92 protein-coding genes, 1 tRNA gene and 1 other RNA gene are annotated in these 115,343 nt (G+C 55.1%); 36 read left to right on the forward strand and 58 right to left on the reverse strand.

The features are described 5' to 3' along the window. Positions 1-190: 190 nt before the first annotated feature. Both CEE69_RS21865 and CEE69_RS21870 read right to left on the reverse strand, forming a co-directional pair. On the reverse strand, positions 191-1,651 hold the full coding sequence (locus CEE69_RS21865) for a sulfatase (protein ID WP_099262865.1): 1,461 nt from the start codon (positions 1,649-1,651) through the stop codon (positions 191-193). Positions 1,652-1,917: 266 nt separating this feature from the next. Continuing rightward, the gene (locus tag CEE69_RS21870; protein ID WP_099262757.1) at positions 1,918-3,738 is read right to left on the reverse strand and encodes an arylsulfatase; all 1,821 of its coding nucleotides are present in this window, start codon (positions 3,736-3,738) and stop codon (positions 1,918-1,920) included. A 267-nt stretch (positions 3,739-4,005) separates the two neighbouring features. Here CEE69_RS21870 and CEE69_RS21875 point away from each other — a divergent pair, with 267 nt between their 5' ends. After that, entirely contained in the window at positions 4,006-6,852 is a 2,847-nt protein-coding gene (locus tag CEE69_RS21875) for a PSD1 and planctomycete cytochrome C domain-containing protein (protein ID WP_099262758.1), read from the forward strand. Positions 6,853-6,882: 30 nt separating this feature from the next. Beyond that, positions 6,883-8,310, forward strand: a complete 1,428-nt coding sequence (locus tag CEE69_RS21880) for a DUF1501 domain-containing protein (protein WP_099262759.1) — start codon at positions 6,883-6,885, stop codon at positions 8,308-8,310. Positions 8,311-8,421: 111 nt separating this feature from the next. On the opposite strand, the gene CEE69_RS33740 is transcribed toward CEE69_RS21880, so the two are convergent. From CEE69_RS33740 to CEE69_RS21890, 3 genes are all read right to left on the reverse strand, one after another. Beyond that, complete coding sequence (locus CEE69_RS33740; protein WP_143549314.1) at positions 8,422-8,643, reverse strand: DUF1589 domain-containing protein; 222 nt, start codon at positions 8,641-8,643, stop codon at positions 8,422-8,424. After that, positions 8,622-10,127, reverse strand: coding sequence for a leucyl aminopeptidase (locus CEE69_RS21885; RefSeq protein WP_099262760.1), 1,506 nt, complete (start codon positions 10,125-10,127; stop codon positions 8,622-8,624). The genes CEE69_RS33740 and CEE69_RS21885 overlap by 22 nt, the downstream gene beginning before the upstream one ends. A 72-nt stretch (positions 10,128-10,199) precedes the next feature. Next, positions 10,200-11,657 (reverse strand): sigma-54-dependent transcriptional regulator, encoded by a 1,458-nt coding sequence (locus CEE69_RS21890; protein ID WP_099262761.1) that lies wholly within the window; start codon positions 11,655-11,657, stop codon positions 10,200-10,202. A gap of 317 nt (positions 11,658-11,974) precedes the next feature. On the opposite strand from CEE69_RS21890, the gene CEE69_RS21895 reads away from it, so the two are divergent. After that, positions 11,975-12,346, forward strand: coding sequence for a four helix bundle protein (locus CEE69_RS21895; protein WP_008656853.1), 372 nt, complete (start codon positions 11,975-11,977; stop codon positions 12,344-12,346). A 99-nt stretch (positions 12,347-12,445) separates the two neighbouring features. Here the strand turns inward: CEE69_RS21895 and CEE69_RS21900 are convergent, their stop codons facing one another. The 5 genes from CEE69_RS21900 to CEE69_RS21920 form a co-directional block, all read right to left on the reverse strand. After that, positions 12,446-14,179 carry an SHD1 domain-containing protein gene (locus CEE69_RS21900; RefSeq protein WP_099262762.1) on the reverse strand — a complete coding sequence of 578 codons (1,734 nt, stop codon included), beginning with the start codon at positions 14,177-14,179 and terminating at the stop codon, positions 12,446-12,448. 116 nt (positions 14,180-14,295) lie between these two features. After that, a complete protein-coding gene (gene carB, locus CEE69_RS21905) occupies positions 14,296-17,547 on the reverse strand; it encodes a carbamoyl-phosphate synthase large subunit (RefSeq protein WP_099262763.1) in 3,252 nt (1,083 codons plus the stop codon). A gap of 238 nt (positions 17,548-17,785) precedes the next feature. Beyond that, positions 17,786-18,838, reverse strand: coding sequence for an exonuclease domain-containing protein (locus CEE69_RS21910; RefSeq protein WP_099262764.1), 1,053 nt, complete (start codon positions 18,836-18,838; stop codon positions 17,786-17,788). Positions 18,839-18,899: 61 nt separating this feature from the next. Further along, positions 18,900-20,399, reverse strand: coding sequence for a DUF1501 domain-containing protein (locus CEE69_RS21915; protein WP_099262765.1), 1,500 nt, complete (start codon positions 20,397-20,399; stop codon positions 18,900-18,902). Between the two features lie 61 nt (positions 20,400-20,460). Next, entirely contained in the window at positions 20,461-22,899 is a 2,439-nt protein-coding gene (locus CEE69_RS21920; RefSeq protein WP_099262766.1) for a DUF1553 domain-containing protein, read from the reverse strand. 251 nt (positions 22,900-23,150) lie between these two features. Between CEE69_RS21920 and thrS the strand changes: the two genes are divergently transcribed. After that, entirely contained in the window at positions 23,151-25,388 is a 2,238-nt protein-coding gene (gene thrS, locus CEE69_RS21925; RefSeq protein ID WP_099262866.1) for a threonine--tRNA ligase, read from the forward strand. Positions 25,389-25,770: 382 nt separating this feature from the next. Here thrS and CEE69_RS21935 read toward each other — a convergent pair whose 3' ends face one another. Beyond that, positions 25,771-27,177 (reverse strand): dipeptidase, encoded by a 1,407-nt coding sequence (locus tag CEE69_RS21935; protein WP_099262767.1) that lies wholly within the window; start codon positions 27,175-27,177, stop codon positions 25,771-25,773. A 182-nt stretch (positions 27,178-27,359) separates the two neighbouring features. On the opposite strand from CEE69_RS21935, the gene CEE69_RS21940 reads away from it, so the two are divergent. The 3 genes from CEE69_RS21940 to CEE69_RS21950 are packed head-to-tail and all read left to right on the forward strand — an operon-like array spanning position 27,360 to position 29,380. Continuing rightward, positions 27,360-27,710 carry an ATP-dependent Clp protease adaptor ClpS gene (locus CEE69_RS21940; RefSeq protein ID WP_007329331.1) on the forward strand — a complete coding sequence of 117 codons (351 nt, stop codon included), beginning with the start codon at positions 27,360-27,362 and terminating at the stop codon, positions 27,708-27,710. A gap of 33 nt (positions 27,711-27,743) precedes the next feature. Next, entirely contained in the window at positions 27,744-29,030 is a 1,287-nt protein-coding gene (gene mtaB / locus CEE69_RS21945; RefSeq protein ID WP_099262768.1) for a tRNA (N(6)-L-threonylcarbamoyladenosine(37)-C(2))-methylthiotransferase MtaB, read from the forward strand. Beyond that, positions 29,027-29,380 carry a nucleotide pyrophosphohydrolase gene (locus tag CEE69_RS21950; RefSeq protein ID WP_099262769.1) on the forward strand — a complete coding sequence of 118 codons (354 nt, stop codon included), beginning with the start codon at positions 29,027-29,029 and terminating at the stop codon, positions 29,378-29,380. Before mtaB ends, CEE69_RS21950 begins: the two co-directional genes overlap by 4 nt. Before the next feature lie 171 nt (positions 29,381-29,551). Here CEE69_RS21950 and CEE69_RS21955 read toward each other — a convergent pair whose 3' ends face one another. The 4 genes from CEE69_RS21955 to CEE69_RS21970 all read right to left on the reverse strand — a co-directional run bounded on the left by CEE69_RS21955 (position 29,552) and on the right by CEE69_RS21970 (position 33,946). Beyond that, entirely contained in the window at positions 29,552-30,592 is a 1,041-nt protein-coding gene (locus tag CEE69_RS21955; RefSeq protein ID WP_099262867.1) for a ThiF family adenylyltransferase, read from the reverse strand. Positions 30,593-30,616: 24 nt separating this feature from the next. After that, an RNA gene (gene rnpB / locus CEE69_RS21960) (RNase P RNA component class A) lies at positions 30,617-31,022 on the reverse strand. A gap of 28 nt (positions 31,023-31,050) precedes the next feature. After that, complete coding sequence (locus CEE69_RS21965; protein ID WP_099262770.1) at positions 31,051-33,177, reverse strand: carboxy terminal-processing peptidase; 2,127 nt, start codon at positions 33,175-33,177, stop codon at positions 31,051-31,053. A gap of 250 nt (positions 33,178-33,427) precedes the next feature. Beyond that, the gene (locus CEE69_RS21970) at positions 33,428-33,946 is read right to left on the reverse strand and encodes a gamma-glutamylcyclotransferase family protein (protein ID WP_099262771.1); all 519 of its coding nucleotides are present in this window, start codon (positions 33,944-33,946) and stop codon (positions 33,428-33,430) included. 412 nt (positions 33,947-34,358) lie between these two features. Between CEE69_RS21970 and CEE69_RS21975 the strand changes: the two genes are divergently transcribed. Together CEE69_RS21975 and CEE69_RS21980 are read left to right on the forward strand one after the other, a co-directional pair. Then, entirely contained in the window at positions 34,359-37,565 is a 3,207-nt protein-coding gene (locus tag CEE69_RS21975; RefSeq protein WP_099262772.1) for a PSD1 and planctomycete cytochrome C domain-containing protein, read from the forward strand. Continuing rightward, positions 37,562-39,049 carry a DUF1501 domain-containing protein gene (locus CEE69_RS21980; protein WP_099262773.1) on the forward strand — a complete coding sequence of 496 codons (1,488 nt, stop codon included), beginning with the start codon at positions 37,562-37,564 and terminating at the stop codon, positions 39,047-39,049. Before CEE69_RS21975 ends, CEE69_RS21980 begins: the two co-directional genes overlap by 4 nt. A 168-nt stretch (positions 39,050-39,217) precedes the next feature. Here the strand turns inward: CEE69_RS21980 and trxA are convergent, their stop codons facing one another. The 11 genes from trxA to CEE69_RS22035 all read right to left on the reverse strand — a co-directional run bounded on the left by trxA (position 39,218) and on the right by CEE69_RS22035 (position 49,636). Further along, positions 39,218-39,544: a thioredoxin gene (trxA, locus tag CEE69_RS21985; RefSeq protein ID WP_099262774.1), complete on the reverse strand. Its 327-nt coding sequence runs from the start codon at positions 39,542-39,544 to the stop codon at positions 39,218-39,220. 248 nt (positions 39,545-39,792) lie between these two features. Beyond that, on the reverse strand, positions 39,793-40,593 hold the full coding sequence (locus CEE69_RS21990; RefSeq protein ID WP_199169919.1) for an NUDIX hydrolase: 801 nt from the start codon (positions 40,591-40,593) through the stop codon (positions 39,793-39,795). 10 nt (positions 40,594-40,603) lie between these two features. Beyond that, positions 40,604-41,383, reverse strand: a complete 780-nt coding sequence (locus CEE69_RS21995) for a sugar phosphate isomerase/epimerase family protein (RefSeq protein WP_099262775.1) — start codon at positions 41,381-41,383, stop codon at positions 40,604-40,606. A 139-nt stretch (positions 41,384-41,522) separates the two neighbouring features. Next, positions 41,523-42,026 carry a hypothetical protein gene (locus CEE69_RS22000; protein ID WP_099262869.1) on the reverse strand — a complete coding sequence of 168 codons (504 nt, stop codon included), beginning with the start codon at positions 42,024-42,026 and terminating at the stop codon, positions 41,523-41,525. A 114-nt stretch (positions 42,027-42,140) separates the two neighbouring features. Beyond that, positions 42,141-42,506, reverse strand: a complete 366-nt coding sequence (locus CEE69_RS22005) for a rod-binding protein (RefSeq protein ID WP_233215512.1) — start codon at positions 42,504-42,506, stop codon at positions 42,141-42,143. Positions 42,507-42,609: 103 nt separating this feature from the next. Next, positions 42,610-43,746: a flagellar basal body P-ring protein FlgI gene (locus CEE69_RS22010; RefSeq protein WP_099262776.1), complete on the reverse strand. Its 1,137-nt coding sequence runs from the start codon at positions 43,744-43,746 to the stop codon at positions 42,610-42,612. Beyond that, a complete protein-coding gene (locus tag CEE69_RS22015) occupies positions 43,746-44,630 on the reverse strand; it encodes a flagellar basal body L-ring protein FlgH (RefSeq protein ID WP_099262870.1) in 885 nt (294 codons plus the stop codon). The genes CEE69_RS22010 and CEE69_RS22015 overlap by 1 nt, the downstream gene beginning before the upstream one ends. Further along, positions 44,627-46,096 (reverse strand): flagellar basal body P-ring formation chaperone FlgA, encoded by a 1,470-nt coding sequence (flgA, locus tag CEE69_RS22020; protein ID WP_099262777.1) that lies wholly within the window; start codon positions 46,094-46,096, stop codon positions 44,627-44,629. The genes CEE69_RS22015 and flgA overlap by 4 nt, the downstream gene beginning before the upstream one ends. A gap of 6 nt (positions 46,097-46,102) precedes the next feature. Beyond that, positions 46,103-46,909, reverse strand: coding sequence for a flagellar basal-body rod protein FlgG (gene flgG, locus CEE69_RS22025; protein WP_099262778.1), 807 nt, complete (start codon positions 46,907-46,909; stop codon positions 46,103-46,105). Between the two features lie 40 nt (positions 46,910-46,949). Beyond that, the gene (locus CEE69_RS22030; RefSeq protein WP_099262779.1) at positions 46,950-47,771 is read right to left on the reverse strand and encodes a flagellar hook-basal body protein; all 822 of its coding nucleotides are present in this window, start codon (positions 47,769-47,771) and stop codon (positions 46,950-46,952) included. Between the two features lie 95 nt (positions 47,772-47,866). After that, positions 47,867-49,636: a GGDEF domain-containing protein gene (locus tag CEE69_RS22035; protein WP_099262780.1), complete on the reverse strand. Its 1,770-nt coding sequence runs from the start codon at positions 49,634-49,636 to the stop codon at positions 47,867-47,869. Positions 49,637-50,158: 522 nt separating this feature from the next. Between CEE69_RS22035 and CEE69_RS22040 the strand changes: the two genes are divergently transcribed. Further along, the gene (locus CEE69_RS22040) at positions 50,159-50,455 is read left to right on the forward strand and encodes a BON domain-containing protein (RefSeq protein WP_099262781.1); all 297 of its coding nucleotides are present in this window, start codon (positions 50,159-50,161) and stop codon (positions 50,453-50,455) included. 137 nt (positions 50,456-50,592) lie between these two features. Here CEE69_RS22040 and CEE69_RS22045 read toward each other — a convergent pair whose 3' ends face one another. The 3 genes from CEE69_RS22045 to infC form a co-directional block, all read right to left on the reverse strand. Next, positions 50,593-51,966 carry an asparagine synthase-related protein gene (locus CEE69_RS22045; RefSeq protein ID WP_099262782.1) on the reverse strand — a complete coding sequence of 458 codons (1,374 nt, stop codon included), beginning with the start codon at positions 51,964-51,966 and terminating at the stop codon, positions 50,593-50,595. A 57-nt stretch (positions 51,967-52,023) separates the two neighbouring features. Further along, a complete protein-coding gene (locus CEE69_RS22050) occupies positions 52,024-52,986 on the reverse strand; it encodes a phosphoribosylaminoimidazolesuccinocarboxamide synthase (protein ID WP_099262783.1) in 963 nt (320 codons plus the stop codon). 194 nt (positions 52,987-53,180) lie between these two features. Continuing rightward, positions 53,181-53,711, reverse strand: coding sequence for a translation initiation factor IF-3 (gene infC / locus CEE69_RS22055; RefSeq protein ID WP_007329878.1), 531 nt, complete (start codon positions 53,709-53,711; stop codon positions 53,181-53,183). Positions 53,712-54,230: 519 nt separating this feature from the next. Between infC and CEE69_RS22060 the strand changes: the two genes are divergently transcribed. From CEE69_RS22060 to CEE69_RS22070, 3 genes are all read left to right on the forward strand, one after another. Then, positions 54,231-54,304 (forward strand) — tRNA-Val (locus CEE69_RS22060). Between the two features lie 177 nt (positions 54,305-54,481). Beyond that, a complete protein-coding gene (locus CEE69_RS22065) occupies positions 54,482-55,462 on the forward strand; it encodes a tyrosine-type recombinase/integrase (protein ID WP_099262871.1) in 981 nt (326 codons plus the stop codon). Positions 55,463-55,477: 15 nt separating this feature from the next. After that, entirely contained in the window at positions 55,478-57,043 is a 1,566-nt protein-coding gene (locus tag CEE69_RS22070; protein ID WP_099262784.1) for a type IV secretory system conjugative DNA transfer family protein, read from the forward strand. Between the two features lie 78 nt (positions 57,044-57,121). On the opposite strand, the gene CEE69_RS22075 is transcribed toward CEE69_RS22070, so the two are convergent. The 11 genes from CEE69_RS22075 to CEE69_RS22125 all read right to left on the reverse strand — a co-directional run bounded on the left by CEE69_RS22075 (position 57,122) and on the right by CEE69_RS22125 (position 70,365). Next, positions 57,122-57,436, reverse strand: a complete 315-nt coding sequence (locus CEE69_RS22075; RefSeq protein ID WP_099262785.1) for a hypothetical protein — start codon at positions 57,434-57,436, stop codon at positions 57,122-57,124. A 43-nt stretch (positions 57,437-57,479) separates the two neighbouring features. Continuing rightward, positions 57,480-57,812 carry a hypothetical protein gene (locus tag CEE69_RS22080; RefSeq protein ID WP_099262786.1) on the reverse strand — a complete coding sequence of 111 codons (333 nt, stop codon included), beginning with the start codon at positions 57,810-57,812 and terminating at the stop codon, positions 57,480-57,482. A gap of 30 nt (positions 57,813-57,842) precedes the next feature. Further along, positions 57,843-58,046 carry a helix-turn-helix domain-containing protein gene (locus CEE69_RS22085; protein WP_099262787.1) on the reverse strand — a complete coding sequence of 68 codons (204 nt, stop codon included), beginning with the start codon at positions 58,044-58,046 and terminating at the stop codon, positions 57,843-57,845. Then, the gene (locus tag CEE69_RS22090; protein ID WP_099262788.1) at positions 58,043-58,810 is read right to left on the reverse strand and encodes a hypothetical protein; all 768 of its coding nucleotides are present in this window, start codon (positions 58,808-58,810) and stop codon (positions 58,043-58,045) included. Before CEE69_RS22090 ends, CEE69_RS22085 begins: the two co-directional genes overlap by 4 nt. A gap of 51 nt (positions 58,811-58,861) precedes the next feature. After that, positions 58,862-59,575, reverse strand: a complete 714-nt coding sequence (locus CEE69_RS22095) for a hypothetical protein (protein ID WP_099262789.1) — start codon at positions 59,573-59,575, stop codon at positions 58,862-58,864. Positions 59,576-59,618: 43 nt separating this feature from the next. After that, the gene (locus tag CEE69_RS22100) at positions 59,619-60,275 is read right to left on the reverse strand and encodes a hypothetical protein (RefSeq protein WP_099262790.1); all 657 of its coding nucleotides are present in this window, start codon (positions 60,273-60,275) and stop codon (positions 59,619-59,621) included. Positions 60,276-60,285: 10 nt separating this feature from the next. Further along, complete coding sequence (locus tag CEE69_RS22105; protein ID WP_099262791.1) at positions 60,286-61,035, reverse strand: hypothetical protein; 750 nt, start codon at positions 61,033-61,035, stop codon at positions 60,286-60,288. 91 nt (positions 61,036-61,126) lie between these two features. Beyond that, a complete protein-coding gene (locus CEE69_RS22110; protein ID WP_143549305.1) occupies positions 61,127-63,799 on the reverse strand; it encodes a hypothetical protein in 2,673 nt (890 codons plus the stop codon). 251 nt (positions 63,800-64,050) lie between these two features. Continuing rightward, positions 64,051-65,028 (reverse strand): hypothetical protein, encoded by a 978-nt coding sequence (locus CEE69_RS22115; RefSeq protein ID WP_099262793.1) that lies wholly within the window; start codon positions 65,026-65,028, stop codon positions 64,051-64,053. Then, complete coding sequence (locus tag CEE69_RS22120) at positions 65,025-68,657, reverse strand: CHAT domain-containing protein (RefSeq protein ID WP_158231060.1); 3,633 nt, start codon at positions 68,655-68,657, stop codon at positions 65,025-65,027. Before CEE69_RS22120 ends, CEE69_RS22115 begins: the two co-directional genes overlap by 4 nt. A 640-nt stretch (positions 68,658-69,297) precedes the next feature. Then, positions 69,298-70,365, reverse strand: a complete 1,068-nt coding sequence (locus CEE69_RS22125) for a replication initiator protein A (RefSeq protein WP_099262795.1) — start codon at positions 70,363-70,365, stop codon at positions 69,298-69,300. A gap of 489 nt (positions 70,366-70,854) precedes the next feature. Between CEE69_RS22125 and CEE69_RS22130 the strand changes: the two genes are divergently transcribed. Both CEE69_RS22130 and CEE69_RS22135 read left to right on the forward strand, forming a co-directional pair. Beyond that, entirely contained in the window at positions 70,855-71,220 is a 366-nt protein-coding gene (locus CEE69_RS22130; protein WP_099262796.1) for a phosphoglycerate kinase, read from the forward strand. A gap of 123 nt (positions 71,221-71,343) precedes the next feature. Next, a complete protein-coding gene (locus CEE69_RS22135) occupies positions 71,344-72,312 on the forward strand; it encodes a DUF3991 and TOPRIM domain-containing protein (RefSeq protein WP_099262797.1) in 969 nt (322 codons plus the stop codon). A gap of 207 nt (positions 72,313-72,519) precedes the next feature. Here the strand turns inward: CEE69_RS22135 and CEE69_RS22140 are convergent, their stop codons facing one another. The 3 genes from CEE69_RS22140 to CEE69_RS22150 are packed head-to-tail and all read right to left on the reverse strand — an operon-like array spanning position 72,520 to position 73,362. Next, on the reverse strand, positions 72,520-72,729 hold the full coding sequence (locus CEE69_RS22140; RefSeq protein ID WP_233215515.1) for a hypothetical protein: 210 nt from the start codon (positions 72,727-72,729) through the stop codon (positions 72,520-72,522). 25 nt (positions 72,730-72,754) lie between these two features. After that, positions 72,755-72,991: a hypothetical protein gene (locus tag CEE69_RS22145; protein WP_099262799.1), complete on the reverse strand. Its 237-nt coding sequence runs from the start codon at positions 72,989-72,991 to the stop codon at positions 72,755-72,757. After that, positions 72,991-73,362, reverse strand: coding sequence for a hypothetical protein (locus CEE69_RS22150; RefSeq protein WP_099262800.1), 372 nt, complete (start codon positions 73,360-73,362; stop codon positions 72,991-72,993). The genes CEE69_RS22145 and CEE69_RS22150 overlap by 1 nt, the downstream gene beginning before the upstream one ends. Positions 73,363-73,487: 125 nt before the next feature. On the opposite strand from CEE69_RS22150, the gene CEE69_RS22155 reads away from it, so the two are divergent. From CEE69_RS22155 to CEE69_RS22175, 5 genes are all read left to right on the forward strand, one after another. Then, positions 73,488-73,928 (forward strand): DUF6876 family protein, encoded by a 441-nt coding sequence (locus tag CEE69_RS22155; RefSeq protein WP_099262801.1) that lies wholly within the window; start codon positions 73,488-73,490, stop codon positions 73,926-73,928. 53 nt (positions 73,929-73,981) lie between these two features. Beyond that, entirely contained in the window at positions 73,982-74,182 is a 201-nt protein-coding gene (locus tag CEE69_RS22160) for a hypothetical protein (protein ID WP_099262802.1), read from the forward strand. 125 nt (positions 74,183-74,307) lie between these two features. Further along, a complete protein-coding gene (locus tag CEE69_RS22165; protein ID WP_099262803.1) occupies positions 74,308-75,318 on the forward strand; it encodes an ArdC family protein in 1,011 nt (336 codons plus the stop codon). Between the two features lie 199 nt (positions 75,319-75,517). Next, complete coding sequence (locus CEE69_RS22170; RefSeq protein WP_233215516.1) at positions 75,518-75,796, forward strand: hypothetical protein; 279 nt, start codon at positions 75,518-75,520, stop codon at positions 75,794-75,796. 118 nt (positions 75,797-75,914) lie between these two features. After that, positions 75,915-76,694, forward strand: a complete 780-nt coding sequence (locus CEE69_RS22175; RefSeq protein WP_099262805.1) for an N-6 DNA methylase — start codon at positions 75,915-75,917, stop codon at positions 76,692-76,694. 385 nt (positions 76,695-77,079) lie between these two features. Here the strand turns inward: CEE69_RS22175 and CEE69_RS22185 are convergent, their stop codons facing one another. Both CEE69_RS22185 and mobF read right to left on the reverse strand, forming a co-directional pair. After that, complete coding sequence (locus tag CEE69_RS22185) at positions 77,080-77,478, reverse strand: hypothetical protein (protein ID WP_233215517.1); 399 nt, start codon at positions 77,476-77,478, stop codon at positions 77,080-77,082. Between the two features lie 2 nt (positions 77,479-77,480). Continuing rightward, positions 77,481-80,363 (reverse strand): MobF family relaxase, encoded by a 2,883-nt coding sequence (mobF, locus tag CEE69_RS22190; protein WP_099262808.1) that lies wholly within the window; start codon positions 80,361-80,363, stop codon positions 77,481-77,483. Positions 80,364-80,553: 190 nt separating this feature from the next. On the opposite strand from mobF, the gene CEE69_RS22195 reads away from it, so the two are divergent. The 13 genes from CEE69_RS22195 (at position 80,554) to CEE69_RS22260 (ending at position 100,870) form a co-directional block, all read left to right on the forward strand. Next, positions 80,554-81,240, forward strand: a complete 687-nt coding sequence (locus tag CEE69_RS22195; RefSeq protein ID WP_099262809.1) for a hypothetical protein — start codon at positions 80,554-80,556, stop codon at positions 81,238-81,240. 70 nt (positions 81,241-81,310) lie between these two features. Beyond that, the gene (locus CEE69_RS22200; RefSeq protein ID WP_143549307.1) at positions 81,311-81,928 is read left to right on the forward strand and encodes a DUF6088 family protein; all 618 of its coding nucleotides are present in this window, start codon (positions 81,311-81,313) and stop codon (positions 81,926-81,928) included. 278 nt (positions 81,929-82,206) lie between these two features. After that, entirely contained in the window at positions 82,207-84,015 is a 1,809-nt protein-coding gene (locus tag CEE69_RS22210) for a type I restriction-modification system subunit M (protein WP_099262812.1), read from the forward strand. Then, positions 84,012-84,371 (forward strand): hypothetical protein, encoded by a 360-nt coding sequence (locus tag CEE69_RS22215; RefSeq protein WP_099262813.1) that lies wholly within the window; start codon positions 84,012-84,014, stop codon positions 84,369-84,371. The genes CEE69_RS22210 and CEE69_RS22215 overlap by 4 nt, the downstream gene beginning before the upstream one ends. Further along, a complete protein-coding gene (locus tag CEE69_RS22220) occupies positions 84,368-85,702 on the forward strand; it encodes a restriction endonuclease subunit S (RefSeq protein WP_099262814.1) in 1,335 nt (444 codons plus the stop codon). Before CEE69_RS22215 ends, CEE69_RS22220 begins: the two co-directional genes overlap by 4 nt. After that, complete coding sequence (locus CEE69_RS22225; protein WP_099262815.1) at positions 85,699-87,372, forward strand: ATP-binding protein; 1,674 nt, start codon at positions 85,699-85,701, stop codon at positions 87,370-87,372. The genes CEE69_RS22220 and CEE69_RS22225 overlap by 4 nt, the downstream gene beginning before the upstream one ends. Before the next feature lie 174 nt (positions 87,373-87,546). After that, complete coding sequence (locus tag CEE69_RS22230) at positions 87,547-90,675, forward strand: type I restriction endonuclease subunit R (protein ID WP_099262816.1); 3,129 nt, start codon at positions 87,547-87,549, stop codon at positions 90,673-90,675. A gap of 169 nt (positions 90,676-90,844) precedes the next feature. After that, positions 90,845-92,347, forward strand: a complete 1,503-nt coding sequence (locus tag CEE69_RS22235) for a metallophosphoesterase family protein (RefSeq protein ID WP_099262817.1) — start codon at positions 90,845-90,847, stop codon at positions 92,345-92,347. Continuing rightward, positions 92,340-94,079, forward strand: coding sequence for an ABC-three component system protein (locus tag CEE69_RS22240; RefSeq protein WP_143549308.1), 1,740 nt, complete (start codon positions 92,340-92,342; stop codon positions 94,077-94,079). The genes CEE69_RS22235 and CEE69_RS22240 overlap by 8 nt, the downstream gene beginning before the upstream one ends. Further along, positions 94,066-94,797, forward strand: a complete 732-nt coding sequence (locus CEE69_RS22245) for an ABC-three component system middle component 1 (RefSeq protein ID WP_143549309.1) — start codon at positions 94,066-94,068, stop codon at positions 94,795-94,797. Before CEE69_RS22240 ends, CEE69_RS22245 begins: the two co-directional genes overlap by 14 nt. Continuing rightward, positions 94,794-97,871 (forward strand): AAA family ATPase, encoded by a 3,078-nt coding sequence (locus CEE69_RS22250; RefSeq protein WP_099262820.1) that lies wholly within the window; start codon positions 94,794-94,796, stop codon positions 97,869-97,871. Before CEE69_RS22245 ends, CEE69_RS22250 begins: the two co-directional genes overlap by 4 nt. Before the next feature lie 591 nt (positions 97,872-98,462). After that, the gene (locus CEE69_RS22255) at positions 98,463-99,752 is read left to right on the forward strand and encodes a hypothetical protein (RefSeq protein WP_099262821.1); all 1,290 of its coding nucleotides are present in this window, start codon (positions 98,463-98,465) and stop codon (positions 99,750-99,752) included. Next, positions 99,749-100,870 carry a hypothetical protein gene (locus CEE69_RS22260; RefSeq protein ID WP_099262822.1) on the forward strand — a complete coding sequence of 374 codons (1,122 nt, stop codon included), beginning with the start codon at positions 99,749-99,751 and terminating at the stop codon, positions 100,868-100,870. Before CEE69_RS22255 ends, CEE69_RS22260 begins: the two co-directional genes overlap by 4 nt. A gap of 170 nt (positions 100,871-101,040) precedes the next feature. On the opposite strand, the gene CEE69_RS22265 is transcribed toward CEE69_RS22260, so the two are convergent. Both CEE69_RS22265 and parA read right to left on the reverse strand, forming a co-directional pair. Then, a complete protein-coding gene (locus CEE69_RS22265) occupies positions 101,041-101,295 on the reverse strand; it encodes a plasmid partition protein ParG (RefSeq protein WP_099262823.1) in 255 nt (84 codons plus the stop codon). Then, the gene (gene parA, locus CEE69_RS22270) at positions 101,292-101,912 is read right to left on the reverse strand and encodes a ParA family partition ATPase (RefSeq protein WP_099262824.1); all 621 of its coding nucleotides are present in this window, start codon (positions 101,910-101,912) and stop codon (positions 101,292-101,294) included. Before parA ends, CEE69_RS22265 begins: the two co-directional genes overlap by 4 nt. A gap of 214 nt (positions 101,913-102,126) precedes the next feature. Between parA and CEE69_RS22275 the strand changes: the two genes are divergently transcribed. From CEE69_RS22275 to CEE69_RS22285, 3 genes are all read left to right on the forward strand, one after another. Next, the gene (locus CEE69_RS22275; RefSeq protein ID WP_233215518.1) at positions 102,127-102,771 is read left to right on the forward strand and encodes an ankyrin repeat domain-containing protein; all 645 of its coding nucleotides are present in this window, start codon (positions 102,127-102,129) and stop codon (positions 102,769-102,771) included. Positions 102,772-103,714: 943 nt separating this feature from the next. Next, complete coding sequence (locus CEE69_RS22280) at positions 103,715-104,770, forward strand: glycosyltransferase family 2 protein (RefSeq protein ID WP_158231062.1); 1,056 nt, start codon at positions 103,715-103,717, stop codon at positions 104,768-104,770. 78 nt (positions 104,771-104,848) lie between these two features. Beyond that, positions 104,849-106,018 carry a glycosyltransferase gene (locus CEE69_RS22285; RefSeq protein WP_233215524.1) on the forward strand — a complete coding sequence of 390 codons (1,170 nt, stop codon included), beginning with the start codon at positions 104,849-104,851 and terminating at the stop codon, positions 106,016-106,018. A 163-nt stretch (positions 106,019-106,181) separates the two neighbouring features. Here the strand turns inward: CEE69_RS22285 and CEE69_RS22290 are convergent, their stop codons facing one another. The 11 genes from CEE69_RS22290 to CEE69_RS22340 all read right to left on the reverse strand — a co-directional run bounded on the left by CEE69_RS22290 (position 106,182) and on the right by CEE69_RS22340 (position 115,301). Next, positions 106,182-106,808: a hypothetical protein gene (locus CEE69_RS22290; protein ID WP_099262827.1), complete on the reverse strand. Its 627-nt coding sequence runs from the start codon at positions 106,806-106,808 to the stop codon at positions 106,182-106,184. Beyond that, positions 106,805-107,404: an imm11 family protein gene (locus CEE69_RS33745; RefSeq protein WP_037198987.1), complete on the reverse strand. Its 600-nt coding sequence runs from the start codon at positions 107,402-107,404 to the stop codon at positions 106,805-106,807. Before CEE69_RS33745 ends, CEE69_RS22290 begins: the two co-directional genes overlap by 4 nt. Further along, complete coding sequence (locus tag CEE69_RS33750; RefSeq protein ID WP_081584874.1) at positions 107,404-107,994, reverse strand: AHH domain-containing protein; 591 nt, start codon at positions 107,992-107,994, stop codon at positions 107,404-107,406. The genes CEE69_RS33745 and CEE69_RS33750 overlap by 1 nt, the downstream gene beginning before the upstream one ends. Before the next feature lie 125 nt (positions 107,995-108,119). Beyond that, positions 108,120-108,713: a hypothetical protein gene (locus CEE69_RS22305; RefSeq protein ID WP_099262828.1), complete on the reverse strand. Its 594-nt coding sequence runs from the start codon at positions 108,711-108,713 to the stop codon at positions 108,120-108,122. Further along, positions 108,713-109,783 (reverse strand): polymorphic toxin-type HINT domain-containing protein, encoded by a 1,071-nt coding sequence (locus tag CEE69_RS33560; RefSeq protein WP_099262829.1) that lies wholly within the window; start codon positions 109,781-109,783, stop codon positions 108,713-108,715. Before CEE69_RS33560 ends, CEE69_RS22305 begins: the two co-directional genes overlap by 1 nt. Next, positions 109,784-110,347: an imm11 family protein gene (locus tag CEE69_RS22315; protein WP_099262830.1), complete on the reverse strand. Its 564-nt coding sequence runs from the start codon at positions 110,345-110,347 to the stop codon at positions 109,784-109,786. Positions 110,348-110,964: 617 nt separating this feature from the next. Beyond that, the gene (locus CEE69_RS22320; protein WP_099262831.1) at positions 110,965-111,534 is read right to left on the reverse strand and encodes a hypothetical protein; all 570 of its coding nucleotides are present in this window, start codon (positions 111,532-111,534) and stop codon (positions 110,965-110,967) included. Positions 111,535-112,103: 569 nt separating this feature from the next. Then, positions 112,104-112,592: a hypothetical protein gene (locus tag CEE69_RS22325; protein WP_099262832.1), complete on the reverse strand. Its 489-nt coding sequence runs from the start codon at positions 112,590-112,592 to the stop codon at positions 112,104-112,106. Continuing rightward, positions 112,589-113,578, reverse strand: coding sequence for an imm11 family protein (locus tag CEE69_RS22330; RefSeq protein ID WP_143549310.1), 990 nt, complete (start codon positions 113,576-113,578; stop codon positions 112,589-112,591). Before CEE69_RS22330 ends, CEE69_RS22325 begins: the two co-directional genes overlap by 4 nt. A 20-nt stretch (positions 113,579-113,598) precedes the next feature. Next, complete coding sequence (locus tag CEE69_RS22335; RefSeq protein WP_099262834.1) at positions 113,599-114,450, reverse strand: polymorphic toxin-type HINT domain-containing protein; 852 nt, start codon at positions 114,448-114,450, stop codon at positions 113,599-113,601. 110 nt (positions 114,451-114,560) lie between these two features. Beyond that, the gene (locus CEE69_RS22340; RefSeq protein ID WP_099262835.1) at positions 114,561-115,301 is read right to left on the reverse strand and encodes a hypothetical protein; all 741 of its coding nucleotides are present in this window, start codon (positions 115,299-115,301) and stop codon (positions 114,561-114,563) included. Between the last annotated feature and the right edge of the window lie 42 nt (positions 115,302-115,343).

Consider the following 115,343-nt stretch of genomic DNA (forward strand, 5'->3'; position numbering starts at 1 on the left):
TCGACCCGCCGCTTGTGGCCCAGGTCCAACGATTGAAACTCCTGCCGTACCCATTCGACCACCATCCGTGCAACCTCCGTGCGATGAAAATCCAATTCGGAAAATCTTCGCACGGACGCGGCAAAAGGCAAGGAAAAGTTGTGGGGTATAAAAAGGCTTCCAAGCCCGGCGATATCTGCCTCGATGCTCTCTACAACCGAGCCGGATTGACCGGAACCGTCGGGATCTCACCCGACGCTTTGGCTCGCAGCAACGGACGCAATCGCCGGATGACGGCAAGGGCCCGCTCATCCGAATCCTCGGCCAGGTTCTCGAATTCGTTCGGATCGCTTTGGTGGTCGTACAGCTCGACCCCGTGCCGGCCTTCAGCCCACTCGGTGTATCGGTAGCGATGCGTGCGAATGCTGCATCCCATCACTTGCTCGGGCAATCGATCGTCCGCGGGACGCAAGACCTGCGTGATCGCCGTGCCGTTCCACTGGGCGACCGGATCGTTCAGCAAAGGTTTCAAGCTGCGACCGGCCAATCCGCTCGGTGACTCAATCCCCGCCAAATCGGTGAGCGTCGGGTAGATGTCCACGAACTCGACAATCCGATTGCAGGACCCGTGTCCCGTTTGCGATGGATCGCGAATGATCAGCGGTGATTGGGCTCCTTCTTCGAACAGCGTTCGCTTCTGCCAGACTCCGTTGTGTTCCCCAAGGTGGTAACCGTGATCGCTCCAGAAAACCACGATTGTGTTGTCGGCCAGTTCCAAATCCTCGAGAGCCGCGAGCAAGCGTCCGACTTGAGCGTCGACAAACGAAACGCACGCGTAGTAAGCCTGGGTCGCTTTTAACAGCGTTGGTTCATCGAGGCCATAGTTGGGAACCGGACAATTGTGAGCGAACGCCGCCGTGGGAATGTCTTCGCGATCACCAGCGGGAGCGTACGGCAATCGCAATGACTCCAGCGGGTACATGTCGAAGTACTTTTTCGGTGCGACATAGGGCGTGTGTGGTCGAAAGAAACCGACACCCAAGAAGAATGGTTCGTCTTTCTTTTCTCGCATGATGCGGATAGCTTCCGTCGCGATCATGCCATCGGTCTGTTCTTTGTCTTCGCCATCAGCCGCAAACCAACTGAGTGCACCACTGATCTTCCGGTGCGGTTCGGCATTGAAGATGAGGTGTTCTTCGTCCTTGTCACGCCCCTTCGGATTGACCGTTTGGTTCCACGATGGCGGGTCATCAAAGCCGTCCGTTCCGATCGAGGCCGGCACGTTGTAGTGATAGATCTTGCCGACTCGAGCGGCGAAGTAACCGGCCTGCTGGAATGCTTGCGACAACGTGACGACGTTCGGAACTTCATCGCGAAAATGTCGGTCGAGGTCGTAGACTTTGATTTGATCGGGACGCAGTCCGGTCATCACCGACGCTCGCGTGGGATTGCAAAGCGGCAGTTGGTTGTACGCTCGGCGGAAACAGGTTCCCATCGCCGCCAATCGGTCGATGTTGGGTGTCTTGGCTACCACATCGCCGTAGCAACCCAGCGTCGATGCCAAGTCGTCGACGGCGATGAACAGCACGTTGGGTTGGGAAGGCTTCGCCTGAGGTTCTGCGTTGGCCGAAGTTGCGTGTATGGCAATGCATAGGAAGAGTGTTGCGAGCATCCACACGCGGTTGCTGCGTTGGGTGTGGATGGAATGAAATGAGAAGGTGGGGGCCAGGTGCATGGGGAGTGGGGGAGTGGGGGAGTGGGGGAGTGGGGGAGTGGGAGAGTGGGAGAGTGGGAGAGTGGGAGAGTGGGAGAGTGGGAGAGTGGGAGAGTGGGAGAGTGGGAGAGTGTACGCCGGGCTTCCAAGCCCGGCGCGAGCGAGAACAGTACGCTGGGCTTCCAAGCCCGGCGAAAACAGACGTCAACTCCGCGCTCTTGCGTTCATCGACGCGGAGACACTTCGCTCGGCTCGATGCGTGTGAATTCCACAAAGTATGCCCCGCGAATTTTCTGACTGGCCGCGTCACGCAACCAGGTCTGCAGTCGATGCGGACCAGCGGCGAGGTCGATCTCGAAGGTGACGGATGAATCTTCCGGCTTCAGCGTTTGGGTTTGCTCGATCGAACCCACGCGAAGGCGAGCCTGGTCGGCTTGGATGGGAGCCAACGCGTCATCGGGGAATCGTCGTAGCTCAATGCTGTATCGCCCCGCTTCCGCGACTTCAATTTCCCAGAAACCGTTGATCAGCAGATCGTTGTCCGGCAATTGAGACGGTTTCCAAATCACTCTCCCTTCGGTCGGATGCCAGTCTCGGACCGTGATCAGTGTGGGCGTGGTGTCCTTGCCGACGATGAACCGAACCACGTCCTTGCGGCTTCCGTGAACGTCCTCAAAGTAGGCGTCATACGCAGCACGCAGTTCACGCACCACCTCAGGATGCTCGGCGGCGATGTTCTTGAATTGCCCGGGATCGTTTCGAATGTCGTACAGTTCGTCGCGAACCAATCGCCATTGGTCTGTCAGCACGGCAAAAGGTGGCTGTGCCCTGCCCTGCGTCTTCGTTGCCGAGACGACGTTGTCCGATTGACGTTCAATGATCAGGGTTCGTTCAGGCAACTGCCTGGAGGAGCCACCGAACAGTCCTGCCATCGAATTCCCGTCGAAGGAAACATCGCTTGGTCGCTTCAGGTCACAAAGATCGATCAGGGTCGGCAACCAGTCACGATGGCAAGTCAATTGGTGGACTCGGCGATTGCCGTCCCACTTTGCAGGCCAGCTTGCGAAACAGGGAACACGGTGCCCGCCTTCGTAGACCGAGCCCTTCTTACCTCGCATGCCCGCGTTGAATCCGTCCTTGCGATTTTGTTCGCTGGCTCCTTGCGCCGTTCCATTGTCGCTCATGAAAACCAGCAACGTGTTGTCGCGCAGGTTGTCTTGTTCGAGCTTCTTCAACAGTCGGCCAAGGTTCTCGTCAAAATTTTGAATCATCCCATAGAACGCGGCACGCTTGGGGTCGATGCCCTGTTGCTCGAATGGATCAGAATAACGATCTGCCACCAGGTACGGACTGTGCATCGCATTGGTGGGAAGGTAAATGAAGAATGGTTGTTCGGAATCCTGCTGGATGAAGTCCATCACTTCCTTGAACCAGATGTCGGTGCAGTACCCGTCGAACGATTCTGGCGTTCCATTTCGGTAATACGTGTCGTCGAAGTAATCATTGCCGGTCGGGTTTCCGATCTCGTCTGCGCCGCCCGCCATGTGACGAACCACGGTTTCAAAACCTCGTTCGCGAGGTGCAAATGGTGGTGGGTCACCCAGATGCCACTTGCCGAACAGGCCGGTCCGATATCCCGAGTCGCGAAAAATTTCGGCCATGGTTGTTTCGTCGGGATTGAGCAACTGGCGGCCTTCGGTGACCGCCCACGCACCCACTCGCGTGCAGTAGCGGCCCGTAATCAATGCGGCTCGAGAGGGCGTGCAAACCGGATCGACATGGAAGTTTTCCAGTCGCACGCTTTGCGTCGCGAGCCGATCCAGATTGGGTGTGTTGAGCCAAGGGTTGCCGTGGCATGACATGTCGCCGTAACCCTGGTCATCGGTCACAACCAAGATCACGTTGGGGCGAGACTCTTTCGCGGTTTGAGCCCATGCAGGAGAGCAAGTTGTCAGGCAGGCGGCGAGGAGGATCCAGATTCGATGGTGCATGGAGTGGCTGATGATCGGAATGGTGTGGGGACAATTGCAATCGAGGTCAACCATCGTATTCCCCGAGGCGGACTTGTCGTTTGAACGTGATGCCAAAGTGACGCTGGAATCGCGAAAGTGGTTTGCTCGTCTGACCGATCGTGTGTGTGGGACAGAACTTACGAAGCGTCGGATGGGGCCAGTTTTTCAGTGGCCTTTTCGTCGGTTGAACGGGGCTCCATAGAGCATCAGGTGTCAGCATGGGTTACCCTGGTTGGGTTCGGTTGACCTCCCAAACTCAAACCCGATGCGTCTGGCAGGACGCGAAGGATTCATTCACCCGTGGCCCACAATTACATGCGAGTTCGCATTCTGACGACCATCAGGAAACCGCTGCCGCTGTTGTTGCTGACGATCTTGTTGGGTGGCCACGTGTTTGCCGATGACATCGCAGAATCGTCCCGTGTGTCGGAATCCGAAGCGTTGTTCGTTCGCCGGGTGGCACCGCTGCTTCGCGAAAAGTGTTTGGGGTGTCACGGGCAGGACCCGGAGTTGATCGAAGGCTCGTTGGACCTGCGATCGTTTGCTGGGTTGAAAGCTGGCGGCGACAGCGGGGAAGCCGCGGTTGTTCCTGGTAAGCCGGAACACAGCCCTTTGTATCTGGCCTCGACCCGAAGCAGCGGTGATTGGTCGGAGATGCCACCCAAGGAAGCCGAGCAACTTTCAGAGCAGCAACTGGAATGGCTGCGAGACTGGATTGCGTCCGGTGCGGTTTGGCCGGACGAGGATCGCGTGGCCGAGATCCAAGCGGCCTATGAAAGCGAATGGTCCGCCGAAGATGGCATCGCCGTCGCAACCTCCGGTGGGCTCGATGAACATTGGACGAACCGGAAATATGACCCAGCCGGATTGTGGGCCTATCAACCGGTGCAGAAACCTGAAGTAACCACGGATCGAAATCCGATCGATGTCTTGATCGAAGACGGCTTGGCTGACGGGACCGACCTGGCACCGCGTGCCGATCGTCGAACCCTCATTCGCCGAGCCACCTATGACTTGACCGGATTGCCGCCGACGCCTTCGGAGGTGGAACGTTTTCTCCAAGACCCGGCTGACGACCATGAGGCATTTGAAAAGTTGGTCGAGCGATTGCTGCATTCACCTCACTACGGCGAGCGGATGGCTCAGCATTGGTTGGATGTCGTGCGCTACGCCGACTCCTCCGGATTCGCGAATGATTTCGAACGAGGGAACGCGTGGCGGTATCGCGACTACGTCATCCGCTCCTTCAACGAAGACAAGCCGTACGACCAATTCATCCGAGAACAGATCGCGGGCGACGAGATCGATCCCAACGATCCCGAGTGTTTGATCGCCACCGGTTTTTTGCGGATGGGTCCATGGGAGTTGACTTCGATGGAGGTCGCCAAGGTGGCTCGTCAACGATTCCTCGACGACGTGACCAACAGCGTCGGTGAAACGTTCTTGGGGCATTCCTTGCAGTGCGCCCGCTGTCACGATCACAAGTTCGACCCAATTCCCACGCGGGATTATTATTCCGTCCAAGCTGTTTTTGCGACGACACAGCTCGCCGAACGAAAGGCTGATTTCTTAGGCGGCGAGAACCGGGCTGGCTTTGATGAGAAACGCTATCTCGATCGCTCGAAGCAGATTCACGTGCGGACGCTTGAGGAAATCGAACAAGTGCTCTTGGACAACTCGCAAATTTGGTTTCAGGAAAACGGCAAGGACCCGGCTGCATGGAACGAGGAACTGAAACGTTTGCGATCCAAGGGGAAAGTGAAATCGCTGTTCACATCCGCTCGCAATGCGATGCAAGCGGAGGGAGTTCCTGAGAGCGACTACCCGCCCAAGTTGGTCGGGTTCACGCCGGAGCAATTTGGGAAGGAACGCGTCGCACGAAAGGGACTGCAACGTTTGCGTTGGGAACAAGATCGCTACCAGCCGTATGCTTTGGCTGTCTACAGCGGACGAACCGTTTCGCGAACTTCGGTCATGAGTCCGATTCGAATGCCAAAGGATCGGTGGACGAAGGGAGAGCTGGAATCCAGCGTGATCTTGACTGGCGGTGATCCCTTTTCGGCCGGCGAAGCGGTTTCGCCAGGCGTGCTGAGCGTGATTGAGAACCAAGTCTCGGCGGAGATTCCGGTTGCCATCGAAGGACGCCGCGTCGCATTCGCGAATTGGGTGGCGGCATCCGAAAACCCTTTGACGTCTCGCGTGATCGTCAATCGTTTGTGGCAATGGCATTTCGGAGACGCCATCGCGGGCAACGCCAACAACTTTGGCGCAACGGGAAAACCGCCGACGCATCCAGAGCTACTGGATTGGTTGGCGGCCACACTGGTGGAAGAGAACTGGTCGATCAAAGCGATGCATCGCCGGATCATGAACTCAGACGTGTATTGTCGTTCCAGTTCCAACGTATCGACTCAGCCCTATCAAGGGTTCAAGCCGCGACGGCTGAGTGCCGAAGAATTGCGGGATTCGATGTTGGCCGTGACCGGAGAACTGAACCCGGTGTTGGGCGGCATCCCATGTCGTCCCGAGGTCAATCAGGAGGTTGCTTTGCAGCCTCGGCAAGTCATGGGGACGTTCGCCGCCGCTTGGGTTCCCAATCCCAAACCCGAAGACCGGAATCGGCGATCCATTTATGTGTTGAAGCTTCGCGGATTGATTGACCCGTTCCTGGAGGTGTTCAATGTGCCGTCGCCCGATTTCTCCTGTGAGCGACGTTCTGCATCGACGGTCACGCCCCAAGTCTTCAGCCTCTTCAATGGGCAAAGCACGCACTCTCGTGCTTTGGCGCTGGCGGATCGGGTGCGTCGCGAAACGGAATCAGATGAGGACGCGATCACCCGGTGTTTTGAACTGGTGTTGTCTCGATCGCCTTCGAGCGAAGAAATGATTGAGATGCTGGAACACTGGTCTCGCGTGCAAGAGATTCTTCCGGAGTCGCCACCCGAATGTTCCCGGCCGCCTATGGAAGTGGTTCGCAAAGCGGTGGAAGAGAACACGGGCGAGAAGTTTGAGTTTGTTGAACGCTTGCACGCCAATGTGGACTTTCAACCCGATTTGCAACCGGCCGATGTGGATCGCCACACGTGGGCGTTGGCGGACGTTTGTTTGGTGCTGCTGAACTGCAACGAGTTTGTCTATGTGTATTGATGTTATTCGGCGTGGTTCGTCCTTGATGAGGTGGATGTGATGTTTGTGATGCCACGACGCGAAAGTTTGTTTCGGATGGGAACGTCGCTGGGCGGAATTGCGCTGGCATCGATGTTGGCGGACGAAGCCTCCGCGGACGCCACACGCGATCAGGACAGCCAAGCTGCACCGATGCAGCCGAAGCCCGGCCACGTTCCAGCCAAGGCGAAGAACTGCATTTTCTTGATGATGGAAGGTGGGCCGTCGCACATCGACACGTTCGATCCCAAGCCCAAACTCAACCAGTTGCACTTGCAGGAGTTTGTTCGCCAAGGGCAACAGAAATCCGCAATGGAAAGCGGCAAACGTTACTTCGTTCAAAGCCCCTTTTCTTATTCGAGGCACGGCGAGAGCGGTGCGCCGATGGCGGACAACTGGTCGCATCTGCCAAAGGTCGCGGACGAGCTTTGTTTCTACCGTGGATGCCAAGTCGACAGTGTCAATCATCCCACCGCGATGTATCAAATGAACTGCGGCAATCGTTTCGGCGGCGATCCCGGCATCGGGGCTTGGGTGACTTATGGGCTGGGTTCTGAAAACCAGAGTCTGCCTGGGTTCATCGTGTTGCCAGAGGTTTCGTACCCACAAGGCGGAGCGGCGAATTGGAGCAATGGTTATCTGCCAGCGTTCTATCAAGGCACGCCTCTGCGAGCCAAAGGGTCACCCATTTTGGACCTGCAACCACCGGTTGGAGTCAGCCGAACGAGGCAGCGATTGAATCTGGACCTGCTTTCGCGGATGAATCAGCGACATGCTGCCAAGCATCCCGAGCATGATGAATTGTCTGCGCGTTTGGAGAGTTACGAGTTGGCGTTTCGGATGCAGACGGAAGTTCCCGAAGCAATGGACCTTTCCGGCGAGACGAAGGAAACGTTCGCTATGTATGGGATCGGGAACGATGCCACCGATGCTTTTGGACGCAAGTGTTTGTTGGCTCGCAAGATGGTCGAGAAGGGGGTGCGATTCGTCCAGTTGTACAACGGAACCTGGGACAGCCATGATTACATCGAACGGGCTCACGGGAATTTGGTGCGAGGTGTCGACCAACCGATTGCAGCCTTGATTCAAGATTTGAAGCAACGCGGATTGCTCGAGAGCACCTTGGTCGTGTGGTGTGGCGAATTCGGACGCTCACCCGACAACGGCGTCCGCGGCGGGACCGCGTACGGACGCGATCACAACGCCAACGCGATGACGATTTGGATGGCCGGCGGAGGCGTCAACGCGGGGCACACGATCGGCGCAACCGATGAGACTGGGATGACGGCGGTCGAAGAGGTGCGGCCCGTTCGCGACTTCCATGTCACGTTGCTGCGGTTGTTGGGGCTCGATGACAACAAGCTGACGTACTATCACGCCGGCCGATTCAAGCAGCTCAGCCAGTTCGGCGGCAAGGTGATCGAGTCGTTGATTGCTTGATAGGGCAGCGGAATGCGTGAAAGGAAGTCGCGGAAGGGCGAGAGCCCTCCGGTTTCTCACCGGGCGGCTTGCGCCGCACCGCTAAGTCTTTCGGTCCCGCGAAAATTCGCGTTATGCAACGCGAAACTGCTGTAGGCCAGGTTTCACCTGGCGATCGTTCTTGGTCGGTGAACGTTGTTCTCGCGAAAGCGGTTCGATGACGCCTCGCTTTGTTCCAAAGCATCGGCGTGGGTGCCATGTGAGACATGGCCTACGAGCATCGTGAACCGAATTCTTGGCGAATCCGGCTACGGGGTAGGCTCGATGGCTGCTTACGATGCGTTTTCGATCCAGCGGACGAGGCTTCGTACCATCACGCCGGTGGCACCTGCGTCACGATGAGGCTTGGGCGAGTCAACGAAGGCTGGGCCAGCGATGTCGATGTGAACCCAAGGGACGTCGGCGACAAAGTTCTCCAGGAATTTCGCGGCGGTGATCGCGCCGCCCCAGCGACCTTCGCCGACGTTCTTGATGTCGGCCACTTTGCTTTTGACTTTGTCGTCGTACAGCGAGAACATCGGCAATTGCCAAACAGGTTCGCACTCGGATTCCGCAGCACTTTGAACCGCGTCGCAAAGGGCTTGGTCGTTGGTCATCAACCCGGCCACGTCGATTCCGAGGGCAACCATGCAAGCACCGGTGAGCGTGGCGAGGTCAACAATCGCTTGGGGGTTTTGTTGCACGGCAACGTCCAGGGTGTCAGCCAATACGACGCGACCTTCGGCGTCGGTGTTGAGGATCTCGATAGTCTTGCCGCTGCGGGTTTCGATCACGTCGCCGAGTTTGTAGCTGTCGCCACTGACCATGTTTTCAGCGAGCCCACACAGTCCGATGACGTTGCGTGGCACCTTCAGTTTCGCAAGTGCGTTCATCACACCAACGACGGTCGCGGCACCCGCCATGTCGCACTTCATGTCGACCATCCCGTCGCTGGGTTTGAGTGACAATCCACCGGAATCGAACGTGACGCCTTTGCCGACGATCACGAGCGGGGCTTCATCGCCACCGCCGTCGTGACGCAGCATCACCAAACGCGGTGGGCTGGTGGATGCTCGACCGACCGCCAAGATGGCTCGGCAATTTTCAGCTTCCAGTTTTTTCTCATCCCAGACTTCGCACTTCAGTCCGCAATCGCTGGCGATCTTTTCAGCGTATTGAGCGAAGCCGGTTGGGTTCATGATCGACGGTGGCTCGTTAACCAGACGCCGTGTGTGGTTGATCGATTGGCCAAGCTTTTCGCCTCGCGAAACGGCTTCGGCTGAGTAACCAACGAACGCGATCGCGTCGGGAACCGAGACAGATGGTTCGCGTTGATACAGGTGTTGGCCTTCGCACCCGGAGACCGCACCGGCGACGACGGCGTCGTGGTTGTCGGCGGCGACTCCATCGCCCAATGCGAACGTGATCTGCTGGCGAGGTTTGCTGACCAAACTGCGAATCACGGCGGCACCCAGTTCAATCGCGGCACCGCGAGTTCGTTTGTCGCTTGCGCCCAGACCAGCAAGCACGATCCATGGTGTTTGAGCGTCGCCGGTTGCGAAGCTGGTCAGCTCACCCGGTTTGCCATTCACTTCGCCGGAGTCGCACGCGTTTTGAACGGTCTTGGCGAGTGATTCCGGCAACGCCGAGATGGCAACGCATTTCGCGGTTGCTTTGCCGTCGGATGATTCCGCTGCATCGCTGGCCGGTTCGACGCCGAGGACCAGCACGCCTGCTTTGGCGAGGTCGAGTTTGGCTTCGGCGGTCAGGGTCAACGAAGGGAAAGGCAAAGGTTGCATTCTTGGATCCGGTGGCGATTGAAAGGACAGGAAGTTGCTGGTCGAGAAGCGGTGAATTGTCGAGACGAAGGTCTACGATTTGGCTTCCGCTTCGTCTTCATCTTTTTTGTATTGGTCGAGTCGGCGATAGAGCGTTCGAGCGCCGATTTGAAGGATTTTGGCTGCTTCTTCGCGATTGTTGCCGGTTAGCTTCAGCGTCTCTTCGATCGCCCAGCGTTCAATTTCAGCCAGCGGCCTGCCGACGAAATTCATGTTGCCTTCGATCAAAGCGGGGCCTTGCGACTCTTCGCCCTCTTGAGGTGCGTCGTCGATCAACTCCGGCGGCAAATCGTCTTCGTCGAGCGACCCGTCGGTGTCCAGCACCACCATCGTTTCGACAAAGTTTCGAAGCTGGCGGATGTTGCCGGGCCAATCGTACGCAAAGAATTTCTTGGTCACCGCGGGAGTGAAATGGGCAGACGATTTGCCATGCCGCCGCAAGAACATTTTGCGAAAATGGTCCATCAGCGCGATCACATCGTCACGGCGTTCCCGCAACGGCGGCAACTCGATCGTCACGACCTTGAGTCGAAAGTAAAGGTCGTTTCGGAATGTTCCCGCGTCGATCATTTCTTCGAGTGGCCGGTTGGTGGCCGAGATCAAACGAACGTTGACCTTGATCGACTTGTTCCCACCGACGCGAGTGATTTGGCTTTCTTCCAGCACTCGCAGCAGCTTGATCTGGGTGCTCATCGGCATGTCGCCGACTTCGTCAAGAAACAGCGAGCCACCGTTGGCGTATTCGAACGCACCTTCTCGGTCGGAGACAGCGTCGGTGAACGATCCTTTGACATGGCCGAACAGTTCGCTTTCAACCAAGTTCTCAGAAACAGCTCGAGTGTTGAGTGCGACGATGCGTTTGTTTTTGCGAGGGCTATTTTGGTGGATGGCTTGAGCCACCATTTCTTTGCCCGTCCCAGACTCACCGGTGATCAGCACGGTCGCGTCGGTGGCTGCGATGCGTCGCAAACGATCGATGACCGTCTGCATTTTTTTGCTGGTGTAGATGATGCCTTCGAAACCGAATCGCTCGTCGAGCCGTTGCATCAACTCGGTGTTCGTACGCCGCAGTTCGACGTTCTCGGCGGCCTTCTCGACGATGGCTCGCAGGCGACTCGGCGTGATTGGTTTCTCGAGGAAATTGAACGCGCCCAACTGCATCGCTTCCACGGCAATCGGCACCGTCGCGTGCCCAGTCACCATGACGACTTCGCATTCCGGCAATCGTTCATTGGCGAGAGCCAGGATTTTCATTCCGTCGACGTCGTTCATCACCATGTCCGTGATGATGATGTCGAACGTTTCTCGCTGGATCAGGGCGGCCGCATCGGGACCGCTGGTTGCGACTTCGCAAACGTAGCCGACCTTCTCCAGACTCTCCGTCATCGCTCGTGCGTGGGCAGCTTCATTGTCGACCACCAACAGACGGTACTTCGAACGATCCGGCGGTTCGGCGGGAGAATCGGTGGCGGCAGTGAGATCGGAAGTCATTCAAATCAGACGGATGACGAGAAGGGCTGACGAAAAACGACCCCATTTCGCGGTCGCGAGCCCTAGATTCTATGCCAGTCAAGTTCCCTGGGAACCATGTCTCCGAAACCGGTTCTCGGGGCTTCCACCCCGAGCTACTGATGACGCCCCATCCGGGGCGAGTTCGCAGCAATGACTCCGGAGGAGTCTTCCCATGAGACGCGAGAGGCAGCACGCAAATTGAAGATGGCTTTGCTTGCCGATTGCGGTCATTGAAAAAGTTAAATTGACAATTGGAAATTGTAAATTTGATTGGTCTCCTGCCGGCGAGCGACCCAATGGATCAGCGTGGTGAAGATTTGGAAGATCGGCTACTGGATTTTGCGACACGCGTCGGGAAATTGGTCGAAGCGTTGCCGGAGACCCGCCTGGGGCGGCACATCGCTGGCCAGCTGGTGCGAAGTGGCACTTCGCCCGCACCCAACTATGCCGAAGCGTGTGCCGCTGAAAGCAAGAAGGACTTTGTTCACAAGCTGGGGATCGCGTTGAAGGAACTTCGTGAATCGCGAACTTGGGTCAAGCTAATTTTGAAGTCGGAGATGCTTTCCGATGACCGCATCAAACCGCTTCTCGATGAGTGCATCCAACTGTGCAACATCATTGGGAAATCTGTTGTGACGGCAAAGGCAAATCTCCAAAACCCGAAGTAGCTGCCCTTCAACCAACAATTTAAAATTTACAATTGTCAATTTAACTTTTTCAATTGCCTTCACAGCGGGCGTCCTGACCATTGGGCCTAAATCGGCGAGTCATTCTGCTACGACTTGGAATGGATTGGCGGCGGCTTCGGATTCTTTTTGGAATCGTTCGGCGAGGTCTGCGTCTTTTTCTGAGAGTGCTGCCAGCGGGACTTCGATGGTTTTGTTGTCGGCGGATTTCAGGCGGAGCTTGCCGTCCGTGACCGCTAAGAACGACGCCTCGATTTTGAACTTCCCGGTTTTGTCCGTCCAAGTTCGGATCGCATCCATTTCAGATTCGGAATTAGCTTCTTCCATCTCTTCCGGTTCATTCACCACAACCTTGGGTTTCGGAGCCACACGCCGAGTTCGTGGGGCGGGCCGTGTGTCGACAGGCTGCTCGACCGTGTCGGGTGGGTATCGCAACATCGAGACGTTGACGCGTTCGACGCGGCCGTGTCCACCAACGGACTGGACCGAGACTTCGTTGCGCTCGTGGATCTCTTTCACTTCCACCGCTTCGAAACCGCTGAACCGCTCGCGTGATTTTGCCAGGATCTGGCCGACAACCAAGCGGCTGGCCGTGGTGACTGGGTTCCCGGTTCGTTTCACCGTCCCGACTCCACGGCTGTAATCACGACGGTCTTCCGCCATCTGCTTGAGAGACTCGTCGTAACGTGCCGCAGCCGAATAGTAGTGAGACTTCATGCTGTCTCTGGAGATCTCGGCTCGTTTAAGCAGTGCCTGCGCAAGCACAGGGTCTTCGCGTTGATTTCTAAAATTGAGTTCTGACATCGCGCGGTGAGCAGTCACGGAGGAAGATCCGGGAGCGAGAGCTTGGACCCATTGCTTGCGTTCGGCATCGGTGAATGGACGCGTGCGTTTGAGTGCGGCTTCCTTTGCCGCCGCGATCTTGGCGTCGCGTTCCTGCTGGGTCTCGCGAACCAGAGAGATCGAAATAGGGACCTTGATCTCGACTCCATCTTCGATTTGGAACAACACGCGGTTGATCTGCAGTTGTTCGTAGAAGCCATCGTCCATGTTGAAGAACGCAATGCCCTCGCCTTGCATCTTCATTGGCGGATCGGATTCAGGAGCGGATAACTCGTATTGGTGGTCGATCTTCATCCGGTTTCGGACGGCTGGATGAGCGACGTACTTCCACTTCTCGGTTGCGATGGAGAGCTTTTTGCTGTTGATTCCAGATCGACTTGAGAACGAGGGTATCATTCCGAAGGGGCTGCTGATTCGGGCGATCGTGGTCGTGTCGGATGCATTCCACGACACTGCGACATCAGCACCTTTGTCTGCGGCTCGAGCGTTCACGGGAGCAGCGTTCGGCGGCGGCAGTGGTGCGATCGCAAGTTGGCCGATCGTGCCAAGCAGCAAACCCATCATCTCATCTCGTTGGGCCACTTCCACTTCGCCGAGCGGTGTGATGCCGAGCAATGCTCCGCGGCAAGACACCGATTCAAGCGTCGGCAGAGACGATTCGTTGCTGCTGCGAAAGAAGGAGGACGAGCGAGAGTGCGTGCCTTCTAGGTTGCCGGTCACGTTCAGCTGAATCAATTCCGGCGTGGCTGATTTGACGTGATAAGTCAACGTGCCCGGGTACTTGCCAGCGTCTTTGCCGATGCCGATCTGAATGTTGATCTTGTACGTGACCGACTCGCCAACTTGATCGCTGAAACCAACTGGATCAGCGGCAAAGACCGGCAAAGCGGTCTGCGATGAAACGAGTAGCGATACGCCACACAGCAGCGTGCCGATCAAGGTTGCCAACGAAACACAGAATCGATGCATCATTTCTTCGTCGCCTGGATGAATGGAGAGGGACCCCCATATTAATGGCTCGAAGCATCGTCTGTGAACGGAAACAGCCGTAGTTGGGCGACTGTTTCCTGAAACGTTCACATTTCGATTCAGACGTTTTGTGCGTAACGACGTTGCAGCGATTCGACTTCCATCGGAGTCTCTCGCATCGCAACCATCGCTCGCACGGCGGCTTCGGCGGCTGCCAAAGTCGTGATACACGGCACTCCGTGCTGAACACCAGCGGCGCGGATCTTGCCTTCGTCGGTCCGAGCACCCTTGCCAGACGGCGTGTTCAAGATCAATTGCACGTCATCGTTTTTGAGGTAGTCGATCAGGTTGGGATGACCCTCGGAAAGCTTCTTGACCCGAGTCACGGCGATGCCGCTCGCTTCCAACCGTACCGCTGTCCCTTCGGTCGCCAAGAGTTCAAACCCTAGTTCGATCAACGACTTGCCGAGTGATTCAGCCGACTCTTTGTGGTTGGCGGACAGTGACAAGAAGATCTTGCCCGACTCAGGCAACACGGTTCCGGCGGCCAGTTGGCTTTTGGCAAACGCGATTGAGAACAATTCGCTGACACCCATGACTTCGCCCGTGCTTCGCATTTCGGGGCCAAGCACGATGTCGACGCCGGCGAATTTCCGGAACGGCAACACGCTTTCTTTGATCGAAACGTGACGCGGAATCGGTTCTTCCGTGACGTTCAGTTCTTTCAGAGTTTGACCGGCCATGACCTTCGTCGCGATGTTTGCGACGGGGACGCCAGTTGCTTTGGCGACGAACGGCACGGTGCGGCTGGCGCGAGGGTTCACTTCGAGGATATAGAGGGTCGGCTGATTGCCTTCCATTTTGACGGCGAACTGGATGTTCATCAGACCGACAACGTTCAAACGCGCGGCCAGTTTGCGAGTCGCATCGCGAATTTCGGCGAGGACAGGTTGAGTCAGGCTGAACGGCGGGATGCAGCAAGCCGAGTCGCCGGAGTGAACACCGGCTTCTTCGATGTGCTCCATGATTCCCATGATCACGCAATCGTTGCCATCGCTGATCGCGTCGACGTCGACTTCGGTTGCGTCTTCAAGGAACCGGTCAATCAGGACAGGTTGTCCGTCGGCGACGATGAACGCTTCGGCGACGTAGCGAGCGAACTGGGAATGGTCGTAGCAGATTTCCATCGCGCGGCCGCCAAGCACGAAACTCGGTCGGACAAGCGCGGGATAGCCGATGCGTTTGGCCTCCACACGAGCTTCGTCCATGTTGCGAGCGATGCCCGATGGCGGCTGACGCAGGCCCAGTTCGTCGATCAGGCTGCTGAACAATTCGCGATCTTCGGCGGTGTCGATTGTGTCGACGCTGGTACCGATAATCGGCACGCCGGCTTGTTCCAATCCGCGAGCCAAGTTGAGCGGGGTTTGTCCGCCGAACTGAACGATCACACCGTCGGGCTGCATCGCGTCGCAGATGTTCAGGACGTCCTCGATCGTCAACGGTTCGAAGAACAAGATGTCCGATGTGTCATAGTCCGTGCTGACCGTTTCCGGGTTGCTGTTGACCATGATCGATTCGATGCCCATGTCTTGCAGGGCGAACGACGCGTGGCAGCAGCAATAATCGAACTCGATGCCCTGGCCGATTCGGTTGGGGCCACCACCCAAGATCACGACGCGTTTCTTATCGCCCTTGGCTGGTGCTTCGTTTTCGGTTTCGTAAGTGCTGTAGTAATACGGTGTGAAGGCTTCGAATTCGGCCGCACACGTATCAACACTTTTGTAGACCGGGCGAATGCCCATTTCCAAGCGTTTGGCTCGGACTTGCGATTCGTTTTTCGACGTGATTGTCGCGATCTGGCGATCGGAGAAACCGCGACGCTTGGCGTCTCGCATGGTGTCCGCGTCGATCGCATCCAGTTTTCCAATGGCGCGAAGGTTGTCTTCGGTCTCGATCAGTTGTTGCAGGTGGTCCAAGAACCAAGGATCGATGTTCGTCAGCTTGTGAATTTCGGCCGCGGTCATTCCATCTTTGAATGCGTAGCGGATGTAGAAAATTCGCTCTGAACCAGGAGTCGAAAGCTTCGCGCGGATGTCGTCGCGGCTGGGTTGATCTTCCGTTCCCCAAAGGTCTTTCGGGTCGCTGCCGAATCCAAACGCACCGACTTCCAGACCACGCAGGGCCTTCTGGAACGATTCTTGGAACGTCCGACCGATCGACATGGTTTCGCCGACCGACTTCATTTGCGTGGTCAGCGTCGCGTCGGCTTCTGGGAATTTCTCGAACGCGAAACGAGGCATCTTGGTGACGACGTAATCAATTGTCGGCTCGAAGCAGGCTTTCGTTTTTTGCGTGATGTCGTTGGGAAGTTCCCACAAGCGATATCCAACAGCCAACTTGGCCGCGATTTTCGCGATGGGGAATCCAGTCGCTTTGCTGGCCAAGGCCGAGCTGCGGCTGACTCGCGGGTTCATTTCAATCACGATCATTCGGCCCGTGCCAGGCTCGATCGCGAATTGAATGTTACTGCCGCCGGTCTCGACACCGATCTCGCGGATGACAGCCAAAGATGCATCACGCATCCGTTGGTATTCTTTGTCAGAGAGCGTTTGAGCGGGGGCGACCGTGATCGAGTCACCGGTGTGAACTCCCATCGGGTCAAAGTTCTCGATGGCGCAGATGATCACGACGTTGTCGTCGCGGTCACGCATGACTTCCATCTCGTACTCTTTCCAGCCAATGATCGATTCTTCGATCAGGACTTCCGTCACGGGCGATTGGTCCAACCCGTTTTGCACCAACGAGTCGAAGTCGTCTTTGTTGTAGGCAATCGCTGAACCGCTGCCGCCCATCGTGAACGAAGGTCGCACGACGGCTGGCAAGCCGACCTCCGCGAGCGCTTTGCGAGCGTCCTCGAGTGTGCGGACGGTGAAGCCCTTGCAGACGCCCAGGCCGATTTTGTCCATCGCCTGTTTGAACTGTTCTCGCTCTTCCGCTTTCGCGATCACCTTGGCGTTGGCGGCGATCATTTCGACGCCGTATTTCTCCAGCACGCCGTTGGCGTCCAAGTCCATCGCAACGTTCAGACCCGTTTGGCCGCCCAGAGTCGGCAGCAGCGCATCGGGGCGTTCTTTGGCGATGACCTTTTCGACCATCTGCCAAGTCAGCGGTTCGATGTAAGTCGAGTCAGCAGTCGCCGGATCGGTCATGATCGTCGCTGGGTTGCTGTTGACCAGCACGACTTCATAACCCTCTTCACGCAACGCTTTGCAAGCCTGCGTTCCGGAGTAATCAAATTCGCAAGCTTGGCCGATCACAATCGGGCCACTACCAATGAGCAGAATCTTCTTGATGTCGTCGCGACGCGGCACGGAAACGATCCCGAAAAAGGACGGAGGGTCTCGAATGGCTGGCGATTCTGTTGAGAGCCCGCTGGCTGCGGGGGCCCGGAATCAACGACGCCTGCCGTGAAAATTTCGGGAAGGATAACACGGTTTGCCCTCGGCGCAGAGGACCGTGAATCAGATCAAAATCGATTCGCCGAGAACTCTTGGCCGGATTCACCTTGCGGCCCCGGATTGGCGGGAAATTCATCGGTAGGAGGAATGTTCACATCGCGATGATCATTTCCAAAAACTCCTGCTCCGTCATGATTTTCACGGCAGCTCCCTCATCCGCCAACTGCCGAGCGGTGGCCTCCTTGGAGCTCATCGTTCGGCCCGCATTGACGGTCCTAGAATCGAGCTCGCCGACGACGACCAAGTCCGTTTTTCGCGAAACGCTGGATTGGCACTTCCCGCCGCATCGCGAGGTCAGGATTTCGGCTTCCTCCCGCTGCAGTTTCGTCAGCACGCCGGTGAAGACGACTTTTCGTCCTTCCAGGGGGCGAATGAAATCAGCCCGAATCATCAATCGCTGCAGATCCACCCCGCTGTCGCTGATCCCGCAGGGCCGCGGTGGTGCGGTTGAGACCGAAGTGTTCGACATGGTTGCGGTCGCCATCGTCGAACCCGCGATCGCGACTTCGGAAGTTCGTGTCGATGCGCGGCGTGGCGAAGATTTTCGCCGGGTCGAGGCACGCCTGGCCGTCGGCCCTTTTTTACCCCAGGCACCGGCACTGCCCCGAGAGAGCGAGAGTTTTGTTTCCAGCGCTTCCAGAGTGCTCGCTCCGGAATCTTCTGCCGCGGCCAAAGCGATCTTGGCACAAGCGATGGAATCTTCGAGTGCGTCGTGGTGACGGAATCGGATGCCCAGCCAGTCCGATAGTGGTTTCAGACCAAACCGAGGTTGCTGGGGCCAAGTCCGCCGGGCGATCGCTCGCGTGCAACTGTATTGCATGTCCGGAACGGGATGATCATGCGATTCCAGGCAAGCCATCAAGACGCCAAGATCAAAGCTGGCGTTGTGAGCAATCAGGCAATCATCACCCAGCCTGGATTGGATCTCCGGCCACAAATCACCGAACTCGGATTCGTCACGCACCATTCCCGGAGTGATGCCGTGGATCTGAATGTTGGCAGGCGAGAAGTCAAAGGGCCGCGGGCGAATGAGCCAGCTTGCTGAGTCAACGATCTCTCCGCCGCGAACGCGAACCGCCGCCAGTTGGCAGGCACTGTCCGAACGACGCGTTGCCGTCTCAAAATCGATCGCGGTGAAATCCATGAAGCAGTTCTAAGTCGGCTCGCTTTGACTTGTCAAACCCTCCGCGTAACAGGCTGATGCATCAGGCCAGAATGTCGTGGATGACGTGGGCTTCTTCCACGCCGGTCAAACGCTGGTCCAGACCCAAGAATGGGAACGTCAGACGTTCGTGATCGATTCCCAACTGATGCAGGATCGTTGCGTTGAAGTCGCGGACGTGAACCGGGTTTTCGACCACGTTGTAACTGAAGTCGTCGGTGACTCCGTGAGCGATGCCGCCTTTGACACCGCCGCCGGCCATCCAAGTCGTGAAGCAACGCGGATGGTGATCGCGACCGTAATCCTTGTGCGTCAGTTTGCCTTGGCAGTACGTCGTGCGTCCGAACTCGCCGGCGAAAACGACCAGCGTGTCATCGAGCAGTCCACGTTGCCGCAAATCGCGAATCAGTGCGGCGCAGGGTTGGTCAATGTCGTAGGCTTGCCCGCGAATTTTCTTGGGCAAATGCGAGTGGTGATCCCATCCGCGATGAAACAATTGAATGAACCGCACATCACGCTCGACCATTCGGCGTGCCATCAAGCAGTTGCGTGCAAACGAGCCGCTCTTTTGGACTTCCGGGCCGTACATCGCCAGGGTGTCTTCGGTCTCTTGGCTCAAGTCGGTCAGCTCGGGCACCGACGCCTGCATGCGAAACGCCATCTCTTGTTGAGCGATCGTTGTGAGGATCTCTGGGTCGCCGCTTTGGTGCATGTGTTGGCGATTGAGATCCGTGACCAGGTCCAGCATCTTTTGCCGGCTTTCTCGGTTCACGCCTTCTGGATTGGAAAGGAACAAAACCGGATCGCCGGAGGGCTGGAACGAAACGCCTTGATGCTTCGACGGCAGGTAACCAGATCCCCACAGTCGACTGTAGAGAGCTTGGATGTTGGCTTTGTCACCGCTCCAAAACGCGGAGTTGAGAACGATGAAGTCGGGCAGGTTTTCGTTCATGCGACCGAGGCCGTAGCTCAGCCACGATCCCAAGCTCGCTTTGCCAGGGATTTCGGATCCGGTGCAGAACAGCGTTTTTCCGGGATCGTGATTGATCGCGTCGGTGTGAGTGGACCGAATCAGGCAAATGTCATCCATCACCGTGCCGAGGTGAGGCAGCAGTTCGCTCAGGTGGATTCCGTTTTCGCCATGTCGCGAGAACTCGAACATGGTTGGGGCAATGATTTGCTCTTTGCCGCGAGTCATCGCGGTGACCCGTTGCCCGTTGCTGACGCTGGGCGGCAAGGGTTGTTTGAACTGCTTGGCGAGCTCGGGTTTGTAATCGAACAAATCCATTTGGCTGGGGGCGCCCGCCATGAACAGGAAAATCACCCGTTTGGCTTTGCCGGGAAAGTGCAGCCCCGCCGTTTCGCCGGTCTTCCATTCCGCCGCGGCGGATTGGTCCACCGAGCTGGCTTCGTTGGCCTGCGCCCGGGCGACGATCGAACCCAGGGCAGCCGCACCCAGCCCCATGCCGGAATGCTGCAAGAACTGACGTCGACCCGATAGGTTGGCGAGCGTTTGAAGAGCAGCGTTTTGGGAAGTGTTCATGGCGAGGTCGATTCAATGGCGGGCGAATTCGGCGGGTTGGATAGCGGTTGGGAGGGTCAAGTCACTCCCGGGTCCGAACGCAATCCAAATTCAAAACGGAGTGGACCACCATCGTCCACGCGGCCAAGCGGATTTGCTCGGGGGCGGTGGATACCGATTGGACGGCTGGATCCGTGCATCGTTGCACGAGGGCGGTTGCCTCGGCGGGTTGTGACTCGTACAGCGCCTGGAAACCTTCCAGCGAACGCGACAACGATTCGCGAACGTCGCCGTTGGGCGGACGCGAAGTGATGGCTTCGTAGGCGGCGGCCAAACGTTTTTGATCGCCGTCATCCGAGTTCAAGGAAGGATCGTCAAGCAATCGTTTGGCGAGTGTCGTGGACGCGCTGAAGAACTGCGGTTCGTTCATCAGCATGAGAGCTTGCAGCGGCGTGTTGGTTCTTTCTCGCCTGGCAATGCAACTGTCACGATTGGGCGCGTCGAAGATCGTCATTTGCGGTGGAGGCAAACCACGTTTCCAAAACGTGTAGACGCTTCGCCGAACGGTTTTCTCACCCGAGTCAGCAACGTAACGATTGGGGTAAGAACTCGGCATCGCGACGATCTTCCACAATCCTTCCGGTTGCGGCGGTTTGACACTCTGCCCGTACATGGTGGGACTGAGCAGACCGCAGACCGAAAGCACCTGATCGCGAATCACTTCAGCATCGAGTCGATAGCGGGAACCGCGAGCAAGCAATCGGTTCTGTGGGTCGGCGACGAAGGCATCAGAAGGTGCGACCGAAGATTGCTGGTACGTTTGGCTGTTGACGATCAGACGCATCAAACCTTGCACATCCCAGCCGGAATTGATGAACTCGATGGCGAGATGGTCAAGCAGTTTCGGATGCGATGGCAGTTGGCCTTGGGCACCAAAGTCTTCCGATGTCTTCACCAATCCGACACCGAACAGTTGCTGCCAAAAACGATTGACGGCGACGCGGGCGGTCAGCGGGTTGGATGGATCAACCATCCACTCAGCCAAGTCCATTCGGGTTTTGGGGGCATCGGGATCGTTGGTCTTTGGCATCGGAGGCAAGAACGATGGCGTGTCACGGGCAACGACTTCACCGGGTGCGTCGTAAGCACCACGAATCAGAATGTGAGCCGGACGGATCTCCGCACGTTCCTTCATGACCAAGGTTGCGGGAACGTTCACCAAAACGGCATCACGTTCTTCGTTCAGTTTCGCGATTTCTGCTTGGGTCTGCTTTTGCAGCTTCTTGAGTTCTTCGGGTGAAGTCTCCGGATCGGCCGGAGTCTCTTTCGCCTTCGTTTGCAATCGAGCAATCTCATCGTTCAGGCGAGTCAGCGTTTGTGCTTGCTCATCCGATGGAAGTTCGATGTACGGCGGTTGAAGCCCACGTCGGAAATCGCTGCCACCTCGTCCACCGGTTTCGGGACCGCCATCAAAGTTGTTGAAGAACGCGTACAGCGAATAAAAGTCTTTCTGCGAGATCGGGTCGTATTTGTGGTCGTGACAAACCGCGCACTGCAGCGTCAAACCCATGAACGCCGTGCCCACCGCGGAAACTCGGTCGACGACGTTTTTGACAAAGCTCTCTTCGGGAAGCGCTGTTCCGCGATCAATGATCAAATGCAATCGGTTGAAACCCGATGCGGTCAATTGATCGAGGCTGGGGTCGGGATGCAGGTCGCCGGCGATTTGATCGATGATGAATTGATCGAAAGGCAAATTCTCATTGAACGAACGGATCACCCAGTCGCGATACGGCGTCATCTCGCGGTAGTGATCGTGGTGCATCCCGTTGGTGTCAGCGAATCGTACTAGGTCCAGCCAGTAGCGGGCCATGTGCTCGCCGAAAGCGGGTTTGGCGATCAACCGATCGACGAGGTCTTGGTAGGCGGTTTCTGAGTCGTCACTCAGAAAGGCAGCGATCTCATCCGCGGTTGGTGGCAAACCGGTCAGGTCCAACGACAGGCGACGGATCAGAGTTCGGCGGTCGGCTCGTGGACGAGGCATCATCCCCTTGGATTCCATCTTGGATCGCACGAAGCGGTCGATCGGCGTGTCCCATTCTTCCTTCACCAATTCGGGCAATTCAGTTTTGGTTGGTGCGACGAACGACCAGTGGGCTTCATAAGGGGCACCCTCGTCAATCCACTTTTTCAGCACCGCGACCTGCTCAGGCTTCAGCGGTTTGTGCATTTCAGGAGGCGGCATGATCGAATCAGAATCCTCGGATTCAATCCGAACCAAAACTTCGTCCAGGTCGGCTTCGCCCTCGATATCCAGACGGAATCCCGCGGCGTTGTTGTTTTCATCGGGGCCGTGACAAGCGAAACAGTGGTTCGAAAGAATCGGACGCACGTCCTCTTGGAAGGAAACCTCGTCCGCGTTGGCGGGCGAAAACCCAGCGACAAAGATCGCGATGACGCCAAAAACGACGGTGATCGGATTCGCCGTGGTGAAACCCACAGGTGAATTGGGCGAAGGCATTCGCGAGGCGGGGGGTGGTGAGGAGCGAATTTGGAGGGCGGGATTCCATTTTGGTCGACCTCCGGTGAGATCGCAACTGAAGGCGAACGCAGGATGCCCCCTTCCGAGAGACCTATTGAATGAAAGGGCCGTGAAACTCAGGGCGAACTCGAACTGAACTTTTATTGTCCCCCCCTGAAACGCTATTCTTGGCAATCGATTCGCGACTTCGTATCTCGCGACCCATCCTTGTTCAGAAAGAAAATTGTCTGATGTCCTCTGATTCCCCCTCAACTTCCGCTTCCTCGTCGTCCCAGGCCGCTGAAGTTCAAGTCCGATTGCCGGACGGTTCGCTGAAAACCCAACCCGCTGACGCCACCGCGATGGACGTCGCGAAAGAGATCAGCGAAGGCCTTGCCCGCAGCGTCGTGGCCGCCGAAGTCGACGGCACGATTGTCGATTCGTTCCGTCCGCTCGGTGAGATCGCCGATGATGAAAACGTGGTTCCGCTTCGTTTGCTGACCACGCGTGACGAATCGGCTCTTGATGTGCTGCGTCACTCGGCCGCCCACGTCATGGCTCGCGCGATCATGCGAATCTACAAAGGCGTTTCGCTGGCGTTCGGACCGACCACCTCGGGTGGTTTCTATTACGACTTCGACATGCCGGAGAAAATCAGCGAAGACGATTTTCCGAAGATTGAAGCGGAAATCAAAAAGATCATCAAAGCCAAAGAGCCGTTCGAACGATTTGTGCTGGATCGTGATGAAGCCCGCAAGCTTTGCGATGACCTCGATCAAGACCTGAAGGTCGAACACATCGAAACCGGTTTGGGCGACCAAGCCACGGTCAGCTTCTATCGCCAAGGCGAGTTCGTCGACCTTTGCCGCGGACCTCACATTCCTCACGCCGGAATGATCAAAGCGATCAAACTGCTGAGCGTTGCCGGTGCGTACTGGAAAGGCGATGCTTCGGGACGTCAGTTGCAACGCGTTTACGGCACCGCTTTCTTTGACAAGAAAGAGTTGGCCAGTTACCTGGAGCAGATCGAAGAAGCCAAACGCCGCGATCACCGCGTGCTCGGCAAACAACACGGTCTGTTCGCGATCAATCCCGAAGTCGGCCAAGGTTTGTGTTTGTGGTTGCCCAAGGGAGCTCGTGTTCGCGTCACGCTGGAAGATTTCTTGCGTCGCGAATTGCTTTCGCGTGGTTACGACCCGGTGTACAGCCCGCACATCGGTCGCGTGGAAATGTACGAAACCAGCGGTCACTTCCCATACTATCGCGACAGCCAGTTTGCTCCGTTGTTTGGCAGCGAAGTCGGCGGGTTGCTCGATGCGTGGAGCACTCGACTGGACAAAGATGATTTGTCTAAGGACGACGAAGACAAGTTGATCGCCGCGGCGGAAGTCTTTGGCGTCAAGCTGCCCGAATACAAACCGTCGGCATCCAATGACGCGAAAAAGGACGTGCTGCATCGCTGGCAATTGAATCACGAGCGTTATCTGCTCAAGCCAATGAACTGCCCGCACCACTGTCAGATCTTTGGTGCCCAGCCACGATCGTATCGTCAGTTGCCTCTGCGGTTGTTCGAGTTCGGAACCGTCTATCGTCACGAGCAAACTGGTGAACTGAACGGGATGATGCGGGTGCGTGGTCTGACCCAAGATGACGCGCACATCTTCTGCACCGCTGATCAAGTCGAAGAGGAATTCCGGGCAACGATCGAGTTGACCAAGTTCGTGCTCGAGTCCGTTGGGCTGGACGATTACCGCGTGCAATTGTCGCTGCGGGATCCGGACAGCAGCAAGTACGTCGGCAGCGAAGAGAACTGGGATCACGCCGAAGGTGCTCTGCGAGGCGTGCTGGAGCAATCCGGTTTGTCATTCAACGAAGAACCCGGTGAAGCAGCGTTCTATGGTCCCAAAGCGGACTTCATGGTGCGTGACTGCATCGGTCGTTCATGGCAGTTGGGAACCGTGCAGTTGGATTACAACCTGCCCGAACGTTTCAAGCTGGAATACAAAGGCAACGACAACGCAACTCACCGACCGGTGATGATCCATCGGGCTCCGTTTGGTTCGCTGGAACGATTCACCGGGATGTTGATCGAGCACTTTGCTGGGGCGTTCCCGATGTGGTTGTCGCCCGAGCAAATTCGTGTGTTGCCTTTGTCGGACAAGTCCGTCGAATACGCGACCGCGGTGGCCAAGCAATTTGACGAAGCCGGGTTCAAAGTCACCGTCGATGCATCTGACGGAAAGGTCCAAGCAAAGATTCGCAACGCCCAAATCGACTTGGTCAACTACATGGCCGTCGTGGGGCCGAAGGAAGCCGAGTCGGGCCAGGTCGCGCTGCGTGACCGAATCGAAGGCGACCTCGGATCGATGCCCATCAAGGAAGCGATCGCGCGTCTGCAGAAAGAAGTCGAGACGCGTCAGGTCCGCCAGGCAGTTAAAGGCAGCACCGTGTCGATCGCCGAATCCGGCGGCGCCGCGACCGATTATTAATCGACTGCTGCCGATCGGCTTGTTGAGCTGTCACTGATCTAGTCACCTAGTATATCGCTATCCTCCGACTGCGGAGGTCGTGCAGTTTTGAAGTGCCGTGCTCGCAAGGTTGAAATCACCCTCCTGAACGCAGTTGGGGAGGGTCGGAATGCGAGCGTTCAGCGAGAATTCCGGGGAGGGTAGTGCGCGCCGTTTCCTATGCTCGGCCCTCACCCTCGCTTACGCCTGAACGGCGTCGCTCGACCTCTCCCCAAACTTCGTTTCGGGAGAGGTGCGGTGCGCGAAAGCAGCATAAATATCTGCATCAACAAACTGCACAACCTCCGACTGCGTCGGGGGAGAGTTGACTGATTGATCGAAGCGAAAGCTCTAGCGGCGGGGCTCAAGCAGATGCGATGGCTTGCCAGAGCGAGGCGGACGCTTGGATACCGCGGTGGAAATCTTCCAGCGAGAACTTTTCGTTGGGGCTGTGAGCGGCGTCGTCGTTTTGGCCCCAGCCGAGAAGCAAGCAATCGCAATCCAGGACTTCTTGGAATCGTGCCAGGATCGGAATCGAGCCGCCTTCGCGAATCATCACGGGGGCAGTTCCAAAGGCTTGCTCGATCGCGACGCTGGCGGCTTTCGCGTAGCGGCTGTTGGCATCCGCCAGCATCGCACCGGCACCGTGATCGGGTTTCAGCGTCCAGCGAATGCCCGGTGGGCAATGACGCTCGAGGTGAGATTCGATCAGTCCGGTCAGACGTTTCGGGTTTTGGTTGGGCACCAATCGGAAGCTGAACTTCGCGGACGCTTTGGCTGGTAGAACCGTTTTGACGCCTTCGCCTTGATGTCCCGAGGTCAAACCGTTGATATCGAGCGACGGACGTGCCCAGCGTCGTTCGTCGGTTGTGTAGCCCGCTTCGCCGTGCAGTTCGGAAGCACCGACGCTGCTCGCGAATTCCTCGTCGTCGGCACCGAGTTGTTTCCAGGCTTCGCGTTCGATGTCAGGAATCGGGGCGACGTCATCGTACAGACCGTCGATCGCGATTTTTCCGTCCGCGTCTTTCATGCTTGCCAGCAACTGGCACAGAGCCATGGCGGGATTGGCGACCGCGCCGCCGAAGCTGCCGCTGTGCAGGTCGTGACTCGGTCCGTCGACGAACAATTCGTACGTCGCAATGCCTCGCAAGCCGCACGTGACCGCGGGGCGGCCTGGTGCGTACTGGCTGCTGTCGCTGACCACGACGACGTCGCAGGCCAGTTTTTCGGCGAGCTCGGGCAACCAATCGTCCAGGTTTTGGCTGCCGACTTCTTCTTCGCCTTCGATCAGGAATTTGATTTGCAGCGGCAATGGTTGGCCGCTGGCGAGCCAGTCGCAAATGCTGTGGATGTGCGTCAGGACTTGGCCTTTGTCGTCCGTCGCACCACGGGCGAAAACCTTGCCGTCGCGGACAACGGGTTCGAACGGCGGACTGGTCCACAGTTCCAGTGGCTCGGGCGGCTGGACGTCATAGTGTCCATAGACCAGGGCCACGGGGGCACCTGGGACCGGCGGGGTCGAGGCGACTAGCAGCGGGAATCCGTTGGTGGCAATGGACTCGGTTTGCAGGCCGGCGGCATTCATTTTATCGAGCAACCAATTGGCCGCCTGGTGAACGTCATCGCGGCGGGAGGAATCGCTGCTGATGCTTGGGATTTTCAGCCACTCGATCAATTCGGCTTCGTGACGCTGTTTTCCGTCGTCCAAACGCGACTGAACTTCGGCGGGCAATTGGGAGGCGGAGGAGGAAGATTGTTCGGATTGGGACATCAAATTGCATTGCGAAAGAGAATCGAGCAGCGTGCCGTCGAATGCGGAAAAATCCGTATTTGAGGACTAACAGGTCCATCTGGACGTCTTTACAATAGCACTTCACAAACCAAAACAGGACCACCAAGCGGCAGGATGAGACGCCGCTGTTGCCCCAAATTTCACCAGGAGTTGTTGGAAGCATGTCCGATCATTCCGCCGCCGTTGCCGAGCCCGATGTGGTCACGGAAGAAGAACAACGCAGCGATCGTAAACCGAAACGACAACCGCCCTACCACGTCATTTTGTGGGACGACACCGACCACAGCTATGACTACGTGATTTCGATGATGAAGCGTTTGTTCCGCATGCCCATCGAGAAGGGCTATCAGGTCGCGAAAGAGGTCGACAAAAGCGGCCGCGCGATTTGCATGACCACCACGTTGGAATTGGCGGAACTGAAACGCGACCAAATTCACGCGTTCGGCAAAGACGAACGTTTGGATCGTTGCAAAGGCAGCATGTCCGCCACCATTGAACCTGCTCGCGGCTAAGCGGGCCCGAGGCTGAACGAGCATTCTTTTCTGATGACGGCGAAACTTCGAACCCGCACGCTGGGCTGCAAAGTCAACCAGTACGAAACCGAACTGGTTCGGCAGGGCCTGCAAACAATCGGGTACGAAGACGCCAGCGATGGTGAATCGGCTGACCTGTGCATCGTCAACACGTGCACGGTCACCGAAACCGGTGACGCGAAAAGTCGGCAAGTCGTCCGACGTCTGAATCGCGAAAATCCTGATGCCCGGATCGTGGTGATGGGCTGTTACGCCACGCGAGCACCCGAAGAAGTCAGTGCGTTGCCGGGTGTCGTTGAAGTTCTGACCGACAAGCGAGAACTCGGCGATTTGATGGGCCGCTTTGGCGTCATCGATGTGCCGACGGGATTGTCCGGATTCGCAGGCCGCAAACGGGCCTATGTGAAAGTCCAAGACGGTTGCTTGCTTCGTTGTAGTTACTGCATCATCCCGATGGTGCGTCCCAAACTGCATTCGCGACCGAGCCAAGAGATCGTTGACGAGGTGACTCGTTTGGTCGATGCCGGACACCGCGAAGTCATCCTGACTGGCATTCACCTGGGCCACTACGGTGTCGACTGGAACCGCAACAAGCCTCGTGAAGAGTGGGTGCGGTTGGCTCATTTGGTCAAAGATCTGTGTCAGATCCCCGGCCAATTCCGAATTCGAATGAGCAGCATCGAGGCGACCGAAGTCACTCGGGAACTGATTGGCGTGATGGCCGAGTTCCCTGAGAAGGTCGTCCCGCACCTGCACCTGTGCTTGCAATCAGGAAGCGATTCGGTTCTGCGTCGTATGCGTCGACGCTGGGGCACGAAGATGTTTCTCGATCGCTGCCGTCTGCTTCGTGAATCATTGGACCGACCAGCGATCACGACCGACATCATCGCGGGTTTCCCCGGTGAGACCGAAGAGGAATTCGAGCAGACGTTGCGGACCTGCCGCGAAGCTGGTTTTTCAAAGATCCACGCGTTCCCGTATTCTGCTCGTCGAGGCACTCCGGCTGCCGAACGTGACGACCAACTCGACAAAGGGTTGATCTCCGAACGAGTCGATCGGTTGGGTGAGGTCGAAGCTGAGCTACGGCAACAGTACTACAAAACGTTGGTCGGTTCCAATTTGGAATTGCTGGTTGAAGAGGTGACACCTGACGGGCGATTGCAAGGTACGACGTGTCGCTACGCTCTTGGATCAATCGATCGTCCAACGCAAGTCGCCGAAGCGGACGCGCTTCGCGAAAATGACCTCGTCACAGCTCGAGTCGTTGGCATCCAAGGCGATCGATTGGAATTAGCGTGACTGAATCGCCCCGTCACGACGACGTCGCCACCGTCGATGAATTGAAAGCGATCGTGCATCAGTTTGTCGATGAACGGAATTGGCACGAGTTCCACCAGCCGAAGAATTTGGTGATGTCGTTGGCGATTGAAACCGCTGAGCTGATGGAGCATTTCCAGTGGCTCACGCCGGAAGAATCTGCTCGCGTGAAGGAAGACGAACAGAAGCTTCACGATGTCGGGGAAGAGGTCGCGGATTGCTTGGCATATCTGCTGGCGATCGCGAATAAGTTGGACATTGATTTGTCGACGACGCTTCGAGCCAAGATGATTCGCAACGCGGTCAAGTATCCGGTCCCGGACGACGCGTAGGCCAGGTTGTACCTGGCGATGGTTCTTCGCCGATGCACGTTGGTCTCACGAAAGCATTTCGATGACGCCTCGCTTTGTTCCAAAGCATCGGTGTGGGTGCCATGTGGGACATGGCCTACGAACGAGAACCAATTTTTGGCGAATCCGGCTACGGTTGGGGTGCCGATTGGTTCATGAGCCGATGTAGCGGTCGTAAATGGATCTGGCGTGAGGGATGTCTCGGACGCCACTGATCACTGCGCGGCCGTCACGGAACAGGGTCAGCGTTTGGTCGTCTGGCAATTGCAGTCGCGTGAAGAAACGAGTCGCTTGGACGGGGGCAACGCTCTGCCAACGCTCAGCGATCTTGCCCAAGTCGATGCGGCGACTTCCGCCAGGGATCTGCACCGCGTTGCGACCGCACAGCGTTTCGGCTTGAGACGCGCCCGCTTCGGCGGCATCGAGGAATTCTCGTTGGCCACCCGAGCAAGCCGGACATTGGTTCGACAGATGTTCGTCGATTCCGATCTCTCGAATTTGGTTCCGCCACAAGTCGATGGAGAGGACTCGCGGGTTGATGGCGGATGAATTGCCGGAGAGAAATTTTAGAGCTTCGGACGATTGCAAACTGGCGATCAAGTGAGTCGCTGGTCCGATCACTCCTGCGGTGTCGCAAGTTGCCACGTCGCTGGGGTCAGGAACTTCAGGGACAAGGCAACGGAAGCAAGGTGATACGCCGGTGAAGTAACGGACTTGTCCGTTCGCGCCAACGCAGCCGCCGTGAACCCAAGGCGTGTTCGTTGAGAGCGACCAATCGTTGAGCAGCAAACGCAGGGTGAAATTGTCGGCGGCGTCGATCACCAGGTCGACGTCACGTAGATGCTCGGCGATGTTGCCGGGATGAATGTCCGCGACGACTTCTTCGATCACCACGCTCGAGTTGATTTGACGCAGATGGCTCGCGGCGGCTTCGGCTTTGGCCAGAGCTTGCTTCGCGTCGGATTCGACATAGAGGCTTTGGCGTTGCAGGTTGCTCCATTCGATCAAGTCACGATCGATCAGGCGGAGGTAGCCGACGCCGGCGCGGACGAGCAATTCCGATGCGACCGAACCGAGGGCGCCGCAGCCGAGGATTGCGACGCGAGCCGATTGAATCTTGGCCTGGCCCGATTCACCGATGGGGGCGAATTGTGCTTGGCGGACATAGCGATCGTTCGGGTCGGAGATCGCCATGAAAATCGAAGCACAAAGAAAGCAAAAACGAGTGGGCTTGTAAGCCGGGTTCTGTGCCGATGCGAGGCATCGACGGTGACCATTTATCTGTGCACGACGATTGCTCGTCGCCTCCACTGCGACCTACCCGAGTGTCGATAACGAGACGGGCCGCCTCGATGATGCACCCTGTTTGGTCTAGCTCCGGATGGGGTTTACCAAGCCGATCAAGTCACCTTGATCGCTGGTGCGCTCTTACCGCACCGTTTCACCCTCACCACGCATGACACCGCAAGCGATGTCACCGTTCGGCGGTCTGCTCTCTGCTGCACTTTCCCTGGCCTCACGACCGGTCGACGTTATCGACCATCCTGCCCTTCGGAGCCCGGACTTTCCTCCAGCCGGAAACGCGGGAACCGCGAACCGTGCCAGCGATCACCCCGCCCACTCGTCTTGCATCGACCAGGATAGCATGCGGGCTATTTTGCAACAGCCAAGTTCTGCGATCGCAGTCCCATCACGTATTCATGGGCCACGTTCATGACCTCTTTGTTGTAATACGTGTCGCGGAAGATCTCGTCATTGTTGAGGACCTCATCGAGTTCCTCTTCTTCGGCTTCCGTTTGGGCTTTCCGTTCCGCACGACGACGAAGGAACTCTTCTTCGTTCAGCGAAATGCTCTTTTGATCTTTTTCGCGAACGTAGAGTTCAATCCGACGCATCAGCTCGCTGAATTCCTTGTCCTGCTGGACTCGGTTGGCCGAGTTGATCCGAAGTGAGTTGAGCAGGCTGTCCGGGGTCATCGCATACAGGCTGTGTTTTGCCAGCGGCACCTTGTCGAATTCGAGGGCGTACTCGAGGTCGCCTTCGGCAACGGGCAACTTGCTGGTCATGCTGGGCAGAACCAAGTCGGCTTCGACGCCTTTGAGCTGGGTGCTCTCGCCGTCGGGCAGATAGAACTGTTGCAACGTGACTTTCAGTGCCCCGTAGTTTGCGTTGTTGGTGCGGAACAGGCTTTGACCGATGTCCATCAGCGTTTGAACGGTGCCCTTGCCGTGCGTGGCGGGGTCACCGACGACGATGCCGCGGTGGTAGTCTTTGATCGCACCGGCAAAAATCTCGCTGGCACTTGCACTCAGTTTGCTGGTCACGACAACCAATGGGCCGTCCCAAACCGTGCCGCTTTGATCGTCCGCGTATTGTTGGACCGATCCGTCCGAGTTCTTGACCTGAACGACGGGGCCACGGTCGATGAACAATCCGGTCAGGCTGATCGCTTCGGTCAAGCTGCCGCCACCGTTGCGAGTCAGGTCAAGGACCACGCCGCCAACGTTTTGCTCACGGAAGTCATTCAGGATTCGCTCCACGTCGCGGGTGCTGCTGCGGAAGTCGGTTTCGTTGCGACGTGCTGCTTCCATGTCCATGTAGAAGCTGGGCAGGTTGATGTAACCCAACTTGACCTTGCCTTGACCTGGCAATTCGTGATCAATGATTTCACCGCGAGCGGCGGAGTCTTCGAGCTCGATGCGGGCACGAACGATCTTGAAGATCTCTTCGTTGCCGGTTCCACCTGGACGAACGGCCAAGCGAACGAGGCTTCCGGCGCGACCACGGATCAGCTTCACAACTTCTTTGAGAGGCATTTCGACGATGTCGACCATGGGGCCGTCCGCGTCTTGGCCAACGGCGACGATCACATCATCAGGTTTTAGTTTGCCGTGTGAATCCGCTGCTCCGCCAGGGATGACTTGACGAACAACCGTTGTGCCATCTTTTTCACCCAAGGAGGCACCGATGCCGTCCAGGTTCAGACGCATGCTGATCGCAAAGTCTTCCAGCGTTGCTGGTGACATGTAAGTTGAGTGCGGGTCGTATCCGTTGGTCACCGACGAAAGGAACAGTTCCAGCAAATCATCGGAGCTGGTTTGTTTCCAACGGCGAGCGTAACGAGCGTAACGGCGACGCAATTGGTCTTTCGCGTCAGCCATGATCTCGTCTTTGCTCAGCTCCGGTTCATCCGATTCTGAGTCGTCTGATTTTTCGTTTCGCAAGTCGAGCAAAGCCAACTTGATCTGACGACGCCAGCGGTCGCGAGCTTCATCGGCATCGCGAGCGAACTGAGTGGCATCGCGATCGACGATGATTTGTTCGTCACGGGTGAAATCGAACTCTCCGTCGAGCAATTCCATCACCACGGCAACGCGTTCATCCACACGCTGAGTGAACCGTCCATAGATGTAGTAAGCCAAGCTGAGGTCGCCCAAGCGGACTTGGTCGTCCACGACTTCGGAGTAGCGTTTGAATTCGTCGACGTCGCTCTGCAAAAAGTACAGCTTCATCGGGTCGAAGGATTCGAGAAACAAATCCAAAGCCCGACGACTGATCTCGTCGTTGAGGTCCTTACCCGAGACGTGGTTGCTGGGCATCAGTTTGGCGATCAGCTTCGCGATCACTTTGTCCTGAGGCGTGGGCTGGGGCGGAGCATTTTGTTCCGGTGCGGCCCGCTCGACGACTTGTTCCTGCGCGGAGGCAGGTTGCTGAAGCAGTGTGGAACCAATGCACCCCACCGCGAGGAACGCGACGGGAAGGGTTTGACGAAACGACATAGATCACGATCGGGTAAAAGGAGAAACCGACAGAGTTAGGAGGAATGCGTGCCTACCAAAATAGGGCATTCAGGCAGCCTGCGCGCGTCCGTCCGGTTGGATGTTAGGAGTGTGGGGAAAAAACGGCAACCTTGATTTTCCGATGTCTTTCGGGGGTCGAGATCCGCTTGTGGCGGTCGAAACGACGTTCGGAACCCGTTTCGGTGCTGCCGATTTTACCTTGTTACTTCGGTTGAACCCCGCCGGAGGTTCAATGGTCTGCTGATGACCGCCATTTTTCTGCTGGCCAGACGACAAATTTCCCGTACTCAGTTTCTCTCTCGGTCAACCGCTCGAACCCATCGAGCAGTGGATCGGTGGCGTAGTGATAGGTGGACACGGTCCATTTCTGCGGGAAACCTTCCTGAATCGGAGCCCTGATTGAGGAGGGAACAGCCAGCTTGGCCTGCAACTCAATTCGGTCGTAAAGGTTCCTTTGGCCTGGTTGATTGGTCACCTCGATTTCGTCGAGGGCCGCTGTCACGCGAGCAGCATCCTGCCTGGCGAAGAACCAGCACTCTCCGCCCACACGTTGATTTCCGGGGCGCATGGCCGGGTAGTCCTTGCGTCCGAACAAGGTGCCCTGAACCCAAGCCGGGTGAACGCCCAGCGGGGTGACCGGCCAACAATGTTGACGGCACTGACCTTGGCACAATGTTCCATAGACAAAGTAAACAGCCATCTCGTCGGGATTCTCCGGGATCGTGCCGGCATAGGAAATCAGGGTCATTTTATTCGAGCTCGTAACAGCGAACTGGGGCGTGGGAACAGGGCATCGCCCCACGTAGGCGAGTCTCTCTGAGGCTCGTAATTCTCAGCGTCTTGGCGAGGCGCTGCTACGTGGCTCCACCAAATTCATTGTGCTGGTGTGGTGAAAGGCAGACGCGGAATGGGATGCATTTTCGCCAAAATTCTTGCCCTGAAAAGGAAAGGAATCGTTTTCACGTGTCGGTTTCATCGCTGATACAATGAGCGATCCCCTTCCGTTGCTGTCCAAGCACCCTCCCCTGCCCACCTGCGATGGCGATTTGATCGCCGACGAGACTTCGTTTGCCGGAGAATCCTCGCCCGTTTGCTTGTCTGCAGTCGGTTGGGTGAGATCACAGCGAGCGGATCTTGAATGGTCTCGCCGAACAAATTGAATGAAGCCAATGGCTAACGAATCGTATCCTCTTCGAAGCGGTTGCCCTCGAACTTTTCTGTCAGTCTTGTTGGCGGGGATGGTCTGGGGCTTGGGAGCCGTCGACCAGGCGAATGCCGCGGAAGAGGTTTCGTTCAATCAAGATATTCGCAGCGTCTTGTCCGACAAGTGCTTTCTTTGCCACGGACCTGACGAATCGACTCGTGAAGCCGGGCTGCGTCTGGATGTTCGGGCCGAGGCGATTGATAGCGGTGCGATCGATCCAGGCGACGTGGATGCCAGCGAATTGATGGCACGTATTACCAGCGACGACCCCGATTTGGTGATGCCACCACCCAGCACCGGCAAGACTATCACCGACCAGGAACAACTGGCGATTCAGCAATGGATCGAACAAGGAGCCGCGTACGAAGAACATTGGGCGTACGTCCCGCCACGTATCCCTGAGATCCCTCGCGTTTCAGGTTCTCAGTGGTGCCGCAACGAGATCGATCGATTCGTGTTGTCTCGATTGGAATCGGCAGGTGGATCGCCCAACGAAGCCGCCGACCCAGCGACCTTGATGCGGCGTTTACACTTGGATCTGACGGGACTGCCTCCAAGCCTCGAAACATTGGATGAGCTCGCGAACTCGGGCGATCCTGATTCAGTGGTGAAGCAACGCATCGAGGAAATGCTCGATTCGGTTTCCTTCGGCGAACGTTGGGCTCGTTGGTGGCTGGACGCGGCTCGCTACGCTGATTCGGCGGGCTATGAAAAGGACATGCAACGTAACGTCTGGTTCTATCGCGACTGGGTGATCGATGCGATGCACCGGGACATGCCGTACAACCAATTCGTCATCGAACAGATCGCAGGTGACTTGTTGCCCGGTGCGACGCAGAGCCAACGCGTTGCGACCGGGTTCCTGCGGAACTCGATGACCAATGAAGAAGGTGGTGCTGACCCCGAGCAGTTCCGCGTCGAAGGCATGTTTGACCGGATGGATGCGATTGGCAAATCAGTGCTGGGCATCACCACGCAGTGTGCGCAATGTCACACGCACAAATACGATCCGATCAGTCACCACGAATACTACGAAATGTTCGCGGCGCTGAATGATTTTCACGAAGCTTGCATCACGGTTTACACTCCCGAACAAGCCGAGCAACGGGATGAGGTGATGGCGTCCATCGCATCCGCGAAAGAGACGTTTCGAAGCGAACACGTGGATTGGCGGGAGCAGCTTTCGCAGTGGGCTCGCACACGTGTGGGCAATGAAATTGACTGGAGAGCGTTGCATCCAACGACCGTTCCTTTCGAAGGCCAAAAGTTCAATGTCTTGGACGACGGTTCCATCGTCAGCGAGAGTTATGCACCAACCAAAGCCAGTAACGACTTCACGCTGACCACGCACGTGGGCACGATCACCGCGGTTCGGCTCGACGCATTGACGCATCCCCAGTTGCCTCGCGGTGGCCCCGGACGCAGCATCGATGGCACGGGAGCCTTGTCCGAGTTCAAAGTCAAAATCAAACCGCTTTCGAAAGATGAAAACGGCGAACCCAAGCCGGACGTGTGGGTGAGATTCAACCGAGTCTTCAGCGATGCCAATCCGCAACGCCGCAAGCTGAAGCCGCAGTACCGCAATCGCGATGCAAACAAGGACGAGCGAGTAGTCGGGCCGCCCGAGTATGCGATCGATGGTGACGAAGCGACGGCTTGGACGACGGACATCGGGCCCGGACGCAGCAACCAATCTCGACACATTGTGTTTGTGCCTGAGGCCCCTGTCGTGATCGACGACGATTCCGAAGTGACCTTCACGTTGGTGCAGAAGCACGGAGGTTGGAACAGTGACGACAACCAGAATTTCTTGATTGGACGCTACCGAGTCAGCATCACTGACGCGGCTGAGTTGCCGGCCGCCGCGATTCCAACCGAAGCAGAATCTATCTTGGCGATGAACCCAGATGACTGGACGAATTCGCAAGCCGAATCGGCATTCACCGCTTGGCATCGTTCCATCGCTTGGGGTGATTCAGCGAGCAAGGACGATGAACAGTCGGCGGTTGAGAAGAGTTTGCTATCGCTCGATTCAAAAATTGAAACGTTGTGGCAACAGTTCCCGGAAACAACAACGCAGCTTGTCGCACAGGCCACCCAGCGGCCTCGCGAAACGTTTGTGTTTGCTCGCGGCGATTTTTTGAACCCGACGGATTCGGTCCAACCCAACGCTCCCGATTTTTTGCATGAGATGCCTAGCTATGACGCACCGGACCGCTTGCGATTCGCGAAATGGTTGGTGTCGAAAGATTCACCAACCACTGCCCGGGTGATCGTCAACCGAATTTGGCAGGCCTACTTCGGACGCGGTTTGGTTTCAACACCGGAAGACTTCGGCTTCCAATCGTCCGCGCCTAGCCATCCGGAGTTGCTCGATTACTTGGCAACCGAGCTGATGCAGAACGGCTGGCAGCTCAAACACATTCATCGCTTGATCGTCGAGTCGGCGACCTACCGACAGTCTTCGATTGCTCCCGCGGAAGCATGGCGAGACGATCCGAACAACGAACTGCTCGCACGAGGCCCACGGCACCGCGTGGAAGCTGAAATGGTTCGTGATCTGGCTTTGTCCGTCAGTGGTTTGTTGGATACGTCCGTGGGTGGACCAAGTATCTACCCACCAGCTCCGGAATTCCTGTTTCAACCACCGACCAGCTACGGCCCCAAGATTTGGAACACTTCCACGGGAGCCGACCAATACCGACGCAGCCTGTATGTGCATCAGTACCGCAGCATTCCGTACCCGCCGTTGCAGGTGTTTGATGCACCCAAAGGTGATGCCGCTTGCGTGCGGCGAGAGCAGAGCAACACGCCCCTGCAATCGTTGGTGCTGATGAATGAACCACAATTCGTCGATGCCGCGAGAGCCTTTGCGGCACGGATTCTTCGCGAGGCGCCAGGCGATGACACGCAACGAATTCGGTTTGCTTTCCGGATGTGCACCAGTCGCGTCCCGGATGCGGAAGAGGTTGCGGTTCTGAAAAGGATGCTTCAGCAGCAACGCGAGCACATCGCCGAAGGCAAGTTGAATTTGCAAGAGTTGCTCGGCGTTTCGGAACAATCGTGTCGACAATTGACCGGCTTCGAAGCGGAAGATTTGGCGGCGTGGATGACTGTCAGTCGCACCATTTTGAACTTGGACGAAACGATCACCAAATCATGAAGTCATTCAACATGCCACTGATGCACTCGACTCGTCCTGGAACCGCCGACCCATCGCATTTCGCGAAAGGTTTGGATTTGATGCGTCGTCGATGGTTCTTGCAGCAATGCGGGCTCGGTCTGGGACACATCGCACTAACGTCATTGATGGCCGAAGCCGGTGACTTGGACGCTGGCGGTTCACAGCGTTCCGATGTGGATCCCATGGCTCCGAAGGCTCCGCACTTCCCCGCGAAAATCAAGAATGTGATTTTGTTGTTTATGGGTGGCGGACCCAGCCAATTTGAGATGTTCGACTACAAACCGGAGTTGGAACGACTCGACGGAACGTTGCCACCGCCGGAGTTGTTGGACGGCTATCGTGCCGCGTTCATCAATCCGAACTCCAAGCTACTCGGACCAAAGTTCAAGTTTGACAAGAGAGGCTCGGCGGGAACGCACGTCAGTGAATTGCTGCCACACACCGCCGGCGTGCTCGATGACATTTGTTTGATTCGATCGATGAAGACGGACGCGTTCAATCACGCGCCTGCTCAATTGATGATGAGCACGGGATCGCAACAGTTCGGCCGGCCCAGCATGGGTTCTTGGACCACTTATGGGCTCGGCAGCGAGTCTCGCGATTTACCCGCTTACGTTGTTTTCAACAGTGGGAAGAAGGGACCGAGTGCCGGGGCCGGGAACTGGAATTCGGGTTTCTTGCCTTCGCTGCATTCGGGCGTTGAATTCCGAAGCAGTGGCGATCCGGTTCTGTATCTGTCCAACCCGCCCGGCATGAGTGATTGGTCGCAGCGCCAGTCGTTGCAAACCATCAACGAATTGAATCGGCGACGATTGGATGTGGTGGGCGATCCCGAGATTGCAACTCGTATCAACGGGTATGAGATGGCGTATCGAATGCAGTCGAGTGCTCCCGAGGCGATGGCACTTTCCGATGAGCCCGAACACATTCTGAATCTGTATGGCGCCGAACCCGGCAAGATGTCGTTTGCGAACAATTGCTTGTTGGCTCGCCGATTGGTCCAGCGTGGCGTTCGGTTCGTGCAACTGTTCCACGAATCATGGGACCAACACGGTGGCTTGACGGGAGGGCTGAAGCAGAATTGCGGCGACACCGATCAGGCATGTGCCGCTTTGGTGAAAGACCTGAAGCAACAGGGCATGCTGGATGAGACGTTGGTGGTTTGGGGCGGCGAGTTTGGCCGGACGCCAATGGTCCAAGGTGGCAACGATGGTCGGGATCACCATCCCAATTCGTTCAGCATGTGGATGGCCGGTGGCGGATTGAAATCGGGGTTGGCATACGGGCAGACCGACGAACTGGGGTTCGATGTCGCCGAGAACCCGGTGCACGTGCACGACCTTCACGCAACGATTCTGCATCTGTTGGGATTTGACCACAAACAGCTGACCTATCGCTTTCAAGGCCGTGACTATCGATTGACCGACGTACACGGTGAGTTGGTTCGCGACATCTTGGCGTGAAGCGGAACGTCTCGCGATTCGAGCCGCGTTGTTGTCGGCGATTGGTCGTCTCTGCTTTTTGAGCTAAATGGCAAACTCTCAGAGCCACCATCGCGCATCAAAAAACCTCGCGACCCAGATGGAACGCGAGGATGATTGAATGCTTCGAGCTGGTTTCGGTAACCGAATTCAGCTGGCCGAAGTCAGCGCGTCTTGCAGAGCGGCTTTGGGGCGAACGCCGACGAAGGTGTCTGCGATTTCGCCGTTCTTGAACAGCAACAAAGTTGGGATGCTGTTGATGCCGAACTTCTGTGCTGCACCTGGATTGTCGTCGATGTTGACTTTGCCAATCTTGACGCCAGGATTTTCCGAAGCCAGTTCGTCGATCATGGGTGCAATTTGACGGCAAGGACCACACCACGGAGCCCAGAAATCGACCAGCACGGGGCTGTCGCTTTGGAGGACTTCGGAATCGAAATTGTCGTCGTTAAATTCTTTGACTGCTTCTGAGGCCATGGCCAAGGTCCTTGAACGTAGCGGTGTTGTTGGAGGGGTGATTTTAGAACCCATTGGCAAACTGTCAATTTGCCTAGTGGGTGAATTGGAGTCTCTGGGGCGACACGCCGTTGACAGCGATTTCACTCGCAATTTACTGCAAGTCAGTCGTTTTGGCGGATGAGTCCGCCCCACACTTGAAATGACCGTTTGGTACAAGAACTCGCCAAAGGGAGCATGGCGGAACGCCCAAAACAGGTTTTCGCGAACTAAACGGGATGCAAAGCCTGCGCCAACTGTCCCAGAATGATCGCGGTGGCTCCCCAAACATGCACCGAACCGTGCTGAAATGCGGGCGCGGCAAACTTGAGGTGGCCAGCAACACGATCGGGACAAGTCGCCGAACGCAGCACTTTTGTTTGCTGAATCATGTCAAATTGACATCCTTTCTCAGCCTGCGACTGCCGGGAAGTCGCGGCTGGGGTTTGCCGCAGAACCGTTTGGATCGGGAAATCGATGACCTCGTCCACTTCGACAGGGTCGGGCTGCCAATTTTGATCCGGCGGATCAATCACGAACACGATGGGCGTGACCAGATTGTCACTGGCATAAACATATTGGCGAGGCAGATTGCCACAGCATCGGTGCACGCGGGCCGCACCGCCGAGCTCTTCTTCAAATTCACGCAAAGCGGCGTCCGGTGGCGTTTCACCTCGCTCAATCCGGCCACCAGGAAAGCAGATTTGACCGCCGTGATGCCGCAGCGTCGTGGGACGCCGCGTCAACGGAATTGTCCAGGATCCGTTGGAAGGATCTTGGAACAAACAAACCGCCACAGCTGCATGTCGCGAATGGCAGCGGTGAGGTCCACGGTGGCGACCATAGGCCAAGTGTGGAGCCATCTCGCACCCAAAATCTCGATTCAGCATCCAAGGCGGGAGCGTCTTGGAAGTCGATGGAGTGGAATCGCTCGGCAGCAGTTGCTGAGACAACTCATCCGCCAGTCGATCAATATCATTTGGCAGATCGCATGTTGATTGATTCGCCGGTGAGATTGGGTGCGAATTCACGACAAGTCGCTTAAATCAATGTTTCGAGCAAACGACGCAGCTTGCGAAGTTCGACGCGGTGATCGTGCTCGTCCATCGGTGTCATGTCGATGGTCAATGCTCGCGTGTATTTTTCGCGTTCCAACTGCGTGACCAGTTTGCCGTAGTCGACTTCGCCTTGGCCCACGCTGACTTGGAAGGCGTCTTTGCGTGTGTCGCGAAGATGAACGTTGTGCACGAACTTGAGGATCTGGTCAAAGCCTTTGCCGCCAGCCATCGTCTTGCCGGCGGAAGCGTTTTCGTGAGCTGCCACCAACGGAACGCTGGGGTCGAGCGTCACGCCAAGTCCATCGACATTGTTGCAAAGCACCAGCAGCGTGTCGGGGTCTTCGCTGAGGCATCCCAACATCGACCGAACGTTGACTCGAACGCCTTCGCCTTCCGCGATCTTCACCAGACGACGCAGGTGTTCGACTTCCTCGTTGAAGGGCGTGCCTTTTTCGCTGGATGGGACCGCGATGTTCACGACCTTGGTCGCTTTCGCAATCCGGCAAATGCCTTCGAAATCGGTGTAATGCTGTTCGCCGGTCGATTCCAGTTCGACGCTGTAACCACTGATTTCCAAGCGGTGAGTGTGCCGTAGCAATTGAATGCCGCGGTCTTCATCGCTCAACACATCACTGGGACGGCAGTGGGCGGATGACTCATGAATCGCGATCTCAATCGCAGTGAAATCCAAATCCTGAAGCAGTTCGATCGAGGCCTGCAATTCAAGGTCTGGCCAGCATCGGGTCGAAGCAGCAACAAACACGCGGGAATCCTTTCAACAAAAAATCAATGAATCAGTGGTCGCATTGTGGGACCACGACAAGTTTACCTATTTAGGAAAGTCTGCGTCACTGGTGTAGCCTCCGCAGAGTCTCCATGTCAATTCGTTTTGAAGCGCTTCTTCAGGCGGCTTCGTTGAACAGTTCGCCACCACCGCGATTCTGTTTTTGGCCGCCGTTGGCGCTGGGTTTGCCGTAGGTCGGCGGAGCGGCGACTCCGGCGAGTCGATCAAGCATTTCCGATTGGAACCGCGTCAAGTGATACTGGCAGACGAACAACGCGTTGGCGCGTTGGTGCGTGGTTTTGATCTGCTCGGCGGCTTCGCCACAGCGTCGTGCCAGTCGAGCGTCTTCGATACGTCGCGATGACAGGAGCTTCTCGGACAAGCTGAGTCCGCTGGTTGGTGCTTCCGAGTCGCGAAGCAGAGCGTCGCGCCGTCCCACCATGTTTTCAAGTTGCGAAATCGTTTCGGCCAATTTCGCGGTCGACTCGTCGACTTGATTGGGTTGCAGATCGATGGTGCGGACGCGAGTTTCGTCCAGGATCAGGTCCATCGCCTCAGTGATTTGAACCAGGTCGTCGACATAATCGGAGACCCGTTGAGTCCATGATTGATGAGCAGACATTGTGTTGGTCATATTTCAGAAGGAAGGCGGTCGGGAAAGGATTCGTTTGCTATGGAATGTGCGAAAACGTCTCAAACGGTCGGACTGTTCGTGTGAGGATGGGACCTCGTTCGATTAGGCACGACGTTGCATTTGGAATAGTTGGTACATGGGTTCGGCGATTGTTTCGGACGATGCTTCTGACATGGCTTCGACGAGGTGTTGATCCATTTGTTGCTGGAACACTTCCTCGGTGCGTCCGCCATGGAAGTAGGCGGGCTTGCCGACTGATTCACGCATCGTCGACAGCATGCTTCCGAACAAGGTTTGCCCGACGAAGTCACCGAAGGCTTCCTTCAGTGGCTCTTCCTCTTTGGTGTCCGAACCAATCGTTTTTGATTTGGATAGTGCATCCAAATTGGCTCTTGCCTCGCCACTGTGCGGCATCGGCAAAGACGTTGCTTGCAATGACGACAGTCGGGATGAAGAAAGTGGTGACATGGCGGGTTCGACCTCATGATCGAAAGTCGGCGATGGGAGTGGCGGCGAAAAACGGAGTGTCGATCATTGGGACAACTCACGGTTCATTGCCGATAAGTGATCTCTACCGAAAAATGACTTCGCCGTACAAGTCACCTTTCGCTTTCAAGGTCTTGATGATGGCAATCAAGTCTTCCGTCGGCACATCTAATGCGCCCAGTGCATCCGCCAAACTTTTCAGCTTGGCCGCGGATGGAGTTCCATCGGGACCGATCTCAACAAATCGGCCTCCACCACCGGCTTCGATTCGAAGATTTCGGTGAGTGACCAAAACCGGTGCGATCTCGACGTCTTCGCCGATCACGACCACGCCGTCGGCTTCGTTGATCACAACGCGTTTGCTGCGGTTGGCCAATTGAATCGGGATGTCCAGCAAGAACGCAATGAATTTGATTGGGTTGTCGCGATACAGTGGCGGCACGGTGACTTCGACATGCAATTGGTCGATGGCTCGAGCATGCGCCGATTCGCGGTTTCCATCGCTGGTCTTTCGGTTGGGGCTTGCCAATCGCGAAACGCTGCGATCGCCCATTGTCAGCGAGGTCAGACTGTTGACTTCGTCTTCGATTCGTTGAGCGGTGTTGAAATCCGCAAAGTCTCGATCGATGACCAGCGTGATTCGGTTATTTTGAACGTAAGAAGCTCGAACGGAAGTTTCCATCTTCAGCCCACCTTGAATCGTCGCCGAAGTCGGTTGCGAGTCAGGCGAGACGGTGACGCGTCCTTCTGCCATCCCGTACACGGTTGGGTTGTCAGCTCGCGGACCGAGCATGGGGGTAAGCATCAGGTATCCGCCGGCCAGGCTTTTGGCACTGATCGCGTTGATGGTCACGTCCAACACATCGCCTTGCTGAGCTCCGACAGTCGGAATTGTGGCGCTGACAAAAACCATCGCGACGTTCTTTGCGTCGCCAACTTCTTCGATGTTCAATCGTCCAGCGGCGTCCACCGCCATCGGGCCGCCCATCAACTGCATCATCCGAGCGAGAGCACGACCTTTGGGTGCAGCATCGCCATCGCCGGTCCCTTGAAGACCGACCACCAAGCCCAGGCCTTGCAGCGTGTTGGTTTCCTGCCCCTTCAAGCGACATAGGTCACCGAGTTTCAATCCGCCAGCCATCACCGATGGCAAGCTGCATAGGGCAGCCCACAGAATCGCGGTCAGGAAAACGGTCGTTCGAAGCATGCGGTGGCTGTTCATCAGAATGGTTTCAAACGATCGAAGGCACGTTGGAACCATCCGCGACGGTATCCGTCTCGCAACTGGCCCTGGTCTTGTTTGTTAATTTCGAGGTCGATTAAATCGCGGCTCAGCACGACGTTGTCGGGGCCGATGTCTTGAGCACGACAGATACCGGACAGCGACGTTTCCCAAAGGTTGTCGTTGACGCGATATTGCTTGCGAGCTTCCACGACCAAGTTGCCATTTGGTCGGATGTCGACGATACGAGCCGCGATGTTGAACGACATCGATTCGCGAGACTCGACCGACGCTTCGGCTCGCGAGTTGGCGGTGGTTTGGGCGTCGACGGTTGGATCGCCATCTTCTTGTGGATCAGGGATCAATCCGCCGCTGCCGAGTTTGATCCATTCTGACAGTGTGGCTTGAAACAACGACACACGACGTTTCTCTGTGTCGCCTTCCGCCATCATTCGGGCAATTTCGTCGACACGGATGGTGACGATATCTTGAACGCGAAAGGCTCGCATTGGCGGCGCGGGCTGATACGTCCAGCTCACTCCTGCCAAACCAACCGCCGGCGGTGGTGAGTTGTCGTAGGTGGGCGCCGCTTCCATTGAATTGGGTTCGTTTGCGTCGTCGGGATACTGACCCGTGGGTACACGCTCTGCCATTCCCGGCGGAAGAAATTCGGGTGGCATGACAGCAGCGTCGGGGCCCACACCGGGAACCGAACGCTGTTGAAGATTGTTGACAGGAACCACGGGGCCGGGCGACCGCGCAGGTGCGTTGGGCATCCACGGCGGTGTGGCATGCAGCAACGACGAGTTCTGAGCGCTGGCGAAGCTGCTGGTCAGCATCAACGACATCGCGATGGCGGCGAACGAACGAGTCACGGACGTCATGGTTGCGGTTGCCATTTGCGAGTGGGTTTGTTCGCGAGAACGCGGTTGGGTTGTGTCACGATCTCGACGACCGATGGTTCCACGACTTTGGCCAGCAAACGTCGTTTGGGTGACAGCGTTTCAATTTCGATCAATTCGTTTTGGGCACCGTCCCCCAACGCTTTTGCGGTGGTCGTCACACGGATGCCTCCGCCTGAGACCTGAACCTCGACCAAGTCACCTCGGCGAACCAATCGTGGCGCGGCAAAGTCGCTGGGCCGAAGTGGCACGCCGGAACGGATCAGTCCGACGACTTCCATTCCCATGATTTCGTCCACATCCATGACACGGTCACCGGACAATTCCACAACGGGTGACGGCTGAAAGTGAACGTCACCGGGGCCGACACGGTGGCCTCGTTGCAGTGGACGTCGAGCAACAACGACAGCAGGCTTGGGAGTGAATGTCACTCGCACAATGCCTTCGCACTCATTGGTCCGGGATCTCGCGTCAATCTTCAATCGACATGTGATCGGTTTCGGGTCGTCCGCTGACCAATTGGGCATCGCATCGAGGAATCGCATGTCCCGAATGCCTTGCATTTCAGTCAGCTGTCCCACTTCATGCGAAACAAAGGAGGACTCGTAGTCAAAGGCGTCGACCAAATCGCGGTACTGATTTTGGAGACCCAAATGGACCCAGTGATCGAGACGCTCTCGCGTTTCGAAATCCAAGTCGTCTTTGGGCGACGTCGCAGTGTTTTGTGTGAAGGTAAAATTCGAGGGTTCGTCAAGCATCGCGTGTGCGACGTACGTTGCATCGACCGAATCCGCCTGCATTGACGCGGGATGTGTTGCGGATGACTGGGCCGCGGATGACTGGGCCGCGGATGACTGGGCCGATATCGGTTGAGAAGATATCGCCTGAGCGTTGGCGTTTGCCAATGCGATTGATTCCTTGACCGCGTGCACAACGATGGTTTCGTCACCGTAGATTTTGATCCGGCTCGCCGTGGCTTGGCCGCCGACGATGAGGTCCGCCAATCGATCGCGTGAGATCTTGGCGGGAGAACCATCCAGTGGCATCAACCCAACGGTCGCATCGGCCAAACGCGGCCATGCTGCAAAGTTGGATTGCAATGGGCGAACAACGTCACGAAGACGAATGATTGGTGAACCGGTGGTGGCATTTTCAACTGCTGAAAATTGCCAACGAGTGTCCGCGTCGATCGTTTGACTGTGAGGACCCTTGGGCTGACCCGATGTTCGCATCGACGTGGGCGAAACCCTTGGCGTGGGATTGCGATTGAACTTTGGATCGACTCCATAGAACGGCGTTCGCATCGCGTCGTTCGCGATGGAGTCGGCATCGCCAGGCGTTTGTGCTGGCGAATGAAGTGAGAGAAAAATCGAGCACGCCGTCGCGCATGCGAAGATCCACCCTTTGGTGAAGGCGGATCGAAGGAGCGTATTCGAATTCGGAACCATCAAGGCTTAGAACCGTCGAAGTTGAGAGATGTTTTGCATGACTTGATCGCCGGCCTGGACCGCTTGGCTGTTCAGTTCGAATGCCCGCTGGGTCGTGATCAGATCGATCAGTTCTTGAACTGGTTCAACGTTGGATGCTTCCAAGTTTCCTTGACGAAGCACACCCATGCCGTCTGTTCCTGGGTTGTTGATTTGTTCGGGACCGGATGCGTCCGTTTCCGAGTACAGGTTCTCGCCGTTCTTCAGCAATCCGTCTGGGTTGATGAAATTGGCGAGCTGGATCTGGCCTTGGTTGGTCAGTTCCGTTTGCCCCGGTTGCCGCACCATGACTTCCCCGTTGCTGTTGATGACAACGGCGGTGGCATCGGGCGGGATTGTGATTGGTGGATCGAGCAGACGGCCGACCTGCGCCGAACCCATCACCAATTCGCCGTTGGCATTGATGTCCAGGTTGCCCGCACGCGTGTACATCGTGTCTTGGCTGGATGGATCGACGACGCGAAAGTAGCCACCGCCTTGAATCGCGACATCCAAATCGCGGCCGGTTTGCTGCAGCGTGCCTTGTCGTTGATCGGTTTGGGTGCTGGTCACACGAACGCCCAGTCCAACCTGCGTGCCGACCGCGGTGGGAGTTTGCGTGGCGTCCTGGACGCCGGGATAGACCTCGGTTCGATACAACAAATCTTCGAAGTTGGCGCGGTCTTTTTTGAACCCGGTTGTGTTGATGTTGGCCAGGTTGTTGGCGATCACGTCCAGTTTGGTCTGCATCGCCTCCATACCGGTGGCGGCGGTGTACAGCGTTTGAACACTCATGCAAAATTTTCCTTGTGAGAGAGCGACGACTGCATCGCGGTTAGCTCTGTAGGACGCGACCGATCAGGGAACCCAGCACGCTGTCTTGGTTCTTGATCATTTGGATGTTGGCTTCGTAGGCACGGGACGTTTCAATCATTTCCATCATCGTTCCCGTGGGACTGACGGCGGATTGTTCGAGAGAACCAGCGACAACATTGCGATCGCTATCGGCAGCCAAGCTGAATTCAGCCAAGGGGCGGAACAGGTTGCCACCGACGTTGGCTAGATCGCCGTAGCTGGCTGGTTGCGCAAGCATCAGTTGCTGAGTCGCACCGGCTTGGTTGATGGTGCCTTCCGCGCCGACGGTGAACGGACGTCGGGGATCGATTTGAATTGGCCGGCCGTCTTTTCCGAGCACCGCGTCGCCACCGGAATTGACCATCGTGCCGGTGGAATCGAACAGGAAGTCGCCGGCTCGGGTGAGCAGTTGTTCGTCGCCACGCTGCAGGACAAAGAAACTCTTCTTGTCGTGCAACGCAAAGTCGGTTTCGCGTCCGGTTGTCCGAATCGCTCCGATGCCGAACTGAGTCTGTTCGGGCTGGATGGTCACGCCACCGCCGATGTCATCAGCGCCCCCGAGACCGGGTGACACCATGCCTTCTTCGATCAGCTCCGAGAACCGTGCCTGCAAGATCGTTTCGCTGGGTTTGAAACCCGGCGTGTCGACATTGGCAAGGTTGTGGCTGATCTGTTGCAGTCGGTGGTTTTGTGCCTGCGCACCCGCTGCTGACAGATAAACTCCGTAGGGCATGGACCGCTCGCTTGGATCGCGTGACTCCGGTTCCGTCGAACCGCTCGACGTTCCTTTGGGGGTACGCAATCGGAGGAGCGAACCTCAAGGCCAATTCTTGAGGGAAAGTTCACCGAAAGTCAGAATTCGTTCCGAAGACAACGAATTCGCGTTGGATTCCCGTGTCAGGAAGTCGCCATTTGGTGCGACAGCACAGGCATCTGGTTGTCTTGACCACTCTGGCGAGCCGCCAATCCCGCGATCGCACAAACTTGCTTCAGCGACTTTTCGTAGGCCGACATGGACTTGACCGAGGGAGCGATCTGCAAGATGCCGACCGATAGCTTTTCGCCATCGCTGGACTTCTCAGCTGCCGCCAGTGAGACGCCGATCGAACCGGCCGCACCGCAAATTTGGTGGGCTCGTTCGAGCACATCGTCGGCTTCCAAATGAGGCATGCAGATCACCAGGGTCGATTGGTCCAAGCAACCGATGTGGTCTTGATTTCGCGTCGCGGCACGGACCAATTGCAACAACGAACGCATGGTCGCCCCGCTGGGTTTGCCCGACAGGCGAACGCTCATCAATTGGTTGGCTGCCTTGGCACGATTCGGCGAGGTTTGCATTTCCTCGACGTAATCGACCATCGTCGCCAAATCGGGAAGGTAGCTCAGGGCCTTGGGCCGTTCGCTGGCAGGTTCCTCGAGAATCTCTTGGACCTCCTCCACCACTTCGGGAGCTTCCGTGGCTTTGTCTTCGACCACCGCTCGTGGCTCGGGTGCCTGTTCCAGCTCGACGGATGATCGAGTGTCTCGGGCCAACGCTTCCACTTCCGTTGCCAATTCTTCTTCCTGGGCTCGGGGAGCAATGGTTGGTTTTTCAAGCGAGTCCGAACTGGACGAGATAGGTTTGACCGGAATGGCTTCCGATGACTTTGCCTCGACGGCGGGTTGTTCGGCAGGAATCTCAGCGGTGGTTTCGGCTAGGGGTTCACCAGCTCGAACGAATCGTTGTTGGTCGATGTAGTGGGCACAGTCTCGGCCGACTTCCTTGGATCGATACAGAGCCTCGTCGACGCGTTGCAACCAATTTTCAGGAGTTTGCTGTGGCTCAAGTGCACCAATACCGACGCTGGCGTTGACTTTCAGGCACTTGCCTTCGAAGCGAACTTCGCGTGTTCCGATGGCGACCCGCGTTTGCTCGATCAATTCAACAGCTTCCGCCAGTGTCGTGTCGTGCAGCATCATCACGAACTCTTCCCCGCCAAAGCGAGCGACCATGCCGTGTGGCTGCAAGCGTGCGTCCAGCAACTGCGAAACGACTCGCAGCACCTCGTCGCCCGCGCGGTGGCCATGGGTGTCGTTGAACTTCTTGAAGTGGTCGACATCGAGAACGGCCAACACGCCAGCCCGAGCCGGGCCGAGTGCATGACGTCGTAGCAAGTGCTCGTCGAAGGCACCGCGATTGAAAATTTGTGTCAGTGCATCGGTTTGAGCCTTTTGCTCGGCCGATTGCAGTTGTTGCGATTGCTCGCGAATTCTGGCTTGGGCTTCGGCCAACTGATTTCGCATGACCTCGTTGGCCGCAATCATTTGGTCGACAGCGTCGACGATCGCGGGCGGAGAATTGGACAGGTCACTCTCGTGCAGCGTCGTGCTCAAGTTTTCAACGCGACTCTGATGAGCGTCGACGTCGGCAGCGATGGAATGCGTGAACTGTCGAACACGATCAGCAACCGCCATCACCTTCTCGGCGTCTGGGCCTTCTTCGATTGGTTCGATGTCTTCGCCAGCTGGCGATGCATTCTCGGAAGATTGCAAATTGGCCGAGGAAGCGGATGGTTGCGGAGTTGGTGAGTCAGACGCTTGCCCTTGGTTGTAAAGAGCATGCATCACCCAGCCGCAAGTCATTCCGGCGCCGCCGCAGCTGGCTGCAATGATGATATCGAGAAGCACGTGTTAGTCCCCGCAGAGGATCGCTTGGTTCAATTGGACGATGAGTGGGCAATGGGAGGTGGTCGGACCGAAGTGTCGATTCACTGACCTCACCCGTCGCGTTATCACGTGAGCCGTCTGGCGGACCATGTGTCGGTCTGACCCACCCGAATGATGCTCACGTGATAGAACCCTACGTCACAAATTGCGACAAACTGAAAAAAGTCGCCCTTGCGTCCCCCTCTTTTGCCGGCTGGGTTGCAGCCGTTATGACGGAGACCGAAATCGGCAACGCAATGCCGCCAATTTGCCGTGTGGACACAACTTGAGAGAAATTGATCAAGCTCAGTAGAAATTTCCGCGGTTGCGACCCATTGCCCCGGGACTTCCTCGTTTAACACGTTTCAGTCGGCTCTCCGCAACAAAATGACAAAATTGGCGTGGCCTGAAACGCAAACATCGGAAATATTAGTAAGGACAGCGTTTGCGCAGGACAAACCTATCTGGGCCATTCATGACTTCCTGAAGGGAATTGGGACATTTATGCATTCGATCACGCCAGCCGACCACACCGCCACTCTCTCCGGTGCACCAACCGGTTTCTCCGATTCTGCCAACGATCGTGTTTCGGAAATCCGAAGCACCGCCGCGATCCAAGCACTTGCTGAAAGCAAGGTTGCTGAGCTGCGGTTTCTTCGGGTCGACGAAAGCGAAAACGAAATTTGCTTGACCGGCCGCGTTCGCAGCTTCTATCACAAGCAACTGGCTCAAGAAGCCATCCGCCCCGTCGCCGCGGGACGCCAAGTCGTCAACCGCGTCGATGTCTGCATGGGCTCCTGATCAGCTTTCGAGCTGCTCGCCCAATCTGCTCAATCGCTCGTTTTAGTCAGCGCACCAGGTTCTGACTTCCGAGCCGAATGATGGGCTTCCCGGCCTGGCGACTCAAACGCCAGCGATCAAGCCGACCTTCCCGCCTCTCATTCTGCGGGCAGTCGTTCGGCGAGCTTGTCCGTCGCGAACGCATCGCTGAAATACTGACGGTACTCGGTTTCTTCGACAGGGAACAAAGCGTCGAAGGCATCTTTGCCTCCCGCTCCATGCTGGAAGCGACGCTTTGGATTGACTGGCATCTGCATCCCGGTGACCGACTGCACGCCGGCCCCCACGATTTGGCCCTTCAGTGCGTACAGTTTCTCGTGGTCCCAATCGGTCATCTCGATGAATGGCGTTCCTTCGGCAACCTCAATCACCTCGGGCAATGCCATCGGACTGAAGCCGTGAAAGCCCAACCGACGTGCTGGAGCACTCGTGCGGACATGCCCGCGACTCTGGCCGCCGCTGTACACGAGCGAATGTTTCACCGCATCGACGCCCCAACCTTCTTGGTAGAGCATCTGATTGTTCAGAACGCTTCGAATCGTTAGTTCGGGATTCTCTTCAATCGGATAGTCCTTGAAGTTCTCGTCACCGCCGTCGCCATCAACCAAGTATTTCCAGTCCGGATAGCGATCACGAATGCCTTGGCACAATGCCAAGCCCATCGTGGCACTTTGGATGTCCAGTGGTTTGTAGTCTTCGGTGACTTCGATCGCGGACCGCCAATCGATGTGAGACTTCTCGACCGAGATGACTTCCAGCAGCATCGGCATTCCGATCGCTTCCAAAAATTCGCTGGCTTGCGCAAAGTCCGTCTCGCGAGAGTGAGCGTTTTCTTTCACCGACAACACGAACGCTTTCAATCGTTGAGGCGTCTGCCCGGACTGTTTTAGAGCATGGATCATCGCGATCAGAACGGCTCCGCTGTCGATGCCGCCGCTGAACATGACGCCGATCGGTGCGTCGTTCTCGATCGTATTGATCCAGTCCGAGCACGCACCGACCAGTCTTTCGATGTACCGGGTGCCGATCTCTTCGATACTGGCGGGAAGCGTGTTCGATCGCGGGTCAAAGAACCGATGCAGCGTCGGATTGGGATCCGGGCAACCAGTCAGTTGCAACTTCATCACGTGATGAGCCGGCACCATTCGCGTGTACGAAGGATGGAACTGATCCTCCAACCCTTCTGCTCGAAGTTGTTCGAAGATTTCATCGATTCGCTCGGCCACGATCAAGCAAGGTCCCGCCGCCCGCTTGGCGAGGAAGTATCGCATCGGTCGTCCGATCGAACGAGCCATGTGAACGGTCTTGCCCTCGGCTTGCAGAATAGCGAATTGACCTCGGATCTTTCCGACCGCTTCGGCGTCTCCGCTACGCACCGCAGCCTCGGCCGCTTCACGAGTGGTGCCCAACAGGATGTCGCCGTTGGGGTCCAGCAGGTTGACGATGCGTTCGATGACCGGAGGCGCGTTCATGGCAGAGTTCTCGACGAAAGAAAATGATGGAGGAGCAAACGAGGTGGCAACGGAAGATCAAGCGAAGGCTTTGCCAACCAAGCGTTCGTACCCTTCACGATAACGATCCGCGGTTTGGCGAGCGATCGAATCCGGCAGCGGTGGCGGAGGACTGTTTCGATCCCAGTCCGACTCTTGCAAGTACTCGCGGACAAATTGTTTGTCGAACGATCGTTGCGAGTGCCCAGGTTCGTACTCGTCGGCCGCCCAGAACCGAGAGCTATCCGGCGTCAGGACTTCATCGATCAACATCAACTCGCCATCGACGATGCCAAACTCAAATTTGGTGTCCGCGATCAGCAGCCCACGCTCGGCCGCAATCTTGGACGCATCTTGATAGATCGTAAGGCTCATCAGCCGCAGTTGACTTGATTGTTCCTCGCCGAGCGATTCGCTCATGACCTCGTAGGAAACGTTTTCGTCGTGACCCTCCTCGGCCTTGGTCGCTGGCGTGAAGATCGCCTCGCTGAGCTGGTCGCACTGCTTCAATCCAGCCGGTAACGCAACACCACAAACTTCGCCGGTCGCTTGATACTCTTTCCAGCCGCTGCCTTCGAGGTAACCTCGCACGACACATTCAAAGGGAACCACCGAGGCTTTTCGGGTCACCATGACGCGACCTTCGAGAGGCTTCGGGTCAACTTTCGCGGCGACCTCTTCTGGGACGTCTGTGCTGATCAAGTGATGCGAGATCGATCGAGAAGTGCTCGAGTCGTCATCGCTAGCAGAGCCAACATTTTGACCGATTCGCCCGGCATCCATTTGCTCGAACCAGAACCGGCTCATCGCGGTCAGCAAGCGACCTTTGTCGGGGATTCCGGTGGGCAAGATGTAGTCGAACGCGCTGATGCGATCGCTGCTGACGATCAGCAACTGATCACCCAGATCGTACACGTCGCGAACTTTGCCTTGGCGGCGTGGGAACGGCAGTTCGGTGCTCAGGAGAGCCCCAGCGGCATCGAATTGATAGGTGTCATTCATGCCGCAGATGGTCGCACACCGACCGAGCTCCGACAAGCATCATCCATGTGGCATAGGCTTCCAGCCTGTGGAGACCACGATCCACCCAGAGTCAGGAACACAGGCTGGAAGCCTATGCCACTGCAGAAGAGACGCCACCAACGCCGATCAGAATCGGCGTGGCGGGAGGAATGAAAGCGACCGTCGACCAAAGCTTACTTCGGTGCGATCATGCAGATCATTCGTCGACCGTGCTGTTGAGGCTTGGTTTCCACCTTGCCCACTTCGCTCAAGATCTCGATGACCTGTTCCATGACTTTGCGACCTTCCTCGATGTGAGCCATTTCGCGGCCACGGAAGAGAACGCTGACTTGGACCTTGTCCTTGTGTTCCAAGAACTTCTCAGCTTGGCGAACCTTGGTGCGAATGTCTTCGTCACCGGTTTTGGGTCGCAAGCGGATTTCTTTGGTCTTGGTGTGAGAAGAACCGCTGTTCTTTTTCTTGTTTTTGTCGTACTTGAATTTGCCGTAATCCATGATTCGACAAACCGGCGGGCGCTCTCCGGGGGCCACTTCCACCAAATCCAACCCTGCATCGCGAGCACGCTCGAGAGCCTGTTCGGTTGGGATGATTCCGAGTTGTTCCCCCTCTTCGCTGACAACACGCACGGGCGTGATGCGGATTTGGGCGTTGATGCGAGTTGAATCGCGATTTTCCGGTTGTACGTTTCTGCGTGCCAATGCCACTAAAGCAATCTACTCCGGCCGGGAGGCGTTCCGGCGCAAGTGGAAATCAAACCGATGGCAACGAAAGTGTTCCCATCGCAGCGGGCGGACGCGCCGTCCAGTCAAAACCGCTTCCTAAACATAGGATAGTCAGCCTGACTAGTGGGGGAGGAATTCCTGAAATTCGCTCCAACCGCGTCAACCCCAATTTTCTGAAGTATCCGGGGGTGGGTCCGCAGCCGTCAACAGCGAATTGATGAAATCTTTGCGTTTTCAAGGATCCGCGAAGGTTTTCGACGCTTGTCGGCCTCCACGATGGACCGCAATCAGTCTGCGAGGAGACAATCCGGCGGGGATCGAAATTTGCGGGGTCGGGGTGGCTTGACGAACCGTCAGGGTCATCGCAAACTGTGCGACCGCTTTGGGAACATTGGCATTGGAGCTTGTCCTCCAGACGACCGATTTCTAAGCAAAGTGCCCGCGAGACAAGCGGGAACCCTCGGGTCGAGGTGCTGGATTTGATCCGGACCAGACCCCGACGGGCGATTAGCTCAGTTGGTTAGAGCGCCACGTTGACATCGTGGAGGTCACAGATTCGAGTTCTGTATCGCCCATTCCCAAAAAGCCCGCGAAAGCGGGCTTTTTTATTGCCCCGACAGCACCGATTGCGATCCTGAAATCGCCAGATGCACGGTTTAGTGCACGGAATCGAATGCAAACTCGGGAGCATAGTGATGGCTGGAAAACCCAAGCCCTTTTTTCGTAAGCAGACCCAGTCGTGGTACTGCTCAATGAATGGTCGGCAGATTCGCCTCGGCAAAGACAAGACCGCCGCCGAAACCAAGTTCCATGAACTGATGAGCGATCGCGACTCGATTACGTCTGAGATTACGACGCTGTACGCCCTCTCGCAGCGATTCCTGGACTGGGTGAAGGAAAATCGCAAGCAAGGCACCTACGACAACAATCTTCGCTACCTAAAAAGCTTCATCGACTCGGTCGGCAAACGGCTCAAAGTCGGCCAGATCAAAAAGCACCACATCACCAAGTGGACGGCGGCAAACTCTCACTGGTCCGACACGGCCACCAACGATGCGATCGCGATCGTTCAGCGGATGCTCAACTGGGCTGTCGAGGAAGGCTACCTTCGGTACACACCGCTGCCGAAAGTTCGCAAGCCACGGCGCAGACGCCGGGACATCGTTTACACAAGTGACCAATGGCAACAAATCAAGGACGCCGCCACGGGACCGCTCGTTGAGTTTCTCGATTTCTTGTACTGGACCGGCTGCCGACCGAAGGAAGCAAGGATTGTCGAGAAGAAACATGTTCACGACGACCTGATCATCTTCCCGGCTGACGAGTCCAAAGGCGAAACCGAGCCCCGCGTTATTTTCCTATCGCCTGATGCCAAGGCGATTATCGATCGATTGGTCGAATTGCGTCCCGAAGGTCCCCTCTTCCGCAACGCCTACGGGGGCCGGTGGAAGAAGGATGCAATCAAATGCCGGCTCAATCGCATGAGCAAGAAACTCGGCTTTCGCGTGATCGCCTATGGAGCTCGGCATTCCTACGCAACCAACGCTTTGACAACCGGCGGGGTTGATCCTATCTCGCTTTCCCACTTAATGGGACACAAGGACACCGCGATGGTGTCGCGTGTTTATAGCCACCTTGCCAAGAATATGGACTTCCTCCGGCAGCAGGCAGCGAAGGCGAACCGAAATGCCTCGGCGGATTCTGATACCGAGGGCGATGGGACAAGTAAGTGATTGCGGAGAAGATGTATGAGTGATGGTGAAGGTATGTCGTCGTTGCTCGATGATTTGCCGCGGGGCCGGCACGCTGATGACATCGGCTCGATCGAGTCGGCGTTCTTCGAGCATCCCGATAACCTTGCTGCGGCCCCGTCTCTGCGGATGGACCCGGAGAATAATCGGCAAGCGAAGATGTTCCTCGGTGTCGTCGGGGCGGAGATCCGCATCGGCGACCAGCTGGCCAATGGTCGTTTCCCGCGATGGGCCAGCGGCGGCGTCCCAATCGGTGTCGCCGATGATCGACATCACTTCCTGCTGGCGGGGTCACGGGCCGGAAAGGGGCGGTCCGTCCTGACGCCTAATTTGATCTCGTTGCCCAAGTCAACGTCGGTGTTGGTGCTCGACCCCAAGGGGGACCTCGCCGCGATGACGGCTCGGTGGCGGCATCAGGGTTTAGGGCAGGATGTTGCGGTCACCGATCCGTTCGATTGCTCGGGTGCATCGACCCGTTCGTATCGATCGGCCTTCAACGCGGTCGACTTCGTCGTCGGCAGCCATCCCGATGTCCTGACGGCCAACGCGATGCTCGTCGCAGATGCCTTGGTCGTTGAGAACGAGCAGAGTAAAGACCCGCACTGGGATGAATCCGGACGCGACTGGATCGGTGGATTGATCGCTCACGTCGCCACCCACGCCAACTACGAAGGACGCCGCGACTTGGTGACCGTGTGGCAGTTGTCGTCCGAAGCCATGCAGCCGCTCGCCGACGACTCCGGACGCTACGCCCTCGAAGCCGAAATGCTGCAGTCTGACGCCGCGGGTGGATTTGTCCGAGCCGCGGCTCAATCATTTTACGGACGCTCCGGATCGGAGTTCTTTGGCGTCGCGTCCAACGCCCGTCGCCACCTTAGCTTTATCGGAGTTTCGGCGATCCAGAACGTCCTGCGAGGCCCCTCGGTCGATCCCAAAAAACTCAAGAGCGGTTCGCTGGCGTGGTACGTCACCAGCCCCGCCATGCGAGCCCCGCTGATGCGTGGTTTTCAACGGCTCGTGGTGCAAATGACGCTTGCAGCATTCGAAGAGGAAAACATTTCGACCGGTCACCAAACCGTGTTCATGCTTGACGAATTCCAATCGCTTGGACGATTGCGGGCGTTGGAAACGGCAATCGCCCAGTTCGCGGGTCTCGGTGCCAAGCTAATGATCGTGCTGCAGGACTTGCCGCAGATCAAGGCGGCTTATCCGAAGTCGTGGCAAACCTTTCTCGGCAATGCCGGCGTGCTTCAGGCGTTCGGCGGCAATGACGACGAAACACTCTCCTACCTCAGCAAAAGGCTCGGGGAGGCCCTCGTTAAAACCAAGTCGTTGTCACAGCCCGGCGTGTCGCAATTGATGCGAGAGTCGGCCACCGGTTCGAGTTTTCAACTCAGCTCCAAACCCCTCCTCACTCCTTCCGAGATCGAACTGTACTTTGCCCGCGACGATTCCAAACTCCGGCAATTGATCCTGCGCCCCGGCTTCCGGCCGATGATCTTGCAGCGGGTCTTCTACGACCAATCTGAGTATTTCTGCAATCGGTTCGATGAGCGGTTCTGATGCGTCGACAAGCCAGAATTAGATTCTGATACCAAAGGCGTGGCATAAGTTTGCGAGGATCTTGAACAGTGTGTCGATCTAGCCGAGATGTTCCCTCAGCAACACGTCGTACCGTCGTGTGAGTGAGCGGCATTTGATCTTCTCAAGTCGCGAGGACACAGATCGATCTTCGGTAGCCGCCGCGAGCGAAAGGTCCACAATCGCATCTCGAAGTGGATGTTCGCTATGCTCGGCCAAAAACAACGTGACGCACCCGAGCATAAGATTGGGCTTCCCGATTGCGATGTGAAGCTTCATTAGCTCAATCAACGTTTCCGCCTTTTTATCTCGGTGATACGCTTCGGTGAATCGGTTGATCAGTCGCTGCTTTCGATCAAGACCGGATTGGTTCATGGTGTAGTGCCTTACATAGTTGAGATGTAGGTATTAACGGATATCAGCCCAAGCCGGGGCCGCGGTCCAACGGCGTGGTGCGGTGACGCCCCAAACGGTTGAAATCAACCTGGCGCGGGGCATCCTTTCCGGTCCGCGTGTCCGGCAATGCGTCGCCACTCGTTTTTTCGGCGACGGTCTCACGAACTGAACCGCGACTGAGGATAGGACCACCCGGTGACGGGGCGGGAGCGGGCTTTGACAACTTTGGTGCCTTTGAGTCTTCGGCAGCCTTACCGAAATCCTTTTTTGCTTCGACAGGTTTCAGTTCGGATGGGGCCGCTTCCGGTGTGAAGATTGGGGTAATCGCCGGCGGGGGCCAATTGGATCGGGCCATCGAATAGCTCCGTTGAGGAAAGGGAAAAAATTAGAAGTGAACGGTTTGGTCGGCGGGCAATGCCGTCTTCTCGCGTCGCCGCGATTCGAGGTAGTCCATTAAATCCTTCTCCGAGATGCGGCGGCACGAACCGATCTGATAGCTCGGCAGCTCGCCCCGTTGGACGATGCCGTAGACGTGCGACGGGCTGACCTTCAGCAACGCCGCCGTTTCTTTGATGGTGAACAGCGTCATCCCAAACCTCCCCGCGTGTCGGCGACCCTGTCTAAATCCAAACCGACCGCGTCACGTGAAGTGCTCCGCAGGGTCGGCGTCGTGACTTCCAACGCGACGTTGATCAGACCGACCAAATTCTCAGCGGTCTCCTTGTTCATGGAGGCCACCGGGATCGTGCGGACGCTGCCCTGGCAATCGTTCTCACCATCGAACCGATCGGCGGGCCCGCTGCGAAGCACCAGTTGCAACGTCTTCGATGTTTCAAGTTCATGAATGCCGGGCTTCTTCTCTTTCCCGTCGTCCCGCGGTAGCGACGCCTTGTACTCGGCCGCTTCGGGATCGTCCGCGATGCTCGGACGGATCGCCAGCGGTTCGCCGCCAGGAAAGCGGTCCATCCGAATGCCCTCGTCGTAAAACCAGGATCGAAACGCCACCACGTCGCTGGCGACGTAGATCTTCAAACGCCTGGCGAACACGATCCGTGACAGCGGCTTCGGTAAGCTGCTCTTTAGCACCCGAAACCCCACCATCGAAGCGATCAGCGTCCCGAAACCGACCAGTGCCCACCGCGTGATCGGGGGTTCGATCGGCGGCACTAAAATCTCGACCGCTAGAAATGCCACCGGAGCAAACGCCAAGGCGAAGACACCGGATGCCAAACGTCCACGATTAGCGGTTTCCCAACTTGGGATGCGTGCCGAAATGACCGCCTGCTTGTTCTCGTCATCAAACATCATCGACGGCCAAGCCGGCATTCCCGGGCGGATGAAGCGTTCATACATGGCGGACCTCGCAACGATGTGAAAGGAAAAGAGGGAAAAACGGCGACGGGGTCAATCGAGCCGTGGCATTGGCGGCTGGTCGGTTAGTGTGTTGGCAATCACGTACTGGCCCCGTTCGAAGCCGCAGTGGTCCATGATCTCGGTCCACTTGTCGGTCTCAGACAACGCGACGTAATACAATGCCAGGCCGTGGCCGGCGGACTGATAGGTCTTCAGCTCGTCAACCAGGACGCGGCCGTGAGCCTTGCGTTTTTCGACATCGCTTTCGGAGTCGATCAGGTCGCTGATCGTGACCGTCAACACCTTGGTGTCCTGGCCGGCGTCGGGCATCCGGTTGGCATACGCGATGACATTCCCCATCGCTTCGTAGATCGGGCTGCGGTTCGGATCAGACTTCGACATCAGAAATGCCGACAATGCCTCGGGGTCTTTGAATCGCTGACGAAGCTGACGAGGAGTGCCTTCGAACAGCACGGTTTGGTCGGCACTAGTGGCACTGGTCTGGCCCAGCACGACCTTGCAGTCGTTTCCCGTTTGAGCTTCGAAGAACTCAGTTACAATGGTCATCAACAACGGGAAGGCCCGCTCGCCAAAGTCATGGCTGAACGATTGGCTCAGGTCGACGTTGATCAGCAAACAGGCATCGAGTGGTTTGGTCTTGAACATCGGTTTGGCCTGACGCTCGACCTTGGCGACGCAGCCGGTCAAGGCCATCGATATTGCCGCGATGAGGGCGATAGGAAAAGAAAGACGGGGTACATTCATGGCAGAGTTCCTGAAGATGAAGGTTGGGAGCGATACGTGCGGTTCAAACCCGCTTTCCGGTGGCGTAGTCGCTGTGGAAGATGGCAAAGCATGCGCACAAAACGACATAGAGCACGCAGCAGGCGGGGCCGGCGTAGACAGGGACTTCACCCCAACCGTTCGTCCGCGACTGAAGGCCCAGTAGGAAGATCAAAGCATCGAGTCCAATGACCCCGGCGGCCACACCGGCATAGAGGTAGAACAACGCAGGCAATTTCTGACGGTACGACAGGACATCGCCGACACCCTTGCTCTCGTTGATGACTCGAATCCACACAAGCGAGGTCGCCAAGATCAGCAAACCTGCGATCACGTGGGCCAAGTCGAGCTGATCCCATCCGCTGTACATTTCCAACCGATCCAGCATGGGAAACGGGAGGCGTGACAGCTTCGTCGAGGTAACGTCGAGTAGCATGCGAATGCCCTCCCCGGAGATCGGGATGATGGCCAAACACGACGGCGGGATGACGACGCCGTTGAGCAATCCAAACTTCAGCTTCTCGCTCGGCTTCTTCGCCCGCGGGATCGGTTTCGAGTCATCCATCGTTGAGGAATGGCCGCGGTCGGCGGCGGTTCTCCCAAAACGGGATGGCTCGCCGTTGTTCGAAGTCGAACGGGGCGTGGCATCGTTGAACGTGGACAGCTTTTCTCGCTTTAACATGGGCGACTCCTTAGGCGACTCGGGGGGCGGTTTGCTGTTCGACGGTCACCCGCTTGTAGGCGGCAAGGGCCGCTTCGAGGGCCATCACGATCGTCTCGTCATCCACGACGACGGACTGACTTTGCCGGCGGACGAGCACGTGCAATTGCGACTCGCTGTGTTGCCACAAGACGGCTGCATCGGCCGATTTCGGCGACACCGAAGGGGTGGGCTTCTCCGCGGTGCCGCCGTCCTGCCCCGACTGACGGCGGGCGTGTTTGCGGATCAGATTTTTGGCAACTTTGATCGTCAGGAAGTTGCCCGCCCGGGCAAACTCCAATGCCTCCGAGCGTGCGGCTTCTTCAACGTCCTTGCCGGCCAGAAGCTTCAAGGCTTCGCAGGTGCAACGTGCTGCGGTCACGCGGTCATGTAACAACTCGCGGCCGAAGGTTCGAAACATCGCCAGTGTGCGAAACAACTGCGTTCGAGAGATGCCGGTCTCGTCCTCCATATCGGCAAACAACTCGGCCCGCGTTTTGTCGGTCGTCAAGTGGTCGAACATCGTCAGCAACGCACCGGTCTCCAACGCGTTGAACGTTCCCCCGCCTCGGGTTCGATCTGCGATAGCCGTCATCGCACGACCCCGCTGATCTTCGTCGAGGGAGGAAGCCTCACGATGAATTTCAAACTCGTTGGCGTCGGCAATGCGGAGAGCCAAGTCACCGTTGTCGACGGACGTCCCGTCGGTATCTCGAAGAAGGGTTTGATACAGTTCAGACATATCACTTAATCGATTGAAGGGAGAGGAAGGGAGAGATTGACCGGCTGCTTGGAATGGGTGTCTGTCACCAGCAGCGAACGGTTCAGATGAATCACTTCGCGATCGACGCAATGATTGCATCGATCAACGAGTCCGGGTCGGAAGCAAGTAGTCCGTTGGGCACGGCATCAGCAATGGCCGCGAAACAGGCACGCTCATCAGGGTCGTGACCGCAAAACTGCATGACCACACTCCGGTTGGTTCCGGGCTTCGTCGCCCACTGCCTAATCGGATTGACCAGCCCACTCATCGATTGAGCTTTTGTCTGAAACGCCTGCTGCAGAAGGTTTTGGTCGATGGTCGCATGGTCACCGACGACCATTAGGATTTGATGCGTCTGCGCGTCCTCGGCCGATAAAGCCTCCAAGGCGACCGGCAGATGAAACATCCATTTCCCATCGCCTGGTTCAGTCTCGATGTCGGCAAGAAAGCTGCGTAGGTTGTTCGCGTTGGCTGTGTTGCCAACGTCACAAAGCGGCATGGTCTCAAAGCCGACCTGACTGAACGTCCGCAAGCCGATCTTCGTGCTGCTCGTCAGCGGCACCAACTCGACGATCAATCGGTCGATTACCACATTGCCACGGTCGATGTTCTTTTCCATCGACGCCGAGCGGTCATACAGAACGAATACCTCGACGCTCTTCAGTCTTGACTCCGCCCTGCTTCCACCGGCAGCCACTAGGCGTTCCTCGATCGACCCGTTGCGATCGACCGCCGATAGGCGACGCTCTGGAGCGGGCCTTATAGAGGCCGATGTCACGACCGGAACTTCAACCGGTGTCCGGGGCATAGGCGGATCGATGCGATCGGAAGGCATCCGCGGATCTATCAATGCCGGTTTATCAACCTGATCAGTCAGGTCGATGGGGGGAACGATGCGATCGAACGCCAACGCCCGCTTTAGGTCTCGCGTGAACAGGATCGAGTTCGCACCCTGTCGTCCGAAGTAATGCGATACAAAATCGCGACTAGCGTCGGCGTGCCACGACGACCGTGCCCAGCCTGAATTCAACGATAGGAACGCAATCATTGTTCCGTCTGGATACTGGTTAACCGTAGTAAAGGGCGTTGTTGGCTCATCGATGCATCCTTTCGAGGGCACTAATCCATCCGCCATCGAATACGTCGCATGATTTGGGTCTGTCATGAGCGGTGGTGCGAACAGCAGAACGCGGCACGGCAGTTCGGTTTCCCTTAGATCCTCAATCGTCTTTGCAATCTCGCAAATTCCAATATGTGTTTCGGGGCCGGTTGGCGGATCAGCCCAGTAGCTTTCCATCGCCGGGTATTGACGAATGAAGTTTGCATTGCGGACACGCGCGTCAAATGTCCCGGGTGGAACAACCAAGCGTGGGCCCGAGCCCTGACCTGGCGTGACGACTTTGACCTCGCTGCCCGATGCCAACTCTTCGAGAACGAGGAGCTCCAGACGCTCACCAAACTGGACCGGACGACCTTCGAGCGAATCGAAGATAAAAAGCTCGATCGGCTCGTCGTAAACATTTCCACTTGCGGTTGAAGGCACTCCGGTCGATCCATCGACACCCAGAGTCGGCGTTGTCCGTCCACAGCCAACACTGGTTGCTCCGAAGGTCAACGCAGCTAATAAGACCAACGGTGCTAGTCGATCCGCCTGACGACGAAGTTGCTCCGCTTTACGACGGTTCTTTCGGTTCTTAACGGCGCTGCGAATGGCGTCAGCATGTTCTTCGACTACTGCCAATCGGCCGATCAGGATTTCTTTCAGCCCGATCAGCGTCTGCGATGACACCCGAATCGAGTCGTTCAGTTTGGCGATGTATTCGGAAAGACCTGCCGCAATCGCGTTCTCGACAGAAGCGGGCCGAAAAAACTTGCCGGTAAGGCGTCGCAACCAATGGAAGGCCATCGCATTAATTAGCGATAGCGTGCCCATCTGTATTGCACTGACATACCAAGGCGGGGTGGAAGAATGTATGGTCCTGCCAGCGATCTGCCGAACCGTTTGATCGCCCTCGGTTTGCATGCAGAACAGAATTGATGCCGTTATCGCGAGACTAAATCCAGACACCGCGATGGCGATATAGAGCCAATGACTCTTGTCACGCTGACTCATCAATGCGATGAACTCGATCGAAATCAGCGTGCCGAAAATGGACGCAAACGAAAAACAAAACGCCTGAACAACCCCAGGTTCAATGATGGCACCCGTTGTCGGATCGACGTCCTGATAGAGATCACTTGCTCGAACCACCTCCACCGCCGTGGTTACCTCACTGAAGGAACCCACACCCATCAGCAGAAGCAATGAGATGATGCATCCGAGAACGAACTTTCCGTCAGTCGATTTTGCGAATGCCGCGTTGAACTTGGAAACAAGGATCTGCCGGTCGATGCCATCAAGCCGATCTTGTGCCTCGTCACGTGCCGTCCTGGCCTGCTTGATCGCATCATCAACCAGTGGGATCAATGATCCGACAGTGCCAGCCACCGCCTGATTAATCGGCCAAGCCCGTCGCGAAGACACGCGATCAATTGCTGATTCAACACCCGTCGGCACGTACTTCACATGCTCGGCAGCAACATCGATCAACTCGCCCGCCGAACGGACTTGTTCAACCAAGTCCAGTCCCTTGTCAGTCAAACAGGCAGCCGGATATCCCGGCGGACCAGTCTCGGCGTCGAATCGAATAAATTCGTGAGTTCGTTTCGGGGCACGGTCGGGCGGGTTCGGGTCGTTGTTCATCCGACCATTCATCCGCTCCGAATGAAGGTTATGTACAGACATAGCATTCCTAAAGACAAAGGTTTAGCGGTCCCGCTGTGAGGCGGGAAAAGAAGCCAGGTGGCGGTTCTGGTAAGTCGTGCGGCAATACGCAGGCTTGCCGGGAGATGCCGGCGGAAGAAGGCAGCTAACACGTGCCGACAACCACTGAAATCTCCGTCAGCGGCTCAACTATAGGCAGTAAGAGTTAACCCTTCAAGGGATAACTCTTGCTAGCTGTTAAAAATTAGACCCGGTACGTAAACCGACCGCTTGACGGGCTTGAATCCCTTCTTTGCCTCCAGAACAACAAACGTTTTGTCCTGCGTGTCTGCCGTGTGTTTTGTCGTGTCCAGTCGAACCGATTGCCCTTCGTACTCCAGCGAACCCCCAACCTCTTTCCAAGCTCGAGTGAGTTGAACGAATTTCAGCTTCGTCTCGTCATCGACCGATTTCGGACGCGTTCCATCCGTCGGGTTCGCCCGCTTTGCAAAGCACTTGGTCAATCGGTTGGCCGTGACGGTTTGATCGGGTTTTAGTTCCGGAAACAATTCGTAAGCCAAGCGTTCCAGGGTCGCAGCGGCTTCGGCTTTTTTTGTCTTTTTTTGCTGTTCGCTGAAGTGCTTCGCTAGAAAACGACTCTCGTCAGAGTTGATGCTATCAGTGCCGAGAACATGGACGCGTTCGATCAGCCCGGCGAGATACTCGCCCGGCGGCTTCATTCCGCCGCTGGGGTTCGAACGCTTCGCCATCTTTTCAAAGAATGCCGCAAACTCCGATGCAAAGTCAAGTTTCTCAGGTTGCTTTCCCGCGGAACGGCTCCAGCCCAGGATCAGAAGCCAAGCGACGTTAAGTTCGAAGTCGACCGGGCCAAGACGATCGGGTTCCTTGATGGTCGACCCTTCCCCCGAACCCGACCGCAGTCCGACATTGTCCGACGATCCGATCTCGGGGAATATCACCTTGGCCGCCGAAGCCAGTTCTTCCCAACAGTCTTCCAACAGGTCGTCGGACGGACGGATGGTGCAATCTGCGACCAATCTCAAAGCCTTGCGAATGTGATTCGCTAATCCCGCGGTATCCAGCTTCTCTACCACCGAAAGACTGTCGAAATGTCGGACGAATCGCTGAAGCTCGACCGGGTGATGCGGCTCCAACAGGGCCGACGCCCAAGCCAATGACGAGGCGGGTGAATAGTTCGGTGGTTTCATCGCGAGTTCGCCTTGGGAGATCCGGGCGACCTCCATCCGAGTCCGAAACAACCAAAGGCGGCCCAAGAGGCCGGATTATCGAACGGGGCGGCTGTTGACGCCAGCTCCACTTTCAATTCCTGCCGTAATCGTTCGTACTCCGCTTCGCGTCGTGCCATCGGCCGGAAGACCTGCTCGAGGTGACGGGATAATTCTGCTCCAGATCGCAGCGCCTCCCCGCCATCGTCGTCGAGTCCCCGCAACCACCGTTGGGACAAACGCAACGCCCCGGCCACCGATCGGCCGTTTCCGATGTAGTGGTAAAACCGATCCATCAACAATGTCGTCGCGGCGTCGCTTACCTTCCAAAGGCTGCCCACCACGTTCTTCGCACCGGCGTAAAGAAAGGCCGATGGGAAGCTGACGAATTCATCGACTTGATTGGGCATCTTCATCGCGGTCTCACATGCGCTCAAGGTGACGACCTCCGCGGAGGGCAGACACAGCCGGGAATACAACTCCGATAGATCAGCCCATCGATTCCTCGAGTCGGACCGCAGCGTGGAGGAAAGAGGATTGCTTCCTTCCCAATGTCCGTGACCGATGAAATGCCAATAGCGGGCATGCTCGGACGCTTGGGATATCTCGCTCAGCGACAGTTTTGACAGATCCATCGACTCGGCTCCCATCCTCGACTGGACCGCGTAACGCTCAAACTTTGCGGACGCGTGGGACTGAAAACGGGCAGAAAGAATGAGCGTTTCCGACCCCACCCCGCCTTGCCGGTCCAAGATCCGTTTTCCGATCGAAACGCTGGGTAGCATGCTGACCTCGAACAAGTCACCCAACCTTACACTTCCTGAGCAGAACGCCGCCGCCAGCGGGTACGCGTGCAGTTGAACGTGCGGAACCAAGATAACATGGTCATGGCCACCCAAGTGGGGAGCCACCGGTTCTATGAATGCCTCCGATAACGATCGCAACGAGTCATCAATGGCCTCGCCCAGGCGTTGCCAACTTTCTCGATCAGTGATGGTCCCGAAGGGATTCCCGAACCGCCGCGACCAACGTTCAAAATGATCTTCCAAGAAGCTGCCGGAGGCGTCGGGCAACTTGATCATCCGTGCGTCACCCGTCTTCGAAACCAGGAGGGCGAACGCGTCTCGGGGTGTGACGTGGTACTGGACGAGCGCAGTCCGATCGTTCCGCAGGAGGTCCCTTGCATCTTCCAGGGTCGCGGGTCGGATCGGGTCGGTCGCGCTGTAGTCCGGGTCGTGTCGTTGCACCTTTCTCAATAATCGAGCGTATCGATGAGACTCTGCAACCATCGAGCTCGGATCGAGGCTCGACTTCGGTCGGTCATCGACTGCGTTCTCAACCTCGCTGTCAGCCTCCACCGGATCGGCCGATCCAGGCGATGACGAGACCGGATGAGCCCCCCAATTCGTTTCCGGATCCTCGGATGCCCAGACCGCTTCGGAGGTGATCACGTTGATCTTTGCCTGATCCAGTTCTCGCAAGAGCTCTTCCGGCACGCTGCCGGGGCGTGGCGGTGGAAGGATCGTAAGGTTGTCGAGCAACAATCGATTACGAGCCAACTCGCTGGCGAAGAACGCCTGATCGATCACGCTCTCATCGGTATGGCGATCGACGTCATAACAGGCTTCGACGCGAAGGTCGAAGGCGGCCTTGAGAGTCTGCTGCACCCTCACCCGAAGGCTCGGATTGATGTCCCGGGTCCGAGTGTGCATTCCGTGATCGATCAGCCTTTTGCTGAACCGCATGGCGTCGTGTAAACGCTCGATCTTTCCAGCAAGCCGCCATTCGCGAAACGAAAGTTCTGAGGCCCAGCCTAGCGTCTCCAAGCTCAAGTCTACCGGAACCTCCCACTCGACGGGCTCCAAACACTGGACCGCCATCTCCGCAAACTCTCTGGAGGTCCGCGGTTCGCCGCTGGCTTCTAGGGCTTTCGACATGGCCAGCGTCCGGATGACACTGGTGTCCTGGGCGACAAGATGCCATTCCCCTTCGTCCAACGTGTCTTCATAGTCCGCTATCCGGTGGACCAGATTGATGGCTTCTTGGTGCCGCCCACAACGTTGCAGCATCCGTGACTTCAAAGACATGACGCGATGATACAGAAAACGGAAAGCCCGGTGGCCGTCGTCGACCAACACACGGGCTTCCGACTCGATCGCTTCGTATCTTTGCAGAACCGCGTCCGCGGCATTGTCTGGGTTCTCGCTGGACACCTGCCCGCCGGGCCTTGACGCCGCCCAAGCTAACTCGGACGAATGAGTCACCGACAGAAGCGTCTCGAGGTGAAACAACCGCGAAGTCCCCACCCCCGACCGCTGCTTTTCCGAATTCCAATTCGACAGTCGTTGGTAGACATCCTTTACGCGGGTGACGTCACCGTCGACGGCGGACACCACCGCCTCAGCCCGAGCGAGTTTGAAATGGGTGACATCGCGGAAAGCATAGTCACGGGCTTCAAATGATTGACGGATCTCCGATGCACGGTCGAGCAATTCAAAAGCTTGCGAGAGGTGTCCCCAAGCGACCTGGGACTCGGCGTGAACGGCAATGCCCTCGAGCAACGTCTCCGCCAAACCGGGGAACAGATTGATCGCATCCGCCCCCTCGTTGCATGCCGTCAAAACACCGACGCTGCGGCGATGGGCGTCGCGGGGTTTCCCGATCACGAGCGATAACTCCGCACACTTCAACAGAGTCCTTGCATAGAGCTCCCGCGTTTGCAGTCGGTGATTACTCCAGAATAATTGTCGCACGTTCCTCAACGCCCCTTCCGCACTCTGGAGCGAATGCCAGTGGTTCCGCAACAAACTGTGAGCCTCTGCTTGCGCCAAACCCCCATAGACCGTGTCCGCCATGTGGGCCTCGATCGCTTCCCATCTACCTTCGAAGTCTGCGGCACTAACCATTGCCGGAGGATCGGGAACGGTCTTGGCGAAGACGGCGAGACCTTGAATTACGTGTTTCCTGTGCCCCCGATTCGCGGCGTCACTTACCAAAGACGCTAACGTCTCGGTGTCGATGCGTAGCAGGCCCTCGCCAACCCGCGACAGCAGAGTGTTCCGTAATTGATCCGCCGTTTCCTGATCTCCTGCGGCGTTGGCTGCCACTGTCAGACTTGCGACGGCATGATCTCGATAGAGCAACCGGTGTAGACGTCCCGCTTTCTGAACGACAGCTGCCTTCATCTCTGCGGAACGAAGCGAGAGGTCACGACGCAGCGAACGTCTGTAGCAGCACTCAGCCATTTCGAGGCAGTCTCGGTGATAGAACCGATCAAATGGTGACCGTCCGCCGCACCGCTCGAAGCCGTCGGCTATCCTTTGAGCAATTGAAGCGACCGGCTCGGTGAAGCCGCGTTTATCGAAATCTGGATGGCGCTCGACGATCGTCGTTGTCATCGCTCGAAGAATCTGCCGGCAATGAGAGCAGTTTTCGACCCGCTCCGAAATTAACTCCGCCACCTGGTTGGGATGATCGAACAAAGCTAATTGCTGCGAGAACGAACCGACCGACTTGGCTTCCAGCGGCCAATCGATGGCGAAGTTGAACAGATTCCAAAGCCTACTCAACGGCCACGCTTTCGACGCGGCGGCGGCCACCGTTCGCTGCATTTCCTCTTGCGAAACCCCTCCCTCTGTTTCTTTTAAACATCTTAACCGCGAAAGAGACAGCCGCACCTCGATCAGTTCCGCGTCGGCGGGGCGAAGAACGGTCGGAAGGGTTCGAAGCTCCCGGACGTGATCGGCCAAGTCGATTTCACGCTTCTCACGTTCGGCCCGGCCCAAACCCATGTATCTGTCAACGCCCCAAAAATATTGGTGTAATACTTCAAAGGTTGACTGTTCTCGTCTAGACAGTCTCGGAGGAAGAATCAGCTCGGGCGGTTCGGCATCCTTCGGCATATGGGTGAACCAACCCTCCACCAACGCGAATAGAGCCAGCTTTTCCCGGAGTGTCATACTCTTCGCCCAAACCATCGTTCGAAGAAGTCCGGTGCAAACCTCGTCGTGCCCGTGGACAAACTTATCCGCCAGAAGTCCGCACAAGTCGCCCGTTCTCTGCAACTGTCGTCGGCGGCGACGGCGCGTCCGTAGTTCGTGACAGCGTCTGCGAAGCAAGGTTCCTGTTCCAGACAAGATTGGGAAAGGGGAATGAACCGTCGCGAAATTTCAAACGAACTGAACCGACCGTCTAAAAGCAATCGCTTCGAAGCGACGAGGAAAAAAGGATCCTCTGAGTGGGTCGACGCGATTATGGACGACTCCTTCTAGTGTACCACTTTTTACAAAATCCAACGAAAGCAGCATCGGGGCGTTTGGGCGGCGGGGCATCCGACATCGCCATCCAGTCCCGCCACGTTCGCTCAAGTTCATAAACGTCCCAGCCGGGAGCTTCCAATCGGGCCGCGTGGTAGGTGTCGGGTTGCAGCGGGCCAACGGCGTCATTCGATGGTTCATTCGCTGATGGAACGGTGCCCCTGCTGCGAAAGACAACCAGATCATGACCGTTTGCTCCCTCCTCCAGACGCACCGAATAATCCGGCATATGATCGGAGCGTTCATCGTCTTCAACCACCTTTCGGATCAATCGCTTGAATTCCCAAAGCTTGCTGGTTGATCCGCATTTCTTTTTCAACAGCTCAAGACCAATCCGCCATTCTTGCTTGCGGCCGCAATGCTTTCTTGCCAATTCATAGAGCCGGCGTTCGATTGGCTTTCTTAGCCTGAAGTAATCGCGATGAAGCGTGAGCACTTCTTTGGCTTTAACCGCTTCAAATACCCAGTCGCTCAACTTGACCTCGATTTCCTGCATTCGTCCATCGCGTGTTTCTCGAACGATCTCAAAGCTTTCGATCAATCCGAAACCCTTGGTGATTTCCTTATCCCCAGTCATGATGTTCGTCGAAATACGGGTTCCGGCCAAACGTTCGAGTGCGCCCTTCAAGAGATCATAACCGCGTCCGGTCGTCATGCGGTTCGTTGCGGTCAATAGCTCAACACCCTGAAACCGAACCGCTTGTGCGACCTCCCTGCCCTCGTTCATTCCGGCGATCAGCTGACTGATACAAAACACAAGGATGTCCCGATCGAAGACGGTCGCTAAGCCATCGCTGCCGGGGCGGATCTCGATCCAATTGCCGTTGTGCTCATAACGACGTAGCCGCTTATCCGGCTTGGTCGAAAGACTGAAGACCGGATGTTCCAAACCGGCCATGTCACCTTTGGGTGCCGCATCAACGATATCGCAGATGAAAAAGTCTTTGACCGGATGCCGGTCCGGCAGTAGCGTTGTTCGGTTGGCAAGCGATTCGTCGTTCATGTCTTATCAAACGACACTTCACACAGAATGTCAACGGAAACGTCACTTCACACTGCGAACCCTTGGTTATCGACACTTCACACGGCTTCTTCGTGAAACGACACTTCACACTGGTCTTAGTCCCACTTTGCACGGTTAGAAACGACACTTCACACTGCGCGCGATTTGTTAAACACTTGCTCAGCGTCGCATACGAGCGTGCCAAACCATCCGTAACACCTTTATTAAACACAAATAAACACAACAGCTCTAAGGGTCTGAATTCGTCAGAGATGATGAGTCGGACAATGGGAATAAAAATCCGACCATCGCGTTTTCTCTTTCGGCGGGTCATTCAAGACACTCTACCCTGCAACGATCGCTCATGGCCGCAATGAAGTGCCCGCACCACCCCTCGCATCGCTCGGGCCGTGTTCTTCATGCAGCCAATCCCTTGCTCGTCGCTTTTCGGTTCGCGTCCTTGAACGCAACCAACGAAAGGAGAACGATATGGGACTCGATCAATATGCACTTATCACCACCGAAACAATCGATCAGGAGGTCGATTTCAAAATTCCCGAGAACGCTTGTGAAATTCACTATTGGCGAAAACATCCGAACCTTCATGGATGGATGCAGGATCTTTACTACGACAAAAACGGAACCAAAGAGTTCAATTGCACACCGGTCGTTCTGAACGCGGATGATCTCGATCGACTGGAAGCTGCAATCAAAGCGAATGAGCTGCCCGATACTTGCGGATTCTTCTTTGGAACCACCGTCGGTGATGAAAAAGACGATGACTTGAAGTTCATCAAAACGGCCCGTCAAGCAATCGCTGATGGCTACACGGTGTTCTATGACTCGTGGTGGTAATCCGATAGTACGCGTCCCCGCAAAGTCACGGGGGCGTTTTTACGGCGTCACGACGCCACGACGCGGTGGACAACTTTACTTTGTTCGTTGCCGATGCTCCCTACTCCGCGCTAGGATTGACCAATGATCGATCGAAAAGCGGAACTGGACCAATTCAAACGCATCAATCTTGCCGAATACGCGTCGTCGCGAGGCTTTGTGATGGATCGTCGCGCCAGTTCGCGGCACAGTATGGTCATGCGGCACCCACGCGGTGACAAACTCATCATCAGCCGCGACGCATCGGGGCTCTATTACTATTTCAACGCCAAAGGGTCCGACAGCGGGACCATCATCGATCTTGTCGGTTCGCTGGATGGATCAAATCTGGGGGAAATCCGCAAAACGTTGCGGGCTTACGGTGGCTCCCAGCTGGCCAACGCCCCTACTCCCACCTTGCCTTTTGTCGTTGAACCGGCCACCCACGACGCGGCCGGCGTTTTGAAAGCCTGGATGGAGATGAAAGACGCAACCGCAGGCCATTCTTACCTGACAGAACATCGTGGCATTTCTGCTGAAGTCCAAACACACCCCATCTTTTCGGGACGCATTCGCATTGATCGTCGCGGCAATGCTGCTTTCCCACACTTTGGTCCAGGCAATACCGGACTTTGCGGGTTCGAGCTCAAGAACGGAAACGCCAACGGGACGACCTTCACCGGATTCTCTCCCGGAGGATTGAAGGCCCTGCACTGTTCCCGCCCCCGCGACACGGATCGCGAAGCCGTCATCTGCGAAACCGCAATCGATATGCTCAGTCTGGCAACGCTCGAGGGCACCGAAAGACGCCGTTTCTTCAGCACCGCCGGTCAAATCAGTCCACTGCAAGCCGAGTGTCTTCGTTCGGCTGCGAACCGTATGCCGCGGGGTTCCCGCGTGGTGATTGCGACCGATAACGATGATGGTGGGATTGCATTGGCGTCAAAGATTGAAGAAGCACTCCGGCCGGTGGATATCCCTATTGTTCGGCACATGCCGCCAACATCCGGTGACTGGAACGACGTGCTTCTGCAAAAACGTGATTGCAGCGGCACGGAGATACGCTTCGGCTGAACGACATCAAACCGTTCTTACGATGATGCGACGGCACGGCTTTACCTGTTTCATGGTTGTCGTATATCCGGCTGAACGGAAAAACGATTTTCTGTTCTTGCGAAGGTGCGATGTTTTCCCGATCCGTGTTTCATCAGATACGTTTTCACGGCGATACGAAAGTTCTTGACTCCGTAAATGCGGCGATCTGTTCAATCGTATTTGCGATTAAAAGTGTTTGCCCGGTAGAGGAAGTGAATCCCGCGACTCATCTTCTTCAATCTTCTTCGTTGCCTGCTGCTTTCTCGTGGGTTTCTTCTTCCGCTTCGCAGGCGTTGGGCCGGCAGCAGAATTGATGTTGAACACCGTGCGCAGCAACTGCGACAATTCATCGACACTGTTTCGCAGTTGTCGGATCTCTTCGGCAAGATGTTTCAAGTCGCGAGGTTCCATCGGCAAAACCTCAGAAGAGTTCGCCGGGAGAAGGGGGCAGCGGATCATCGGTCAAATCCGAACAAACTCTATTATTCCCATTGCCCCGCTGCAGCTCTAACTTCCACGTTGGTTGGTGCTTTACCTCGACACGGATCGTGACGACTTCATTGCGAACCGCATGCTCAAATACCGCTTTCAATTCGTCGATGCTGCTTCGAAGCACTTCGATTTGCTGCGCAAGACTTTCGATCGAATCCCGCATCATCAGTCGTCCAATGGCGACGGCCCGGAGACGCGAACGGGTTGGCGTTCAGGCAAACGAAACGTGTTTACCAAGGCGACGATCAATTCACGGTCGACAGGTTGTGGCTGATTAAAACGATCCGTTAGCGATAGAGCAGGGGCAAAACCGCCACGCTGCATCCATTCAGCCAGCACGTTTGCAAGTTCACCGGCTTCGTTGCGGTCACCACGTGCGATCGCGTCCAGCATCAATTGAAAAGTTTCATTCGGATCCATGGCCGGGACACTGCCACCTCGCCGAACGATTGTCAATTGATTTGATCGAGCAGGCTCTCGCTCGCCTTGTCTGACTGACTTTTCATGCAGCATCCCGCCTTGCCAACCTTGCAGCAAGGGTTTTCCTGCCAGCTACACCTTCGGCCGCTTCGGAAAATCGCTGCGCGAAGACCCTTGCCTCAAGGTCGGCGGACCAGGCGGGGTTATTTGCAGCATGGTCAATCAGAAAAGGAGAACGAACCATGACAACCGAAACTCAAACCAACCACTCATTGGGCGATGGGAAAACAGATCACCAACTCAAGACCGAACTGGCCCAGTTTTTCGGCGATTTGATCCGCTACAAACATCCGCTCAACCGCCAAGTGATCTACACCCCCGGTGTCAGACATCTGGCAGAAAAGGGCAAAGCGTACTGGCTGATCGATGCCATCGCATCGTGGATCGGAAGCGAGCCATTCCAGCAAGCCGCCGCCGAAGACTACCGCATCAATGCAATGCACTTCTGGAAGTTTGAACGCAACCAGGGCAAACCCTCGATCCTCTACGCCAAGGCGGACAGCCCGGAAGAAGCGTTCATCACTCAGAAGATCGAGTACACCGACTTTCCACTTCCTGAGATCAGCATTTGGGCCGGTTTCGACGGCGAGCACTGGGTGCTGTACCTGCCAAGCGAACATTAATCCACCACGCCGGGGCGGAAACGTCCCGGCACACCCAAGAAAGGAAATCGACCATGACAACCGTCATTCAATTTGAAAACAACAACTGGTATGCCGAAGGCGTCGCGGTGATGGATAACGAACTCTACAACCATCCGACGATGCAATGGGCACTGGAGGCCATCGCGAAAGAAAACGGCTTCGACTTCGTCAGTGCGTTTGAGCGAGATACCGACTATCAACTCATTCATCAGCTGGCCGACGAGACGGATTGATGAAGAAACGATTGACGCGACCATTCAATGCGTGGCACATACGCATTGTTCCGAAAACCAAAAGAAGAAAGGGCAGTCCGATGACTCCAACGACAGGAACCGCCCGCCCGAAAGCGTAGGGCGGCATGACACAACGAACCAAACGCAAATCAAAACGCGACATTTATCAAGAGGTGACTGACAAGATCATCGGACATCTCGAACAAGGCACCGCACCATGGAGAAACCCGATCCGCCGCGGAATCGGAGACGGCTGGCCGAAGAATCTCGACAGCGGTAAACGCTATCGCGGTATCAACGTCTTTCTGCTCGGCCTGACCAGCTGGGAACGCGGCTACTCATCCGACTTCTGGATGACCTTCAAACAAGCTTCTGCTGCAGGCGGTCAAGTTCGCAAGGGCGAGAAGGGATCACTGGTGACGTTTTGGAAGATGTACGTAACGAAGGATCGCGAGACCGGACTGGATGTCGAAATCCCGATGCTGAAACACTACACCGCATTCAACCTCGATCAGATTGATGGCATCGAAGCACCGGATGCTCCTGAACCGCTCTCCGATAACAATCCCTTTGAGCCGATCAAAGCTGCGGAGCGGATCGTCGAGGGATACATCAGCAAACCGACGATTGCACATGACGGAGGAGGGCGGGCATTCTATCGCCCTTCAACGGACACCATTCACATGCCCGAGCAAGGGCGTTTTGAAAATCCTGAGAGCTACTATTCGACTTTGTTCCATGAGATCGCGCATTCGACGGGGCATTCGAAGCGACTGGATCGAGGGCTTGATACGAAGCTTGCACCCTTTGGCAGTAACGATTATTCGAAGGAAGAACTTGTTGCCGAGATGGGGGCCGCGTTTCTCAGTGCATCGGCCGGAATCAGTCCGCCGACGATCGAGCAATCGGCGTCCTATCTGCAAAGCTGGATCAACGTCCTTCGCGGCGATAAGCGATTGGTGGTCACTGCCGCCGCATCCGCTCAAAAAGCCGCCGATCTGGTTCTCGGAACGACGTTTGAAACCGCATCCACGCCGACACAGAAAATCGCAGCGTCGCAACCGCGTATCGACGATTCGAAGCAACCCGTCGACAAGCCAGCCGATCCGACTCCAACCCAACTGGATCTGTTCTAGCCATGTGGATTGCATCTGACATCACGCTTGCCCTTTCGGCTTCGGATGACAACCAGGACACGCTGCCACGATCGGCATTCTCTCAGCAAGGGGCCGTGTACTCGCTGCGCTGCGTGCCGCACCAACACCCCTTGCAGACAGACCACCGACCGCGGCTTGCACGCGGACCATGGTCAACCAAAACGAAAGGAAAAACGCCATGACACAAGAAACCAACAAACCAGCTTTCACCGAACGCTTCGGAGGACTGAAGGGAACGATCTGGAGAAATCCGGGCACCGACGGAAAACCGGATCGATACACCGTCAGTTACAGCCGCAGCTACAAGACCGCCGACGGCCAGTGGAAGGAAACGACATCCTTCAGTGCGATCGACAATCTGAAACTTGGACACTTGGTCGGCAAAGTCACCGACCGCATCGCCGAGTTGAAGGCGATCGATGCATCAGGTCAAACGGCAACGTCCGAAGACGAATAAGACGATCGAGGGTGCCGACATGAGGCCGGCATCCTCCACCAAAACCGAAACCAGTTAGAGAAAGGGCAGTCCGATGACTCCAACCACAGGAACCGCCCGCCCGAAAGCGTAGGGCGGCATGGCAAAAGAATTTTTCACGCTACCGGCGAGCAAGACACTCGTCGAACTTTTCGATCAAACCGCTCGGCAAACCGGGCACGCGAGAGGCCGGGTTTTCACCGACTTCCTTACCGTCAGCAAATGTGCCTTGGCAGGCCAGACGATGGAGGCCGAGTATCATGCGACCATCGAGCAGGGCTACACCGACGGCCCGAAAGGCAAACGCGGCATCGACACGCTTGCCCAAGGCTTTGCGATGCTGGTAAACGCCATGGAAGAGACCAAAGCCGACGTGCTGGGCGACATCTTTCAAGGTGCGATCACCTACGGAGAGAACGGCCAGTTTTTCACACCCGACAGTGTTTGTGATTTGATGGCGTCGATGACGGTGCCGACCGAGCGGACCGATGAGCCCAAGTCCGTCTGCGACCCTGCCTGCGGATCGGGCCGACAATTGTTGGCCGTCGCCAAGTATCAACCACACTGGGAATTGATCGGTCAGGATATCGACCACCGCGCCGTGATGATGACGGCAATCAACCTCGGCTTGAACGGACTACGCGGCTGGGCCGTGCATCAGAACACGCTGACCCTTGAAGTGCACCGCGTTTACAAGATCGGCTTCAACTTGGCCGGCGGCGTCATCGCGGATGTGCCCGTCGAGAAATCGCCTTTTGATGTGAACGCGATGACCAGTGCCGACGATCCAATCGGTCAAACGCCAACGAGCGGACTCACCATCAATGACACGACGAGTCGTGAACACGATGGCACGGCGTCACAGCTTGATCTCTTCTAGCATCGCCTTTCATCTGATCGCTGGGGTGAACCATTTCGCTTCCCGGCGATCAGCTGTCGGCGTCGCCAAATGGCATCCTCTTTTGCCCAGTACACTTCGATCAATCCGTAACCCTCGGAAACCTTCCGGGGATCGGATTGATCGATGCCTTCACGAAGAAGGCGATAGCCTCGATTGGGGCTTTTGCAATCTTCGAAATAAGCTACCGCGGCCCGCAATGTCTCGCTTACAAAGCCAGTGTCCGCGAGGTCTGCTACGCCGTCGCGCAGGCATCTCCGGTGCTCCGCTTCAATTTGGTCTTTGGGGATTGGCTTTTCAGGACAGGACCACATCGGAACACAAAACCAACAAAACATGAACGAGTCAAGAACTTATTCGTGATCAACTACCCCGCCTGTGTGGTGACAGTAATCGATGTGATCTCCGGCTGATCGTCCTTGGATTGAGGCGCCCGTGGATCAAGCTCTCGCATCCACTTCACGGCAGGCATTCCCAGGCAATGGACAAGTTCGTCGAGGTTTCTGCCTTCAATCACGATGGTCGTGTGGGCGAGGGCGTGAACGTCGATGCGAACGCGGCCCGCATCACGACGATAGATCTGCCGCACGTCGCTGTAACAAAAGCTGAAGCGTTGGCCGTCGACCAAACGCACCTGAAACATCATCGGCGGCAACTCGTTTGCGGTGGTGCGTTCGTAGGGCGGATCGTCTTGTCCCAAATTTGGGACAGACCTCAAATGCGGTCCGGCGCGATGGTTGTCGAATGCCTGTCGTGGGTTGGGCATGTTCACGGTTGTTGCTCGGGAGTTTGTGTAGGAAAGAAGAAAGCTGCGGATCGCTGGGATAGGGTCGGTTCATTGGCATGCTGCCTCGGTTCTCGCTGCTGGCGACGTTCTTGCCACCAGGCTTGCACGCGGTCGCGATATACGGACAACGCCCGCTTGCGCTGTTGTTGGCGTTCGATCGACGTTTCTCTTTGCTGCGTCGTTTTAGTTGCAGCATCCGGCTTTTTGATCAGTTCCGTCGCCGACATTTGTTCGCCGCTGCGGGCAATGGCTCTTCGGACTTTCGCCTTGTCATCAACAAATAGCCGCACGTCTTTGCTGCCGCGTGACGCCGTGACATAGAACTGCCGGTAGTTGATTGCCGCGAGCGAGTCTGATCCCATCGCGGCGATGGCGACGTCGCGGTCTTTGCCCTGGCTGGCGTGGCTCGTGATGACGTAGCCAAGATCCAAGTGCCCGTAGTCTTTGGGCAGAGTAAAGCCGCTCTTCAGCTTGACGTTGCCGTCAGCGTCAAAGCCCTTTACCTCGTCGAGCCGTCCGTTGCTCAATCGGCGTCCGTCGTGGCTGGTTCCGCCCAGAGTCAGGCGAACCTTGTCGCCAACGGCCAGCTCGACTTCCGTCTCGCGATAAACCTCGAACCGATCCGCCATCTTTCGCGGGAGTTGCTTTACGCTGCCGTCATCGAGCGACTTGATCCGAATTTCATTTCCAATTGCCCCTGCGACGCGATATCGTGATCCGCGCTGTATGCCGCCGGGGACGTTTTGATGAAACTGAACGATTACACCTTCTTGCTCAGCGTAGGTTGAAGCTTCTCGTTTCTGAGCCTCCGTCAGATTGAGCGATTGCAGTCGGAGGAGGGAACAACCGCTTTCTTCCAATTGCCCCCGCTCGCGGAGCGAGCCTCGAATTTTTTCCGTCACCTCGGCGGCTTCGTGATGCGTCGGCGCGACCACCAAAGTGGATTGGCCACGATCGGCCAGTTCCAGATAGTCGGATGCCAATCGGTCATTCTTGGTTTCGGGATCAATCTCGTGGATCTTGCCCATGCGATCGAGCATGTCGAAGCCGGCGAGCAGGCTCGGTTGATTCGTCGCCGGATCGATCTCGTTTCCTTTGCTGATCAGCTCGATGGCCTTCTTGTACTCACCGCGTTGTCGCTGAATCGCTTCGACGCGGGCAATCTTCAATCCCGCTTCGTGTTCCAGTAATCGCAAGGCTTCGCCGCGACGAGGGGAGGCGTGTTGTTTCGTATCACCAGAAAGAACAACCCGGGCATTTTGCTGCTTTGCGATCGAGAACACCGCATTCATGGATCGGACGTCGAGCAGTCCGGCTTCGTCGATCCAAATGACTTGGCCGCGAAGATCGGCGTGCATTTTGTCGTTGCGGATCAAATGCTCGACAGTTTGTGTTCGGTCGAAGCCCTTTTCCTGCAGCACTTCTTTTGCACCGGTGCTTGGCGTGAAGGTGAAAAGCGTTTTGCCGTAGTGCTCGATCGCATCGCCGGCTTCTTGCATCAGTGACGACTTTCCCGTGCCAGCGCCTCCGGTTACCGCGACAACGCCGTCATGCGACACCAAGACATCTCGCACGGCTGCCTTTTGCTGATCGTTCAGCCACTCGCGCTGAAATTCATAGTCCTTGCTTCCGATTGCTTGCCGCGTTCCGCGCGCGTCGCGAGCGTACGCGATCATGTGCCGCTCGGCATTGAGCACTTCCTGCGTCGTAATGAAATGCCGGTCGGCACCGTCGTGGTCAATCGTTTTTCGCAGCACGTCCATGCGATCCATTGCCCGTTCCATCTCTTCCGGCGAGACGGTCAGAGCATGTTCGAGGGCCGTGCCGATGATTTGATGACGCTCGGTTGTCGATTGCCGATACAGATGATGGTCCAGGGCGTATTGCAACGAATGGCTTGCAGCATCTTCGCCGTTCTGGTCGCTTGCGGAAGGGGTCAATAGATTCGCAAAGGCAGCACGCTCTTCGGCGGTCAATCGCGATTGCCATTCGTCCCGCAATCGATCAACCGATGTACCCTTGTCCTTTTTCTCCCGCGTTGTTGCTCCGAGTGTCGCCTTCTTCGCGGCATCGCGAATCCCTTTTTCGCTGGCGTGCTTTTCGACCTGGGCGGTTCGGCGACTGAACTTGTCAATCGTTTCTCGTTTCAGTCCGTCGATCTCCCAGCCCGCTTTGACGCGGCCGGATTGAACAAAGCGCGTGTTTCGAACACCGTAACCGAGCTCATCGCGAAGCTTTCGGGCCAGCCGCGATTCGAACTTAGCTTGCAAGCTCGCCCGCTGGCGAACAATTTCTTCCATCTGGCCGGCATAGTGCGTTCCGTGGTCCTCCGTCCAGTTGATGACGAAGGCGTGGACGTGCAGATGCGGATCAGTGACACCGTCTACCGGCCTGGACGTTTTGTGCAAGAAATCGGCGTAGATCAATTTGCCCGTTGCCGCTTTTTGTTCGCTGCTGCTGTGCTTTCCGCTGCGTACACGGCGATGCATCAGTGGCTCCACATCCTTCGCCATCGTTTCGGCGACCGTTTCACGCAGGGCATCGATCAGACGTTCGTCTTCGTTGATGGCCCAGGCCAGCGATACGGATTTTGGAACTGAAAACGTCAGATCCATCCCCGGCCGGCGGTCTTTTCGGTTTCGCTGCGTCAGCGGTTCACCGGTGATTGGATGCTTGCCTTGGAGTAGGGCGTCGAACTGATCCTTTGTAACATCACTGTCATGACCCACCCCTAACAAAGCAGCTCCTTTGCCCTGCCAACGCCCGTTGATTTCTTGACCGAGGTAGTAGTCACCCTGCGTCAATACTTCGTCGAAGTAGCGACTGGTGGATGCGGTGTTTCGGGATTGCGTGGCGATCAACATGATGAACCTTATGGATGCATTCAGGGACTGGCAAACGGAAAATACTTTGAGATAGGCTTGTCCCCTAAGCAGAGCTTTGGACAAACCAAGACTTCCATGCATGACCCATAATCGCAACAGTCCACCTTGGGTCTATCCACAACCTATTCGTGCAATATGCTTTTCAACTCACTTTGCGAGAAAGCAAACCATGATCGATGAAAACGACATTCGACCGGCTGACTTGGCGACTTGGTCCGCGACGCTTATCGGATGGTGCGGCACTGCAATCGCATTTGCGATCACAACCTGCATCGCTATCTATGGATGTGGCCAGGCTGAACATGCGAATCAGATTGCCGTCGCCGCGCTCAATCAAAACGACCAACTGCACCGAGACAACCAGGAGTTCGCTGTTCGGTTGAAGGACTACGAAGTCTCGCTGGCCGAACCGCGGTTGGTGTTGCTGCGATACAGAAGGCTGGCAGCAAACCGCTACGTCGCGACGCTACAGAACGACGGCCAACGACAGGCGGTCATCTTCGGAGCACATCTTCATCCCGGCTACGAAGAGCCAAAAGTCGGATCAATCGGGGAGCATCCACTGGTTCCGGAATCATTGAAGGTTCCCACCATCAAAATCTCATTCAGCGATCCGGGCGAACTGAACGTCGAGCTGCCAATTCCTGCTGTCATTGATTCCGGTGACATTGTTTCGCTCGACATCACGTTCAGCGATGATTTTACGGAGGGCGAAGTTTTGATCGATCAAGGGATCGGCCAGCCGCTTCCAGTAGGGCGATATCGGGTTCGTGCGATGAATCCACGTTTCCCCACCGGTCCCAGCAATTCGATAAACGATCTTTTCGGGGCTCCGCTGCCAACTTCGGAGAATTGAAAGAGGTGGCACCAGCTTGTTTTTGTCGGAAAAACAAGGTATTTTTTCCGACAAGGAGATCGGCATTCCAATGGCCCAAGGTGTTCAAGAGAAGGTACTTGCGAAAATTCGCCGCCAAGGACGAAGCTGGGCATTTTCGCATGTGGATTTTGCCGGTGCCGGAAGCCGCGATGCGATCGATAAGGCAATGGAACGCCTTCAGCGGGAGGAAACCATCCGTCGCGTAATCCGAGGAATCTATGACTTTCCTGCTTTCTCGAAGATGCTGGACAGAACTCTTGGACCGGACATCTATCAGGTATCGCAAGCACTTGCCCGGAAGTTTGGCTGGCGAATTCAACCCGATGGGGCATCCGCACTGAATCTGATGCGAGTATCGACTCAGGTTCCCGCTCAATACGTTTTTCAGTCCGATGGTCCGACCCGAACCTACGAAATCGGCACCACCGAAGTCCGGTTCATCCACAAGGCGATCAAGGAAATGAACTTTGAATGTGACGAAACAGCCGTGATTACCCACGGCCTGAAGTCACTCGGATCGGAACATGTGGACGATCGTACGATTCAAAAGATTAGACGTTGGCTGCCGGAGGATCGCAGGAAGAAGGTGTTGCACGACAGTCGTCGTGTAACCGGATGGGTTCACGAAGCGATTCGACGAATCAGCGAGGAGGGGACTGGTGGATAAGCTTCTTAAGCTGCCTCCGTGCGAACGTCATCGTGTCTTTCAAGCTTCGACGGAAAAGCGGAATCTTGCTCCCAAGATAGTGGAAAAAGACTTCTGTGTTTGCTGGTTGGTCCAACAGTTGTTCAACGTACAGGCTCTGAACAGCTACTCCGGCCGCGTCAAAAAGGTTGATGTTGCGCTGGCATTGCGCTAGACCTGAAGGGACAGCAATGCGGTGAGGATAATTCGGCCGAATGGAAACAACTTCAAAACTTCAAAGGGATTATCCCACAAACACTATGGAACGACCCAGTACCAACCAAACCAACCTTTCGTCGTTCATCTGGTCGGTGGCCGACTTGCTTAGGGGAGATTACAAGCAATCCGAATACGGTCGCGTGATTTTGCCGTTCACGGTTCTGCGACGACTGGACTGTGTTCTGGAGGATACGAAGGCGGCGGTCCTCAAAGAGAAAGAGAAACGCGAAGCTGCCGGTTTGAACCCCGAGCCGTTCTTGCTCAAGAAAGCCGGATTGTTGTTCTACAACACCTCGCCGCTCGACTTCAAAACACTGATGGGCGATCAGGACAACATCGCCGAAAACTTGTTCAGCTACATCCAGGCGTTCTCACCCGAAGTCCGCGACCTCTTTGAGTGTTTCGATTTCCACGTTCAGCTCGAACGATTGGCCAAGGCCGATCTGCTGTACCTGGTCGCCGAGAAGTTCGCCGGCATCGACTTGCATCCCAGCGTTGTCACCAATGAACAGATGGGGACGGTGTTCGAGGAGTTGATCCGCAAGTTTGCGGAAATCAGCAATGAGACGGCCGGGGAACACTTCACGCCCCGCGAAGTCATCCGGTTGATGGTCAATCTGTTGTTCATCGAAGACGACGACGCATTGACCAAGCCCGGCATCGTCCGATCACTCTATGACCCTACCGCCGGAACCGGCGGCATGTTGTCCGTCGCCCAAGAGCACCTTGCCGAACAGAACCCAGATGCGCGACTGGTGATGTACGGTCAGGAGCTCAATGGCGAGTCCTACGCGATCTGCAAAGCCGACATGCTGATCAAAGGCCAAGACATCAGCCAGATCATTCACGGCAACACGCTGTCCGACGATGGTCTGCCGGGCAAACAGTTCGACTACATGCTTTCCAATCCGCCCTTTGGTGTCGAATGGAAAAAAATTCAGAAGGCAATCAAGGACGAACACACCAAAGAGGGTTTCAATGGTCGCTTCGGTCCGGGACTGCCACGCGTCAGTGACGGATCGCTGCTGTTCCTGATGCACCTGATTTCCAAGATGCGTCCGACCAAGGATGGCGGCAGCCGCTTTGGGATCGTCTTGAACGGATCACCCCTGTTCACCGGCAATGCGGGAAGCGGCGAAAGTGAGATCCGCCGTTACGTGCTGGAAAACGATTTTCTGGAAGCGATCATCGGCCTGCCGACCGACATGTTTTACAACACCGGCATCAGCACTTACATCTGGATCGTGACCAATCGCAAGCCCAAGCATCGCCAAGGCAAAGTGCAATTGATCGACGCGAGCGGCATGTGGCAAAAGATGCGAAAGAGTCTCGGCAGCAAACGCAAAGAACTCAGCGACGATCACATTGCCGAGATCACACAGCTTTTCGGCGAAGCGAAAGACGTCACCGTCGATCCGGAAACCGGCAAGCCCCTTAGCCAGAAGGCGTTAGCCTCTGGTTCGGTCGGCACTCCCATCAGCCGCATCTTCAAAACCACCGACTTTGGCTACCAGACAATTACGGTCGAACGGCCCCTGATGAAGAAGAACGGTGAGCCGCAACTGGAAACCAAAGGCAAACGCAAAGGCTTGCCCAAGCCCGACAGCAAACTACGAGACACCGAAGAGGTGCCGCTCGGCGAAGACATCCACGAATACTTTGCACGCGAGGTCAAACCGCACGTCCCCGACGCCTGGATCGACGAGGACAAAACGAAGATCGGCTACGAGATCCCGTTCAACCGTCATTTCTACGTGTTCAAACCACCGAGGGAACTCGATGAGATCGACGCGGAGCTGAAAGGGGTGACCGATCGGATCGTCGCCATGATCGGAGAGCTTTCGCAATGATCGAAATTCAAGACATTGGGGAACCCGACAAGGAAGCGGCAGGTTACGAAGAATTCCTTCAAACGGTCAGTGGCCTCGCCAAGGAGATTTCTGGATTGCATCTTCAGTTGGCTGAATCGCAAAGGCCACTCGTTAATCAGTTGATCGCGCAGAAAAGTCGTGACACGGCCGCGATCGAGCGCGTCCTCGATCAGTTGCTCGACTCAGCGGCCCATCCCGTTGGATTGGAGCTACTCCGCAAGCTTTGCAGCTACTACTGGACGATCAATCCGCAAGCCACTGCCGAGTACATTCAGGCCTACCGCGATATGTGGGGCGATGATGACGCGGAGTCAAGCGAGGAGAGGGCAGAATGAGTTTCCCGGCTTACGAACACACTAAGGAGAGTGGCGTTCCATGGATCGGAAAAATTCCGTTGCATTGGGAAATTTGGCAAAGCCGCCGCCTTTTTTCGCTGCGCAATGAAAGAGTGCGTGAAGGTGACGAACAACTAACCGCGTCGCAAGATCATGGTGTTATTCCGCAGAAGACATTTATGGAACTCGAAGGCCGGAGTGTCGTTCAGGTAATTCTTAATTCCGAGATATTAAAGCATGTGGAACCAGGTGACTTTGTGATCAGCATGCGAAGTTTCCAAGGTGGCATCGAGTATGCAGAGCACGGAGGATGCATCAGTTCCGCATATGTAATGCTTATACCGGCGAAGAGGATCTACGGCCCATTTTACAAGTATCTTTTCAAGAGCCAAACGTACATTCAAGCTTTGCAGAGCACGACTAATTTAGTACGAGATGGTCAAGCACTTCGCTTTCAAAATTTCGTGATGGTTGATTTGCCTTTGGTTCCCGTCGACGAGCAGAAAGCGATCGCGTCGTTCCTCGATGTGGAAACGTCGAAGATCGACCGCTTGGTGTCAGAACAGTGTCGTTTGATCGAGTTGCTCAAGGAAAAGCGTCTGGCGATCATCAGTCACGCGGTCACCAAAGGCCTCAACTCAAACGCACCCATGAAACCCTCCGGCATCCAATGGCTCGGGGATGTCCCACAGCATTGGGCTATCGCCAAGTTTGGTCGAATCGCATTCATGCAAGAAGGTCCCGGCTTGCGGAAATGGCAATTCACCGACGACGGAACGCTCGTAATTTGCGTGACGAACATTACCGAGAATGGCATTGACTTTTCGTCATTTAAGAAGTTCATTTCTACGGAAGAATACGAAGAGAAGTATCAGCACTTTACGGTAGAACGCGGCGACATCTTACTTTCAAGTTCCGGCAACTCGTGGGGCAAGGTCGCAGTATACGACGATGATGAAAGGGTGATGCTCAATACCAGCACAATACGCATCAATGCACTTCGTAACGGAGATGCAACTCGCGACTTTCTCCAAATCGCTCTCCAGTCCATCGCAATCCGCGAACAACTCGGCGTCGCGATGACAGGATCATGCCAGCCAAACTTCGGCCCGACCCATTTGAATACTGTGGTGATTGCGTTGCCGCCTCCCGACGAACAAGCGGAAACTGTTAAATACTTGGAAGAGCGGTTGGAAAAGTTTTCGCAGCTTCAAGCCGAAGCCGAGCGAGCCATTGATCTTCTTCAAGAACGCCGCACCGCCCTGATCTCCGCAGCCGTCACCGGCAAGATCGACGTTCGTGGCTTCGTAAGTGAGGAGGCTGCGGCATGACAGATCATCCATCTCGCATCGCAGCTCTGGATGAATGGATTCGCGGCAAGGAAGGCGAAAACCTGGAGTTCAAGAGTGCGCGATCCAACTTTCACTTTGAAGAGCTGACGAAATACTGCGTCGCGTTGGCCAATGAAGGCGGTGGAAAAATCATTCTGGGGGTGACCGATGAACGCCCCCGGCAGATCGTCGGCTCCAAGGCGTTTTTACAACCCGAACGCACGCGCAAGGGACTTTGCGAACGTATTCCCTTGGGAATCGACTTTGAGGAGATCGACCATCCCGACTGCGCCGCCAATAGCCGCGTGCTGGTCTTCTCCGTTCCGTCACGTCCGGTTGGCGTCGCCATCCAACACGACGGGCATCGTTGGGTTCGCAAAGAAGACAGCCTGGTTGAGATGAGCGACGACCGCTTGCGTCGCATTTACGCGGAGACCGGGCACGATTTCTCGGCCGATGTTTGTGCAGATGCAACACCGGACGATCTTGATGATCTAGCGATCGAGAATTTTCGCGACCGATGGATCGCCAAGGCGAATAAGGCGGAGGATCAGGAGTTGGTGGCTCGTATCCAGGCCATGAGTGGAACTCAATTGCTGGAAGACATCGAGGCGGTTGTCAATGGCAGGGTTACTTACGCTGCGCTCATTCTCTTTGGAACCAATCGCGCACTGACACGGCATTTGGCTGCGGCGGAGATCGTGTTTGAGTACCGATCCAATGATAATTCGGGACCCGCACAGGATCGCAAAGAGTTTCGTCAAGCTTTTTTCACGTGCTACGACAATCTTTGGAATGTGATCAATCTGCGAAACGACAAGCAAGATTTCCAGGAGGGACTTTTTGTTGTTCCGATTTCGACTTTCAACGAACGTCCGGTACGCGAAGCGATCTTGAACGCGGTTAGTCACCGCGACTATCAACTCGGTGGCAGCATCTTTATCCGCCAGTATCCAAGACGATTGGAAATTGACAGTCCCGGTGGGTTTCCGGTTGGAATCACGCTCGAAAATATCCTTGACCGCCAGAACCCTCGCAATCGACGCGTCGCCGAAATCCTGACGCGGTGCGGTTTGGTCGAACGCTCGGGACAGGGTATGAATTTGATTTACGAGGATTTGATCAAACAGAGCAAGCCGGCACCAGAGTTTTCACGCACCGATCAATATCAAGTTGGATTGACGTTACACGGGACCGTCCAAGATCCGGCGTTTGTTCGATTTGTCGAAAAAGTTTCCAAAGAAACCACGGCTTTCTTTCACACGCATGATTGGATGCTGATGTCGGAAGCCAGTCGAGGCGAGAAACTACCGAAAGAGTCGGAGCCGCGGATCAAACGTTTGATTGATCTTGGAATCATCGAACGCGGCAAAGGGCGAAAGTTCATGCTGTCGCGGAAGTACTACGAGTTCGTCGGCAAAGCTGCTGACTACACCCGGCGTAAAGGCTTGGACCACGATCATAATCTGGCATTGCTGAAGAAGCATCTCGATGAAAGCGGCGAAGCGGGAGCAAGCCTGGATGAACTCGCCCAGGTTCTGCCGTCATTGCCAAAGGAGGAAGTGCGTAATTTGCTCCGGATACTGAAGTATCGTGGTATCGCGGGCACCAAGGGGCGAGGCCCCGGTTCCCGATGGATCGCACTCGAAGGAGACGGAAATGAATCATAGACACCAGCCTTTTTCGTCGCTTTTCGTCGCTTTGTTGGTCGCTTTTCGTCGCTTTCGGTCGGGGAAATCGCGGTTTTTCGCGATCCTGACGCGTTCGTTTCGTCGCATTATCCCCAGGGTTCTCCCCAATCCATCTTTGTCGGCTCATCACCAAATTGCAGAGGAAGGTTTGCGATGAGCCTGCATAAAGAGATCAGCTTCGAGGACGAAATCTGCCAACATTTGGCTGAAAATGGCTGGTTGCATGCCGACGGCGATGCGGCCGATTACGACCGCTCTTTGGCGATGTTTCCCGAGGATGTGGTGGCTTGGGTCAAGCAAACGCAGCCGGAGGCCTGGAAAACACTCGAAAAGAACCATGGCCAGAATGCCTGGGCAACACTCGCCAAACGGCTACGAGATTGTCTCGACAAACAGGGAACGCTCAGCGTCATCCGAAACGGCTTCGACATGCTCGGGCTGAAACGCGGCATCAAAATGGCCGAGTTCAAACCAGCTCTGGGGATGAACCCCGACATCATGCAGCGTTATGAAGCGAACCGCTTGCGGGTTGTTCGTCAGGTTCGCTACTCGACCCACAACGAGAACAGCATTGATCTGGTTCTGTTTCTCAACGGTCTCCCCGTCGCAACGATCGAACTGAAGACGGACTTCACGCAGAGCATTCATGATGCGGTCGATCAATATCGCTTCGACCGAAATCCCCAACCGAAAGGGAAGGCGGCCGAGCCGTTGCTGAAATTCCCTAGCGGTGCGTTGGTGCATTTCGCCGTCAGTAGCAGCGAGGTGCAAATGACGACGCACTTGAAGGGTGCCAAGACGTTCTTCTTGCCGTTCAACTTGGGTGACAACGGTGCCGCCGGAAATCCGATCAATCCGGATGGTCACAAGACCGCGTATCTTTGGGAGCGTGTGTTCGCTCGTCAGATGTGGCTGGAAATTCTGGGCCGGTACTTGGTCACCGAACTGGACAAGAAGAAACAGATCAAGTCGATCATCTTTCCGCGTTTTCATCAGCTCGATTCGACACGGAAATTACGTGCCGCCGTATTGGAGGAGGGGCCCGGACAGAAGTATTTGATTCAGCATTCGGCGGGCAGTGGGAAAACAAAAACGATTGCTTGGACGGCTCACTTTCTGGCCGATTTACATGACGCCGATGATAAGAAGGTGTTCGATACGGTGATCGTGGTCTCGGACCGCAACGTCATCGACGGACAACTGCAAGAGGAACTGGCAGCGTTTGAACGCAAGAAGGGAGTCGTAGCGACGATCGAAAGCAAAAAGGGCAGCAAAAGTTCCCAGTTGGCGGAAGCTCTTTCTGGCGACAAGAAGATTGTCGTTTGCACTATCCAAACTTTCCCGTTCGCCCTGAAAGCCGTTCGTGAATTGACGGCCACGGAGGGCAAGGCGTTTGCTGTGATCGCGGATGAAGCACACAGTTCCCAAACCGGCGAGGCGGCGACGAAGCTGAAGGAATTGCTCTCCGCCGAAGAACGTGAACAACTCGACGATGGCGGTGACGTGAGCAGTGAGGATGTCTTGGCTGCACAGATGCAATCTCGCAGCGACGACAAGAACATCACCTACGTTGCTTTCACAGCCACTCCCAAACCGAAAACGTTGGAGCTGTTTGGCCGGCGTCCCAAACCGGACCAGCCCGCATCCGACGACAACCTCCCGCAACCCTTTCATGTTTACTCGATGCGGCAGGCGATCGAAGAGGGCTTCATCCTGGATGTGCTGCAAAACTATGTCTCGTACAAGTTGGCATTCAGACTGGCCAGCGGCGGAAAAGAATGGTCGGACACTGAAGTCGAACGTTCGGCTGCGATGAAGGGCATCATGGGGTGGGTGAAGTTGCACCCGTACAACATTTCTCAAAAGGTCCAGATCATCGTCGAGCATTACCGCGAGACGATTGCACCGCTGCTCGACGGACAAGCCAAAGCGATGGTCGTGGTCAGCAGTCGCCTCGAAGCAGTGCGGTGGCAGCTCGCCATCAACCGATACATCAAGGATCGCGGCTATCCGTTGAAAACGCTCGTCGCGTTCTCCGGCGAAGTCAACGACAAAGAATCCGGCCCCGATCCCTTTAAGGAAACGTCCAAGGAGTTGAACCCCGGTCTCGACGGTCGGGACATCCGCACCGCATTCAACGAACCCGATTATCAAATCTTGCTGGTCGCGAATAAGTTTCAAACCGGTTTCGATCAACCACTTTTGTGCGGCATGTACATTGACAAGCGGCTCGACGGGATTCAGGCCGTTCAAACCATCTCGCGGTTGAACCGCTGTCACCCCGGCAAAGATCAAACGTATGTGCTGGATTTTACCAACGATCCCGATGACATCCTGGCCGCATTCAAGACTTACCACGAAACGGCAGAACTGTCCGGGGCGACCGATCCGAACTTGGTTCTGGATCTCCGCACCAAACTGGATGAGAGCGGACATTACGATGACCACGAAGTCGACCGCGTCGTCACCGTTGTGCTCAATCCGAAAGCGAAGCAAAGCCAACTCGAAGCGGCGATCACTCCCGTCGCCGACCGCTTGTTGAAGCAATACGCTGCAGCCCGCGAGGCGTTCAAGGCAGCAACGGAGGCCAAGAACAAGACGGCTGCACAAGAAGCCAAGGACACAATGGACGCACTGACGCTATTTCGCGGTGATATAGTCAGCTACACCCGAGCCTACACCTTCCTGTCGCAGATCTTCGACTACGGCAACACGGATTTGGAAAAGCGAGCGATCTTCTACAAGCACCTCGTACGGTTGCTGAAGTTCGGTCGCGAGCGAGTAAGTGTCGACCTATCTGAAGTCCGTCTGACGCACCACAACCTGAAGAACCGCGGTAAACAAAAGATGAATTTGAAAGAGGGCGAAACACCGCTCCTCGATCCGCTCGCCGCCGCCGGTTCAGGACAGGTACGCGAGAAAGAAACCGCTTATCTCTCCGAGATCATCGAAAAGGTCAACGACCTATTCGACGGCGAATTGACCGACAACGACAAGCTCGTCTACGTCAACAACGTGCTCAAAGGCAAACTGCTGGAGTCGGAAACCCTGATCCAACAAGCCCGCAACAACACGAAAGAACAGTTCGCCAATTCACCGGACCTGAAAACCGAAATACTCAACGCGGTCATGCAAGCCCTCGACGCCCACACCGAGATGAGCACCCAAGTCCTCAATTCCCAATCCGTCCAAGAAGGCCTCCGCGACATTCTCATCGGCCCATCGAAACTGTATGAAGCGTTGCGAGAAAATGACACATCACCTCCTGGAGGCGCGGCATGATCGCAATAATTTCGCCAGTTCGCTCAGGTGCGTTGAACGACTTTCCCTTTCCCGATCTCAATTGCGGTCAAGCAACCTATCGAACAAACTATTTTTCACTGTATGCACGGTATAACACCTACCACGATGTTTTTGAGTTGGCTAAACGCATTCATAGGTTAAGACACTGATGGTACCTCGGCGACAAATCTTCATCTCCTCAGACTGGCACTTAGGCGGCGATGTTGACGTCGCAGTGGATGGCAACGTCGCGGAACTTGGGACAAGCATTTTTCGCTCCACACTTGCGCTGACCACTTTTCTGGATTCGATCGGCGAAGCAGCAAAAGCTTTTGATGGCATCACCGAGGTGGTCATCAACGGTGATATGGTGGACTTTCTCGCGCCTGACCAAGATGGCACCTACAACCCCATAGCCTGGCAGAACGATTCTCGTGTAATTCGAGCGCAACTCGATAATATTGCAAACCGATTCGAGCTGCCCGATGGCAGAGGGCCATTCAAGTCATTACGAACATTGGTAGACATCGGATGCGAACTTACCGTAATCCTTGGGAACCACGATCTTGAATTGTGTTTGCCCGGTGTACGACGTCACTTCGAACGGCTGTGCGCCGGTGACAACGGTAAAATTCGATTTATCTACGACGGGGAAGCTTACACGCGCGGTAAACTGCTGATCGAACATGGCAACCAGTACGATCCGTTCAATGCAGTTGACTACAACTTGCTCAGACAAGAAAGATCCCATTTATCGCGTGGATTCGTTGTGGACGACGCTGAGCGAGGGGAGCGTTTCTTCGACCCACCTCCCGGTAGCTCGATTGTCGTCGACATCGTGAACCCCACAATCAGAGAAGCTCCATTTCTCAACTTGCTAAAGCCCGAGGTTGATGCCGCGGTGCCACTTTTGCTCGCTTTTTACCCCGAAACTCGACCGTTTTTTGAAGCCGCATTTCGCCGAGGGTGGAAGCTGTTTCGGAAGACAATCCGAAACAACAAGGAATCAAACCCAGCTCTTATGGCTGCCGGTGAGCAATCTCCGTACCGATCTTTGAATGATTTCTTGCGAGATACCATGGGAAACGATGCTGAGCCGTTTCTGAGCCCTCCGTCTAGGAGCGGTCAACTGTCCGACACGCCTGATGCGCACGGCTCGCTGATGCGAACGCTTTCTGAACAAGCATCCAGAGCGATTGACCTAACGTGTCCATGGAAGATCTACGATAACTTGAAGGCCAGTATGGACGAAGGCCGGATGAATCTTGTTCGCTTGGCCCTCAAACGCGTTCGAGATGCTGACAGCTTCGATCGGAAAACCGAGTCCGAGCGTTATCTGGCGCCATCGCGGAAGATGACGGAGTATGGCGGATACGACGTTGTGATTTTTGGCCACACTCACTTCCCTAAAGACATCGAATTACCACATGGTAGGTACATCAATGCGGGAACTTGGGCAGACGTACTACGATTACCGTCGGGGATTAGTAGCGACAATGCCGCTACCGCCAACCTGTCGATCGAAAAGTTTTTGAATGATATGAAATCTAAGAATTACACAGATTACACGATTAGAAACCCCAGTTTCGTACATGCGGTTGTTGAACCCGACGGCAGTGTCGACGCGAAATTGAAAACTGCTGACAATAAAGGCGAGGTTATTGGTGGTTGACTATCGACACAGCATCGCTCGTTTGCTTCTGAACGGGAAGCATTTTGGTTCGGCGTGGCTAATGGCAAGCAACGTTGTCTGTACGGCTTCTCATTGTGTTAAGGGTTGCACATTAGGAGCAGAAATCGAACTGGATTTTCCCTCTGGAAAGACAACTGGAAAACTAATAGTCGACGACAAGCAATTAGACATAGCGCTGATCGAAATCAGCACCATGACAGGTGTAAAACCCCTTGTGATGGTTGCACGCCCAACAAGCTTGACAGGTTCCGTTCGGTGGGAATTGCACGGTTATCCGGTGGGTTTGCACGAAACGGGTCTTCAAAACAGCGGTCTTAAACTTGCTGGGTTAGTTCGCGACGCCCACGCATCAATCGACAATGCACCAGCAATGCAACTTTTCTGTGAAGAAGGTGGAAAGTTGCCCGCTGGCGAAAAGTCGGTTTTCGCTGGCGTTTCCGGCTGTCCTATTTTACTGCGCGTTCGTGAATCCGATGAGTCGCTTTCCGTTGTAGGTGTGATGTCACAACACGGGCATTCAACTGATAGCATTTTGTACTGCACACCGATCGATGCTGTGACCACAACTTATGCCGAACACTTTCCAGGCATGTCAATCAAGTCATGGGATGGTATTCGCAGGTTCCCGACGATCATCAATGATGACAAAGTCTATCGAAGCAATCTTGACACGACATTGCTCGACAATATTTGGAAGGACGGCTTCACGGGATTCTGGTGCAATGTTCGCACTGACGAATCACAATGGCTATCAAGCGCGGTTCAGCGAATCGTTGTTCATTCACCATTCATGCAAACGCGGCCCACCACTACTCTGCATGTTGCTGGAAAGCGATCTTGGAGATCAGGCTGTATCAAGTGTGCTGAGGAATGGATTCCATTGACCGGCAAGACCCCAGAGAGTTTTATTGAAAAGTATGTCTTCGAGGAAGTTGATTCCACGACTGTGCCGCAGGGTGGTTCTTCATTCGCAACCGCCGACGAACTTGGATTGTACCTTCAGAAGTTATGCAACGACTGGACATTGCTCCAACTACGCGATCGACTTGCTGAAGTCTTCGACGATCACGCTGGACTATTAAACTATGAAATCGCGGCCGACATTCTCGATCCTATGAAGACTGTCTGGCGACAATGGGTGACGGCACTTGAAAGTGACCCAACTCTAAACCATCACTTTCTTGGACTCATGCTGTCGTGCGATGGAGCGAAAGAAATGTCTGATTCAGCTAATGGAGTAGGTCCAGATACACTAGATGCTTGTATCGTTCCAACTGTTGCGTTCACATTGGCCGTCTGTGCTGGCCTCCCAGTTTCGATTCAGTCTCCCAAGGGACAGGCTCCTGGAAACCTTGGTGATGACGCTATGAGCGGGCATTCTTGCGGAGTCCAAACCATCAGCCGGAAAACGCTGAAGATGGCCGCCAAGACACATCGTTGGCGAACCTCATTCGTAATGCTTCCTCATCTTGATCTTGCTTGGGAGACATTTCACGGAACCCAGTCAACCTTGAACAAAAATGTCGGTCAAGTTGCTAAGTCACTGAATGAAGAGCCAGCCGCGTCGATCGTGCTTCCAAGTGACGTTGAGTTGCTGACGGCGATTGCCAATGGTCTTGCAGAGTTGAGAACGCTTCTACGAGATCGTTGCGAATTGCTTGTCTCGCAACAAGAGGAATACGTCGATGGAGCGAAGCATGTTGACGCTTGACCCACAACCCGTAGCAGCGATTGTTTCCGCAATAGCTCAGGAATGTAGCGTCCGGGGATTTGAGCTTGTCGCTAATCCGGAAGAGCTGGTGAAATCGAAAACCAAGTCGGCGACAATGAAAGACACGCTCTCCGGAACGACTAATAAAAAAACGCCACTCCGGCCGGAAATGAAAGACATTGCGCCTCCCGCAGGCTTGTATATTGAGAGTCACTCTTCTTATGCGATCCAGGTGGGCCAACTCGAAGTCAAACTAACGCCGGGCGAGTGGAGCAATGCCTATCGTGACCTCTTGCTTTCCCGGTGGCATGGCTACCAACAATATGCTGCCACGGCACGAACCTGGTTGCAGTCCAACTACAGCGACGATCTAAACCTCTTTCTAGTGGGCCCCCCGGGCAGTAAGGACGAAGCGGAATGGCGGAATTTCTCTGAGGTGATCGAACGCAATGAGTTGGTGTGTCGGAAGCTCGTATGGCTTCCCTCGAAAAACGAGCAGGAGTGGCCAGCCCAGATTGACGAGTTCATAGAGCGAACTTTTCTTGCGGAGCCTTGGAAGGTTGCGCATACAAGTAAGTCAGCGAATCTTGATGCGCTCTCTGGGGCATCTGACGATTTTTCTAGTTGGCAAAAGATTCTTGAGCGGCCCGAATTTCGATCAGAATCACGTGACCACGACGATCTAGTTAAGGCATTGCTGGAGTCACTTGAATCATGAATCGAACCTACTTATCTCAAATCGATATCTCGAATTTTCGATCGTTTGGTCCGAACTTCAGTCTCGACGTTCCCGCCAAACCCGGTTTAGTAGTTATCTACGGAATGAATGGGCTTGGAAAGACAACATTCTTCGAGGCAATTGAATGGCTTCTGACGGCAGATGCACGTCGTATAAGCGATTCTCTGAGAGCTGGACAGCTGGACAAATATTTAACTCGACGCGACGCTGACGATATGAGTCATCAAGTTGCGATTAAGTTCGGTGACGAAGAGCGACGTTTCGTACGAACAGCCTCTACTGGACCGTCGCCTAGTGAACTAGCAGACTTCCTTACAGACTCTGACTGGGGTTCGCAACCCACGGACACAACGCCATATTTTCGCCTGACGATGTTTTTGCCTCAATCGAAGCGGTTCCGATTCGAGGAGGAAAAGCCAGCCGAGCAATGGAAACTTCTCGAAGGCCCCGCTGGCGTCGAGCGTCTCAGGCAGGTGCTTCAAGCAGTTGGCAGCGTTAAAACAAAAAATGCATTCGAACGACTGATTAGCGACCTGAAGAATGTTGCTGAGAAGCGGCAGACGCAGCTGAAGGACTGGCAAGAATTGCTACGCCGGCGGAATGACCTGCAGTCCCAAGTTTCAAGTGTGAGAGTAATCGAACCATCCGCTGCTGAAAATTCACTGCAGGGGGTTCGTGAATCGCTCGCAGGTCTTACAGATATTGATCCGCTGCTTGAAGCTTTGAACTCCGAAGGAAATGGAACTGCTCGCAAGGTATCTGAAATAGTTCAATTGCTTGACGAGACCCTTGAAAAACGTCGAGAAAGCTTGCAAAGGCTGAAAGATTCTTCAGCGACCTGTTCGGAATGGGAGACGATTGCAAGTGATATTAAAAATTCAAATGCAACAATCAAACGGGACTTGGAAAAGCTGAATGCAGAAACGTCAGACTTGGATGCTTTGATTTCTGAAAAACGCCGACTGACAGATTTGAGGAAAGAAACGGATTCTGAACTATCAACCCTCAAAAAGCGAGTCGCATTGATGCGAAGCAGAGATCTGGCAGTAAATACTGTTAAATCCGCCACCGCCAAAATCACTGAATTAGAAGATGAACGCCATGGAATCTGGGGTCGTTTAGAAAAATCCAAGCTGAAACTGAATTTGCTCAGTGAATCCATCTCGAAGCGAGCGGAACTCGCTGCTGAGCTTGAAGGTGTTAACGAGAAACTCTCGTTGCTTCGACAACTGCAAGCTAAATGCGATGAGTATCAAACACGGGCATCGCAAGCAGAGCTGAACGATAAAGAACTAGAATCACTCCGGGCTGAGCAAGTGTCAGTTGAGGAAATCGCAACAAAAGCGGAAAGCAGAATTGCTGAACTGGCGATTCTCGAAGAGAGGATCCTCGAGAGCAAGAGGCTGGCAGTGGCGAGTGCGGAGACAGTACACAAGGCGTTGGCGACAATGTGCGACCATATCGAGCATGATGCAACTACCTGTCCCATTTGCCAAAAAAGTTACAAGCCGGGAGAGCTTTACGCATTGGCCCAAAAATCTCTCGCTGAAGCAGGTGTCGACACAGTCGGGCTCGATGCTTCACTTAAGCAAGTTAGGGAAGAACTATCAGAGTTGCGTTTGTCGCTCGTCGAGGTGACCAAGCGACGTTCTCAACTCCCGAGTTTGATTGAACAGCTTGTCAACTTGCAGGCAGACCGCTTTGAATCCTGGAGCGAGATTGAGAAGTTGGCTATTCCATTCGCATTTCCAGGTGATGACATTGCGATTGCAGCAAAGGATGCAATCGAAGCGTCTCAGCAGAATCAATCGAAATTGTCGTCTATTATACAAGACCTGCCTTCTTCGGAAGAGTTGGTTGCGAGCAAGAGCGCCATACAGACAGCAATCACATCCGATGAGAACCGCGTGAGCGTGCTTGCTAGTGAAGTTATCGCACAACGTAACCTGATAGCGGAACATAAACTGATAATTGACAGTGCCGAGCGTGACTTGGCATCCCTTAAATCGGCAGATCAGAGTTGGGAGGATTTCTCTAAACAATTAGCAGAACAGCAGATGACGTTGGGCGCTCAACTTTCCTCGCTGGATATGGAAGTTATATCGGCGAACGACGCGGTGAAGGCAAAGCAAGCATCGCAATCGAGCGTTCAACGAACGGTAGATCAAGCTCGTCGCGATCTGACTGTGGCTGAATCGCGAAAAACGGTTCTCTCGGAAAGGTGGGCGCGAAACGTCGGCATGGGAAGCCCTGACTCAAAGAACCTTGGTCGATTGGTGGCATCGAGAGAAGAAGAAATTGAACTTATCGAATCGAACAGGCGAAGATGTGAACAGTTAAGTGCTGGTGTCGATGCTTGGAACGCAAACACTCAAATGCGTGACATTGCGAGAAGAGTAGAAGCGGAGTGTGCGAAACGGGACAACTGCACGGAAGAAGCTGTGTCTATGTCTCTCGACGCATCAATTGCAGACGCCGAGATGAAAATCACAAAAGCGAAAGATGCATTAGCCAAAGCGAAAGAGATGGCAGACGGGCTGAAGGAGAAGGCAGATGCTTTTAACGATCGCGCGTTAAAGCCGTTAACGAATCGCATTCAGAGATTTCACGATGTTCTTTCACCCTTCCGATATCAGATTGAGTGGACTGCAAAAACTGCTGCCGGCGGGGGAACCAAGCTTACGCAATCGGTTAGTCGTTCGGACGGCGGCTCACATCGCGAAGCTCCTCCACTTGCAGAATTAAGTGACGGTCAGATCTCAGTGCAAGGATTGGCCACGCTGTTTGCAGCGAGCACAGAATATCGTTGGAGTCGCTGGCCTGCTTTGCTTCTCGACGATCCGTTGCAGAGCTCAGACCTTCTACACGCGTCGGCGTTCATTGACATCATTCGTGGCTTGATAAGAGATTTGGGGTATCAAATTTTCCTGTCGTCGCACGACATGGAAGAAGCACAGTATATCATGCGGAAGTGTGAACGGTCAGGCATTACTGTTACTCGGTGTCATCTGCTCGGTCCCGGCGTGAATGGAGTGCGTTGGACGACCGAGTAGGTCATTGGCTGCTATGGTTCGCGTTTACGCAAGTGAGCAGGCCATCAGATTCAGAACAGACCGGCAGAATGTTTTTGCGTTGTCTTTATTCCAGCGTAGAGACTTGCTCGCGGTGTGATAATATTACTTACGGAAAATCAATCTGATTCTGCTTCCAAACGTGGTCAGCTTTGAGCGACATCCCGACGTGAGGTAGCTTGACGATAAATCGTCGCCAGAAGAAGAGTGCTTCGGTGTCGGCCACCGGAGCTGTGAAACGGACCACGTAAACCTATGTTGATCCACTTGGATGCCTGAACACCGAACACAAAACCCGCCCCCGGCGAAGCCGCCCCGACCCGTTTTGCAAATCGCTTTGCGTCTGAAATGCGACGGGACCGCTTTCCCTGGGGAAGCCAAATGGCTGGACGATTTGCGAAAAAGCTAAGATAGTGCCTTTGAAAAGCGTCGGCCAGTGCTCTGCGGCGAGCTGGAAGCATTACAGAACGAGTGATTGAGAAACCAACAAGTCTTTAAAGTTTAATGCAAACCTAGCCGGAGGAAGAACCGTCCTGGCTAATTGGAAGTGTTCCTTGGACATGGGCAAGCGAAATGGCAAGCAAAGAAGAGAAATCGAAAGAACGTGTGGTTCGGTCACATGACATCACGCTGTGCCTCGAGCGATCATCGGTTACGGAGTTTGAAAATCTTCAGCTTCTCGGAATGGCAACGAGATTAGCACTTCATCTCCGCGGGGCAGGGCCAGTAAGGTATGACGTTGTCAAGAATGTGGCCGTCTACTTATTTGATTTTACCACACATGCGGTCCGTCCAGTACTCGAGCTTCTGGCGAAGGCTGAGTTCGTAAAGCTTGACACTGAAGGCAGTACGATCAAGACCGTGATCCCAGATGTTCCTTACTATGATTCACTTTTCCTCGGACTGGGAGAGCTTGATGAAGCAAATAACATGTCCGAACACGAGCAATTTGCAGTTGATCTTCAGTCTCGGTTGGCATCGTCGCCGCTTGCTAAAGATTCGATTCTCGGAGCAGGTGCAGAAAAACGCCTTGTCATGCGGGTTCTTGAAATTGGTAACGAATGCAAGTTCCTATCGAGTCAGCGAGCGCGTGGACGCGACATCGTCGTATCACCGACGTACTTCACTGAATCCACCACCGCTTATGCCGACCTTGTCGCTGGGCACGGAGGCGCAAGGGTCGCTCGAATTTTAAAGCTGTTAAAGGACAACCAAGGTTGGCCGCTTAGTCTAATTCTGACACAGGGCGAGATTTCAGGAACGAAGCTATCGAAGGTGGACTTAGCAGTTGTGCAACTGCTTGCGTCCGAAGGCTTTGCTCCACCACCGGCGATTCAGACAAGTCACGCGGGAACCAACCACTTTCTTTTTGGCCCACCTCCTCAGCACACTGGAGTTCCGCCCTTCAAGAGGCACGTTTTTGAAGCGGCAATGGCACTCGTTGCTGCAGTTCGTCAGGGGCAATTGCTACCTGCTCAATATCGCATTTGGTCACCGCGTGCGATACTCCGAAAACTGCGAGACAGTGGCTTTATCGGTGCAAATTCAGAGGCTGTCGAACAGTATCGGCAAGTTGCTGCGTTGAGGGTGGGGCATCTCGTGCACGATAGCGGAACCAAGTACCGTTTTATATTGAATGACCTACCCGAGAATCGTGAAGCGATTAACCTTGCCATGCAGATGGTATCGGGTGAGAGCAGCGCTCCTGGTGCTGATGAAGACATAGTCCTCGCGATTCGTAAAGGTGAAACCTATGTTGACTCTTTGGTTGGGCGTAAACGCATCCTAAAAGACAACGTCGTTAGTACGGATCCCGAGACGCGTGAAGAGATAGACGGCTTTCTGCTACGAGGTGCAAAATGATGAAAGATGCGAAACAGAAAGACTTGCTCTTCAAACACTTCTCAGCCCAGGGTTGGTTTTCAATTCCTGAAGTTCCTGTTTATTTTTCAGCTGGCGAGCATCACAAACAGAAGTTGATTACCGATATCGATGTCTTCGGAATTCGTCCGAACGACAATCTACGCTGGGAGGTGCTACTTGGGGACTGCAAAACCCTCAAGGGGCAATCGCCCGCGAATCGAGTGATTTGGCTCAGCGGTCTGATGTCCAACTACAACGCAAGCGAAGGCTACATCGTATTGCAGCGTCGTGCAAATCAGCCGATAGAGGCAGACCATAAGTTATTTGCGAGTTCCATGAGCGTCTTTCTGCTAGATGAGAAGGATTTCAAGACGTTCGATCACGCGATGGTGTTTCCAGATGGGACAGAAACACATACATATGGAGCTGCAGATTTTGAACAGTTGTGGTCACTGCGCAAACGATTCCCTGGTCTCGACCCGTTGGTAGAGTTCGTTTCATCCGGTGCTTGGGAAACAGCAGAGTTCACACATCTGCTGCGACGTGCTATTGGCGAAGGCAAGGCGTCCGCAAAAGAAATCGATCCGGCGAAACACGAGCATAACGCGATGGTTGTCAATCTGGCATCTGTGTTTTCCGTTGGTTTGGCTGCATGTGTAGGAAAGGTTTTTCAGCGCCATCTGCATCCCAGCACTGAAAATGAACTTTCGGACGCACTAAAAACGGTGATTTGGGGCGGTAAAGAGCAATACAAATTCTTTTCCGATCTACGAAAGCAATTGCTTGAAGCACGTGGTCAACAGCACGTCGACGACAACAATTTGTCGCTTCCGCAATGGGAGCGATTTGTCCAGCTCTCAAGAAAGATGCTAGAGAATCCCAAGGCTGCGTTTCAAGTGCCGCAACTTCTTCAGCTAGCTTCAATTGACCTAAACTTCGGCAGGGAAATATTGCCTTGCTTCGACAGCGGTCAGCAGCAGTCGCTTATGCTCGCAATGCATGTTGTCGATTATGTTGCGCGATCTAGTGGGCTGCCCGAAGAGGTTCGCAAAGTATGCGAATCGCATTTCGTGAAACGACTTTCAAGGTCTGCACACGAACCGAGGGGAACTGCCTAGTTTTCAGATCAGAGGCGGCTTCCCCCAGGGTCAGGTCTTGTGTTCGGTGTTCAGCCTAGCGATTCGATTGACGGAAAGAAGGATGGTCTGATTAGGTTCTCCGGCGGCCAACACCGGTTTACCAAAATCGAGGGATGTCAAACGAAATCCCCGTTCGGAACGTTTGCGTTTTAGCGGTCTGGCATGGTTTGTTCTTGACTATCGAGTTCACTCTGGATGAGCTTGCGAATCAAGTCCGCGATTTGGATGTCTCGGTTCACGCAGCTCATCTTTAGCCGTCTGTGAAGGGACGGGTCGATGTCAATGGTCAGGCGTTTCGGTTTGACGGCTGGTTTTTCTGCTACGGCCGATCCTCGAGTCTCCACCCATTTGTCGATTTCCGGTTTCGCTCTGGGGCGGGCTGTCATGGTGATCTTCTTGCTCATGGGAGCCTCCTTAGTTCATTGACAAATTTCTTAGTTTCTTTCGCGGCTTTCGATCGTTTTTGCTCCAGCACCGTTGTCCCGCTCGCGGCACTCTCGGCAAAGGCCACCCGTTGCCCGATGTCGCTTTTGAGAATTGGCACTTCAAGTTCCTTCAACGCCTCTCGTACATCTCTTCCAATTGCCGTATTGGCGATCTTTCGATTCAGTACAAGGCAGCATTTGATCTCAGGATTGAACATCTGTGCTTCGCGAACCAGGTCAACCGTTTCGGCCGCAGCCCAAACGTCCATCGGCGATGGCTGGAGTGGGATGATTACCACGTTAGAAGCGAGAATGATCGATCGAGCCAGTTCCGTCACTCGAGGTGGACCGTCGATGACAACATCGTCGTAGTCTCGGGCCAGACTCTCGATCTCTTTGTGGATGGTCGCTTTGGCCATCCCGACGACCGTGAAGTTCGACGTCTCGCGATGGTTCGACCATCCAAGCGAACTGCCCTGCGGATCCGCATCGATCAGCAGCACTCGTCGTCCTCGGTTGGAGAGCTCGGCGGCGGTGTGAATGGAGAGTGTTGTCTTTCCGACACCACCTTTTTGGTTCAGGAATGCATAAATCATGTTCGTCGTATTTCTGTGCATGAGACTGCACGTTGTTACGACTTCACGTTACAGGACTTCTTCTCGATGCGCAACGACTTTTTGTATCGCTAGCTCGGCGTGAACAATTGCTTGCGCTCGCACGCTCGCCGTGGCAGTCTGCCACGCGATGTTGCCAGATTTTCAACTTGTCCACGCGATCAAAAGCGGATGCACTGCAGAGTTCAATGAAGCCATGCGAAGAGGCGCGACCATGCATGCTCGCGACCTCGATGGTCAATGTTTGTTGGAGGTTGCTCTGCGGCATGGGCATCCCGATCTCGCTCGGCGACTTTTGGGTTTGGGAGCCCATCCGAACGAGGCAATCGGAAAGAAGGGAGATCATCTGATCCATCTTGCCGCCCGCACCGGTGACATTGGTTTCCTAGCTGTCTTGCTCGAAGCGGAGGTAAACCCTGATGCTCGAGGAAACCTTCGACGCACGGCCCTTCACTACGTCACCAAGGGCGGGCTCGAGTTCATGGCAAGCATGCTGCTGGAGAATGCTGCCAATCCCGATGTGACCGATGCCCGCGGCAACGCCCCGCTGCACTTGGCATCAGCAGCGAACCGGCTCACCATGATCAGGCTGTTGCTGAAGCACAACGCTGATGCATCGATCACCAACAATCAGCTTTACACACCGATCCACAAGGCCGCAGCGGCCGGCAATACAGAAGCAGCAACATTGCTACTCGATCACGAGCAGGCAATCAAACCAAAGCATGAATCCGCCGAACTTGCCAGACGTGTTCTGCGGGTAGCCGAGCTTCACGGCCAAATAGAGACTCGGTCAGCCCTCGCGGAGCGGCTAAATTGCCACGCGTCCGAGCCGAGATAGACTTCGCAGTGTGCGGCATTGGCGATCCATTAAGGCAACGGCGGAGATGTCCAGGAAATCAATTCCAGATCCACTCTTCTGATTACGGTTGCGATGATAGGGCCAAGTACGAAAGTCCGGTCTGTTTGATCGCCGCGCTGTTGAGCGGGCCATAGGCATGATTGGAAGGGTGAAGAGAATGCTTCGTTCATCTGCGGCAATTTTGGAGCAATCGAACTCCGCAAGCCCTTTTCGTCAGATGAACGGTTTGAGTGCGAATTGCAGTTAGTAGGGGATCAGCGTGAATCGTTTGTCGGTAGGTTCGAGGGAAAGAGCTTGACCGCTCGGAAGGGATAGGGTTCTGCTATCGTTAGCGAATTCACATCCAGTTGTCTGCTTGATCATTAGCTTAATGAAATTGACACCGATTGCTGTTCTTGGGCCCTACCGTGGGGGCACCTCGGCCGTTACCGATGCATTCCGAAAGTTGGGATGCTATGCCGGGGAAAGCTTTTTCGAGGCACGCACAGGCTACACCACGCATGAGAGCGAGTATCTCCGACGCTGTTGTCTTCAGTGTTTTGATGAAAACGAAGGCAAATGGCAGTACCTAGGCACATTTGAACAGAGAGTACAGGTTTTGCGACGGTGGATCATTTGGGCTGCGCGTCGTGCGAGAGCAGGCGGGTACTCGGCAATCGTTGCGAAGCACCCCAGCATGTGCATGCTCGTTCATGAGATTTCTGCCGCCTGGAACTTGCCCATGCTGAAACCACTTCTCTTTGTCCGTGTCATTCGTCGCGAAAAGGACGTGATTCGATCCTGGGAAAATGCTTTGGCAGGCGATGGGACGCGTTGGTGGCCGAGGAACGATCGGGATCAGGTCGTTCGGAATGTTATCGCCACCCGCGACCAAGCATTGAAGAGCTACTTCTCCGTTGACGTTGAGTTCGACGAGTTGCGATTGCAGCCGGAAAAATGCTCTACAGATCTGATGTTCCAGTGCGGGCTGTCTCAAGCGGTTCAAGAAGAAAAGAAGGACGTCACGGGGGTGTTGCAAGCCGAACGATCTCGTCTGAAACGTGACGTAGATTCATTCCGTATTGTGCGCAAAAAAGTCGTTCCACCGGACCCCGCAACTCCACTCGTAGCAATGGTTGTATTCAATGAAATGTTGCGACTCCCGGATACCCTTCGGCACTACCGCAGCCTGGGCGTCGAGCGATTCGCTATCATCGACAACTCCTCGACAGATGGGACGTTGGACTACTTGAAATACCAGCCCGATGTCGATATTTATTCGACAGACAATCGTTACCGGCAATCTGTTGGCGGGTCTGGGTGGATTTCTGCTCTGATTCATCGCCACTATGGTGTCAATCGTTGGGTGTTGTGGTCTGATGCGGACGAGCAGTTTGTTTTCGATGGCTTTGAGTCCAGGTCCCTACCTGAGCTGTGCCAGCTTTTGGTAAGTCGAAATAGACAGTGCGTTCCTGCCCTGATGGTGGAGATGTACTCGAAGGATCCGGTTCATGAAATGGAATTAGCAGACGAACAACGGTTGTTGGATTGTTGCAATTGGTTTGATGGGATCGGGTATCAGCGATCCCAGGTGCACATCAGCGGAGAAGAAACAGGCGTGAAATGGTCTGGCGGCCCAGGAGAGAGGGTCTTCGGGGTGAATAAAGGATGGCAGGCAAAGGTTCCTTTGATTTTTTGGAATGCTGAGACGTGGTATTGGAACCCGCATGTTGCCTACCCCTTCTTTTTAAACACATCGCTTCCGACAGGTGCCCTACTGCACTTTAAGTATCTCGCTGATTTTTCTGGCTTGGTTGATCGTGAAGTCAAGCGAAATGAACATGCGTACGAGGCGCTGAAGTATCGACAGTACCATGCATACCTGTCCCAAACGGGGGAAGCTTCGCTTTGGTGCGGAATGAGCGTTGAATACGAGTCATCCCGTTCGCTCATTGACTCAGGTTTGATGACATCGGTTCGATGGGAAGGTCGGGCGTAGGTCAGAGGCGAACGGGTAAGGGTTTTTGCAGTACGAATTAGCGGGCTAATCAATGTGGAGGGTAGAGGTTTGACGAAGGTGTTGATTACGTGGGAGCTTGGAGGAGGGCTCGGGCACCTCACGCCGATTCGTACGCTGGCCGGGAAACTGCTGGATCGCGGCCATGAAGTTTGCTTGGCAGTTCGTGATCTGGTATCGGCAGGAAGCCTCTTTGAAGGGCTTCCTGTCTCGTATTACCAATCGCCGCATCGAATTGAGCCGTTCAGGCCAGAAATTGATCCTCCGGTGACCTACGAACATATGCTACATAACATAGGTTTCGGTACGGAACCTGGATTGAACGCATTGAGTTCGGCGTGGGTTCAAATTTTTGAGCACTGTAAGCCGGATGCGGTTTTATTTGAGCACAGTCCCGTCGCGATGTTTGCTGCACGCGCATACGGCTTTCGAAAAGCGGTCACAGGGACCGGGTTTACGGTTCCGCCAACGCCTTTGCCGCTGATACGTCCTTGGATGCGATCAGACGAGTCAGGCTTGCAGGCAGGACGGCGAAGAACTCTTAGTATGGTGAACGCTGTTGCGGGTCGGTTTGGGAATCCACCGTTGGGAGATCTTTCAGAGATATACGGTGATGCCGACGTTTTTCTGCGGACCTATCCCGAACTCGACCACTTTGGTCGACGTCAGGCGGCCTGCTACGTCGGGATTGACGTCGACGACAACGGCAAGAAACCGCAATGGCCCTACGGCGACGGGCCAAAGATTTTTGCTTACCTGAAGCCGTTTCAAGGGTTCCAGGATGCAATTTTGCAAATCCACCGCCTTAAGCTTCCCACCATTGTATTTTGTCCTGGATTGCGGAAGGAAGATGTAGTCAATCTCGAGACGGCGTATCCTTCAATGCTATTTTCGACGGAGCTACTTTGCATGAATCATGTTGCAGTTCATTGTGACGTGGCGGTCTGTCATGGAGGCCATGGGATGGTCGCCAGGATGCTCATTGCGGGAGTTCCGGTGGTTGCAATCCCGCTGCAGCTAGAGCAGACGCTACTAAGTCAGCGGCTCGCTGAAAGCGGGGCCGGAATTCAGCTCGCAATCAAGGATGTTTCGCAGCTTGGTGAAGCAATCAATCACATTCTCGCGAATGAAAAATACTATCAAAACGCAGGGCGGATGTCCGAAGCATACTTTGACGAAGCCAAGCAGGGTTCATGGCAGCGCATCGCTGAGTGGATCGATGAATCGTAGGCAAGCCGGTGCAGAGACTACATCAAGTGGATAGCGGCTGATTCCGCTTTCATCACATTCCTAAGAACTTCTGCCGATCGTCACTCGGAGAATATCGAGTGTTCTCATTCTTTTTGTTGACCTATGTCAGAAGCCCATTGAAACATCAACATTCAACGCGCTGTTAGGCGACTGGGAGTCGGTTGGTTGTCGAAAATGGATGGTAGCCGTTTTGTCTAAGTAGCCGCACTAGTTCTTTTCCACCTTCTTGTTGTGCAAATTCAAATTCGGTCGCAAGAATCTCCAATGGGACCATTATTCCAAATTGATTGGGCGTAGACTCGGGGCTAATAGCGTCGAATACGAAATAGCTGCCTCTGAGCTCGTTTGTCTCAGCTGAAAATTCGCATGTGTCGAATCGCTCGACTGGGACTTGGAGGCAATGAAGAGCCAGTGTGTTCAGGATTGTTGTGAATCTGATGTAGTCACTCCCAGCTGATGCAGTTTTATCTTGGGCTGCATTTGGTTCGAAAGGGACCCGAGTGAACATGGCCAGCTCATAGCCAGCGAATGATGAATTGCAGGGACCTCTGCCTGGAGCGTCACACAGCTCCATGGTGACTACAGCTGTGCCCTGCTGCTGGGGGAAGTCAAAATGATACAGGTCGAGTGCACCGCCTGCTGGAAATGGGATTATTGAATGCAGTACGTGTTCATGCTGCTTACCAATCCATTGTTCGATTTGTCTAGCTTTGTAGTCGTGCCATTCTTGGATGTTGAAGTTTGAGTCGGCGTCGTTGGGGTTGGTCATTCGTTCCGGACGGTGCAGATGGGGTTGTTTGGGTCGAATCGGCAACCAGAGAAACCGAAATCCAGGATGGATCTTTGAACATCATCACGGACAAATAGTTGCACTGGACTACCGACTAGACGAAATGCTGGTAGGTCTTTGACATGGTCATAAATTACATGGAATGGGTAGTTTACTCTTAGCGTTCCGTTCGCTCGCGGCGTCCAGTCATCGTTGTCGACACTGGTCCGTTCTCGGTCCAAGCCGTCCACTAGATGTAAGCATTGACCAACCGCAAAGTCTCTGTTGATGTAGGACTTGTCCTTCGGGGAAAATTCGAACGGCAAGAATTGAAAAGTCTCTGGGTAGTGCTTGTTGAAATGTCGTTGAAGTCGACTTGAGAATAGTGGCCACGCATGATCTGCGAACATGAAGTCCAGCGAAGCATCTGGGCCGTCCGAGGCCACCGCAGTCAAGGTTGGATCCCAATTAGTGATCCGTTTACCTTCATCCATCCAATGGCCGCAAAGATTGTCGCGGTTAAAATGGACAACCCAGGGAGAATCATTGTAGTGATCAGGGAAAGCGGGGATCCACTGTGCAAACGAATGTTCCATTATAGTCCAATTCCTTTCAACGCATTAATCGGATCAGCGCTAAGCTTAGCAAATATATTATCGAGTTCATCGAGGACTGCTTTGTTGTAAGCAGGAGTGTGTGAAGTTAGTCCTCGCACCGCGCTTTGCAATCGCTCAAAAACTCTTTGGTGATAAAGTTCAGGGTGAGGTCCAGTATGGTTGGGGACGTACCTTAAGTTGTATTTTCCATGAAGTTTTACGTCCGCATTTGCGAGGATTTGTCGCCCTTCTTCACTCCAGTTTCTAGTCCAGCCTCGCTTCGCATTCGAGTAGTGCGATACCAAATGATGATACTGGTTGTGCACCAGAATTCCAGCGTTACCGACCTGGTAGACGTGCTCGCAATCGACTTCGATATTGTAAACATCGGTAGGCTGGTGATGGAAAACGCTAGAAACAAGTTGCAAGGGGCCATCGTTGCTATGGACTTGTTCGTCGATTTCTAGCTCACCAAGCGGCACCCATTCCAACCGGTCCAGGGACCAGACAGGGTGGATGCTTGTGCCATTGAGAATGGTTCCGTCGCTGAAGGTGGCTTCGACGAGGTTGGTTGCCCCGCGTGTTGTGATGAAGCGTCCGGTGACAAGATTGCCGTGCCCGTCAGTCCTGGGCTATCGCACTGATCGCCATAAATGCTTTACATTCACTGATAGTGCAAAGGCACATTTTTCATGTTTCACGTATTTGTCTACGATTAGGTTTCGCTTCGCATTACTACAGAATCAAAGTAGATGCCTCGTGCCTTCGCCTTCAGCAAAGCAGCCTTGAATTTCTTCGAGCAAGCGTAGAAAAAGACTCTCCCACGAACATTCTCAAAAAATGTGGTAGGCATAGCTATGTTTGCAGTTAAGTCTTTAGAAACAACCGGGAAGCCACAGGTTTCTCGGTAGCGGCCGCAAGCCTTGCACTGCCGATGGAACTCCATCTCTGACGTAGCTGCGTCTACAGCAAATGAGTTTGCTGGTATGCAGATCGAATAGTCGCCCAATGCACTATGATCAATGAAATTGCATTCGTCTAAAAATTCACTGATGATCATATGCTTGATTCGGCTAGACACCAAAATTACTCCATCACCTGACAAGCACCAGTCGGCGGTGGCATTGACACTAATTGATAGGTCGTCAATAGAAATCAGAGCTGAAAGTTCGTCAAACTTGCCGCACCTCGGGCAAGACATGCTTTGGCAAAAGCTGTTTTTAACTAATTTACCTTCTTTGATTTCATAGAACAGCCAGGATTGGTCCTTTACGTCCTTTGGGCAGATCCAAAAAAAATCGGTTTTCATCAGGCAACCCATCCATTTTGGATAGCGATTCTCAGTTCAGATAAGAAATCTCCCATGTATTTCCCGCCGTCATAGACTCGGTAGAACTTTGCAAGTTCTTTTAGCCTTTCGGTTCGAGTAAAGTTTCGTTGAACGACCGCTCCAGAATTATAAGCCCTAGGCATCATGTCTACTACCTTCCCTCCAATAGTTTTGGTTACGCTGCGCAAGTGCGTGTTCAAAGCTGCGTGCAACGCTGTGTGTTCCGCTTCGGTCAACGGTGTGAGCGATGAATGACGATAAGGTGTGCTGCTTCCGAGCGACTTGGGTACCATGTGGTGGTCGCCAGCGCAAGTATTGTGCACCAGAATACCAGCGTCACCGACCCGGTAGACATGCTCGCAGTCGACTTCGACATTGTAAACATCGGTAGGCTGGTGATGGAAGGCTCGAGAAACAAGTTGCAAGGGGCCATCATTGCTATGGACTTGTTCGTCGATCTCGAGTTCACCGAGCGGCACCCATTCCAGTCGGTCCAGTGACCAGACAGGGTGGATGCTCGTGCCATTGAGAATGGTTCCGTCGCTGAAGGTGGCTTCGACGAGGTTGGTTGCCCCGCGTGTGACGAAGCGTCCAGTGACGAGGTTGCCGTGCCCGTCAGAGAGGGGCGGGCAAGATTCAATGGAACGGATGGTTGCCCAGCCGGCAACATTCAGTTCTTCAAGCTGCAGGTAAAGGTGTGCACCCGCCTGGAAGCCCTGCTCCTCGATCCACGTTAGCGGGCGAAGAAGCTCAACCTCGATCCTTGCTCCATCTTCACGCTCGATCTCGGCAGAAAGCAGCCGCCATGTTGATTCGTGTGCGTCGGGAATCGGATTCTCGGCACCGAAGGCTTCTGGGTTCTTCGAGTCGATTCGGGAGCCGAGTGGAACTTCTGCAATCGGGAGAGCGATTGCAGGCTCAGCCTGAGGGGCCTCCCATGCAATTCCAAGGTCGTAACTGAACGACTCGCTTGCGTTGGAGGCATAGGCTCGCTCGAGAAACTGTTTGGGGATCAGGAGAAGATATTGCGAGCCGGAAAGCTTCAGTATCTACATTCCAGTGCTGGCTCTATTGCATTTTTCAAAGGCCATTCCCGTGAGGCGAGCTGATAGGCATGCTTTCATTAGAACCTCACTGACGATAATTGGCACCGGGAATTCAGTTAATCTAAAGCAGTGAGAGTCTCCCGCCTTCGTTTCGTCGATTGCAAGCTTTACGTACCCGCGAATCTTGCCTGCGAATGCGGTGTCCTCTCCGCCGATGTCGAGCAGCGATCTGCCGTAATCGATTGCCTGCAAGGCTGACAGTATATTCATCCCGTATAACGATTCGTTGCCGAGTGTCAGTGGCACAAATTGAACGTCGTTCTCAACGAGCGGAGCAATAGCAGCTTTGAATGCTTTGGATACGACCGGGATATTGAAGGATGATATTGTAAAATCACGCTTTGCCCCTTCCTCGAAGACGGAAAATCGAAATGGGACGTCATTAATAGTCTCTCGTTTTGAGAATGACCAGACGTCGTGCCAGTTCCCATTTTCGTCTTCGTGATCAACGCCTATGAACCTAGCATTACAGTCGTCAACTTCAATGTCCAAACGGAAGTAGTTCATCGTTCAGCAGTCCGCAAATCTCTACTCGCTTTCGATCTCAATGGGAGCCAGTTGCAAGGTTGATTGGTGTGCGTTGGAAACCGGAGTTCAGAGCCGAATGCGTTTGCACCTTTGTTCAGGGGCCCGACGCTGATGCTCGATGTGTTGCTCCGCTTCACGACGCTAGCTCATTGGCCTCGATGCGGCTGCTAGAAAAGCCTTAAGATCGATTCTGTTACTAGAGCAGGCTTGATGTTTCGAGAATAACCCCTTCGCGAGTTCCGACCAACACGTCGGCCGCAATCAAATTGCGAGTGTACTCTGCAAGCACGGTGTCGATATTGGCTAGTCGTCTCCACTCTACTGCAAATCGTTCAGCACATCGCTTGCCTATTATTGAAATTAGTAACATGTACTCTCCGGGCCGGCACGTTGTTCTATAGACTTTGGACTGTTCTGCAATATGGCCGACGAAATCGTCGAGTTGAACCAAGTCAACTATGTCAGTCGCGATCGCGATGGTTGGGGCGATTGTCGATCCTTCATTTGGCATGATTGTCGAAATTGAAAGTAGCTTATTGGTCACTTGTTGGTGCTGCCTGTTGTCACTTTAGGTCAATAGATAGATCGTGGGTTCGCTAAAAGTCTTGCCAGTCGTAGGTGTCAAAGATTTGGTTCTGAGGTTGCAAGCTTTTGATGAGTTGTTCACCTGACTGCTCATCTAATGGGTGTATGTTGTAGTTTTCGGGGGCCTGTTCAACTGTGTTTTTTAGGTCCAATAGATGCTGCATTGATGTCGGTGAGAACATTGGCCGCAAAAGATCGCACATTCGCAGTATATGCTCGCGTGTTTCTCCTTTGGGAACTCCAGGGTGAGTTTCGTTTGTTCCATAGATCGCGTCTCGAATAAGCTGAAGCACAAAAAATGACTCGATGTCTGAGGCTTGCTCCTCGGCAATCGTGTCGTCGTGGTAGAACAGTGTCACGGGCGCTTCTGGCAGCTTGGCCACAAGATAGCCCCAGATATCACCGGCTCCATTCACGGCGAAGGGGAGTACCTCGACAATTCGGTCTGGGCTAATGTAATTTTCCAACGGTGTCTCGACTGGAAACTTTACGTCATAAATTGCCAGGTTATTCTCTTTGTCACTGAGGCTTTTGAAGAGCCCCTTTGTCAAAAGACGCTCGTGTTTAGGAGGGAACTTCATTCGTTTACCATCCTTGTTGAAGTATAAACGTACGGATGCGATAGCCCACGATTGGCGTACACCTGAGCTTCAGGAAGTCCGGGTCGTTAAGTTTCTTCAATGACGCACTTCCGGCGGCTCCCGAGTTGCGTTCGTTCATGGCTACGTTGCCAGCGATCTGCCAACCGGTCATGTCGCTGCTGTTGGCTGCTAGGTCGTTGGCCTATTGGATGACGTGGCCCACTGACGCCATCATGTCATCGAACGTGTAGAAGCTGGCTGCCTTTGATCCCAGTTGAGCGGTTTTGCCAGCACACGCCAGGGGCGATGCGCCTATTGATATTAAACCTGCGTCGATCATGCAATCTTTCGCAACAGCCCATTATCTGAGCAGCTGGCAACCCGATACTTCCTCATGGATTTTGTGTGAACGCCATGTCACCGGGATTAGGTTTGCACTGATTTCTAGCGGCGTCCGCGAGCCTATCTTTGCCGAGAACCCAATGCAAATCCTGACCCCAGCGAAGGAGAGAAAGGGTGCGAGATGCGCTTTTGCTTGGGAAAGATTGGGTGCGAGTCAATGCCGAATATCAGCGGGGCACTACGCGGCGGACACCTTCCATGAAGTCAACCAAGTCTCCGGCGGAGAATAGAGGGTGGGACTTTGTTTTGATCATGTTGTAGGAAAGTTCAATACAGCAATCAGCTGCGGGGGTATCTAGGTATGCGCGCACGTAGTCTATCGGAAAGATGGCCATTGATTGATCAGGGGCGGCGACTGCCAGCAAAGGATTTGCAACACGCTCGCCGCTTTTCCCTATCTGTTTCCAGGCCCAGCCAAACGCTAGTCTTAGTTGCTCTCCCCAAGCAACACCTAGCAGTACAGAGCCGTCTTCATTGGGCGCAAGCTTTTGCAACGCAGTTGCATCTCGCTGAGCCTGGACAACTAGTTGGCCAATTTGAGCGATAGCCGCATCCGGTGAGTCCGTGTCAAGATCGAATCGCTGAATTGCGGTCTCTGTTACGCCAGTGACTAGCTTTCGGTTTTCTTCCGTCATTTCAACGAGCTGGAGTTTCATTGTTGCGGTTTCTTCAGGGGGCGTTTGACCTTGATTCTAGACTTTTCAGTCTTTTTATTGTTTCGATTTCCCTTCCACACGATGACATCCACGGGGTTTGGCCATTCAATTTGATTGACCAAGGGTTCAACCGCGGTAAAGATTTCTTGTGAGTTAGGCCCACTAAGGTGAATTAGCAATGCCTTTTTGCTGGCTTCAGTTTGCTCGACACCACCTATGTAGTCGTCGGAGATTTGCGATTGCGAATCGGCAAGGCAGTTAGCGACCTGTTCCGCAATTTTGTAGCCAATGTCAATTTCACTTTGGGTTGGTTTGGAACCTGCTATCGCTAAGGAAATAGTCATTGATTCGCCATTTAAATTTGCCACATCTCTGCTTCGTAGCCTCGCCGCCTTTGCCGCTAACTGCTTCCAGTCTGCGTTCTCCTCTAGTGGCCACACCTTGTTGAAGCAAAAGCCATTTAATGATGCCGACTCGACTTGCGACTTGTACTCTTCGGTGACGTAAACTCGCTGAGGGCACTCTCGGACACGGAAAATGGCATGGCCATCTAATCTATTAGGGTTGAATACGTGATAGTCGATTCCGAACGCAGTTTCCTTCGAGCTGCCTGGAGCTGGGAAAGATATTTTTGAGTGCTGGCGATCTAGTGCATCCGAAATATGATGAATGTTGAAAATGTAGTACGTTCCAGCGACTGTCTTTACAGGAAGTAGCTCTCCGCTTCTCAACAATAAATCTCCTAGTACTTCCACCGCTCTAGGGCTGTAAACAGGGTGTCGAATGGCTACGCGGGTTAGATCCACGAATGGACGCAATGCACCAGCGACTACAGGTGGGACCCATGCATTTGAGAAGCTTTTGGGAGACCACGATAGCTTAACGCCCAGTCCCGAATTGAAATCGTCGTCAAGCGTCCCGCCCCCGAAGAGCGAATCAGCTTGATCGAAATCTATGGCTTCAAATCTTGGGTCATCGAAAGTCATTGACTGTTCAAATATCTCCACTATACAAATTCTCCATTTAATATGCGCCCGCGAAGGCGGTTTAATGCATCGATCGCATCAGGCTTCGACACCACGCCTTGAAATTCATCCACTAGTTCGGTTATGTACTTCGCCTTGTGAGTGCCCAAATGACCTGCTCTCGCCCAGAATCCATTGATAGCGGAATTTGAAAGTCCAGTATCCCTCAATAGTTTTTGTATTCGCTGCAGTTCGAGTCGCTCTGCAGCTTTGACCCAGCTAAACATTTCGGAAGGTACGATATGCGCCGCGTGATAGAGCGAAACCCCGTTGTTTGATAGGAACGGAGGTTTCCACACTCCATTTTTCGTCAGGTCCTTGCCCAGTGCCGCGCTGTCGCCGCAGGCATTGTGGACTAAGACCCCAGCGTCACCGACCCGATAGACATGCTCGCAGTCGACTTCGATATTGTAAACATCGGTAGGCTGGTGATGGAAGGCTCGAGAAATAAGTTGTAAGGGGCCATCGTTGCTATGGACTTGTTCGTCGATTTCGAGTTCACCGAGCGGCACCCATTCGAGTCGGTCCAGTGACCAGACTGGGTGGATGCTTGTGCCATTGAGAACTGTTCCGTCGCTGAAGGTGGCTTCGACGAGGTTGGTTGCGCTGCGTGTGATGAAGCGTCCGGTGACCAGGTTGCCGTGCCCGTCAGAGAGTGGCGTGCAAGGTTCAATGGAACGAATGGTTGCCCAGCCGGCAACATTCAGTTCTTCAAGCTGCAGGTGAAGGCGTGCACCCGTCTGGAAGCCTTGCTCCTCGATCCACGTTAGCGGGCGAAGAAGCTCGACCTCGACCCTCGCTCCATCTTCACGCTCGATCTCGGCAGAAAGCAGTCGCCACGTTTATTCGTGTGCGTCGGGTATTGGATTCTCGGTACCGAAGGCTTCTGGGGTCTTCGTGTCGATTCGGGAGCGAGAGTGTTGCATCAGTTTAGCGATTTGGTCTAAGGAAGCTTAATTGGCTTTTCCATTGCATCTTTATCCCAATACGGGCTGTCATATGCTGATGCACTTAGCTCTTCCCCCCATGGTAAGGAACGCAACAGGGGTGTGATGTGCGTCAGCAGCTTCTTTGGGTTTGGGCAAGGCAAGAGAATCTTCGTTCCTTCCGTGTCTGCCAATTCCCCAGCCAAGCCTCCGAGATAGGGGGTGTTTGGTTCGGTTAATATCAATGCTTCGGCAATTGCATTGCGAGTCTCGTCCAGGTGTTGAGAAGGGACGCAAACTAATAGCGTCTTTGCCTGTGAGCGTTCGAGGGACTTTGCCTTTAGTTCCGTGGGGTCAGGGGCTTTTGCCCCCAGTGGCCATATCGGATCGAAGAAGAAACCAAGAAGCTTGGCTGCCTCTGCAGTGTCCACAAAATTTTGAGTCACTAGAACTGTCGATAGGTCCTCAGCTAGGCGGAAAGTTGAGAGGTTTTTCAGTTTCGACTCTTTGAGATGATATTCTTCAATATCGAGAAAAAAGTGAGGGTTCTTCTTTAGTCGCAGACCTTTCGTTCGATCTTGGTTGACAGCACCAGATACCACAGTGAGGGTTTGGTATGCCATATAGTCACCGAACTTCGATCTTACCGGAAGTAGCTCCCCATTGGGATCAAGGGCGCGAAAGAGTGCTGCTGTTGCCCGTTTGCTGAAAACTGGTACATGAAAATCGCAACAAGGGAAGTCGTTGAAAGGGTTCACGTTTTCCTGGTACGTGAATTCAGGATGATCCCAGACAGCTCC

Source organism: Rhodopirellula bahusiensis (genome assembly GCF_002727185.1).
In the GTDB taxonomy this organism is placed as follows: Bacteria; Planctomycetota; Planctomycetia; order Pirellulales; family Pirellulaceae; genus Rhodopirellula; species Rhodopirellula bahusiensis.

What these genes read in the sequence shown, in the direction of transcription:
- CEE69_RS21865 (WP_099262865.1), bottom strand. Translation starts at nt 1,651, where the DNA reads ATGCTCGCAACACTCTTCCTATGCATTGCCATACACGCAACTTCGGCC.
- CEE69_RS21870 (WP_099262757.1), bottom strand. Translation starts at nt 3,738, where the DNA reads ATGGTTGACCTCGATTGCAATTGTCCCCACACCATTCCGATCATCAGC.
- CEE69_RS21885 (WP_099262760.1), bottom strand. Translation starts at nt 10,127, where the DNA reads ATGCAACCTTTGCCTTTCCCTTCGTTGACCCTGACCGCCGAAGCCAAA.
- CEE69_RS21890 (WP_099262761.1), bottom strand. Translation starts at nt 11,657, where the DNA reads ATGACTTCCGATCTCACTGCCGCCACCGATTCTCCCGCCGAACCGCCG.
- CEE69_RS21895 (WP_008656853.1), top strand. Translation starts at nt 11,975, where the DNA reads ATGGATCAGCGTGGTGAAGATTTGGAAGATCGGCTACTGGATTTTGCG.
- CEE69_RS21900 (WP_099262762.1), bottom strand. Translation starts at nt 14,179, where the DNA reads ATGATGCATCGATTCTGTGTTTCGTTGGCAACCTTGATCGGCACGCTG.
- CEE69_RS21910 (WP_099262764.1), bottom strand. Translation starts at nt 18,838, where the DNA reads ATGGATTTCACCGCGATCGATTTTGAGACGGCAACGCGTCGTTCGGAC.
- CEE69_RS21915 (WP_099262765.1), bottom strand. Translation starts at nt 20,399, where the DNA reads ATGAACACTTCCCAAAACGCTGCTCTTCAAACGCTCGCCAACCTATCG.
- CEE69_RS21920 (WP_099262766.1), bottom strand. Translation starts at nt 22,899, where the DNA reads ATGCCTTCGCCCAATTCACCTGTGGGTTTCACCACGGCGAATCCGATC.
- thrS (WP_099262866.1), top strand. Translation starts at nt 23,151, where the DNA reads ATGTCCTCTGATTCCCCCTCAACTTCCGCTTCCTCGTCGTCCCAGGCC.
- CEE69_RS21935 (WP_099262767.1), bottom strand. Translation starts at nt 27,177, where the DNA reads ATGTCCCAATCCGAACAATCTTCCTCCTCCGCCTCCCAATTGCCCGCC.
- CEE69_RS21940 (WP_007329331.1), top strand. Translation starts at nt 27,360, where the DNA reads ATGTCCGATCATTCCGCCGCCGTTGCCGAGCCCGATGTGGTCACGGAA.
- mtaB (WP_099262768.1), top strand. Translation starts at nt 27,744, where the DNA reads ATGACGGCGAAACTTCGAACCCGCACGCTGGGCTGCAAAGTCAACCAG.
- CEE69_RS21955 (WP_099262867.1), bottom strand. Translation starts at nt 30,592, where the DNA reads ATGGCGATCTCCGACCCGAACGATCGCTATGTCCGCCAAGCACAATTC.
- CEE69_RS21965 (WP_099262770.1), bottom strand. Translation starts at nt 33,177, where the DNA reads ATGTCGTTTCGTCAAACCCTTCCCGTCGCGTTCCTCGCGGTGGGGTGC.
- CEE69_RS21970 (WP_099262771.1), bottom strand. Translation starts at nt 33,946, where the DNA reads ATGACCCTGATTTCCTATGCCGGCACGATCCCGGAGAATCCCGACGAG.
- CEE69_RS21975 (WP_099262772.1), top strand. Translation starts at nt 34,359, where the DNA reads ATGAAGCCAATGGCTAACGAATCGTATCCTCTTCGAAGCGGTTGCCCT.
- CEE69_RS21980 (WP_099262773.1), top strand. Translation starts at nt 37,562, where the DNA reads ATGAAGTCATTCAACATGCCACTGATGCACTCGACTCGTCCTGGAACC.
- trxA (WP_099262774.1), bottom strand. Translation starts at nt 39,544, where the DNA reads ATGGCCTCAGAAGCAGTCAAAGAATTTAACGACGACAATTTCGATTCC.
- CEE69_RS22000 (WP_099262869.1), bottom strand. Translation starts at nt 42,026, where the DNA reads ATGTCTGCTCATCAATCATGGACTCAACGGGTCTCCGATTATGTCGAC.
- CEE69_RS22005 (WP_233215512.1), bottom strand. Translation starts at nt 42,506, where the DNA reads ATGTCACCACTTTCTTCATCCCGACTGTCGTCATTGCAAGCAACGTCT.
- CEE69_RS22010 (WP_099262776.1), bottom strand. Translation starts at nt 43,746, where the DNA reads ATGAACAGCCACCGCATGCTTCGAACGACCGTTTTCCTGACCGCGATT.
- CEE69_RS22015 (WP_099262870.1), bottom strand. Translation starts at nt 44,630, where the DNA reads ATGACGTCCGTGACTCGTTCGTTCGCCGCCATCGCGATGTCGTTGATG.
- flgA (WP_099262777.1), bottom strand. Translation starts at nt 46,096, where the DNA reads ATGGTTCCGAATTCGAATACGCTCCTTCGATCCGCCTTCACCAAAGGG.
- flgG (WP_099262778.1), bottom strand. Translation starts at nt 46,909, where the DNA reads ATGAGTGTTCAAACGCTGTACACCGCCGCCACCGGTATGGAGGCGATG.
- CEE69_RS22040 (WP_099262781.1), top strand. Translation starts at nt 50,159, where the DNA reads ATGCATTCGATCACGCCAGCCGACCACACCGCCACTCTCTCCGGTGCA.
- CEE69_RS22045 (WP_099262782.1), bottom strand. Translation starts at nt 51,966, where the DNA reads ATGAACGCGCCTCCGGTCATCGAACGCATCGTCAACCTGCTGGACCCC.
- CEE69_RS22050 (WP_099262783.1), bottom strand. Translation starts at nt 52,986, where the DNA reads ATGAATGACACCTATCAATTCGATGCCGCTGGGGCTCTCCTGAGCACC.
- CEE69_RS22065 (WP_099262871.1), top strand. Translation starts at nt 54,482, where the DNA reads ATGAATGGTCGGCAGATTCGCCTCGGCAAAGACAAGACCGCCGCCGAA.
- CEE69_RS22070 (WP_099262784.1), top strand. Translation starts at nt 55,478, where the DNA reads ATGAGTGATGGTGAAGGTATGTCGTCGTTGCTCGATGATTTGCCGCGG.
- CEE69_RS22075 (WP_099262785.1), bottom strand. Translation starts at nt 57,436, where the DNA reads ATGAACCAATCCGGTCTTGATCGAAAGCAGCGACTGATCAACCGATTC.
- CEE69_RS22080 (WP_099262786.1), bottom strand. Translation starts at nt 57,812, where the DNA reads ATGGCCCGATCCAATTGGCCCCCGCCGGCGATTACCCCAATCTTCACA.
- CEE69_RS22085 (WP_099262787.1), bottom strand. Translation starts at nt 58,046, where the DNA reads ATGACGCTGTTCACCATCAAAGAAACGGCGGCGTTGCTGAAGGTCAGC.
- CEE69_RS22090 (WP_099262788.1), bottom strand. Translation starts at nt 58,810, where the DNA reads ATGTATGAACGCTTCATCCGCCCGGGAATGCCGGCTTGGCCGTCGATG.
- CEE69_RS22095 (WP_099262789.1), bottom strand. Translation starts at nt 59,575, where the DNA reads ATGAATGTACCCCGTCTTTCTTTTCCTATCGCCCTCATCGCGGCAATA.
- CEE69_RS22100 (WP_099262790.1), bottom strand. Translation starts at nt 60,275, where the DNA reads ATGTTAAAGCGAGAAAAGCTGTCCACGTTCAACGATGCCACGCCCCGT.
- CEE69_RS22105 (WP_099262791.1), bottom strand. Translation starts at nt 61,035, where the DNA reads ATGTCTGAACTGTATCAAACCCTTCTTCGAGATACCGACGGGACGTCC.
- CEE69_RS22110 (WP_143549305.1), bottom strand. Translation starts at nt 63,799, where the DNA reads ATGAACAACGACCCGAACCCGCCCGACCGTGCCCCGAAACGAACTCAC.
- CEE69_RS22115 (WP_099262793.1), bottom strand. Translation starts at nt 65,028, where the DNA reads ATGAAACCACCGAACTATTCACCCGCCTCGTCATTGGCTTGGGCGTCG.
- CEE69_RS22120 (WP_158231060.1), bottom strand. Translation starts at nt 68,657, where the DNA reads ATGCAGCGAACGGTGGCCGCCGCCGCGTCGAAAGCGTGGCCGTTGAGT.
- CEE69_RS22125 (WP_099262795.1), bottom strand. Translation starts at nt 70,365, where the DNA reads ATGAACGACGAATCGCTTGCCAACCGAACAACGCTACTGCCGGACCGG.
- CEE69_RS22130 (WP_099262796.1), top strand. Translation starts at nt 70,855, where the DNA reads ATGGGACTCGATCAATATGCACTTATCACCACCGAAACAATCGATCAG.
- CEE69_RS22135 (WP_099262797.1), top strand. Translation starts at nt 71,344, where the DNA reads ATGATCGATCGAAAAGCGGAACTGGACCAATTCAAACGCATCAATCTT.
- CEE69_RS22145 (WP_099262799.1), bottom strand. Translation starts at nt 72,991, where the DNA reads ATGATGCGGGATTCGATCGAAAGTCTTGCGCAGCAAATCGAAGTGCTT.
- CEE69_RS22155 (WP_099262801.1), top strand. Translation starts at nt 73,488, where the DNA reads ATGACAACCGAAACTCAAACCAACCACTCATTGGGCGATGGGAAAACA.
- CEE69_RS22160 (WP_099262802.1), top strand. Translation starts at nt 73,982, where the DNA reads ATGACAACCGTCATTCAATTTGAAAACAACAACTGGTATGCCGAAGGC.
- CEE69_RS22165 (WP_099262803.1), top strand. Translation starts at nt 74,308, where the DNA reads ATGACACAACGAACCAAACGCAAATCAAAACGCGACATTTATCAAGAG.
- CEE69_RS22170 (WP_233215516.1), top strand. Translation starts at nt 75,518, where the DNA reads ATGACACAAGAAACCAACAAACCAGCTTTCACCGAACGCTTCGGAGGA.
- CEE69_RS22175 (WP_099262805.1), top strand. Translation starts at nt 75,915, where the DNA reads ATGGCAAAAGAATTTTTCACGCTACCGGCGAGCAAGACACTCGTCGAA.
- CEE69_RS22185 (WP_233215517.1), bottom strand. Translation starts at nt 77,478, where the DNA reads ATGCCCAACCCACGACAGGCATTCGACAACCATCGCGCCGGACCGCAT.
- mobF (WP_099262808.1), bottom strand. Translation starts at nt 80,363, where the DNA reads ATGTTGATCGCCACGCAATCCCGAAACACCGCATCCACCAGTCGCTAC.
- CEE69_RS22195 (WP_099262809.1), top strand. Translation starts at nt 80,554, where the DNA reads ATGATCGATGAAAACGACATTCGACCGGCTGACTTGGCGACTTGGTCC.
- CEE69_RS22200 (WP_143549307.1), top strand. Translation starts at nt 81,311, where the DNA reads ATGGCCCAAGGTGTTCAAGAGAAGGTACTTGCGAAAATTCGCCGCCAA.
- CEE69_RS22210 (WP_099262812.1), top strand. Translation starts at nt 82,207, where the DNA reads ATGGAACGACCCAGTACCAACCAAACCAACCTTTCGTCGTTCATCTGG.
- CEE69_RS22215 (WP_099262813.1), top strand. Translation starts at nt 84,012, where the DNA reads ATGATCGAAATTCAAGACATTGGGGAACCCGACAAGGAAGCGGCAGGT.
- CEE69_RS22220 (WP_099262814.1), top strand. Translation starts at nt 84,368, where the DNA reads ATGAGTTTCCCGGCTTACGAACACACTAAGGAGAGTGGCGTTCCATGG.
- CEE69_RS22225 (WP_099262815.1), top strand. Translation starts at nt 85,699, where the DNA reads ATGACAGATCATCCATCTCGCATCGCAGCTCTGGATGAATGGATTCGC.
- CEE69_RS22230 (WP_099262816.1), top strand. Translation starts at nt 87,547, where the DNA reads ATGAGCCTGCATAAAGAGATCAGCTTCGAGGACGAAATCTGCCAACAT.
- CEE69_RS22235 (WP_099262817.1), top strand. Translation starts at nt 90,845, where the DNA reads ATGGTACCTCGGCGACAAATCTTCATCTCCTCAGACTGGCACTTAGGC.
- CEE69_RS22245 (WP_143549309.1), top strand. Translation starts at nt 94,066, where the DNA reads ATGTTGACGCTTGACCCACAACCCGTAGCAGCGATTGTTTCCGCAATA.
- CEE69_RS22250 (WP_099262820.1), top strand. Translation starts at nt 94,794, where the DNA reads ATGAATCGAACCTACTTATCTCAAATCGATATCTCGAATTTTCGATCG.
- CEE69_RS22255 (WP_099262821.1), top strand. Translation starts at nt 98,463, where the DNA reads ATGGCAAGCAAAGAAGAGAAATCGAAAGAACGTGTGGTTCGGTCACAT.
- CEE69_RS22260 (WP_099262822.1), top strand. Translation starts at nt 99,749, where the DNA reads ATGATGAAAGATGCGAAACAGAAAGACTTGCTCTTCAAACACTTCTCA.
- CEE69_RS22265 (WP_099262823.1), bottom strand. Translation starts at nt 101,295, where the DNA reads ATGAGCAAGAAGATCACCATGACAGCCCGCCCCAGAGCGAAACCGGAA.
- parA (WP_099262824.1), bottom strand. Translation starts at nt 101,912, where the DNA reads ATGATTTATGCATTCCTGAACCAAAAAGGTGGTGTCGGAAAGACAACA.
- CEE69_RS22275 (WP_233215518.1), top strand. Translation starts at nt 102,127, where the DNA reads ATGCGAAGAGGCGCGACCATGCATGCTCGCGACCTCGATGGTCAATGT.
- CEE69_RS22290 (WP_099262827.1), bottom strand. Translation starts at nt 106,808, where the DNA reads ATGACCAACCCCAACGACGCCGACTCAAACTTCAACATCCAAGAATGG.
- CEE69_RS33745 (WP_037198987.1), bottom strand. Translation starts at nt 107,404, where the DNA reads ATGGAACATTCGTTTGCACAGTGGATCCCCGCTTTCCCTGATCACTAC.
- CEE69_RS22305 (WP_099262828.1), bottom strand. Translation starts at nt 108,713, where the DNA reads ATGAAAACCGATTTTTTTTGGATCTGCCCAAAGGACGTAAAGGACCAA.
- CEE69_RS22315 (WP_099262830.1), bottom strand. Translation starts at nt 110,347, where the DNA reads ATGAACTACTTCCGTTTGGACATTGAAGTTGACGACTGTAATGCTAGG.
- CEE69_RS22320 (WP_099262831.1), bottom strand. Translation starts at nt 111,534, where the DNA reads ATGAAGTTCCCTCCTAAACACGAGCGTCTTTTGACAAAGGGGCTCTTC.
- CEE69_RS22325 (WP_099262832.1), bottom strand. Translation starts at nt 112,592, where the DNA reads ATGAAACTCCAGCTCGTTGAAATGACGGAAGAAAACCGAAAGCTAGTC.
- CEE69_RS22330 (WP_143549310.1), bottom strand. Translation starts at nt 113,578, where the DNA reads ATGACTTTCGATGACCCAAGATTTGAAGCCATAGATTTCGATCAAGCT.